Annotated in this window: 80 protein-coding genes (1 of these 80 running past the window's edge); 52 read left to right on the plus strand and 28 right to left on the minus strand. The window is 70.2% G+C overall.

All coding sequences use genetic code 11. The annotated features are described in order from the left end of the window. The 3 genes from dnaG to CcI49_RS08485 all read left to right on the plus strand — a co-directional run. Positions 1 to 1,627, plus strand: the 3' portion of a protein-coding gene (gene dnaG, locus CcI49_RS08475) for a DNA primase (RefSeq protein ID WP_076825489.1). The gene continues 341 nt to the left of window position 1, outside the view; 1,627 of the gene's 1,968 nt are visible here — the last part of the coding sequence; the start codon falls outside the window, past its left edge; the stop codon is at positions 1,625 to 1,627. A 40-nt stretch (positions 1,628 to 1,667) separates the two neighbouring features. After that, a complete protein-coding gene (locus CcI49_RS08480; protein WP_006538863.1) occupies positions 1,668 to 2,846 on the plus strand; it encodes an RNA polymerase sigma factor in 1,179 nt (392 codons plus the stop codon). 215 nt (positions 2,847 to 3,061) lie between these two features. Beyond that, on the plus strand, positions 3,062 to 3,937 hold the full coding sequence (locus tag CcI49_RS08485) for a class I SAM-dependent methyltransferase (protein ID WP_235497935.1): 876 nt from the start codon (positions 3,062 to 3,064) through the stop codon (positions 3,935 to 3,937). Here CcI49_RS08485 and CcI49_RS43150 read toward each other — a convergent pair whose 3' ends face one another. After that, complete coding sequence (locus CcI49_RS43150) at positions 3,938 to 4,591, minus strand: glycosyltransferase family 4 protein (RefSeq protein ID WP_241839963.1); 654 nt, start codon at positions 4,589 to 4,591, stop codon at positions 3,938 to 3,940. Between the two features lie 785 nt (positions 4,592 to 5,376). Then, a complete protein-coding gene (locus CcI49_RS08495) occupies positions 5,377 to 6,354 on the minus strand; it encodes a hypothetical protein (protein ID WP_054566984.1) in 978 nt (325 codons plus the stop codon). Positions 6,355 to 6,791: 437 nt separating this feature from the next. On the opposite strand from CcI49_RS08495, the gene CcI49_RS08500 reads away from it, so the two are divergent. The 17 genes from CcI49_RS08500 to CcI49_RS44105 all read left to right on the plus strand — a co-directional run bounded on the left by CcI49_RS08500 (position 6,792) and on the right by CcI49_RS44105 (position 25,640). Beyond that, positions 6,792 to 7,577 (plus strand): energy-coupling factor ABC transporter permease, encoded by a 786-nt coding sequence (locus tag CcI49_RS08500; RefSeq protein ID WP_076825491.1) that lies wholly within the window; start codon positions 6,792 to 6,794, stop codon positions 7,575 to 7,577. Further along, positions 7,574 to 8,053: a PDGLE domain-containing protein gene (locus CcI49_RS08505; RefSeq protein WP_054566986.1), complete on the plus strand. Its 480-nt coding sequence runs from the start codon at positions 7,574 to 7,576 to the stop codon at positions 8,051 to 8,053. The genes CcI49_RS08500 and CcI49_RS08505 overlap by 4 nt, the downstream gene beginning before the upstream one ends. A gap of 22 nt (positions 8,054 to 8,075) precedes the next feature. Next, positions 8,076 to 8,861, plus strand: a complete 786-nt coding sequence (gene cbiQ, locus CcI49_RS08510) for a cobalt ECF transporter T component CbiQ (protein ID WP_054567279.1) — start codon at positions 8,076 to 8,078, stop codon at positions 8,859 to 8,861. A 41-nt stretch (positions 8,862 to 8,902) separates the two neighbouring features. Beyond that, positions 8,903 to 9,676, plus strand: coding sequence for an ABC transporter ATP-binding protein (locus CcI49_RS08515; RefSeq protein WP_054566987.1), 774 nt, complete (start codon positions 8,903 to 8,905; stop codon positions 9,674 to 9,676). A gap of 21 nt (positions 9,677 to 9,697) precedes the next feature. After that, positions 9,698 to 10,690: a class E sortase gene (locus CcI49_RS08520; RefSeq protein ID WP_076825493.1), complete on the plus strand. Its 993-nt coding sequence runs from the start codon at positions 9,698 to 9,700 to the stop codon at positions 10,688 to 10,690. 99 nt (positions 10,691 to 10,789) lie between these two features. After that, a complete protein-coding gene (locus tag CcI49_RS42485; RefSeq protein WP_006538854.1) occupies positions 10,790 to 10,948 on the plus strand; it encodes a hypothetical protein in 159 nt (52 codons plus the stop codon). Between the two features lie 511 nt (positions 10,949 to 11,459). Beyond that, complete coding sequence (locus CcI49_RS08525; RefSeq protein WP_347280108.1) at positions 11,460 to 13,571, plus strand: bifunctional diguanylate cyclase/phosphodiesterase; 2,112 nt, start codon at positions 11,460 to 11,462, stop codon at positions 13,569 to 13,571. A 125-nt stretch (positions 13,572 to 13,696) separates the two neighbouring features. After that, positions 13,697 to 14,401, plus strand: a complete 705-nt coding sequence (locus CcI49_RS08530) for a protein tyrosine phosphatase (protein ID WP_241839964.1) — start codon at positions 13,697 to 13,699, stop codon at positions 14,399 to 14,401. 197 nt (positions 14,402 to 14,598) lie between these two features. After that, positions 14,599 to 15,243: a NeuD/PglB/VioB family sugar acetyltransferase gene (locus CcI49_RS08535; protein WP_235497940.1), complete on the plus strand. Its 645-nt coding sequence runs from the start codon at positions 14,599 to 14,601 to the stop codon at positions 15,241 to 15,243. Positions 15,244 to 15,475: 232 nt separating this feature from the next. Continuing rightward, positions 15,476 to 16,849 (plus strand): choice-of-anchor P family protein, encoded by a 1,374-nt coding sequence (locus CcI49_RS08540; protein ID WP_131831034.1) that lies wholly within the window; start codon positions 15,476 to 15,478, stop codon positions 16,847 to 16,849. A 140-nt stretch (positions 16,850 to 16,989) separates the two neighbouring features. After that, positions 16,990 to 18,270: a glycosyltransferase family 4 protein gene (locus CcI49_RS08545; RefSeq protein ID WP_076825502.1), complete on the plus strand. Its 1,281-nt coding sequence runs from the start codon at positions 16,990 to 16,992 to the stop codon at positions 18,268 to 18,270. Further along, on the plus strand, positions 18,267 to 19,493 hold the full coding sequence (locus tag CcI49_RS08550; protein WP_076825504.1) for a glycosyltransferase: 1,227 nt from the start codon (positions 18,267 to 18,269) through the stop codon (positions 19,491 to 19,493). The genes CcI49_RS08545 and CcI49_RS08550 overlap by 4 nt, the downstream gene beginning before the upstream one ends. A gap of 8 nt (positions 19,494 to 19,501) precedes the next feature. Further along, positions 19,502 to 21,184, plus strand: coding sequence for an O-antigen polysaccharide polymerase Wzy (gene wzy, locus CcI49_RS08555; RefSeq protein ID WP_152991396.1), 1,683 nt, complete (start codon positions 19,502 to 19,504; stop codon positions 21,182 to 21,184). Next, the gene (locus tag CcI49_RS08560; RefSeq protein WP_131831036.1) at positions 21,181 to 22,707 is read left to right on the plus strand and encodes a polysaccharide biosynthesis C-terminal domain-containing protein; all 1,527 of its coding nucleotides are present in this window, start codon (positions 21,181 to 21,183) and stop codon (positions 22,705 to 22,707) included. Before wzy ends, CcI49_RS08560 begins: the two co-directional genes overlap by 4 nt. 79 nt (positions 22,708 to 22,786) lie before the next feature. Continuing rightward, entirely contained in the window at positions 22,787 to 23,830 is a 1,044-nt protein-coding gene (locus CcI49_RS08565; RefSeq protein ID WP_076825509.1) for a class I SAM-dependent methyltransferase, read from the plus strand. An 8-nt stretch (positions 23,831 to 23,838) separates the two neighbouring features. Next, on the plus strand, positions 23,839 to 25,062 hold the full coding sequence (locus tag CcI49_RS08570; RefSeq protein WP_158230725.1) for a glycosyltransferase: 1,224 nt from the start codon (positions 23,839 to 23,841) through the stop codon (positions 25,060 to 25,062). Beyond that, positions 25,062 to 25,640 (plus strand): acyltransferase, encoded by a 579-nt coding sequence (locus tag CcI49_RS44105; protein ID WP_083473283.1) that lies wholly within the window; start codon positions 25,062 to 25,064, stop codon positions 25,638 to 25,640. Before CcI49_RS08570 ends, CcI49_RS44105 begins: the two co-directional genes overlap by 1 nt. Positions 25,641 to 25,727: 87 nt before the next feature. On the opposite strand, the gene CcI49_RS08580 is transcribed toward CcI49_RS44105, so the two are convergent. Continuing rightward, positions 25,728 to 26,555, minus strand: a complete 828-nt coding sequence (locus tag CcI49_RS08580; RefSeq protein WP_277872699.1) for an acyltransferase — start codon at positions 26,553 to 26,555, stop codon at positions 25,728 to 25,730. A gap of 258 nt (positions 26,556 to 26,813) precedes the next feature. On the opposite strand from CcI49_RS08580, the gene CcI49_RS08585 reads away from it, so the two are divergent. Together CcI49_RS08585 and CcI49_RS08590 are read left to right on the plus strand one after the other, a co-directional pair. Beyond that, entirely contained in the window at positions 26,814 to 27,557 is a 744-nt protein-coding gene (locus CcI49_RS08585; protein ID WP_054566997.1) for a sugar transferase, read from the plus strand. After that, positions 27,554 to 28,801 (plus strand): DegT/DnrJ/EryC1/StrS aminotransferase family protein, encoded by a 1,248-nt coding sequence (locus CcI49_RS08590; protein WP_083749374.1) that lies wholly within the window; start codon positions 27,554 to 27,556, stop codon positions 28,799 to 28,801. Before CcI49_RS08585 ends, CcI49_RS08590 begins: the two co-directional genes overlap by 4 nt. A gap of 116 nt (positions 28,802 to 28,917) precedes the next feature. Here the strand turns inward: CcI49_RS08590 and CcI49_RS08595 are convergent, their stop codons facing one another. The 5 genes from CcI49_RS08595 to CcI49_RS08615 form a co-directional block, all read right to left on the minus strand. Further along, positions 28,918 to 29,805: a TylF/MycF family methyltransferase gene (locus CcI49_RS08595; RefSeq protein ID WP_054566998.1), complete on the minus strand. Its 888-nt coding sequence runs from the start codon at positions 29,803 to 29,805 to the stop codon at positions 28,918 to 28,920. Between the two features lie 159 nt (positions 29,806 to 29,964). Beyond that, on the minus strand, positions 29,965 to 31,125 hold the full coding sequence (locus CcI49_RS08600; RefSeq protein ID WP_054566999.1) for a glycosyltransferase: 1,161 nt from the start codon (positions 31,123 to 31,125) through the stop codon (positions 29,965 to 29,967). 507 nt (positions 31,126 to 31,632) lie between these two features. Continuing rightward, positions 31,633 to 32,697, minus strand: coding sequence for an NAD(P)-dependent oxidoreductase (locus CcI49_RS08605; protein WP_076825512.1), 1,065 nt, complete (start codon positions 32,695 to 32,697; stop codon positions 31,633 to 31,635). A gap of 163 nt (positions 32,698 to 32,860) precedes the next feature. Further along, entirely contained in the window at positions 32,861 to 33,877 is a 1,017-nt protein-coding gene (locus CcI49_RS08610) for a UDP-glucuronic acid decarboxylase family protein (protein WP_076825514.1), read from the minus strand. A 142-nt stretch (positions 33,878 to 34,019) separates the two neighbouring features. Continuing rightward, positions 34,020 to 34,874, minus strand: a complete 855-nt coding sequence (locus CcI49_RS08615; protein ID WP_241839965.1) for a glycosyltransferase family 4 protein — start codon at positions 34,872 to 34,874, stop codon at positions 34,020 to 34,022. 917 nt (positions 34,875 to 35,791) lie between these two features. On the opposite strand from CcI49_RS08615, the gene CcI49_RS08620 reads away from it, so the two are divergent. The 7 genes from CcI49_RS08620 to CcI49_RS08650 all read left to right on the plus strand — a co-directional run bounded on the left by CcI49_RS08620 (position 35,792) and on the right by CcI49_RS08650 (position 43,561). Continuing rightward, complete coding sequence (locus tag CcI49_RS08620; protein WP_131831037.1) at positions 35,792 to 36,010, plus strand: hypothetical protein; 219 nt, start codon at positions 35,792 to 35,794, stop codon at positions 36,008 to 36,010. Then, positions 35,997 to 37,205, plus strand: a complete 1,209-nt coding sequence (locus tag CcI49_RS08625) for a glycosyltransferase family 4 protein (protein WP_083749375.1) — start codon at positions 35,997 to 35,999, stop codon at positions 37,203 to 37,205. Before CcI49_RS08620 ends, CcI49_RS08625 begins: the two co-directional genes overlap by 14 nt. Positions 37,206 to 37,668: 463 nt before the next feature. After that, the gene (locus CcI49_RS08630) at positions 37,669 to 38,535 is read left to right on the plus strand and encodes an FkbM family methyltransferase (RefSeq protein ID WP_235497943.1); all 867 of its coding nucleotides are present in this window, start codon (positions 37,669 to 37,671) and stop codon (positions 38,533 to 38,535) included. Further along, the gene (locus CcI49_RS08635; protein WP_054567006.1) at positions 38,532 to 39,908 is read left to right on the plus strand and encodes an oligosaccharide flippase family protein; all 1,377 of its coding nucleotides are present in this window, start codon (positions 38,532 to 38,534) and stop codon (positions 39,906 to 39,908) included. The genes CcI49_RS08630 and CcI49_RS08635 overlap by 4 nt, the downstream gene beginning before the upstream one ends. Positions 39,909 to 39,937: 29 nt before the next feature. Continuing rightward, a complete protein-coding gene (locus tag CcI49_RS08640) occupies positions 39,938 to 40,948 on the plus strand; it encodes a glycosyltransferase (RefSeq protein ID WP_241839966.1) in 1,011 nt (336 codons plus the stop codon). A gap of 89 nt (positions 40,949 to 41,037) precedes the next feature. Then, positions 41,038 to 42,462 carry a hypothetical protein gene (locus CcI49_RS08645; RefSeq protein ID WP_158230726.1) on the plus strand — a complete coding sequence of 475 codons (1,425 nt, stop codon included), beginning with the start codon at positions 41,038 to 41,040 and terminating at the stop codon, positions 42,460 to 42,462. A 208-nt stretch (positions 42,463 to 42,670) separates the two neighbouring features. Beyond that, positions 42,671 to 43,561: a glycosyltransferase family 2 protein gene (locus tag CcI49_RS08650; RefSeq protein WP_076825527.1), complete on the plus strand. Its 891-nt coding sequence runs from the start codon at positions 42,671 to 42,673 to the stop codon at positions 43,559 to 43,561. A gap of 362 nt (positions 43,562 to 43,923) precedes the next feature. Here CcI49_RS08650 and CcI49_RS08655 read toward each other — a convergent pair whose 3' ends face one another. The 6 genes from CcI49_RS08655 to CcI49_RS08680 all read right to left on the minus strand — a co-directional run bounded on the left by CcI49_RS08655 (position 43,924) and on the right by CcI49_RS08680 (position 52,486). Next, positions 43,924 to 45,324, minus strand: coding sequence for a phenylacetate--CoA ligase family protein (locus tag CcI49_RS08655; protein WP_235497945.1), 1,401 nt, complete (start codon positions 45,322 to 45,324; stop codon positions 43,924 to 43,926). Continuing rightward, entirely contained in the window at positions 45,276 to 46,805 is a 1,530-nt protein-coding gene (locus CcI49_RS08660; RefSeq protein WP_083749376.1) for a DUF362 domain-containing protein, read from the minus strand. Before CcI49_RS08660 ends, CcI49_RS08655 begins: the two co-directional genes overlap by 49 nt. Further along, on the minus strand, positions 46,798 to 48,774 hold the full coding sequence (locus CcI49_RS08665; protein WP_076825530.1) for a heparinase II/III family protein: 1,977 nt from the start codon (positions 48,772 to 48,774) through the stop codon (positions 46,798 to 46,800). The genes CcI49_RS08660 and CcI49_RS08665 overlap by 8 nt, the downstream gene beginning before the upstream one ends. Next, positions 48,771 to 49,682 (minus strand): NAD-dependent epimerase/dehydratase family protein, encoded by a 912-nt coding sequence (locus CcI49_RS08670; RefSeq protein WP_054567012.1) that lies wholly within the window; start codon positions 49,680 to 49,682, stop codon positions 48,771 to 48,773. The genes CcI49_RS08665 and CcI49_RS08670 overlap by 4 nt, the downstream gene beginning before the upstream one ends. Further along, entirely contained in the window at positions 49,679 to 51,193 is a 1,515-nt protein-coding gene (locus tag CcI49_RS08675; RefSeq protein ID WP_054567013.1) for a glycosyltransferase, read from the minus strand. The genes CcI49_RS08670 and CcI49_RS08675 overlap by 4 nt, the downstream gene beginning before the upstream one ends. A gap of 102 nt (positions 51,194 to 51,295) precedes the next feature. Continuing rightward, on the minus strand, positions 51,296 to 52,486 hold the full coding sequence (locus CcI49_RS08680; protein ID WP_054567014.1) for a glycosyltransferase family 4 protein: 1,191 nt from the start codon (positions 52,484 to 52,486) through the stop codon (positions 51,296 to 51,298). Positions 52,487 to 52,720: 234 nt separating this feature from the next. Between CcI49_RS08680 and CcI49_RS08685 the strand changes: the two genes are divergently transcribed. The 6 genes from CcI49_RS08685 (at position 52,721) to CcI49_RS08705 (ending at position 62,896) form a co-directional block, all read left to right on the plus strand. Further along, positions 52,721 to 55,177, plus strand: a complete 2,457-nt coding sequence (locus tag CcI49_RS08685; protein WP_241839967.1) for a bi-domain-containing oxidoreductase — start codon at positions 52,721 to 52,723, stop codon at positions 55,175 to 55,177. 45 nt (positions 55,178 to 55,222) lie between these two features. Further along, on the plus strand, positions 55,223 to 55,423 hold the full coding sequence (locus tag CcI49_RS41450) for a hypothetical protein (protein WP_054567015.1): 201 nt from the start codon (positions 55,223 to 55,225) through the stop codon (positions 55,421 to 55,423). Next, positions 55,420 to 56,595 (plus strand): UDP-N-acetylglucosamine 2-epimerase (non-hydrolyzing), encoded by a 1,176-nt coding sequence (gene wecB / locus CcI49_RS08690; protein WP_054567016.1) that lies wholly within the window; start codon positions 55,420 to 55,422, stop codon positions 56,593 to 56,595. The genes CcI49_RS41450 and wecB overlap by 4 nt, the downstream gene beginning before the upstream one ends. Positions 56,596 to 56,622: 27 nt before the next feature. Further along, a complete protein-coding gene (locus CcI49_RS08695; RefSeq protein WP_054567017.1) occupies positions 56,623 to 57,999 on the plus strand; it encodes a nucleotide sugar dehydrogenase in 1,377 nt (458 codons plus the stop codon). 323 nt (positions 58,000 to 58,322) lie between these two features. After that, positions 58,323 to 59,684: a glycosyltransferase gene (locus CcI49_RS08700; protein WP_054567018.1), complete on the plus strand. Its 1,362-nt coding sequence runs from the start codon at positions 58,323 to 58,325 to the stop codon at positions 59,682 to 59,684. A gap of 428 nt (positions 59,685 to 60,112) precedes the next feature. After that, positions 60,113 to 62,896 (plus strand): aconitate hydratase, encoded by a 2,784-nt coding sequence (locus CcI49_RS08705; protein ID WP_054567285.1) that lies wholly within the window; start codon positions 60,113 to 60,115, stop codon positions 62,894 to 62,896. Here CcI49_RS08705 and CcI49_RS08710 read toward each other — a convergent pair. Beyond that, positions 62,872 to 63,267: a YkvA family protein gene (locus tag CcI49_RS08710; protein WP_083473286.1), complete on the minus strand. Its 396-nt coding sequence runs from the start codon at positions 63,265 to 63,267 to the stop codon at positions 62,872 to 62,874. The genes CcI49_RS08705 and CcI49_RS08710 overlap by 25 nt on opposite strands. Positions 63,268 to 63,443: 176 nt before the next feature. On the opposite strand from CcI49_RS08710, the gene CcI49_RS08715 reads away from it, so the two are divergent. The 3 genes from CcI49_RS08715 to CcI49_RS42490 all read left to right on the plus strand — a co-directional run bounded on the left by CcI49_RS08715 (position 63,444) and on the right by CcI49_RS42490 (position 65,988). Then, complete coding sequence (locus tag CcI49_RS08715) at positions 63,444 to 63,746, plus strand: DUF1778 domain-containing protein (protein WP_054567019.1); 303 nt, start codon at positions 63,444 to 63,446, stop codon at positions 63,744 to 63,746. A gap of 102 nt (positions 63,747 to 63,848) precedes the next feature. Further along, entirely contained in the window at positions 63,849 to 64,346 is a 498-nt protein-coding gene (locus CcI49_RS08720; protein WP_054567020.1) for a GNAT family N-acetyltransferase, read from the plus strand. A 619-nt stretch (positions 64,347 to 64,965) separates the two neighbouring features. Further along, the gene (locus CcI49_RS42490; protein WP_054567022.1) at positions 64,966 to 65,988 is read left to right on the plus strand and encodes a hypothetical protein; all 1,023 of its coding nucleotides are present in this window, start codon (positions 64,966 to 64,968) and stop codon (positions 65,986 to 65,988) included. Positions 65,989 to 66,094: 106 nt separating this feature from the next. Here the strand turns inward: CcI49_RS42490 and CcI49_RS08730 are convergent, their stop codons facing one another. The 4 genes from CcI49_RS08730 to CcI49_RS43160 form a co-directional block, all read right to left on the minus strand. After that, positions 66,095 to 67,258 carry an acyl-CoA dehydrogenase family protein gene (locus CcI49_RS08730; RefSeq protein WP_054567023.1) on the minus strand — a complete coding sequence of 388 codons (1,164 nt, stop codon included), beginning with the start codon at positions 67,256 to 67,258 and terminating at the stop codon, positions 66,095 to 66,097. A 26-nt stretch (positions 67,259 to 67,284) separates the two neighbouring features. After that, positions 67,285 to 68,103, minus strand: coding sequence for a 3-hydroxybutyryl-CoA dehydrogenase (locus tag CcI49_RS08735; protein WP_241839970.1), 819 nt, complete (start codon positions 68,101 to 68,103; stop codon positions 67,285 to 67,287). Positions 68,104 to 68,430: 327 nt separating this feature from the next. After that, positions 68,431 to 69,333, minus strand: coding sequence for an AEC family transporter (locus CcI49_RS08740; RefSeq protein ID WP_054567024.1), 903 nt, complete (start codon positions 69,331 to 69,333; stop codon positions 68,431 to 68,433). Between the two features lie 57 nt (positions 69,334 to 69,390). Then, positions 69,391 to 69,747, minus strand: a complete 357-nt coding sequence (locus CcI49_RS43160; RefSeq protein ID WP_235497947.1) for a hypothetical protein — start codon at positions 69,745 to 69,747, stop codon at positions 69,391 to 69,393. A 211-nt stretch (positions 69,748 to 69,958) separates the two neighbouring features. Between CcI49_RS43160 and CcI49_RS08750 the strand changes: the two genes are divergently transcribed. Together CcI49_RS08750 and CcI49_RS08755 are read left to right on the plus strand one after the other, a co-directional pair. Beyond that, on the plus strand, positions 69,959 to 71,290 hold the full coding sequence (locus CcI49_RS08750) for an alkane 1-monooxygenase (RefSeq protein WP_076825533.1): 1,332 nt from the start codon (positions 69,959 to 69,961) through the stop codon (positions 71,288 to 71,290). Positions 71,291 to 71,682: 392 nt separating this feature from the next. Continuing rightward, positions 71,683 to 73,200 carry a cation:proton antiporter gene (locus CcI49_RS08755; RefSeq protein WP_076825535.1) on the plus strand — a complete coding sequence of 506 codons (1,518 nt, stop codon included), beginning with the start codon at positions 71,683 to 71,685 and terminating at the stop codon, positions 73,198 to 73,200. Between the two features lie 9 nt (positions 73,201 to 73,209). Here the strand turns inward: CcI49_RS08755 and add are convergent, their stop codons facing one another. Beyond that, complete coding sequence (gene add, locus CcI49_RS08760; RefSeq protein WP_241839971.1) at positions 73,210 to 74,445, minus strand: adenosine deaminase; 1,236 nt, start codon at positions 74,443 to 74,445, stop codon at positions 73,210 to 73,212. A 103-nt stretch (positions 74,446 to 74,548) separates the two neighbouring features. Beyond that, the gene (locus tag CcI49_RS08765) at positions 74,549 to 75,262 is read right to left on the minus strand and encodes a lysophospholipid acyltransferase family protein (protein WP_076825538.1); all 714 of its coding nucleotides are present in this window, start codon (positions 75,260 to 75,262) and stop codon (positions 74,549 to 74,551) included. 297 nt (positions 75,263 to 75,559) lie between these two features. On the opposite strand from CcI49_RS08765, the gene CcI49_RS08770 reads away from it, so the two are divergent. The 3 genes from CcI49_RS08770 (at position 75,560) to CcI49_RS08780 (ending at position 78,121) form a co-directional block, all read left to right on the plus strand. After that, positions 75,560 to 76,303 carry a M50 family metallopeptidase gene (locus tag CcI49_RS08770; protein ID WP_076825540.1) on the plus strand — a complete coding sequence of 248 codons (744 nt, stop codon included), beginning with the start codon at positions 75,560 to 75,562 and terminating at the stop codon, positions 76,301 to 76,303. Between the two features lie 30 nt (positions 76,304 to 76,333). Then, positions 76,334 to 77,305, plus strand: a complete 972-nt coding sequence (locus tag CcI49_RS08775) for an SOS response-associated peptidase (protein ID WP_076825542.1) — start codon at positions 76,334 to 76,336, stop codon at positions 77,303 to 77,305. A gap of 78 nt (positions 77,306 to 77,383) precedes the next feature. Next, positions 77,384 to 78,121, plus strand: coding sequence for a tyrosine-protein phosphatase (locus CcI49_RS08780; RefSeq protein ID WP_076825544.1), 738 nt, complete (start codon positions 77,384 to 77,386; stop codon positions 78,119 to 78,121). A gap of 32 nt (positions 78,122 to 78,153) precedes the next feature. Here CcI49_RS08780 and CcI49_RS08785 read toward each other — a convergent pair whose 3' ends face one another. Beyond that, positions 78,154 to 78,708, minus strand: a complete 555-nt coding sequence (locus tag CcI49_RS08785) for a DUF308 domain-containing protein (protein WP_054567029.1) — start codon at positions 78,706 to 78,708, stop codon at positions 78,154 to 78,156. 314 nt (positions 78,709 to 79,022) lie between these two features. Here CcI49_RS08785 and CcI49_RS08790 point away from each other — a divergent pair, with 314 nt between their 5' ends. Continuing rightward, positions 79,023 to 80,636: an ABC-F family ATP-binding cassette domain-containing protein gene (locus tag CcI49_RS08790; RefSeq protein WP_006544811.1), complete on the plus strand. Its 1,614-nt coding sequence runs from the start codon at positions 79,023 to 79,025 to the stop codon at positions 80,634 to 80,636. 164 nt (positions 80,637 to 80,800) lie between these two features. Then, positions 80,801 to 81,766, plus strand: coding sequence for a cation diffusion facilitator family transporter (locus CcI49_RS08795; RefSeq protein ID WP_076825547.1), 966 nt, complete (start codon positions 80,801 to 80,803; stop codon positions 81,764 to 81,766). A 103-nt stretch (positions 81,767 to 81,869) separates the two neighbouring features. On the opposite strand, the gene CcI49_RS08800 is transcribed toward CcI49_RS08795, so the two are convergent. Next, entirely contained in the window at positions 81,870 to 83,306 is a 1,437-nt protein-coding gene (locus CcI49_RS08800; RefSeq protein WP_054567031.1) for a hypothetical protein, read from the minus strand. A 526-nt stretch (positions 83,307 to 83,832) separates the two neighbouring features. Between CcI49_RS08800 and CcI49_RS08805 the strand changes: the two genes are divergently transcribed. From CcI49_RS08805 to CcI49_RS08815, 3 genes are read left to right on the plus strand one after another with little or no spacing between them, the layout of a single operon-like run. Then, positions 83,833 to 84,051: a helix-turn-helix domain-containing protein gene (locus CcI49_RS08805; protein ID WP_006545344.1), complete on the plus strand. Its 219-nt coding sequence runs from the start codon at positions 83,833 to 83,835 to the stop codon at positions 84,049 to 84,051. A gap of 2 nt (positions 84,052 to 84,053) precedes the next feature. Further along, positions 84,054 to 84,830: an enoyl-CoA hydratase/isomerase family protein gene (locus CcI49_RS08810; protein WP_076825549.1), complete on the plus strand. Its 777-nt coding sequence runs from the start codon at positions 84,054 to 84,056 to the stop codon at positions 84,828 to 84,830. 33 nt (positions 84,831 to 84,863) lie between these two features. Then, positions 84,864 to 86,750, plus strand: coding sequence for an ABC transporter ATP-binding protein (locus CcI49_RS08815; RefSeq protein ID WP_076825551.1), 1,887 nt, complete (start codon positions 84,864 to 84,866; stop codon positions 86,748 to 86,750). 51 nt (positions 86,751 to 86,801) lie between these two features. On the opposite strand, the gene CcI49_RS08820 is transcribed toward CcI49_RS08815, so the two are convergent. Next, positions 86,802 to 86,990: a hypothetical protein gene (locus CcI49_RS08820; protein WP_054567034.1), complete on the minus strand. Its 189-nt coding sequence runs from the start codon at positions 86,988 to 86,990 to the stop codon at positions 86,802 to 86,804. 287 nt (positions 86,991 to 87,277) lie between these two features. Here CcI49_RS08820 and pyk point away from each other — a divergent pair, with 287 nt between their 5' ends. Then, on the plus strand, positions 87,278 to 88,693 hold the full coding sequence (gene pyk / locus CcI49_RS08825; RefSeq protein ID WP_076825605.1) for a pyruvate kinase: 1,416 nt from the start codon (positions 87,278 to 87,280) through the stop codon (positions 88,691 to 88,693). Between the two features lie 296 nt (positions 88,694 to 88,989). Here pyk and CcI49_RS08830 read toward each other — a convergent pair whose 3' ends face one another. Further along, a complete protein-coding gene (locus CcI49_RS08830; RefSeq protein ID WP_076825554.1) occupies positions 88,990 to 89,496 on the minus strand; it encodes a pyridoxamine 5'-phosphate oxidase family protein in 507 nt (168 codons plus the stop codon). Between the two features lie 2,840 nt (positions 89,497 to 92,336). Here CcI49_RS08830 and CcI49_RS08840 point away from each other — a divergent pair. Together CcI49_RS08840 and CcI49_RS08845 are read left to right on the plus strand one after the other, a co-directional pair. Then, positions 92,337 to 93,362 carry a hypothetical protein gene (locus tag CcI49_RS08840; RefSeq protein ID WP_076825558.1) on the plus strand — a complete coding sequence of 342 codons (1,026 nt, stop codon included), beginning with the start codon at positions 92,337 to 92,339 and terminating at the stop codon, positions 93,360 to 93,362. A gap of 207 nt (positions 93,363 to 93,569) precedes the next feature. Next, a complete protein-coding gene (locus CcI49_RS08845; RefSeq protein WP_054567287.1) occupies positions 93,570 to 94,352 on the plus strand; it encodes a hypothetical protein in 783 nt (260 codons plus the stop codon). A gap of 396 nt (positions 94,353 to 94,748) precedes the next feature. Here the strand turns inward: CcI49_RS08845 and CcI49_RS08850 are convergent, their stop codons facing one another. Further along, complete coding sequence (locus CcI49_RS08850) at positions 94,749 to 95,390, minus strand: response regulator transcription factor (protein WP_006539233.1); 642 nt, start codon at positions 95,388 to 95,390, stop codon at positions 94,749 to 94,751. A 205-nt stretch (positions 95,391 to 95,595) separates the two neighbouring features. Next, positions 95,596 to 96,975 (minus strand): aminotransferase class V-fold PLP-dependent enzyme, encoded by a 1,380-nt coding sequence (locus tag CcI49_RS08855; RefSeq protein WP_083473287.1) that lies wholly within the window; start codon positions 96,973 to 96,975, stop codon positions 95,596 to 95,598. A 233-nt stretch (positions 96,976 to 97,208) separates the two neighbouring features. Here CcI49_RS08855 and CcI49_RS08860 point away from each other — a divergent pair, with 233 nt between their 5' ends. Beyond that, positions 97,209 to 98,234, plus strand: coding sequence for a 2-dehydropantoate 2-reductase (locus tag CcI49_RS08860; RefSeq protein WP_083749377.1), 1,026 nt, complete (start codon positions 97,209 to 97,211; stop codon positions 98,232 to 98,234). A 49-nt stretch (positions 98,235 to 98,283) separates the two neighbouring features. On the opposite strand, the gene CcI49_RS08865 is transcribed toward CcI49_RS08860, so the two are convergent. Beyond that, on the minus strand, positions 98,284 to 98,858 hold a 575-nt coding region (locus tag CcI49_RS08865; protein ID WP_116437365.1), incomplete at its 5' end, for an FAD-dependent oxidoreductase.

Genomic DNA, 98,858 nt, shown 5'->3' on the forward strand with positions numbered 1-98,858 from the left:
GCAGCGGCTGCTGGACGCGCACCGGCTGGCCACCGAGTTCTACGTCGAGCAGCTCTACTCCTCGCCGGATGCGCGCGCGGGCTGGGAGTTCCTGGCTTCGCGGGGCTTCGACCGGTCGGCGGCCGAACGGTTCGGCCTCGGTTACGCCCCGGCGTCATGGGACGCGCTGACCCGGCACCTGCTCGCCCGCCGGTTCACCGCGGAGGAGCTGGAACTGGGCGGGCTGGCCAAGCGCGGTGGTCGTGGCGGCCTCATCGACCGCTTCCATCACCGGCTGCTGTGGCCGATCCGTGATCTCGGTGGGGAGGTCGTCGGCTTCGGTGGCCGGCGTCTCGCCGAGGGCTCCGACGCCGGGCCGAAGTACCTCAACACGGCCGAGACGCCGCTGTTCAAGAAGGCCAGGCTCCTCTACGGCGCCGACCTGGCCAGGCGCGACATCGCGCGCCGCTACCAGGTGGTCGTCGTCGAGGGGTACACCGATGTCATGGCCTGCCACCTCTCCGGCGTGACGACGGCGGTCGCGAGCTGTGGGACGTCGTTCGGCAGCGACCATGTCGCCATCGTCCGTCGTCTGCTGATGGATTCGGACAGCCGTACCGGCGAGGTCATCTTCACCTTCGACGGTGACCAGGCCGGTCAGGCCGCCGCGCTGCGGGCCTTCGAGTTCGAGGAGCGGTTCGTCACCCAGACCTTCGTCGCGGTGCAGCCGGACGGTCTTGATCCGTGCGACCTGTGGACCCAGCGCGGGGACGCGGCCGTGCGTGATCTCGTGGCGGCCAGACAGCCGCTCTTCGAGTTCGCGATCCGCGGTGCGATCGACCGCTACGACCTCAACACCACGGAAGGCCGGCTCGCGGCGCTCGACGCGGCCGCCCCGCTGGTCAACCGGCTCAAGGACGCCGGCATCCGGCACCGGTACGCGGTGAACCTGGACCGTTGGCTCGGCTTCCTGGACGAGYGGTTCGTGGTCGAGCGGGTAGCCGCGCACCGTTCCCGGGCACAGGGGAGTCCAGGGGCACCGGGGAGTTCGGGCACGCCGGGCAGCTCAGGCGCGCACGGGAGCACCAGGGCACGCGGGGGCTCCGGGGCGGACGGCATGGCGGCGGCCGCCTCGGCGCGTCGTCGGCCCGAACCCGCGCCCGACGAGGCAACCGCCATCGTCGAGCGCGAGACACTCAAGCTCGCCCTGCAGCACCCGGGGCTGGCCGGCCCGATGTTCGACACCCTCGCCGCGGAGCTGTTCACTGTTCCTGTGCACCGTGCGGTCCGTGAACTGATCGCCACGGCCGGTGGGGTTTGCGCGGGTCTGTATGCGGCCGGCGACCCGTCGGGCTGGGTCGCGGCAGTGGTCGCCGCGGCGCCCGACGAGGAGCTGCGGCGGTTCGTTCTCGCGCTCGCGGTGGAGGGGGTGCTGTGCGACCACGATGTTGACGACCGTTATGTCGACGATCAGATGTCGCGTGTCCAGGAGCTGCATGTGACCCGTCGGATCAGGGAAGTCAAGTCGCGGGTGCAGCGGCTGAACCCCACCTCCGACTCTGATGCCTTCAACCGTGCGTTCGGCGAGCTGATTGCTTTGGAACAGCACAAGCTCCAACTCCGGGAGCGGGGCGTAGGTGCCGCGTAACCTGGGTCGATCCCGAGAAGGAAGTGACGAGATTCCGCCCATGAGTCCTACCGTCCTACCCCGCGAGGCCCAGGTGGACGAGGTCAAGGACCTCATCACCCGTGGCAAGGAGATCGGTTTCCTCACCACTGAGGACGTCACGGTCGCGATCCAGGCGGCCGAGTTGCCCCCTGAGCAGGCCGAGACGGTCCTGCAGGTGCTCAACGACGAGGGCATCGAGGTGCTCGAGGCCGGGGGCGAGAACGCCGACGAGGCGGATCTGCTGGCCCGTCGGCGTCGCGAGGAGGAGGAGCTCGCGCTCAAGGCCCCGACCTCCGACCCGGTACGGATGTACCTCAAGGAGATCGGCAAGGTCCCGCTGCTCACCGCGGAGGAGGAGGTCGACCTCGCCAAGCGGATCGAGGCGGGTCTGTTCGCCTCCGAGAAGCTCGCGGTGGCGACGAAGAAGACCTCCCCGCAGATGCGCCGGGACCTGGAGGCCATCGAGCGGGACGGGCAGATCGCCAAGCGGAAGCTCGTCGAGGCGAACCTGCGGCTCGTCGTCTCGATCGCCAAGCGCTATGTCGGGCGCGGCATGCTCTTCCTGGACCTGATCCAGGAGGGCAACCTCGGTCTCATCCGGGCGGTCGAGAAGTTCGACTACACCAAGGGCTACAAGTTCTCCACCTACGCCACCTGGTGGATCCGGCAGGCCATCACCCGCGCCATCGCGGACCAGGCCCGGACGATCCGTATCCCGGTGCACATGGTCGAGACGATCAACAAGCTGATCCGCATCCAGCGGCAGCTCCTCCAGGACCTCGGCCGGGAGCCGAGCCCGGAGGAGATCGCCAAGGAGATGGACCTCACGCCGGACAAGGTCCGGGAGATCCTGAAGGTCTCCCAGGAGCCGGTCTCGCTGGAGACGCCGATCGGTGAGGAGGAGGACTCTCACCTCGGCGACTTCATCGAGGACTGCGACGCGGTCGTCCCGGTGGACGCGGCCAGCTTCATTCTCCTTCAGGAGCAGCTCGACTCGGTGCTGCACACTCTCTCCGACCGGGAGAAGAAGGTGATCCAGCTCCGGTTCGGCCTGACGGACGGCCACCCGCGGACGCTGGAGGAGGTGGGTCGCGAGTTCGGGGTGACCCGCGAGCGCATCCGTCAGATCGAGTCCAAGACGCTCTCCAAGCTGCGTCATCCCTCGCGATCCCAGAAGCTTCGCGACTACCTGGAGTAGTCGAACTCGTTGTAGTCGTTCGTTGACTTAGGGTTTCCGTCCTGTAAGGGTCGGACCCTGTGACGCAGCGGTCAGGCAGTCCGGAAGGATCTGCGGCTCCCGGGCTCCCTGACGGTTGCGTGTCCGCGTGCCCGCACGTGTCCTTTCTCCGCTGGCTCGTGCTTGCGGCGACCGGAGGCCGCACCTTTCTGAGCGCGCGATGGGTCCGTGGGCTGTTGGCTCTGACCCCGTCGTCGTGGCGGCCAGGCCTCGCGCTGCGGCTACTGGGGCTGGCGCCGCACTATTTCCACGGCCACGGCCTGAGCTTCCGCGGTCACGGCCTGGGCAGCGCGGCGCACCGCAGCCGCGTCTCGCTCGAGATGTTCGTCCGGGATGTGCTTGAGCCGTACCTGGCCCCCGAGCAGGACCTGCTCGATGTCGGATGCGGCCCCGGCTACCTCACCCGCGCGGTGGCCGGGCGGGTCTGGTCCGTGACGGCGCTTGACGTCTCCCGTGGGGTTCTCGCCTGCGCACGGATCCTGAACCCGGCGATCAACATCGACTACCGGACTCCCCAGGACTTCTTCGGATCCGGGCGGCGGGTGGACATCGCCGTCTCCCTCGATGTCGCGACCTGGATGGGCGACGGCGAGCTGACCGACCTGCTGGACCTGGTGTGGGCGAGCCTGCGCCCCGGCGGATGCCTCGTCCTGCGCACCTGTGTGCGCGCGGATGTCTCCGGACCTGGCCCCGGGCCTGGTCAGGCTGCCGAGCCCGTCGGGCGGTCCACGCTCGCGGCGGGGCAGTCCAGGCGCGCGCACTCGCGTGGATCGCGGCGCGGATCCCCGCACTGCCATCCTCGGCAGGCGGATGATCTCGTCGGGCTGGTCGAGCAGGCCGGCTTCGGGAGCGTCCTGCTCCACGCCCTGCACGCCCCGGCTGTCGAGAGCGGTCCGCAGCGTGCAGTGGCGGAGAACGCCGCGGCGCAGAACTGTCTGCTGGTCGCGATCCGCCGCTACGACCGGATCGGCGGATCAGACCGGATCACCGAGGCGGCGGCGCAATCTCCGCCGCCGCCGCAGCGGGCATCGCAGCCTGCGGCCCGAGGCTGATCAGCTGCGCTGACGGCCCAGCAGCGCGGCGAACACGGCCTGGCTGTGATCGTCGGGGTCGGTGACGGCACGCGCCCAGTCGCTGGCAAGCCGTCCGGCGCGGGCCAGCCGTGCGCGGTCGGCGAGCAGGTCGGCCAGCACCCGCGCCAGGGCTGGGCTGGACTCGTCCGCCGGGGTCCAGCCGGTGACACCCCGTTGGTAGGCGTCCCGGGAGCCGCCCTGTGCCGGACCGATGACGGCGCAGCCCGCGAGCTGGGCCTCGAGCAGGGCGGTCGGGTGCGACTCGCCGCTCACCGGCGACCTGGTACGGGTTCTGGTGCACAGGGCGAAAAGGTCGGCTGTCGCATACAGCCGGGCCAGTTCCTCGTCGCTGGGATCCTCGAACAGATCCGTGTGCTCCCGCCCGGCGATCAGGGCATGCAGTGAGCCTGGGGCCGGCCCGGCTCCCGCGATCACGAGCCGCACCGGTCCCGCCGTCCCGCCGGCATCGTCCGGCGCTTCCTCCGGCACCGGTGCGCGCAGCGTGTCCAGGGCGTCCACCAGGGTCGGAAGGCCCTTGGCCTCCCACTCGTCGAGGGGGAAGACGGTGAGCACCGTCGGCACCGGGGGCAGCGGGCGCCGCCGGGCGGCCTCGGCGAGGAGCGCCTCCGCCAACGATGGTCCAGACCAGGTGGAATGACCGCGCCCATCCTGGTCGGGGACAGCGCTCCCGCGCCGAACGAGCTTGTCGTCACCGGGCAGAGCAGCGGGTCGTGGCGCAGCAGAAGACGCAGGTGGCGCCGCATCGTCCACATGTCGACGCCGTGGAAGAGCACCGGTACCCGGCTGGCGCCGGTGAGTCGGGCGGTGACGAGGCCGGTCAGTGCCAGGTCCACCTGCCCCACCACGACGCTGTCCAGCGGGCCCAGTGCCCGTGCGAGTGCCGCGGTCTCCCATGCCGAGCGGCAGCGGCCCGCCAGGTCGAGGCCCGGTCGGGCCGGTTGGTCAGGTGATCCGCGCCGCCCGCCCGGCCCGGTCCGTGCCTGCTGGTCGTCCGGCCCGCCCGGCGTGAGCTGCGTGACCTCTGCGCCGCCGGCCTGAAGGCCCGCGACGACGGCGGCAAGCTGCCGCGCGGCGTCCGGGCGTGCCTTCGCCGGTCTCAGCAGGAGTACCCGTGGCGCGGGCGTGGGCGCCGAGGTCGGCGTGGAAGCGGATGTGGCGCCGGGTTCTGCGGGGGCGGCCGGCCTGGTCGGTGAGCGGCGAGAGGGGAGCACGGAACGTGATAGTAGAGAGTCTTTCCGTAGTTCCGTTGATGCGTGGCCGTGTCCGCCTCCGCGTGGGTGTTCGCGCCTTCGCTTCGAAGGGCTCCGGTGTGGCCGCGTGTGGCGGGGCGCCGTAGGCTACGCGGCCCTTGCGTGCTGTGGTGGCGGTTTCGCTCCAGGTAGCCGAAGGGGGCATCCTCACCGTTCCGACTGGCCGAGCGGCGGCTCGTGCCGACTCCGGGCCGGAGACGTCGACGGCCGTGCCGCCGGTGCGTCCGCCGTGTGAGGCGGCGCTGGGGCCCAGGTTGTCCACCGGGTGACACGCGGCTCATCCAGCCGTGGGTCGCCGCTCGGGGGGACAGGGCCGAGGCCGTCCAGCAGACCGTGCAGGATGAGCCGGCCAGGGTGCGATCCGTCGGCTCCCGGTGGCCTGAGCACCGTGGCGCGCGGAAGTGTCGCGAGGACGGTCCAGAGCAGCGCCGCGGCGGTGCGACCGTGCCAGCGGCGGATCCGGGTGTACCAGAGGCGGTTGCGCACCTCGTAGTAGCCGTAGGCGGCGGCGGGCACGGGGCCCGCGCCCCGGCGCCAGGCCAGCCAGGGGCTGATCACGACACTCCAGCCGGCATCGCGGACGCGATGGCAGAAGTCGACGTCCTCGAGGCCCAGGAAGTAGCGGCCATCCATCGGAATCCGCTGATGGCATTCGGCCTTGACGAACATCGCCGCGCCGGTCACCCAGTTGGCCTCGCTGGGCCGGTCGCCGGGGGCGTTGCCGAGGATCCGGGGCAGGACGAGGAACCGGGTCGGGCGTGCCGGCGTGGTCGGCGCCGTGGCGTCATCCACGAGGGTGGGGGCCACGATCCCGATGTTCGCGCCGGCCAGCAGCTCCAGGCAGGCCCCGATGGTCGGGTCGTCGATGCGCACGTTGTTCTCGACCAGCAGGTAGGCGGCAGCCGCGGGCATCGTCTCAACGGCGTAGCGGAAGGCTCCACCCCGCCCGAGATCACGGGGGGGAATGAGCCAGCCGACGCTGGCCGGCAGCCCGGCGGGCCGTTCGGCGCGGTCGTTGGCGATCACCGTGACCTGGTCGAGATGAGTGGAGACGTCAAGGCGGGTCGCGAGATCGAGTGTCGGCTCCGTCGGGCCTCGGTGCACGATCACCGCGACGGTCTTCATGGCCGCACCTCACGCGGGCCCGCGACGGGCACGGTGGGGGTTGCGGGGCGCCGGAGCCCGGGTCGGTGCCGGGCCCTGCGTCGCGCGGGGTGGGCGGCCTGGTATCCCGGGAGGAGGACCGCCGGCTCCGCCGGCGCCGCCGAGCATGCAGAGATCTCCACCTGTGCTCCTCTTGGGCGCAAACCCCGTGGTGGTCGCCGAACCCCGCGGAGTGAATGCAAATGATATCTATCAAGTAACCCAGAGTAACTTCTGGTGTCGAAGCGTAGTCCTGCGAGGCTCGATCCCGAGTGAGGGTGGGCCGGGCGTCGGCCGGAGTCTCGCTGGGCATCAGTCCGTGGTTTCTATCTGCAAATCACTCGCAAGTGCGTATTCTTAGCACCCGATGGGGCGATCTGCGCCGCGGACGGGCCGGAGACCCGGCGAGAGGGGAGACCATGCATATCCCGGATGGGTTCATCGATGCTCCGACCTCCGCCGCGTTCGGTGTGGTGGCGGTCGCGGGTATCGGTTACGCCGTGAAACGGGCGGGCGAGGAGAACACGGACCAGCTCACACCGCTCGCCGGTCTGGTCGCCGCATTCGTGTTCGCGGCCCAGATGCTCAACTTTCCGGTGGCGATGGGAACCAGCGGGCATCTGCTCGGCGGCACTCTCGCGGCGGTTCTCGTCGGCCCGTGGCTGGGGGCGATCGGGCTGGCAGTGGTGCTCGGTGTGCAGTCACTGTTCGCGGATGGAGGGCTGACCGCGCTCGGGCTCAACATCACCAACATGGCGCTCGTCGGTGCGATGGGAGGGTACGGGCTGTTCACCCTGGCCCGACGCCTGCTGCCGCGTCGTGCCTCGTCGGTGATCGCCGCATCGGTGATCGCCGCCTTCGTGACGGTGCCACTGGCCGCAGGTGCCTTCGTCGCGGAGTTCGCCGTGGGTGGCACGGTCGACCTTCCCCTGGATGGCGTCGCCGGTGCGATGCTCGGCGTGCACTGCCTGATCGGGATCGGCGAGGCGGCGATCACCGCGGCAACTCTCAGCCTGGTCCTGAGTACCCGGCCGGACCTCGTGTACGGCGCTCGCGACCTGCTCGGAAAGCAGGAGCTGACGGTCCGCCGCCGCGAACCCGCCGTCGTCGGCGCCACCGGCCTGTCGGGTCGCCCGCCCGCCCTCGCGCCCGCCGGTGCTGATGGCTCGTCGGATCGAATCGGGGATGGGAGCAACCCCTCATGACCAGGTCGGCCGCCGCGGATGCGACGTCCTCCACCCTGACCGAGTCGACGGCGACCGAGCCGACGGTGCGGCGTGTCGCCGCGCGCCCTGAGCGGCACAACAAGGTCTTTGTCGGCCTCGGCCTGTTTGTTGCGTTCGTCCTGGCTGGATTCGTGTCCGGCTTCGCCAGCTCGAGCCCGGACGGCCTGGAGAAGGTCGCGGCCGACCAGGGCTTCATCCACCAGGAGAAGAGCCATTCGTTCGCGGACTGGCCACTCGCCGGCTACGCGGTGTCCGGGATCGACAACGAGCGTCTCGCCGGCGGCCTGGCCGGCGTCATCGGGGTGTCGATCGCCTTCGTCGTGGGTGGCGCCGTGTTCTGGGGAGTCACTCGGCTTCGGCCGCGGGCCGCTTCCGCGGCCTCGGAGCGCGATCAGGCGGCGGAGCGTACCGGAGCCGGGCCGGGGGCCGGAGCCGGTGGCGCTCCGCTCGCCTGAGTGAGGGGTGGCGGCGACCGCGATGGGTGGTGGCGCGCATCTGCTCGATCCATATCAGCCCGGACGGGGCGTTCTGCGGAGCATGCCGGCGCAGTGCAAGATCGTCGCGGCCTTCGGCTACGTGATCTGCGTGGTGGTCACCCCGATCACCGCTGGCTGGGCTTTCGGGGTGCACCTGCTGGTGCTGGCCTCGCTCTGTGCGCTGGCGCGGCTGCGGCCGCTGTTCGTGATCCGCCGGCTCGCGGTGGAGATCCCGTTTCTCGCCTTCGCGGCGGCACTTCCGTTCGTCGTTCCCGGCCCACGGGTCGAGCTGCTCGGGCTCGGACTCTCACGGCCTGGGTTGGAACAGGCGTTCGGCCTGCTCGCGCGGGCTACGCTCGGATTGATGACCGTTATCGTGCTCGCCGCGACCACGCCGGCAAATGATCTTCTGGCCGGGCTTGAGCGACTCCGGCTGCCCCCCGTGATCATCGCGGTCGCGTCTTTCATGATCCGGTATTCGGGCCTCGTCGTGGATCAGATGCGTCGGATGGGTGTGGCTCGCCGTTCGCGCGGGCACGAGCCGCGCTCACTACGAGCGACCGGCGTGCTCGCGGCGTCGCTCGGCACCCTGTTCATCCGTTCGTACGAGCGGGGCGAGCGGGTTCACCTGGCGATGCTCGCCCGCGGCTACTCGGGCACGATGCCTGTCGCGATGCCGACCGTGTCGCCGCGACCGGCCCAGTGGGCGACGGCCAGTGCGCTGGTCATCCTCGGTGTCGCGGTCGCCGTCGCCGGCCGGAGCCTCGATCTCGGTGTGGTGTCGTGACGTCCAGATCCACGTCGGCTTCGGCTGCCGAGGCCGCGTCCGTGACCGCCGCCGCGGACGCGGGACGTCCCGCGGTGGAGATCGAGGGCCTCGCCTTCGCCTATCCGGACGGGCGGCAGGTGCTCTTCGGGGTCGACCTCACGGTCGCCCGCGGTGAGCGGATCGCGGTGCTCGGGCCGAACGGTGCCGGCAAGACGACGCTCATGCTGCATCTCAACGGCATTCTGGCGGCCGGCGCGGGCACGCTTCGCATCGGCGGGATGCCCGTCGCGAAGGCGAACATGCCGGAGATCCGGCGCCGGGTCGGCCTGGTCTTCCAGGACCCCGACGACCAGCTCTTCATGCCGACCGTGGGTCAGGACGTCGCGTTCGGCCCCGCGAATCTGGGCCTTCGAGGCGCGGAGCTGTCGGACCGGGTGGCCGAGGCGCTGCGGGCTGTCGGTTTGGCGGAGTACGCCGAGCGGGCGCCGCATCACCTCAGCCTGGGCGAGCGGCGCCGCGCCGCCGTGGCGACGGTGCTCGCCATGCGGCCGGAGGTTCTTGTCCTCGACGAGCCATCGGCCAATCTTGATCCGGCTGGTCGCCGCGAGCTCGCGGAGGTTCTCCAGGGGCTGGACCTCACGCTCATCATGGTCACCCACGATCTGCCCTACGCACTGCAACTATGCCCGCGCTCGGTCATCCTCGACCAGGGAATGATCGTTGCGGATGGCGCGACGGCCACCCTGCTGAGTGACGAACCGTTGATGATGTCGCACCGACTGGAGTTGCCCTTCGGGTTCAACCCGCGCCACGCCATCGCGGAGAGTAGTTGATACATGGCTTAGGGTTGCAGCATGGCTGCTGGGACTCCGGGCGAGGGCAAGGAACCGGGCAGTTCACTGTCGACGTCGGCTTCACCGGCCGACCTGGCCGGGGCCGACCGGCGAGGAGTCGATGCCCCGGGCGAGCTCGACGGCCTCGACAGCCTCGACGACCTGATGGGCGGCCCGGATCCGCGGAACCCACCTGTCGCCGCGGTGCCGGCCCAGGGCCTGGCGCCGGCATATCGCCCGGCGCGGGCGAGAGGACGTGGATACGCCGCCCCGGAGCCGCCGGCAGCGGACCCGCTGCGGGATCGGACGGTGCGATCGCTTGGCGGCCATCTCGCCCGGGGCGCCGGGGAGTTGATGATCACTTGTGGTGTCATCGTGGTTCTCTTCCTGTGCTACCAGCTGTGGATCACTGACATCTTCGCTGCTCGAACGCAGGATCAGATCCGCCACGACCTGACAACAGCCTGGGCCAAGCAGCCCCTCCCGAAGCCGGCGGTGGGCGGCGGCGCGGACCCGAGGAAGCGGCCATCCGTGCCGCCCGTCGAGCTCGGCGACGGGATCGCCGTGCTGAGGGTGCCGCGTTTCGGAGCGGACTACGCGCCGGTCGTCGTGGAGGGCGTGTCGACGGCGGACCTGCGCCGCGGACCAGGGCACTTCCCGGGCTCGGCGATGCCTGGCGAGATCGGGAACTTCGTCGTCTCGGGACACCGAACGACCTATGGCAAGCCCTTCAGTCGGGTCGACGAGCTCAAGGTGGGGGACCCCATCGTGGTCGAGGTCGCCGACAGGTATTTCACCTACCGGGTCACGGGATCGGAGATCGTCGACCCCCACCGGCTGGACGTGACCTACCCCGTACCAGGGCATCTGGGGGAGGCCCCCACCAAGGCACGGATGACGCTGACGACCTGCCATCCGCGCTTCTCCGCGAAGAGCCGACTCATCGTCTTCGCGGAGCTCGATGAGACGAGAGACAAGAGCGATGGGCCGCCTCCCGTACTGACGGGCGGGTAGCCAGCTCAGCCCTGGGCTCCTCCTCGGCCTTGGAGGTGACCCCTGGATCACTGCCCGCGCCGACCACGATCGGTGTGAATCGCCTTAGGGGATTGACTCATGTACAGCTGGATATTCAGGCATCTTCCCGGGCCGAGGCAGGTGCGGATCCCGCTCGCCGTGCTTCTCGCGCTCGCCGTTGTCGCGATTCTCCTTTTCCTGGTCTTCCCGCTGGTCGAGTCGTATCTGCCCGCTACGAGCGTAACCGTCGGGGACTAGGCGGGGAACGCGCCGGTGTGTTGCTCGCTGTGGCACGCGAGCTTTCCCTGTCGGGTTCCACGGTCGGACCACACACAGATCACAAGTGGCAGGATCATGCCGTTGAAGCGTCGAACGTTTGCCGTTCGTCAGGGAATCTTGTCCCGTGATGTCTTCCGATGAGCGAACGGAGGGGCTAGTAGCCCTTGCGGCCGGGCCAAGAATCCCGGGGTCCGATAACCTGCCAACTCGTGCGGGTGACCCGCACGTACCGCGGGGGCGAGCGAACCAGGCGCAGRCAGCCGCTACGACAGGGCAGGCGTGGGGAGCCCGTTCCTAACGGAGCAGGTTCGACTTCGGGGGCAAATCGTATGGTCAGGCAAGACTTTTCTCTGAGCGGTTCACCAGGTGAGCGTCGGTGGTGACCTCGGCGCGAATGGACCGCACGATCAGGCGGCGTACCGTGCCTCGCAGGCCGCCGGCGGGTCCTCCCGGTGTGCCGGTACCGGCACAGGCAGCAGCGGAAGCGCCGGTGACGCACACGCCGGTGACGTACGCGCCGGCGGAACGAAACCCGATGGGCGAGCACAACGATTCGTCCGGGCCGTCGGCGTGCACTGCGCTGACAGGAGTCGACACCGCCGGCGCAGGCGAGGGCGAGGGCGAGACGGCCTGTTCCGGTCCGGGTCGATATGTGGTGCTCGGCGGCGTGGAGTCGCCCGGCCCGGTGCGGGCGGGGGCGTCCACGCCGCCGTCGGACCCGGCACCGTGCTCCGGCGGCGCCGGTTCGGCCCGGCCGATGGCTGCCCGGCCGATGGCTGCCCGGCGTTCCCGTTCCGTCGCGCTCGGATCGGCGCACCGGGCCGCCGCCGCACTCGTCCTCGCCCCGGTCCTACTGGTTTCCATCGTGGTCTGGTCGCTCTGCCGCGGCGGGTCGACTCTGCCGGCGATCCTGGCTTCCTCCCTGGCGACGACGCTTGCCGTCGGTCTGCCGGTGCTGGGCGTCAGCGGCCGCGCGGCCGCGCTGCTCGGCCGGCGCCGGCGCGGCGTGGACGGCCTCACCGGCCTGCCGGGCCGCCGGCATTTCCTGAAGACCGCCGGCCACTGGCTGGGAGGGGGGCATCGGGCCGGCGGCGCCGCGCCCGCCGCACTCATTCTCGTTGACCTTGATCGTCTGCGGGATATCAACGGAACACTCGGCCATGAGAACGGTGACCGACTGCTTCGGTCCGTCAGTGACCGGCTCCAGCAGGTTCTGGGCGCCGACGATCTGCTGGCGCGGGTGGACGGTGACGAGTTCGCGGCACTGCTGCGCGGCGTCGACCTTCCCGACGCGGAGGGGGTGGCGCGGCGAATCAGGGAGGCACTGCGGACACCGGTCAGCCTCGACGACCTGCGCGTGCAGGCGGAGGTGAGCGTGGGTATCGCCCATTTCCCGGAACACGGGCGGAACGTGCTCGAGCTTATGCGGCGAGCAGAGGAAGCCATGTACACGGCGAAGGGCACCCACAGCGGCCAACGCGTCTATGCTCCCGACTGCCAGCTGGGGAGTCGGGCGAGCCTGGGGCTGCGTGCGGATCTGCGTGAAGCGCTGGACGAGGGCCAGATCGAGCTGCGTTACCAGCCCAAGGTCGACATGCGCAGCGGGCGGATCAGCGGCGTCGAGGCCCTGGTGCGCTGGCGGCATCCCACCGGAGGCCTCCGGCCGCCGGACCTGTTCCTGCCCGAGATGGAGCGGGCGGGTCTGATGGAGCTGCTGACCCGGCGTGTCCTCGACCTGGCCCTCACCGACTGCGTTCGGTGGCGCGCGGCCGGGGCCACGCTCGCGGTGTCGGTGAACGTGCCGGCCTCGGTCATCGTCGACCCGGGATTCGTCGACCTGGTACGTGGGGAGCTCGAGATCCACGGCCTGCCCCCGTCGGCACTGGTCGTCGAGGTCACGGAGGACGGGCTCATCACGGTTCTGGAGAAGGCGCAGCGGACGCTCGCGGGCCTGCGTGACCACGGTGTGCGGGTCAGCCTCGACGACTACGGCACCGGGCTGTGCTCCCTTGCCTATCTGCTCGAGCTCCCGGCCGATGAGGTGAAGCTTGACCAGCGCTTTCTGCGTGACATCGACCGGGACCCCTCCGCGGCGGAGATCGTCCGATCCACCGTCTCCCTCGCACACGCCCTGAGCCTGCGCATCGTGGCCGAGGGCGTCGAGACGTCGCGCTCGTGGGCCTCACTCGCTGCCTGGCAGTGCGACGAGGCGCAGGGTTACTTCGTCTCTCGCCCGATGACGGGGGAGCGGGTGCTGAGCTGGCTGAAGGAATGGGATGACCGTCTCCGGCGGCTGCTGCAGGTGGGCGAGCCGGCGATGACGGGGCCGATCAAGGTCACATCCGGGTCGTCGGGCGCCGGTGGTGTGTTCCCGCAGCCTGTTCCCGAGGCGACCTCGCTCACGGCGACCACGGCGGTAGCCCCCATGGCGGGCGGATCCGATCTGACCGGCACGCCGGTTCCACCGAACACCGCGCCGTTGAAGATCGGCGTGCGCGGCCCGGCACCACGATCTCGGGCACTTCGCGGCTCACAGCGCGTCGACACGGGAGGACGACGCCTGTCCGGCCAGCTGGTGCACGAGGATCGGCTGACGGGCTAGCGGGAACGGCGTACCTGGTGGCCAGGCCTCACGGGAGGTAGGCCTGACCACCAGGCCATGCCGTGGCGCCTTGAACGGGCTGGCGTCGGGCGGGCAGGTTGTGGAGGGCGGGTTGTGGAGGGCAGATGGCGGTTGGACATCTGGAAGCCGTGCCAGATCGGGCGAGCTGGTCGGTGCTCATGGTCTGTACCGGCAACATCTGCCGGTCCCCGGTCGCGGAGCGGCTGGCCGTCGCCGGGCTGACCCGGCTGATGGCGCGGGTCGGGCTGCGTGAGCCACTCGCCTGCGCGGCAGCGGTGAGCAGCGCCGGAGTCCAGGCCTGCGTGGGTGGGCCCATGCACCCGCTCGCGTCCGCGGTGCTGGACGAACACGGCGTGGATGATGCCGGGTTCCGTGCACGGCAGCTGACCACCGCGATGGCGGAGCGGGCCGATCTCGTTCTCTGCGCGACGCGTCAACATCGTGCGGACGTCGTCACGCTGGCACCGCGGGCGGTCCGCAGATCATTCAMCCTGCGCGAGTTCGCGCGGCTGGCAGATTGGGCCTTGGCCGACGGTCGCCTGGCCTCGCTCGAGCCGGATGTCGAGATCCAGCCGGAGCACCTGCGGGTGGCGGGGATGGCGCTGACGGACGCCGCGGCGGCGGCGCGTGGCATGACGCGTCCGTCTGCTCCGGAACATGACGACATCGCCGATCCGCTCGGTGGAAACCTGGAGGCGTTCCGAGACTGTGCGAACATCATCGACGCGGCGGTCAGGTCGGTGGAACACGTGCTTACGAGCCTGCTGCTGCCTCGCCCCGCAGCGGTTCACCGAGGACCGGAAAAATAGATAACTACTGCAGCAAAGATTTAAGTGAGCGCATAGGTGCGGGCGCGGCCGGACGGGTGTCGACGCGCACCGGTACCGGTTGATTGCGGCCCGGCGTGGAGAGGTATCGGCTACTCTCCCAGCAAGTAGCCTCCGGAAAATATTCAGATGTTTTTCGGGTATGCGAAGAGAGAGCTGGTTGCGGTATGGATGCGCTGGTGATCGTAGGTGCGGGTGGCCACGGCCGGGAGCTGCTCGAGGTCGTCGAGGCTGTGAACGAGGTCGAGCCGACTTACGACATTCTCGGCGTACTCGACGACGGTGAGCCCGATCTCGACCTCCTCGCGACCTACGGAGTCCGTCATCTCGGGCCGGTAAGCCTTCTCGCCGACCTGGACGCCAGGTATGTACTGGGAATCGGCTCCCCGTATGCGCGGCGGGCGATCGATCGTGCTGCCACCGGCTGGGGCCGGGTACCGGTGACCCTCGTCCACCCGGCCGCCATGGTCGGCCGCCGGGTCACCCTGGGGCCTGGAAGCGTGGTGTGCGGGTTCGCCAGCATCACGTCCAATGTGCTGACCGGTCGCCATGCTCACGTCAATGTCGCGGCGACGGTCGGGCACGACTGTCGGCTGGGTGACTACACGACGCTTGCGCCCGGGGCTCGGATCAGTGGTGCCGCCACGATAGGTGACGGGGCGACGGTCGGGAGCGGCGCGGTTGTCCGACAGGGGCTCACGGTCGGGGCCGGCGCGGTCGTCGGCGCCGGCGCGGTCGTGATCCGGGAACTTCCCGCCGAGGTGGTGGCCGTCGGGGTTCCCGCTCACCATCGGCCGCCCGTGCCGCAGCTCGGCTGGTACTGATCGCTGCGGGTTTGGGCCTCCCGCGCCACGGCTTCGATCGAACTGCGCCGCAGCGCTGGAGCTGAACCCCGGGCGGGCGCCGCGCCTCCTTCCCGCCGGTCCTGACCGGCGCGCCGTTCTGATCCGATCCCGACCTCGCATCGGCGGGGCGAGCCGCTACTCAGCGTAATCACAGCTACCGTCACTCTCCGTTGATGCTGATCGACTTGACGAAGTCGAATGGAGTGACTAGATGCGCGAAGTGCAAGTGAGATGCCGTGGCGGGAGGTTCAGGCTCGCCCGGTCCGTCAGCGGGATCGTCGCCGCCGCGGTCGCAGGTGGCACGATCGTTCTGACCGGCGGGAGCGCCACGGCGGCGTCCCCCCCTGCCATGTACGACCAGCTCGCCTACTCGACCCAGGTGACGGTCGGTGGCGTGATCGACTCCGGGGCCACCTTCCCCGAAGGCCTCGGATGTACGACAGCCAGCGGGGTGAGCCGCTCGAACGGCGGCGCGGTGTCCATCCCGGCACTCTCGTTGAACGCGGGAGCGAGCACCAACACCGTGTCGACGCTCGCCGTCGGGCCGGTGCAGACCGGTACCTCGACCAGCCAGCTCCTCGGTCTGAGCCTGCTCGGTACCCCCCTCCTTCCCCTGATCTCCGCCGACGCGATTGACATCACCACGACGGCGACGAGTGCGGCCGACGGGACGGTCACCTCGACGGGTTCCGTGACGGTGACGGACCTCAAGCTCAGTGGCATCACCATCCTGAACGGGGCGGTCGCGCCGAACACCGGGATCGCCATCCCGGGGGTCGGCTCGCTGGTGGTCAACCGGCAGATCCCCGTCCCGGGCAACATCGGCCTCGTCACGATCGGGCTCTCGCTCGACATCACCCTGGGGCCGCTGGCGGGAACCTCGATCACGGTCGGTTACGCCCACTCGTTCTTCCGGCCGCCGCTGCCGGTGATCATTTCCGGGGTCGCCTACAGCAACCTGGTGTCAGCCGGGCCGCTCACCGTCGGACCTCTGGCCGCGACGGGCGTGCCCTGCACGGGCGGGACCTCGACCGACACCTCGCTCGGGATCACCATCCCGGGGGTCATCACGGTCGGCGCGATCACAGAGACCGGTGAGGCCACGGTCGGAAGTCCGGATTCATCGGGCTCCACCACGAGCACCATCGCGGGGGTGAGCCTGCTCGGCGGTCTGGTTACCGCGGGCGCGATCACGGCCAAGGCCAACGTGTCCTACGACGGCAGCACCTCGACCTTCGACTCGACGGGCACGAGCATCGCTGATCTGGCGATCGCCGGTGTGCCGTACGTCGGGCCGCTTGATCCGGGCACCGAGATTCCCATCCCAGGGGTGGGTGTGCTGTTCGTCAACCGGCAGATCTCCGACGCCACGTCGCTGAGTGTCCGGGCGCTCGAGCTGGTGCTGACCGGTCCCGTGCTCTACCCCGGCGGGACGCTGCCCACCTACTCGGTCCTCCAGGTGGGCGTGGCCAACATCTACGCCGTCGCCGACGAGCCGATCGGGCTGTCGGCGCAGGTTGACCAGATCGACCTGCTCAACAAGGTCTGTTCCGAGCAGGAGGACGCGGTTGCCTGCCTGACCTGACGTCTCCACCGAGGTGATCCGGGGTCCCCGCGGCGGCAGTCATGGGGACCCCGCGACACGAGTCGGAGTAGGTCACTCCCTGGATATGCATGAGTACGATGAGTCGCCGAATTCGTTCGAGGGCTGGGCTGAGGGAGAGCATGCGGATCGTTGTCGCCACCGAAGCAAGGTTGCAGCAGAACGAGGACGGCCGTGTGCTGACGCCGAACCCCGCCGCCGGGTACTCGACCTGGGCCAGCTATCTCGGTGTCTTCGACGAAGTGCTGCTCGCCGCCCGGGTGGCCCGCGGCGCGGCCGGCGACCAGGACGGCATCCCGGTGGAGGGCGCCGGTGTCCGCGTGCTGCCGCTGCCGACCTTCCAGGGCGTCGCGGCCTACGCACGCCGCTGGCCCGCGCTGCGCGGCGCGCTGCGTCGAGCGGTCGCCGAGCTCCACCGTCCGGCCGCGGACACCGCCTTCGTCGCGCGGGTTCCCGGCCTGGTCGGCACGGTTCTGTTGAGTGAGCTCCGGCGCCGGCGGGTGCCGTTCGGGCTCGAGGTCGTCGGAGACGTGGCCGAGGTGCTCGCTGACCACCGCCCTGCCGCGCTGCTCGCCGGCCAGCTGCTCGCCCGCCAGTGCCGCAGCGCGGCCGCCGTCAGCTATGTCACGCGGAATGTGCTGCAGAGCAGGTACCCGGCCCGCCCCGGGGTGCCGATGATGAGCTGCCCTGGGTCGCTGCTGGAGGACGAGGACTTCGTTCCGGCACCCCGCCGAGCCCCCGGCGAGTGGGGCACGACCGGGCCCGGGCACCCGCGCCCCGGCCGACCGGTCCGCCTTCTGACGATCGGTTCGCAGGAACGTGTGTACAAAGGGCATGACGTCCTCGTCGACGCGGTGGCGCTGATGCGGTCCAACGGCATCCCGGTGACGGCGACCATCGTCGGTGACGGCCGGCATCACGACGAGATCGTGCGGCGGGCAGTGGACCGCGGCCTCGGCGGGGATGTGCGCTTCATCCGCTGGCTTGGCAGCCGTGCACAGGTTCGAGCGGCGCTCGACGACGCGGATGTGTTCGTGCTCCCGTCCCGGACCGAGGGGCTCCCGCGGGTCCTGGCCGAGGCCGCTGCCCGGGCGCTGCCCGCGGTCGCGTCCGCGGTGGGGGGCGTGGTCGAGTTCCTGCCGCCGAGCGACCTCGTACCGCCGGATGATCCCAGACGGCTCGCGGAGACGCTGAGCGAGCTGATCGCGAGCCCGGACCGGTACCGCGCCGCCTCCGAGCGCAACCTCGCGACCGCGAGGGAGCACTCCTTCGAAACCATCCGGCCGGTCATCCTCTCCTTTCATCAGACGCTGCGAGAGGTCACCGCGGCGGCCGCCGCGACGGCGGAGCCCGGGGCCGGCCCCCGCGAAACCGCCGGACCGTTCGTCAGGCCCGGGCGATGAGTGCCGCGGACCGGGCGTCCGCGCGCCCGCGGCCCCGTACGGTCCTGCACGTGTTCGGTGTCATGGACCGGGCCGGCGCCGAACTGCGCACCGTCGACCTGATGCGCAATCTGGACCCGGATCGCTACCGGTTCGTCTTCGTCACCCTCACCGGCCGTCCCGGCACCCTGGCGGGGGAGATCCGTTCGCTGGGCGGCTCGGTCCACCCCTGTCGCCTCGACCTGGGTTTTCCGGTGCGTTTCCTCCGCCTGCTGCGCGCACTGCGACCCGACGTCGTGCACTCGTGTGTGGCCACCTTCTCCGGAGCGATCCTGCTGATCGCGAGGGCCGCCGGTGTGCCCCTGCGGGTGGCGCACTTTCACAGCACCGGCGACCGCCACGGTGCCAGCCTGCGGGGACGTGTCCAGCGCGCGGTGATGCGGCAGCTGATCGACTGGTTCGCCACCGATCTCGTCGCGGTCGCCGAGGCCACGATGACCAGCCTGTGGCGGTCGGACTGGCAGCGGGAGCGTCGTTGCCGGGTGCTCTACAACGGCTTGGACCCGGCACCGTTCGAGCGTGCGCTCGTCGCCACCTCCCCAGCCTCCCCAGCCTCCCCAGCCTCCCCAGCCTCCCCAGCCTCCTCAGCTTCCCCAGCCGACACAGTCGTCGCTGCCTCCGTTGCCGCCACGGCGGCGGCTGAGTGGCGGCCCACCATCGTGCACGTCGGGCGGCCCGACCCGGTGAAGAACCGGAGCGCCGCGGTTGACGTTCTGATCGCGTTGCGGCGGCGCGGTGTTCCGGCCCGGCTGCGCATCGTCGGGCGTCAGGACGCACACGAGTCGGCCCAGCTGCGTCGCCTGGCCGAGCTCGGCGGGGTCGCCGATGCCTTCGACCTGCCCGGCGAGTCGTTCGACATCCCCGGTCTGATGGCTGGTGCTGACCTGTTGCTGCTGACCTCACGGCACGAGGGCCTGCCGACCGTCGTCCTCGAGGCCTGCGCCGTGGGCACGCCGGTGCTTGCTCCGGACCTGCCCGGCGTCATGGAGATCGGCCGCCTGCTCGACGGCGTGACGACGGTGCCGCAAGGCTGCGCCGCCGAGACCTGGGCCGAGGCCGCGGCCGGCATGCTGGCCGCACCGCCCACATCGGCGCAGCGCGTACAGGCACTTCATGCGTTCTCCTCCTCTCCGTTCGTGATGGACCAGTGGCGGCGCGGCATGACCAGCCTGTGGGATCAGTGACGACCGGCGTGCCCGTCGCTTTCGGTGTGGGCCCGCGGGTGCTGACCTTCCGGCTGGGCGCCGGCGGCATTCTCGCGGCTCTGCTGGCGTTCTCGGAGGAGATCTCGGCACTGCCTCCGGCCGGGGTCGCGGCGGTGACCTTCGGCCTGCTCGGGTGCCTCATCGCGCTCTGCGTCCGGGCCCGGACACAGGGCGTCCTCTCGTGTTCGGCGGTCTACCTCGTACTGCTGGTCCTGTTCCATTTCGGGCTCGCGCTGCCGCTCGCGCTGCACCGCCCACTGGTCTCCAGCGACGGGCAGCTCGGTTTCGACTGGATCCTGTCCGTCTCGACGGGACGGATTTTCACGATCGCGGCGATCGGCGTGGCAGCCGCCGCGGTGGGAATGTCCCTGCCTGCTTCGTCGGCTGGCCGGGTGTACCGCGACCGGTCGACCGGTGGTACGGACACGCCTGCCGATATGCCTGCACCGCCGACGAGGTCGGCCGCGACCGGCGTGGTCGGATTCGCGATTCTCGCCGCCTCGATCAGCCTGATGCTCCTGCTGATCAGGCGGGCTGGTGGGAGCGGCCTGCTGTTCGGATCGTACGAGGACCTGATCACCCTGGCGTATCGCGACCCGCTGGTTCCCTATCTGGATTTCGGTCTGGGTTTCGGCCTCATGCTGCTGACCGTCGATGGCGGGCGGCGGCTGCGCCGGGCGGGCTACCTGATGTTCGGGCTGTTCGCGCTGATCGCGTTGCCACTGGGTATGCGGGGGACCGTCCTTTTCCCGGTGGCTGCGGCCGCGGTGGCTCACATGATGCGCCGGTCCGGTGACGCCCCCTCGTTTCCGCCGGCCAAAGCCGCTGGCCGTGGCCGCGAGATCCGCCTGCCCGTCTCGTTTTCCCGCGACGACGTCGTCGCGGGAAAACGAGACGGGCGACGCGGATCGAGCCGCTGGACCGGGATAGGGGCCGCGCTGCTGGCGGGAGTCGCCCTCCTGAGTGCCGTCGGGGCGCTTCGGGACATCCGTCAGCACGGCCTGGCCGAGGTCACGCTGAGCCAGATCGGCTTCGGACCCCTCGACGGCCTGGCCGAGATGGGGGCGTCGCTTCGTCCCGTGGCGGAGGCGGTCACCTGGCGAGACGGGTACGGCGAACCCGCGGCGGGCGGCCGGACCTACACCGGTCAGCTTGCCCGCATCATCGAAGGGCGCCTGCTCGGAATCCCGCAGCCACCGGCCGAGATCGACGACCGGCTGTTCAACACGGTCATTCGAGAACGATCCGGTCCGATCGGTGGCTCTCCGATCGCCGAGGCCTACTACAACTTCGGCATTCCCGGCGTGGTGGCCATCCTCTTCGTCATCGGCCTGTTGTGCGGCTGGCTCGACGGCTGGCGGTCGAGGTGGACCGACGCGGCCTGCAGCGTCCTTCTTGTGCCGCTCCTGATCGGGGTGCGCAACGACTTCACCCCGCTGCCGATGCAGGTCCTGGTCGGCACCGTTGTGCTGGTCGCGGTCCGAGCGGCCGGGCACTGGTGGCGCAGCGCCTCGCCCGGCAGGGGGAGGCGTGCCCCGCAGGTGGGCTCCGGCAGCCTGAACGACTCCGCGCGGCCAGTGAGACTGGCGCCGCAGGGGTCGCCCGGGTCGCAGCGGATGCGGGGGGCACCGGGGACAAGCGCCGGTCTGCGCTCGCTGGCCTCCCGATGAGCGGCGTGCGCCGGGCCGGCGCCGGCACCGTCCTGCCTGCCGGGCACGGTTCCGCCGTCGGTGGTGCTGCCGGTGGCGCCGATGGTGGTGCTGCCGGCGGGGGCGACGTTCATCCCGAGCCACCTTCCCCGGGCGGGCGCCACCGGGCGGTCTCGCGTGGGGCCGGGCGCTCCGCGGCACGGGCGTCCGGCGTCGCCGGCCCCGCCGTCGCCGTCTCCGCGGCGGCGCTGGGCGCTGCGTTGACGAACCTGGTCGTCGCGGTGATTACCGCACGCGCCCTGGACGTCGGGGGCCGGGGCGAGCTCGTCCTGATCCTGACGGTCACCGGTCTCACCGGGATGTTCGTCGCTCTGGGTACGGGTACCTCCGCTCGGTACTACCTCGGGCGCACGGACCCGCGGGTCTCGGTCGACCACGTACTCGGGCTGAGCCTGCTGCTCCTGGTGCCGCAGTGCCTGGTTACCGCCGCCATCGTGGGGCCGACCCTCTGGCTGGCGGACGCGCCCGAGCGGGGTCCCGGCATTCTGGTGCTCACCGGGCTGCTGTCCGTGTCGACCTTGCTGGGCATCCAGCTGATCGACACGTTGAACGCGGTCGGCAAGGTGATCGCCTCGGCCCTCGTCAACACGGCGGGTTGTCTGGCGCAGCTGGCGGCGCTGGTCGTGCTGCAGGTATCGACCGGGACGCTGCGAGTGGCTCCGGTTCTCGCGGTGTCCGTCGTCGCGGGCGCCTTCCAGTGCGTCGCCGGGTTCGTTCTCCTGCGGCGGGCGGGTCTGGTGACCCGGCCCCAGCTGGATCGAGCCGCGTCCGCGCTGCTGATCAGGACGGGCGTTCCCGCGCTCGGCATGAACACCGCGATGTCGATGACCTTCCGGCTCGACCGGTATCTGATCGGGGTGATGTCGGGGACGTCGGCCGTGGGCATCTACAGCGTCGCGGCGACCGCGAGTGAGATTCTCCGGCTTGTCCCGTCCTCCTGGGGCCAGGTGCTCTGCTACCGGGTGGCCAGCGGCACGATGGGCACCCGGGCCGTGTTCGCCGAGCTGGTTCGCGTGTTCGCGGTGATGGCCGGAGTCGCCGCGCTCATGTGGCTCGCCGCGGACCACCTTGTCCTGTTCTTCTTCGGCGATGCCTACCGGAGCGCGGTCACACCGCTACGGGTGCTTCTGGTCGCCGAGCTTCTGTTGGTGGCCTTCCAGATCGACGCCCGGGTCCTGAGCGGTCAGGGCCGGACCAAGGCGTGCGGCGCGGCGGGCCTGGTCGGACTGGCCGTGGTCGCGGCCGCTGATGTCATCCTGATTCCGGCGGCGGGCATGGTGGGCGCGGCGTGGGCGAGCCTGATCGCCTATGGGGTCGTCAGCCTGTGGACCAGAGCCGCGATGGCCCGCGTGCCCCGCGTGCCCCGCGTGCCCCGTGAGCCGCACGTGTCCCGCGAGCCCCCTGATCCCCGCGAGCCCCGGGGGACCGGCGACGAGCCGATGAGTCTCGCGCCGACCGAACCGGAGCCTGCTGGCACCACCTAGCCACATTTCCCCAGCCACATCTCCGTCCGCCGCGTCGCGCCGGCCGTCGATTCCAGCTCACGAACAGCGGGAGCCCGCCATGCCAGCTCAACGGACCCCGGTCCGATCCGGTGCCGCCGACCCGGGTGAGATCGACCGCGGGCCGGGCCGGGCCGTTCCCGGCGCCGGCGCCAGCGCCGGGAACGGCGGGATCCGGCGACGCGGCGCCCGCCGACCGGGGGCGGCCTCGGCGGTCAGGGGATTCCGAGTGGTGTGGCTGCCAGGAGCCCACGGTGGCCGGCTCGCCTATTTCTCGGCCCAGGCGGATGCGGCCTACTGGGACGGCGTCTGGCAGGACATCGGTCTGTCGTATCGCCGGAGCCGGCGCGGACACCTGCCTCATCAGCTGCGGTCCACCTTCCTGTCCTGGGCGGCTCCAGGCGGGCGGGTCCTCGAAGCAGGCTGCGGTCTGGCGCACTTCACCGTCGCGGCTCGGGCCCGTGGTTTCGCGGCGGAAGGCGTTGACTGGGCCCCGGAGACGCTGGCCCGGATCCGCGCGCTGCTTCCGGATGTGCCTCTGCGGTCGGGGGACGTCCGACAACTCGACTGCCCTGATGGCAGCTACGACGCCGTCTACTCACCGGGGGTGTGCGAACACTTCGCGGAGGGCCCGGAGCGGATACTCGCCGAGACCTACCGCGTCCTGAGGCCGGGTGGGGTCGCGATCGTGTCCACGCCGTGCCTGAACGAATATCTGCAGCGCCGGCGACATCTCTATGAGAACGGACCGGACGTGGCTCCCACCGCGGCACCGGACGAATGGGAGGACTTCTACCAGTACGCCTTCGCCCCGGAGGAGATGTCCGCGATCCTGCGTGGCCTCGGCTTCGAGGTGGTGGACGTCAGGCTGCACGGAACCCTTCTCACGCTCGCCACCTGGTCGATGCCGTGGCTTGCTCAGCTGCCGGGGTTGATCAGCCGGCCGCTCGGCCTCACCGTCGACAAACTGCCCGTGCTCCGCCGGTGGGGGGCCAGCTGCATCTGGGTCGCACGCCGGCCGGAGGGCGAACAGCACGGCGGGGCGCAGCACGGGGAACGTGGCGGCGGGGAGCGTGGCGGCGGCGGCCGAGAGGCGGGCCGGTGATGAGGATCGTGACCGTTCTGAAGACCGGAAACGGCTGCCTGTGGACGATCCCCATCCTGACGGCGCTGGCTGACGACGGTCACGAGGTGGTCGTGCTGCTTCCCGAGGAGGACAGCCCGCTCGCGCGGCGCTGCGCCGAGCGCGGCATCCGGGTCGTGCACAGCCCGGCGCCGGTCCCGTCACGTTCGCCGCTACGGCAGGCCGCCGGAGTGTGGCAGCTCCGTACGCTGCTGCGCGACCTCGACCCGGATGTGCTGCACTACCACCTGTACGCCTCCGCGGTACTCGCCCGGCTCGCCTCCCTCGGGCGGGGCCCGAGCCGGCGGCCGGTGCGGGTGCACATGGTGGCGGGGCCGCTCTACCTGGAGAACCGGCTGATCGAGCTGGTGGAGCGTTGGTTCGCCCGGGCGGATGACCTGGTTGTCTGCTCGTCGGGGCACCTCCGCGCGCGTTACCTCGCCCTCGGCGTACGCCCGGATCGGCTGCCGACCGCCTCCTACGGCGTCGACATCGAGTCGTTCGTCCCGCCCGGTGGTGACGCCAGGGCGAAGGCGAGGGCGGAGCTCGGCCTGGACCCGTCCGCCTTCGTCGCCGTCTGCGTCGCCTACTTCTACCCGCCGAAGCGGCTGGTGCACCGGGGGCAGGGGATCAAGGGGCATGAGGTCCTGCTCGAGGCCTGGTCCCGGTTCAGGGAGCGCTCCGGGCCCGCGACGTTGGTACTGGTCGGCGGTGGCCACGGACCGGGCGGCGAGGCCTACCGCGACCGGCTGCGTTCCTGGGCGGCGGGGCTGCCCGGCGCTGCCTCGGTGGTCTGGGCCGGCCCCGCCCAGGATGTGCGTCCCTTCTATGCGGCGGCCGACGTGAGTGTCAGCCCGTCGCTGTCGGAGAACTACGGCGCCGTGGCGGAGGCGTCCGCCTGCGCGGTGCCGAGCATCGCGTCGGCCGTGGGCGGGCTGCCGGAGCTGGTGGAGGACCACAACGGCTGGCTGGTGCCGCCCGGCGATCCCGCGGCCCTCGCGGTCGCCCTGCGCGCGGCCTTCGATCTGCACCGGGCGGCGCTACTGGGGGGGACCGGTGCGAACGGTCTGGCTCGGCGCGGGCAGGCCGCGCGTGAGCGGGCCGAGCAGCTGCTCGATCAGGAGAAGAACCGCAGATATATCGCCGACGCGATCCTGGGCGCCGCCGGTTCGTCACGCCGTGTGGCCGGATCGTCGAGATTGGAGCACAGGTAGTGATCGAGCTTGGGTATCAGCGCCCGAAGCGCGGGATTGACAGCGTCGTCGGCATCGCCCGCCGGGCCCCGGCCGCCCTTCACCTGCGCTATCAGCAGCGGACGGACCCGATCGGCTACGCCCGGCGGATCGGGGTCCGCCTGGGTGACCGCTGCCGGCTGATCGGCGTCACCGGGTCGACGTTCGGTAGTGAGCCGTACCTGATCCGCCTTGGCGACCACGTGGTGGTCGCGGCCGAGGTCAGGTTCGTGACGCACGACGGGGCGGTCTGGGTTCTGCGTGACGATCATCCGGAGGCTGACGTCGTCGCCCCGATCACCGTGGGGTCGAACGTCTTCATCGGGCTCGGTGCGCTCATCATGCCCGGGGTGACCACCGGTGACGACGTCGTGATCGGTGCGCGTGCGCTGGTGAACCGGGACGTCCCCGCGGGCTCGGTGGTGGCCGGGGTGCCGGCGCGGGTCGTGGGATCCTGTGCGGACTTCCGCGCCCGTACCCTCGCCGCCTCGCTGGGTACCGGCCGGCTGCCCGAGCAGGAGAAGCACCGGCGGCTGCGGGAGCTGTTCGCGCACCGCTGATGCCGGGCGGGCGGCGGGTCGGCGACCCGCCCGGCCTACTCGCCTGTCGCCCGGGTCAGGGTGCTCACGGCGTGACGTTCCTCCGGGTCAGGAGTCCGGGTGCGAGGCCGGCGCGGAGCCCGCTCGTGCTGCGGAGCCCGCTCGCGCTGCGGAGATCGGCTGCTCCGCGGAGCGCGGCGCAGGCAGAACGGCCGGGGCGGCAGTGGCGGCCGGTACGGCAGCGGTGGCCGGGAGCGCGGCGGTGGGGACATCAGCCCGCTCATCGGCAGGCGCCGCATCGGGGCGAGACGTGCCCAACGGCACCGCCGGCACGCCTCCGACCCTGGCCCCGGGCGGTACATCTCTGGTCACCACCGCGCCCGCGCCGACCACCGCATCGTCGCCGACGGTCACGCCCCGCAGCACGGTGGCCTTGGCGCCGATCCACACGTTGCGGCCGAGTGTCACCGGGGTCGAGGCGAACCGCATCGCCATGCCCGGGACGCCGGGCCCGACCACGTGATCCTGGTCGCGGACCACGCTCATCTCGGCCAACAGGCTGCCGGCGCCGACGTCCACCCGCTGGCGGGCCACCACCACGCAGTGGGCGGCGAGATAGGCCGTGTCGAGGGTGAGGAGCGCTCCGTCGGCGGCCTCGAGCTGGACATCTCGGATGAGGACGGTGCGCCGGATGACCATCGTGCCGCGGGGAGTGCAGCGGATCGTGCATCCGGGCCCGATGAAGGAGTCGAACCCCACCTGGACTCCGGGCTGGGTCATCCGCACCAGAATGATCCTGGCCCAGGAGGCGACCAGCGCGGCGCCTCGGGAGCCGCGCTGGATGAGGCGCGCGTAGCCGGTCACGAGCCCGGTGGCAGGTGCGGCGTCCGATGCCGCCTTCGCGTGGAACAGCCGGTTTCGGAGCAACGTTCTCATCCCCTCCGCACGGCCGGTGCCGTGTCTGTACGATGGTCGCCACTACGCGTGGTGATTAAAACTGACTCTCCGTTAGGGTACCGCGGCCTCTTGACGTAACAATGATCTTACTCATAGTAAGTTTCTCGTGTGGACATGACTACGGTCGCGATACCCCGGCAGCGCTCAGCTCCTCCTCCGGCGTCGCCGGCGGACCTGGCCACGCAGCCCTCCGTCGGATGGTCACCCCCATCCGTCGAGCCGCTGCCCCTACCAGGCGTGAAGCGGGCAGTCGACATCGTCGGATCCCTGGCGGGCCTCGCTGTGGCCGCGCCTGTGCTGACCGTTGCCGCAGTCGCCATCAAGGCGGACGACGGCGGCCCGGTCCTGTTCAGGCAGGAGCGGGTCGGCGTCGCCGGCGAACCGTTCACGATGCTCAAACTGCGGACGATGACAGTAGGAACCGAGCACACCGGACTCGGGCTGCTGGCCGGGCAGGACGACCCGAGGACAACCAGAGTCGGGCGCGTGCTCCGCAGGATGAGCATTGACGAGCTACCCCAGCTGCTCAACGTCCTGGCTGGGCAGATGAGCCTTGTCGGGCCCCGGCCGACGGTCCGGAGCCAGGTGAACCGATATTCCGTCAGGCAGATGGGCCGGCTCCAGGTGCATCCTGGCATCGCCGGCTGGGCCCAGGTCAACGGCCGGAACCAGATCTGCTGGAATCGCCGGATCGAACTGGACCTGTGGTACATCCACCACTGGAGCCTGCGTCTTGACCTGGTCATCCTCTGGCGTGCCCTGGTGACGGCGGTGGCTGGTGACGGCACCTACGGCGCCAGCGGAGTCACCCAGGACTTCGGGAACTGCCAGGGCGAGGGTGGATGCCGCTGCGCGCCAGCAGCCGGATCGCATCCTCGCCGGCGCCGCGGCCACCCGCGCACCACAGCGCCCCTGCACGCTGACCGGACGGGAGACGGCCAGCACCCTCCGCCGCGTGCGCTGGTCGGAGGCGTCGCATGACCGAGTCCACGCCCACCGGCCTGGCCCCGGTGCGACTGCCAGCCCAGACCGTCGTCCCCCAGGAGAACGCGGTGCGCGGCACCTGGCCTGTCTTCGGCCATGCCGAGGTCGCCGCCGCCGTCGAGGTGCTCGACAGCGGCGCGGTGAACTACTGGACCGGCACTCAGGGCCGTCGATTCGAGGAGGAGTTCGCGGCAGCGGTCGGCTGCGAGTACGGCGTGGCCGTGGCCAACGGAACGATCGCGCTCGAGATCGCACTGCGGGTCCTCGGGGTCGGGCCGGGCGACGAGGTGATCGTGCCGAGTCGTACCTTCATCGCGTCCGCGAGCTGTGCCGTTGCGCTCGGCGCCCGACCGGTCGTGGTCGACGTGGACCCCGACTCCCAGAATCTCACCGCGCGGACCGTACTGGCCGGGCTCACGGCGCGCACCAGGGCCATCGTCGCGGTGCACCTCGCCGGGTGGCCGGCCGAGATGAGGAGCCTGCTCGAACTCGCGCGCGAGCACGGTATCGCGGTCGTCGAGGACTGCGCACAGGCGCACGGCGCGCGGCTGTGCGGGCGCCCGGTCGGCTCCTGGGGCGACGTGGCGGCGTGGTCCTTCTGTCAGGACAAGATTCTGACCACCGCCGGCGAAGGAGGGATGATCACGACCAGGAATCCGGCCTTGTACCAGGCGGCGTGGTCCTACAAGGACCATGGCAAGAGCTGGAGCAAGGCGCATGAGCCCGCCCAGGGCGCCGGATTCCGCTGGCTGCATGACTCGTTCGGCACGAACGCGCGGATGCACGAGATAGCGGCCGCAGTCGGGCGGGCCGCCCTGCCGCGGCTGCCAGCCGACCTCGCCGCACGCCGCCGGAACGCGGCGATCCTCGCGGAACGTCTCGGTCACCTGCCCGCCCTGCGCACGACGACACCGCCGCCGTGGGTCGAGCACGCCTACTATCGCTGGTACGCCTTCGTCCGACCGGAGCACCTGCGGGACGGATGGGACCGGGACCGAATCCTGACGGCCCTGGCCGCCGTCGGAGTCCCGTGCAGCGTTGGGAGCTGCGGCGAGGTCTACCGCGAGGAGGCCTTTCCCATCGAGTGGCGACCCGCCCGTGCGCTGCCGACCGCCGCCGACCTGGCCCGGACATCGCTGGCGTTCCTCGTCCACCCGACCCTCGAGCCCGCTGACATGCACCACTGGGCGGATCTCGTCACCGACGTGCTGGCGGAGGCGACCGTCGACCACGCCGCATAAAGATCAACGGGACCACTGTCCGGTCCGGCCGCGACGGTCCCCGCCGGCCGAGGAGCCCGTCCCGAGTTGCGTCGGGCATGGTCTCCTCGGCCCGCCGGCCCGCCCGCGTGAACCGGTCATGCGACAGGGGGGTCCAGAGGCTCGCGGCGATCATCCGAGTTTCGGCGCCAGTACACCCCGGTCCAGTCGATTTTCGTGAGTGGTTCCGTGATGTTGTGCTGCGTCCGGAAGTCCTCCACCGCGCGGCGACATCCCTCGACAGCACCGTAGTCGTCCACAATGCAGAATCCGCCGTCGGACAGGCGTGGATACAGTGCGTCGAGTGCCTCCATCGTGCTCCCGTACATGTCCCCGTCGAGCCTGAGTACGGCGATCCGTTCGATCGGCGCGGTGGGCAGGGTGTCCCGGAACCAGCCGCTCAGGAATCGCACCTGGCTGTCAAGCAGCCCGTAGCGCCGGAAATTCCTGCGGACATCCTCCTCGCTCACGGCGAGGGCAGCCCACTCGTGGTGGCGGTCACCGGCATCTGCGGGGTAGCGCTGGGCATCTGCCTTGGGTAGTCCCCTGAACGAGTCGGCGAGCCACACGGTCCGGTCATCGACTCCATACGCGAAAAGGATTCCTCGCATCAGGATGCATGACCCGCCGCGCCACACTCCGGTCTCGACGAGGTCGCCCGGGACTCCCTCGGCGAGCACGGTCTCCACGCTGTCCCGAAGGTTCCGCATCCTGAGGGAACCTGTCATCGTGTGGGCGAGTCGTGGCCAGTCGCCGCCGTGCTCGCGCTTCTCGGCGGTGGTGCGCCGGATGATCTCCAGCCCATATTTTTCCAGGAACCGTACGAGCGTGCGCTTGGCGGTGCCCTCGGGAATCCATACCTGCCCGTCCAGGCTGTCCCACAGCGAGAACGTGAGAGTATCCTGGAGAAGGGTGAGGTATCGCTCGGTCAGTTCGGACGAGCCGGGCGCGGTTTCCGTGTTGGCGGTAGTTGTCGAATATGACATCTTGACCCCTGCTGGTATCTGCGGGAGGTTTATGCGTTCCCGCGTCCTGAAATATGTCGAACTGCCGGCCTGGTTCCGATTCACTGGAGAAACGTGGAGTGCGGTACGAAACGGCGGCTGTCGCATCTGCCGCCCGACGGTGATCGGCCAGCTGGCCAGCTAACTGGCTGGGTGGTGACGCCGGCTCGCCACCACCTTCTCGAAGATCTCGAGGTGGCTGCCCGCTGCCCGTTCCCAGGTGTACGAGCGGGAGACGAGCTTCCGAAGCGCCTCCCCGCGCCGCTCGAGCTCATGCGGGTCGTGTAGTGCGACCCGCAGCCCACCTGCCAGCGCTTCCGTCGTGGCGGGCACAACCCAGCCGCCCCCGCTCTGCTCGACCTCGTCGAATCCGCAGCTGTTCGTGATGAGAACGGGTGTGCCGTTGATCCCGGCCTCCAGCGCGACAATCGACATCGCCTCGTGGCGAGAGGGGACCACCAGCAGCGCCGCGCCGCGCAACAGCTCGGTGCGTTCGGGGCCACGGACCATACCGGTGAAGCAGACCTGATCGCCGACGCCTGCCGCCGACACACGCGCGGTGAGGTCGGCCAGCATTCCCTGGTCCGGCCCCGCCACCACGCAGCGCCAGCCGGATTCGGCCGGGACCGTCGAGATGAACGCGTCGACGAGCAGATCCACGCCCTTGATCCAGTTCAGTCGACCGAGGAACAGGACATAGCGGTGTCGGGTGAGGCCGTACCGGGCGAGCACCTTCCCCGCCGCATCCTGTTCGTGGTCGGACGCCGATACCCCGTTGGGTACGACGAGCACGCGGTTCCGGTCGACTCCATACGGAACGAAGTCCGCCCGTTCGGGCTCGGTAACGGCGATGATCGCAGCGGCCCGCCGGACCAGTCTGCTGCCGACGGCCAGGTCGTAGGCCCTTTTCGTCAGACGACTCCGCCCCCGGATCGGCAGCGCTCCGCATGGCGAGAACACGTACGGCACATCGCAGCGAACAGCCACCTCGGCCGCGAGGGCATTGAGGACGGTCCAGTGGTTGATGAGGTGGACGACGTCGGCCGCGCGCACTCGTTCGGCTACCTCGGTGGGATTCCCCGGCAGGTAGTACCTGCGGTTTCGGCAGGGGAGCGCGGTGACCGTGGCTGGCGCTGCCATCTTCAGATGGCCGGGAGTGAGGTCGAGGTCAAGAGTCAGCACCTCGGAACTGACGTCGGCGCCTCCGAGCCGCGGATACCGGCGGGCCAGTTGCACCCCTCGCTCCCCGACGCCGCCGCCGCTGCGCGCGTCGACAGCCGGCACTACGGTCACGATGTGCATGGGGGCTCCTCGACGGTCGCGACCGTGTGCGTCTGGCGCGACCGCCCTGCGCGGGAGAGTGTCCGAACGGCGGACCGGGGCAGTGGTGCCCGTCGGAGGCCCGGCTCATGGAAATACATTCCTGGTGCGCCGGCGCCTCCGGGCTTCGGCTCCGCCGAGGCGGTGACATAACGCTCGCTATCACCGCCCAGCCCGGCCGGCGGCGCCAGAAGAAGCACGGGGGGAGTTTCCCGGCCTACATCCGCCGCAGGTCGGATCGTGCGCTTTGTGTCACGGAGAGCGTTCACGATGATTACTATAGGTTGTGTCGAGTGGTGATAGGTCTTCATAGCAGCGTGTCGTGGCACCTGGCCTGCTGCCGTTGCCGATGAATGAGGGGTTCGTGTCCCGCGCCGCACTTTTGATGCCGTATGTGTGCCCTGAGACGCACCATGAGTCGGTTGCCAGCGGGATGCCGAGTCGACTTGGGTGCGTACCAGCCCAGAACTGGCCAGGCCTTACCTGGACTTACCTGGCCCGCTGGTGGACTCGTTTCCCGAGGCTGCCTCCTGCGGGTGCCGCGTGACCGTTTTGGGTAGGAGGTGTGCCGATGATTGTCCCGACAATGCGGGCCAGCTCGTCCCGCAGAGGTGCAGGATTGACGAAACCGGCGGACCGGAATGCGGCCGAGCTGATGGGGGCGGTGTTGCGCGGCCCGCCGGTCAGCCGGTCGGCGGCTGCGACGATCGCGTCCGGCAGTGAGATCCGGGCCTGTGCCGGCTGACCCGCCAGGGACCGCACGACATCCTGCATAGCGGCATAATCCGTGTTGGAGGCCAGCTCGTCATCCACGACATTGAACACGGCCCGGCGGGATGGCAGCGGGGAGTCCAGCGCGAACCGTATCGCCGCGGCGGCGGTCTGCGCCGCGACGTAATACACCCCGGTACCGCGCCGCACAGAGCCGAGCAGCGCGGCTCGCAGGGGACGGCGCAGGGTGTCGGTGACCAACGCGTAGGACGCCGGGTGACCGGCCGCGACGACCGCGCCGAGGCGCAGCACCGCGAGCTCGCAGTCTGGCCGCAACACCCGCAGCCAGGGCTGCTCGCTGGCGAGTTTCGCCCGGCCGTAGGCACTGCGCGGCTGGCATCGGCTGGCCTCGTCGATGACACCGCGGTGGCCGGTTCCGTACACGGAGATCGTGCTGGCGACAACGACCCGAGCGATGTCGRGGCAGGCATTCACCGCGGCCACCAGGTCGAGCGCCATGTCCGGATTCCGGCTTGGATCGGTGTTGTCGTAGGCGAGGTGGCAGAGCACAGCACCCGTCGGCGCTGAGAGCTCGAGCTGCCCGGCGGCGAGGTCGACGGGCATCCACCGTTCCCAGGCCGCGGCGTGCGGATCGCTCCGGCCGAGCAGCATCAGATCGCGGTCCTGGAGCACGGCACGTACCCACCTGCCGACGCGACCGGTGCCGCCGGTGAGAAGGACGGTCGAGGGACTGTCCCGCCGGCGCGGCCCGGCCTGGACCGCGGTGGGAGCGAGCCCGGCAGCCGGGCTGCCAGTCGTGGCGGACGGTCTACCGGCAGGCACGGGCTGTGTCCCTCCTCGGCGTTCCATGGGTTCCATGCTGGCTGACCTGCTCGTCCGCGCGGATCCTCGGCTGGACGATCTCTTCGGCAGCGACGCTCCCCGTTCGCGTGCGGGCGCGGTTGAAGCGGCGGACATGTGATTGCGCCGGCGAAGCACTTGTCAGTCAGCCGCCCGGCGTCTGTGACGCGCGTGCCGGCTGAGCGGATTCCTGGCGAGGGAGCGGCACATCCGTGATGGAAGACGCCGCCGGAACAGCCGCTGCCCTGAACCACGAGATCGTGCGCAGGAGTCCGTTCTGGATGTCCACCGTGGGGTTCCAGCCGAGTTCGGTGCGGGCGCGAGCGATATCCGGCTGCCGAACCATCGGATCATCCCCGGGTCGGGGCACGAAGACGATCGGTACGTCGGCGCCGCACAGGTCGATGACGAGGCGTGCCAGCTCAAGGACGCTCATCTCATGCGGGTTTCCGATGTTCAGCGGCCCGGCGACGTCGCTGGCCAGCGTCCTGACGACACCTTCGACGAGGTCGTCCACGTAGCACACCGACCGGGTCTGCCGGCCGTCGCCGGCCACCGTGACCGGGTATCCGCTCAACGCCTGGGTCACAAACGTCGGTATCGCCCGGCCGTCGTTCTGGCGCATGCGCGGACCGTAGGTGTTGAAGATGCGAATAATAGCGGTGTTCGTCCCCTTCGTCGTGCGAAAGGCGGTCGTCAGCGCTTCCGAATAGCGTTTTGCCTCGTCGTACATGCTGCGCGGGCCGATTGGATTCACATTTCCCCAGTATGTCTCCGGCTGGGGGTGCACCGCTGGGTCGCCGTACACCTCGGAAGTTGAGGCGAGAACGAACCGGGCGCCATGCTTTTCGGCCAGCTCCAGTGTGCGCAGGGTGCCGAGCGCGCCGACCCGCAGGGTTTCCAGCGGAAAATTCTGGTAGTCGACGGGCGAGGCGGGCGAGGCGAAATGAAGTACTGCATCCACCCGGCCGTCCACGTCAACGGAATCCGTGACGTCCTGGCAGCGCAACTCGAAACGGGGCTCGCTCTGCAGGTGTGCTACATTCGAGTGCCGGCCGGTGAGGAAGTTGTCGAAGCAGATGACATGGTGTCCCTCGGCCAACAGCCGGTCACAGAGATGGCTGCCGACGAATCCCGCGCCACCGGTTATCACTACACGCACGCCCGACCTCCTGCTGGGTGGGTGGTTTTCGCCTGGGACGATGCCCGGCCACGGCTCTACGAAAGCGTTTTCGCGCTATCACGGAACACCATTCCGGAAGATGGTGGCCGATATCCACCCGGCTGAGGAAGGTGCTTTCTGGTCAGCCTTGGGTGAGGCCCTCGGGCAGTCGGTTCACGGCCACCCTCTGCTCGGGAACACCGGGGTGCGGACGGTCTGCCGGCGGAGTTCCGGTAAGCGCCGTGATGGCCTTTCGGGTGTATTCGGCGGGATCGGTCGTGGCCACCGCCAGTTCGGCTGCCCGGCCGCTCATTCGGGCAAGCCGGGGCCTGTTGGTGAGCAGGTCCGACAGCACGACGGCCAGGGCCTCACTGGATTCGTTCGCAGGCGTCACCCCGGTCAGTCCCTCCTGGTACGCATCGTACGATCCGCCGGATGCGGGACCGACCACTGGACATCCCGCGAGCTGGGCCTCGAGCAGCACGATTCCGTAGCCCTCGCCGCTGCTCGGAGGCATGGTGCGAGTGCAGAGCGCGAAGAGATCGGCCTCGCCGTACAGACTGGCGAGGAAATGGTCATCGGGGTTCTCGTGCAACTCCAGCTCCGGGTGAGCCGAGGCGAAATCCCGCAGCGATCCCGGTATCGGCCCGCGGCCCGCCACAACAAGGCGAACCGGCCCGGTGCGCTGCCTGATCGCTGCCAGTGCCTCGACCAGGACAGGCAGGCCCTTGCCTTCCCAGGCTGGCAGTCGGAACACACTCAGCACCGTCGGGACGGCCGCCGGTGGTCTTCGCCGCCGGCTCTCCTCGATGAGCGTCGTGCGCCAGTCAGGCGCGATACTCGGCGGGAGAATCGGCGCGAGCCCGAGCGTTGACAACGCCCCTGCGCTGTAGGAACTGACAGTCAGCGGAAAAAGAGTGGCGCTCCGTGAAACCAGTGCGCGATATGACCGCGGCAGCTCCCAGATGTCATTACCGTGGAACACGATCGGGGCCATCCTGGCGCCCACAACCTTCGCGGCCACAGCTGCCACGGGGATCATGTTGCGATGACCGGTTGTCACGCAGTCCATCCGTCCCAGCCGCAGGCCGGTGTACACCACGCGGAGAGCGAAGCGGATTCTGCGGGCTGCGGTGAGACTCTGCTCCGGACCTAGCATGTCGATCCGGTGTACCTCGACTCCGCCGGCTCGGAGGCATTCCTCCACGGTCGACAGGTACCGCTCGATGCCGCCACCGAGACCTTGGGACGGCGCGAGGAGTAGAATCCGTTGCGGAGTCTGGGTCGGCTCTTCCGCCGCGACCGTGCGGCGAAAGGATGATCGAGGCATGGTCGTGATCCTACAGATCGAATTTCCCGGAAAGAATTCTCGGGCTGGATCGGCGAGTCGTCGACCTCGATGGGAGTATCGCCTGATACAGGCCGGCCGGTGCGGATTAGGTGCTTCTCGCTCCGCCCTTCGTATGGTCGAAACCAGGATGTTCGCCGCCTCGGCCGGCATGGTGGTGGTCGCTGATGTGACGGCTGGGCGGAGATGACGGAGGCCGGTGACCCGGCACCGTGACCAGCGAGCGCCGGCAGAACCTCGCGAACGAGCGGATTCGGAGCGCGGTGCCACGGCGGTCCCGCGCCCACTGGCGTCGAGGGAACCTTGCACTGTCGTCATCGACGGACCCGCCGGCACCGAAGATCCGGATTTTCGCCATTCCGGGGCCTTCTCGTGTCCGGGCGAGGTCGCCTCCCTGTCGGCGTGTAGGGGCGGATAGTGGCTAGCTCATTGCTTATAGTGGCCGCACTGTCGGTGTGATCAGAAAGGGTCCCGCGGATGTCGGAGAACGGCGCGGAGGCGCCGGGTCCCAGATCTCACACCTCGGCGGTGCCGCGAGCGAAGGCCGGCGACCGCGGATCCTGCCCGTGACCCACCACCTCCCGCCCGAGATCGGTGCGCCGCGGGCCCACCTCGGCGACAACGCCGGCTACCAGGCGGGCGCGGTCGCGGACGTCGCTGTCCTCATCGGGATGTCCGGCACTGCGGGTTCCTGCCGAGCTGATCCCGTCAGCGACGCCAGCGCACCCACCCAGAGCAGAGGAATCCCGAACGGAGGGAGAAAAAGCGTCTATGCGCACACCTGAGGGAACCAGCCGGAACGGATCCACTGATCCAACAGCGCCCCGGCTCGGGGTGCTCGCCACGCATCTGATCCAGTACCAGGTGCCCCTGTATCGACAGATCGCCGGTCGGCAGCGCGTCCGGCTGGAAGTGGGATTCCTGTCCGCGGCCGGCGCACGCAGTTACCTGGACAAGGAGTTCGGCCTGAACATCACCTGGGACATCGATCTGCTCGACGGCTACCCGCACCGGTTCCTGAACGAGGGGCAGGGGGGACGCGGGAACGCCGGGACGATCGCCCGAAACCTGTGTTCCTGGATCCGCGAGCAGGATGTCGTCGTCATCCATGGTCATTCGAGCCCGTGGATGCTCACGGGCAGCGTCCTGGCCCGGGCGAGCGGGCGGCCGTACCTGCTGCGCGGCGAGGCCCGGCCGCACTGCTCGGCGGGCGGCTTGAAGGCGCGACTGCGGGATGCCGTTGCGGGGGCGTCGGTGCGTCACTGTGCGGCGGGTCTCGCGATCGGTGAGCTCAACGCCGCTTTCTACGAGCGGTTCTCTGCCGCGCGCCAGTTCTTCGCGCCCTATTCGGTGGACAACGACCGGTTCTCCGCGGCGGCGGCGACCAGTCGCCCTGGCCGGGCCGCCCGTCTGGCTGAGCTCGGTCTGCCCACCGACCGTCCCGTCGTGTTGTTCTCGGGGAAGCTGCAGGAGTGGAAGCGCCCGCTGGACGTCGTGTCCGCGGTCAGGTCGATGGGTGATCGAGTGGCGCTGATCATCATGGGGGATGGCCCTCTGCGGGCGGAGGTGGAACAGGCGTGCCAGGGGCTCCCAGCCGCCTGCGTGGGATTCGTCAACCAGTCTCAGATCCCCGCCGTCTACAGCCTCGGCGACATCCTCGTCCTGCCGTCGTCCCACGAGCCGTGGGGCCTGGTCGTCAACGAGGCGATGGCCTGCGGGCTGCTGCCGGTTGTCAGCGACAGCGTCGGCTGCGGTCCCGACCTCGTGCGCGGTCTGGGCCGAGTCTTCCGCACCAGTGACGTGACGGATCTCGTCACCGCCCTGACCGCGGCGGTTGACAGTCTCACCGACCCCGGACTGCCGGCCCGCATCAGGGAGCGAGTGGACCGTTACTCGATCACGGCGACAGCGCGTGGCTACGAGGCGGCGGCCATCGATGTCGCAGCGGCGCGGATGTCCAGGCAGCCGGCCAATGCCTAGAACAGGGGCGACGAACCTGATCTTCGTGCTGCCGATGGTTGACCAGGCGGCCGGCGAGGGCGGACTCGCCCGCGGCCCCACGGTTCGAAGCCGCTGACCCATCTGCTCGATCGGCGAGAGCTGTGGTTCGGTGAGAGCTCTGGTTCGGCGAGAGCTGTGGTTCGCGTGCACGACCAGCGGGACGATCCATCCGATGTTCTCGTCGATCCGCCGTCGTCATCGAGGCCCCATCCGGGGACCGCCCAGGCAGAAACGCTCAGGCCCATGGTTGCCCGTGTCGCGACATGCGGCAGATCTGCCGCCTTTAAGAACCGTTCCGGCGGGTAGGCGGTCAACATTGCGCGACACTGGTTGGGTCCGCTACTTCGAACGGTTAGCGTGATACGAAGTGTGCGTGTCTGACGAGAGCTTGAAGATCTCATCTGATGTAGACCTTCGTGTGAGTTGTCCGATGCGCTGGCGAGTGGCCACCCAGCTCGCCGCGTGGCTACCAGAAATGAGGGGTCGGGACCGGCTGACGTCTCTGGTGCGGGGCCCGAGCACGCAATATACAGGGCCGCTTTCTGGTCGGCTGTCAAATGGCATGACCTTCTCGGTGGACCACTGCCGAGACGGATCGGTCGGTTCGCTTGTATCTCTCTGCTATCGGCCGCCGGCCCTCGCGCCGGTGTTTTCGGCGATCCTCGAGCCCGGCGACTGCTGTTACGACGTCGGTGCGAACATCGGTGTCTACACCCTGTGGGCGGCCGGGCTCGTGGGCGATTCCGGCGAGGTTCACGCCTTCGAACCGGTGGACGGGACACGAGCAACACTCACCGCACTCGTCGAACAGAACCAGCTGCAGAACGTGCGTATCTCGTCCTCCGCTGTCGGTGCCAGTGAGGGGGAGATCGGCATGAAAATACACCGTAACGCGTCCGGGCTCGCCCATCCGGTGACGGACGGCAGTCAGCCTGATGTCAGCGTGCCACTGACCACCCTGAACGCCTACGCCGCCACCCGTCGACCGCCCGCCTTGGTGAAGATCGACGTCGAGGGATTCGAGCTTGACGTCCTGCAGGGTGCGTCGGACATCCTCTCGACAGAGCACCCGGCGTTGCTGCTGGAGCTTCTGCCGGCCCATCTCGAGCGGCGCGGGATGACAGCGGCCGACATCGTCGACCTCCTCGCCGGCCTCGGCTACCGAATTCTGAACCTCAGTCGGCATGGGCTCTCCGGCCAGGGTGGCTTCTCGTCGAATGTTCTCGCCCTCACGCCGAAATGGGAACGTTTTGATCGCGTCGTGGCGGAACTGAAGCGAATCCGCTTCCCCAGGAACCAGACGACGTGACAGGGAAGCGGCGTCGGCGCTCGGCCAAGGACGGCGGCTATTTCAGGGCGGTTCGGTCGACGGCCGGCACCAGCATGCTGATAGCGCTCTTCGGGCTGGTCAGCGGACTCTTTCTGGCCCGTGTACTGGGAGCTTCTGGTCGAGGGACCTACGCGGCGATCATCGCCTACACGATGACAGCGGCCACCATCTGCGAAGGGGGGATTACCGCAGCCATCTGTTACTTCGTCGCGAAGAACCCGTCTCAGGGCCGGGACGTGGTCAGAACCGGCGCCCTGATACTTTTCGTGATCGGCGCGGTCGTGGCTGTCGCCGGCATGATCGCAGCGCCGTGGATCGCGACAGGTGACTCCGAGGCGGTCGCTGCGTTCCGTATGGCCTTCATGGCGCAACCGGTTATTTTCGCCGGGTCGTGCTGGGTATTCGCGCTGCAGGCGACAAGCCTCTCCTCCTGGAACCTGGTACGACTGACGCAGCCCGCCGTCTACAGCCTGCTGATCGTGTTGGTCGTTCTGGGGCAGACGCTCACGGTCACATTGGCCGTGTGGTGCATGACCGCATCCATCGTGATACAGGCCGTACTCGCGGCGATACTTGGTGCCCGAACGCTGCCGGGGCGAGGCCGCGTTCGCCGTGACGTCGGAGTGGACCTCGCTCGCTACGGCTCCGCGACCACGCTGTCAGCCGTTCCACATGCACTGGCACAGCGGCTTGACATCCTGTTGCTGGCTGTTCTGGTGGAGCCTGCGCAACTCGGTCGCTACACGGTGGCGAATTCGATAATCACCGTGGGAATTCCGCTCTGTTCGGCGTTCGGCCTCGTTGCGATGCCCCGCCTGGCCGCATCCAGGTCGAGCGAGGCCAGCCCGGCGTCACACGGGAGTGGCATTCTGCGGATCGCCTTCGTGGCGATGGCGGCGAGCCTCCTGACCGGAACGGTGCTCGTGATCGCGATCAGTGCGGTAGCTCCTTTCCTCCTGGTGGCATTGATGGGTGAGCAGTTCCGGGACAGCGTAGACCTTCTCTGGCTCATGGCGGGCGGCGTCGCGCTCTTCGGCTGCAACCGCGCGATGCACGAGATCCTCCGCGGCCTGGGTGAGAATCTCGCGGTTGCGCGCTGCGAGTTCGTTGACCTGGTTGCCAAGATCGCTCTGCTGGCGGGGTTGACGCCCGCCATGGGTGTGTCTGGCGCGGCGATAGCCTCCAGCCTCGCGAGCGGAATCACCTTCATCCTGCTGCTCCGTTCGGTGCTGGTAGTCCTCGACACCCCGCTGGCCACCGTTATGGTGAGATTCAGACAACTGATTTCCGCCCGGCGCGGGCAGCATGTGCGGAAGACCGCTACAAGTACCGGAAGAGGAAGCACTGTATGACTGGGGCGAGGAACGTGGGGGAAGCTCCCGTGGCGACCGACGATCGAGTCTCCGGCAGCGCGGAACGTGTAGGAGTGGTCGGCCCACTGGGGTTCGACACCTTCGCTGAAAACATCATTGACTGTCTTCCCGACATCGGCGTTCAGCCGGTGGCTCTCGGACCCCCGGTCCCGATGCCGAACGGCCGGTTGAGCGGGCCCGTTCTTGCTCTGCGAAGCGCCTTCGACCGGGTTGACCTCACCTATCAACGACAGATCGTCGCCCGTGCAGACCGCGAGAACGTCGGCACCGTAATAACGCTTTACCCGCTTCTCCCGCAGACAGTCCGGAACCTCAGGCGCCGCGGGATCCGCGTGTGCCTGTGGTTTCCTGACTGTGTCGCCAACATGGGTCGCCAGCAGTTTCTGCTGGGCGACTACAACGCCCTGTTCTTCAAGGACCCGCTGCTGACGAACAGGCTCGCCGACGTTCTCCGTCTGCCAGCATACTATCTGCCGGAGGCATGTAACCCCGCCCGGCACCGGCCGCCGGACACGGCGAACGGCCAGCGGCATGTCGTGTTCGTGGGCAATATGTATGCAGGTCGCGCCCGGCTGATCGCGGAACTGGTCGGTCACGGCGTGGAGGTCCAGATCTACGGCCCGCCGATCCCGAAGTGGCTCTCGGACGAGCGATTGGTCACGCGGCACACGGGCCGATACGTGACAGGGGCTGAGAAGGCAAGAGTCTTCCGTGAGGCGCTGGCGGTCGTGAATGCCCTGCATCCAGCGGAGATGACCAGTGTGAACTGTCGCCTGTTCGAGGCCGCGGCGTGCGGTGCCGTTGTCCTGTGCGAGCGGCGACCTCCGCTGGAGAACCTGTATGAGGAAGAGCGCGAGGTCCTTGGGTTCACGACCTTCGAAGAGTTGTTGGGACGCATCAAGTGGTGCACGGATGATCCCCCGGCGGCGCGCGTCGTTGGTGATGCCGCGACCGCTCGAAGCCATCGTGATCACACCTATCAGGACCGTCTCACGCGGATACTGGAAATCTTGTGGTGAGCCGAATCGGGACGCTTCCGCAGGGACATCGCTCGTCACCGGTGGTTGCCGCTCTCCCCATGACCTGGGCTCCGTTCGCGGCTGCGAGTGTGCTGCTGTTCTCAGCGGAAGGGCTTTGGAGCCTCTCCGAAAACTCCAGGATCGTCCTGCGGTCGGTCGCGCTGACGCTGGAATGTATCAGCGCGATCACGCTGGTGGGCGCGCGCTGCGGCCGAGGCAGCGGCCTCGGCGAGATTCGCCTCGGGCCCTGGTATCTGGCCTGGACCGGCCTGGTCCTCGGGCTGTTGACCACGACATGGACAGCGCCGCAGCTGGGCCTTGTCGCCCAGATCGACCGTGTGAGCGTGCTTGAGGCTCTCAAGGTCGTCAGCATCGCCGTCGTGGTCTGGACAGCGGGATATCTACTGACCCTGGGGCGCGCGGCGACGGCCGTGGCCCGGAGCCTCGGCAGGCTTGCGGCACCGGGTCCTGAGTTCCGCCTGCGCTCACCCGCGGTTCCATGGATTCTGGCGTTCGTTGCCACGGCGGCCCGGCTCGTGCTGCTGGCGCTGGGCCAGTACGGGTACCTGGGCGACGTGTCGAAGCGCGTAAGCGAATCGAGTGCCTTCGCCTATCCGTTGTCGATGGCGGCGAATCTCGGCGTGACCGGCCTGATGATCGCGGTGGCCGACCTGGGCCGCCACGGTGACTCCCGCCGGCGCAGGTGCGTAGCCGTGCTCGCTCTCATCGAGACCGTGTTCGCGTTGATCAGTGGCATGAAAGGGCAGTTCGTTATAACCATCGCGGGCGCCTGCGTCGCCTATGTCGCGGTGCGAAGACGGCTTCCCGTCCGCATGCTCTGCTTGGCCGCAGTTGTCTTTGTCTTTGTGGTGATCCCTTTCAATATGGCATACAGGGGCCTGGTCCGTGGCCCTGACTCGCACCTCGGAACAAGCGCTGCGCTGCGTTCGGCGCCTGACCTGCTGTCAAGAACAGTCAGTGACCGGAAGTCGGACGACGCCGAGTCGGATGGCCCGACGAAGTACATCTCCGGGCGGCTTCGTGGAATTGACAGCATAGCGATCGTGGTTCAGCGGACGCCAGCAATAGTGCCAGACCGTGACATCAAGGACCTCATGCTCGCGCCGATACTCACGGCGATACCACGTGCACTGTGGCCCGATAAGCCGATAGTGGTGGATGGTTACACCTTCAATCAGGAGTACTATGGCACCGACGCGAGCCTGTACACCGCCGCCGCGATCTCACCGATAGCCGACCTCTACCGTTACGGAGGAATTATCGTGGTCGCCGCCGGCATGTTCGTCCTCGGTGGCTTCTGTAGGTTGATCGACGATGCACTGCACCCCTTCTCGGATCCTCGATATGTGGTGATCTTCGTCCCGGTCATGCTGCTGCTCGTCAGTCACGAGAGGCCGTACTCGGATGTCCTCGCAAGTCTCCCGCTCCAGTTCTGTGCGGCACTTGTGGTGAGTCGATTCGCTTTCGGTGGGTTGGCGAGAAAATCTCACTGACGGTCCGCAGGCTGACGACTGCGGCCTGGTTCGGCTCGCACTGGTTCTTCGCGGGCCGGTCGGAGACACGACGAACGGTGCGAAAGCTTGGCGTGAGAGGAAGCTAGACTGGGGCGGGATGTTTCGTCGCTGACCTGGTGTCATTGCGGCCAACTGGCGGGCGGTTCCGCGGAGTGGGCCGACCGTCCTTCAATCCGGAGAATCGATCATGAATGTTGTCGCAGTCATCGTTCACTGGGGCCGGGTCGAGCCGACGGTCGAGCTCGCGACGCAGCTCGACGAGATCTCGCTGGTTTCTCGTGTGATCGTGGTCGCGAACGACGGGAAACCGCGGCCTCAGTCTTTCCTCCCTGGTTCCATGTGGCTCACCCCGGATTCCAACCGCGGATTCGGTGGCGGCTTTATGGCAGGATACGAGGCGGCACCTGATGCGGACATCTATCTTCTCCTCAACAACGATGTCCGGCTCACCGGAAGTACGGTCAGGGAATGCCTGGATGTATTCGCTGATCCGCGTGTGGGAATTGTGGGGCCGACGCAGCTGAACGCCGACGGGATCCACACCGGATGCGGCAGGATGACTCCGGTGGCATCGATTCCGAGGAAGCGGAGGGTCCCGTCGACCGAGATTGATGACGTGGACTGGATCAATGGTGCGATCATGTTCGTCAGGGGGGACTGTCTTCGCCGGGTTCCGATGCCGGTGAAGTACTTCCTGGGATATGAGGACACTGACTACTGCTACCGGGCGAGAGCTGCCGGTTGGCGAGTCGTAGTCAGTCCGGCGCAGGCCTGGCACAGTGGTGGTGGAACGCTTCCTTCAGCTGGATTCTCCTACTATCTCGCGAGGAACAGGCTCTGGTTTGCCCGGTCGCATCGGAATGCCTCGACGGTTGCCCTGACCGGAGCTTGGCTCGCCTTGGCCGTGGCACCCCGCGTCGCTCTCAAAGAGACAGTCTCCCGGCGGTCGTTCGAACATTCAAGAATGATTGTTCACGGAATTCGGGACGGGCTGGCGACGCAACCGAGATCCGACGAACTGATGTCGAACGAGCCTCGTCCGAGGCTCTGGGGGGCCTGGGCCAGCGCTGGAACATGACGGAAGTTCGCCGCGGGGCCTGCGGCGGGAAGAGATGTGGTCGGCCTGCCGGCGGCGGCGGCGTGGCACGCGGCCGTCGACGCCGAGCGCGCGCGGCAGCTCGATCGGCGGGAGCGGCCGGCGCAGCAGCGGCGGAGCGGGGTTGTCACAGTTCCACAACCCGTGGCCAGGGCACCGGTCTCTTGGATGCTCGAACGTAGCCGGACCCGCTCGCGGTCACCGCCCACACCGTGTCGTCAGACCCCGAACGGATCAGCGTCCTTCCAGCATCAAGCCACACCGGGGACCACGCTCAGGCGCTATTGGGCGTGGGTCAGGCCCCGTAGAATGAATACCCACGGGGCCTGACGGAACACTTTCTTCTATGTCGGCTGTGCCGGCATGGCTGAGAAATCAGCCTGACCTGGGCGGTAGCGTTGATCGATCATGAGTATCTTTCCGCGCCGACTCAACAGGTCGTCGGCAGCCGCCACGGTGACCGAGATGACGAGACGGTCACCTACGCGATGTTGAAGCAGGCAGCGCGCTTTCTCAAGCTCCGCGGAATCGGGAACTCGACCCGCCGAGGCCACCCGCAGCTCGACCTCTCCGCGCCGCTCCTGGCGGAACTGGAAGCGATCGAATCGGGCGAAGGCCTCGTCGTGAAAATTGAGCGCCGCGGACGAGATGGGTTCGTCGTGCGTTCCATACACCAGCGACTGGTCCCAGCGGCCTGCCACGTCGCGAAGAACGGCGAAAGGAGAGCCGCATGCGCAGCGCCCTCCCATGAGCCCAGGAGGTGTGAGGGCGCCGCCGTCCTCGGTGTCATAGCGTAGGAGCGGCATGGCGGCGTTCGTCATCCCGCTGCCGATGATCCGGTCATTGATGACCTGGGCCACTCCGTAGGTGGGTGTAACGTGGTAATGGCCGGGAAAGCGTGGGCACTCGGCACCGAAGACGACTTTCTCGCTCTGCCCGTACCAGCGAATCGGCGGTGCGTCGAACACCTCGCGGAACAGGTCCAGTTGCCAGTCGAGGGCGCCTTCGCTGGCAAGAAGCACTGCTCGAAGTCGGGCGAGCTCCGGATGCGGGCCGGTCCGCGCTGCCCAGAGAGCGAACGGGGTTATGGAGGAGGGATACCCCCAGATCGCGACCGGGCGTAGATCACGGATACTGCTGAGCAACTCTGTGAAGGTTGCTTCGGACAGGTGGAACGGCGAAACGGCCATATGGTTGTAGGTTCTCTGATAGATCATTGGGCGACCATGGAAGCCGGTCCCGAGGCTGCTGCCACGGAAGGTTATTTTCGGGTCGTTCAGCCTGACTCCGGCGCGTGACCAGACGTAGGCGATGTGTGCCCATTCCGAAAAGAAGGACGAATATGAGATCCGGAGGTTCAGTGGGCGGCCCCCGGTCCCTCCGGTTGTGACCTGCCGCGCGGGCACCTTCGGATTGGCGAACGCGGCGGACGACCGCCGGACGGTCTCCTTGTCCAGCACCGCCGCCGTCCTGTCGGAGGATCGCAGGTACTCCGGATTCTCCCGGTAGTAGGGCACCGCCGACGCCCATCTGTCGACGAAACGTCGAAGGCGTCTCTCCTGCCATTGAACGACCTCGTTCGGCTCAGCCAGTTCGAGCTGAGCCAGAGTTTTCAGGTGCGCCGTGACCAGCGGGCTGTCGCAAGCGGTACGGAAGGCCGCTGCCGCGACCCGCGAGCGGCCTATTGTGGAGCCTTTCATGGTGAGCCCGATCTGTTGCTGGCTGTCGTCCGAACATCGCCCCACGATAGTTCCACCCTGCCTTTCCAGGCGAAGTGAGGCTCAGCTTGGAGAGTGGCCGTTGGATGAATGTTTCCAATCGGTCCGTTCCAGTCCGTGTCGTCGCCGACGAGTTCAACCTCGCGCCAGTCGCCGTTGGCGAGTGGGAGCCGGTGGCAGCGAAATCCCTGGCGAACGGTTGGCACTCGTTCAGGATCGAAGCCGAACAGCACGGTGACGGCAGCGTCCACGGCGGCCGGTGTCGTCCCGAAGGCGACCAGCCGGCCGGGGAGCGCATCGGGGCTCATCGGCCCGTTGCGATGTCCCGCGATGACGCCGTCCACGAGCACGATGTGCCGAGTGGGTTGTGGGGTTTCCGTCAGAGTCCCGTCCGGACTGCCATAGTGAATAATCTTGTTCAGATCCAGCGACATCCTCCAGACGGTGTCGTTTCCCCACCAGTTTCCGCTCCGGATGGTGGTGTCCCCGTCGCCGAATATCGGAGTGCCGCCGCGGCGCGCGATCCGCAAGGTACGTGTGCCGACTCCGGGCCAGGCGAGCGCGGCGCGCCGCAGGCCCCCGACGACCGCGCGCTCTGCGCGGTGCCGCGCGCTTGGCCGCGGATGCTCGTCTCCGCGGTTTCCCGGCCATCCCTCGGTGTGGTGCGGAAGCCAGTTCTTGTCGGCGTTCACACCGACCAGGTTCTTCATCCCGAGCGTGATGCCGGCCTTTTTGTGGCTTTTCAGCTTGGGCAGATTTATGATCAGGTCCGCCTGCATCACCGTTGCGGACAGCAGATACTCGTGGCGCCCGTCGGTGTGGTGGTGGTTCACCACCCGGGAGTCGTAGTCGGCTCCGTAGTAGCGGCCGGCGCCAGGATGGCCGACGAACTCGCTCCGGTCGCCCAGATCGAAGGCGACGGTACCGGCCGGGTCGCCGGGGAGACGACGTCGCGCTGTCACGACGCCGCCGCGGGTGGTCCATTCCTCCTGGCGTAGATCGAGCAGGTCGACGCTGAACCCCCGCTCCTGGTAGAAGTCGCGCAGCTGATCGAGGCCGAGAGCGGTGACGATGCCGATGAACGAGGAGTCGGTCTGCGGTGCATCGGCGATCACCACCCGGCCGGTGGGCCCGACCGCTCGCAGTGCGTAGTCGGCCGCGGCACGGATGACAGCGCCATGGGTGAGGACCCATTGCCAGCCATCGGGATCCCGAGGGTGGAACTCGCGTACGAGGTTCGGCTTGAGGACCACCGTTCCTCCGGGCCCGACATACTCGCCAAGCGGATTCCACTGTGAGGTATCGACTCCGCCCTTGTCGAGGCCGGCCAGGGCGAGAACCCGTCGAACCGCCGCATAGACATGATTCGGCTCGCGGCTCAGGTGGCCGAAACCGTATTCCGCATAGGCCGTATGCGGAGAGAATGGGGGCGCCGAAGGGTAGGCCGCCTGGCTCGTGCGGGTCAGCGCGACCTGGTAGGGCGACCTGGAAACCGGCGACTCAGACATCGGTGCTCTCCACGGCGGTCAGGCGGGTATGCAGCTCTAGTGGAAGCTCCGCGGTCACTGTGTAGGCGACGACCACGGCTGGGATCTGCCGTTGCCACCCAACCGCGAGCGTGTCCGTCCAGATTCGCCAGCGGCCCAACCTGACTCGCTCGTCCCGGTGCGCGTCGAAACACGTCGTCAGCCGGAAGGGTCCGGGTGCGGTGTTTCGTTCGATTATCACTCCGGCCTCGTCATACTTCGCCTGCCATCCGGCAGCCAGGTGGAACAGCACGTCTACACGGTGGCGATGACCGCCTGCGATTCGGTCAACGACGAGTAGCGAGCTCGGGTCCATCGTCCAGGTCCGGAGATGATCCGGCCGGCCGGTCATCCATCGGTAGCCGTTGTGCATGGCGGTCAGGCTCAGCCGGTCGGCGGCCTCGTCGTGGCGGACCGGGCCAAACGTGACCCTGGCCCGTCGGCCGGCCCGAAACGCACCCCAGACCTCGGTGGAATCGGCTTCGTCCACGACAACCGTGTTGTGCGCCGCGGTCGCGCGTTCGGCGGTGCGGGTCGCACCCGGTGCATAGGTCGAGGTCCCCTTGTCGACCAGCACCGGTGTGCCGTCGTACCAGAGGAGAAAGGACAGGGAATCGGCGTGGGCGTGCGCCGGAAGATCGTCCGGACAGGGCAGGCCGACATCGGCGAGTACCCGCCAGGGCCCGGCGCGCAGGACGGCCAGGCCCGAATCACTGAAGAGGGCGAGACCGGTGCCAGCCGGGCGGTCCGGATTCCGCACGCTGCGCGTTCTGGCCTGGTGCGGAAGCAGAACGCCGACCGCGGCCGGAGGGACGGGGTAGCCGTCGTTCGTCATCGGCACCGTGCCATCCGGTGCCAGGATGTCGTCGAGCCAGCTCCGCATGCGTAGTCGGGCCGCGGTCAGCTCGTCGGGGACCCGCTCGCCGGCCGAGTCGAGCAGGGCTGCCAGATCATCCAGGTCCGCCAGTACCTGGCAGTGATAGGCGGGTGCGCGCTCGACATGGCCGCCGTCGGGCAGTACCTGACGCTCGATCTCGCGAAGCAGATGCGCGGTCCAGCGCTTCCTCGCGGCTGCGTCATCGAACGCGACGGCGATCCCCAGCAGCGCCTTGATGTTCTTCAGAAGATGGTTTCCGCCGACATCGGTCTCCAGGTGCAGGCGCAGGAAAGCTCCGTGTTCGGCGAGGTCGGTGGTCAGTGCGGAAGCGAGTGCGTCGTCGGCGAGTGAGCCGAGCAGCCCGCACCATGACCAGATCCGCAGCGAGACCACGTAGGGCGACCAGGCTGGGCCGCGTCCAAACGTTGTGGCCCGGTGCCAGGAGCGGTGAAGCCGGTCGAACTCCGCCCGGGCCCACTCGCGCTCTGGATGCAGGGCAAACGACCAGGCCCAGTCCCAGTAATGCAGGTGGTACCGCCAGAGCAGCGGCGCGTCGTGCTGGGCCCAGTCGGCCGGTTCGCCGAGGTGGCGGGTGGTCCCCAGCAGGGTGAAGTGCCCATCGGCGAGATCGGTGGCGCGCGGCCACACCTCGCCGAGGCGGGCGTCGAACGGAACGAAGGAAGCCGGCCAACGAGCGTGACCTCCAGATCGCAGGACCGGCCGCGCGAGTGCATCCACGATCCGGCGCGAGGTGATGGGGAAGTACACGGGCATGGCACGTTGCGCGCGGAGACGAACACGCGCGACGGCCTGTTCCGGCCGGAGCAGCGCTACCGTTCGCAGGTATCGACCAGCCAGGTGGGCTCGGCGGGCCATTACGGACCGAGCGGTCGGGGAGGTCGATGAGGTTCCGTCGAGTTCACCCTGATCGGCTTCTTCGCCGATCCCGCCGATCCCGCCGAGCCCATTGAGCCCGTCGAGCCCATTGAGCCCGTCGAGCCGGACGGGTGTCACGGTGCCGCCGGCCCAGGCAGGCCGTTCGTTCGCCACGTCGGAGAAGAAGGAGGCCGTCATCTGCCCGTTCGACCTCTCCTTGCCGCCTTCTGGCTCCGGCAGAGCGCCGCCTCCTGCCGGATGCCGGTGGCGAACGGCCGAGGAGCGAAACCGAGGTCCCGCACGGCATCCGCAATCGAGAACGCCTTGTCCTCGGTCAGCCGGCTGATCTGCTCCCTTTTCAGCCGTGGGCGGGCCGATCGACGTTCGTAGGAGCCGATGAGCGCCGCCACCGGCCTGACCGGGATGGGCAGGCACCTCGGGCGGCGGCCCGCGGCGGCGCCGGCCTGCTCGACGACCTGGCGCAGCGTCAGCGGGGCGGGTCCGGCGGCGTTGTAGGTGCGGCCGATCGTGATGTCGAGCTCGACCGCGCGAACGAGCAGCTCGGCGAGGTCGTCGACGTGTACGGGCTGGTGGAGCTGGTGACCGCCAGCGGGCAGCGGTATGGGCAACATCGGCCAGTGCTGCAGCAGGTTGAGGAGCCGCGCCATGTTGCGGTCGTCCGGCCCTCCGTAGATCATGGTCGGTCGGATGATCGTCCAGTCGAGCCCACTGGTGCGGATCGTGTTCTCGGCGGCCAGCCGCGTCTGCTTCGACGGCGGGTCCAGTGCGGTGAAGATTCCGGTCGTGGAGACGAAGAGGGCGCGGGTGAGGTGAGCCCGCACCGCGGTCTCGACAATCGTGTCGGCGTGCCCGAAGCCGAGTGAGGCGATGTTGAGCAGTGCGTCGGCCTTCGTCTCCGCGAAGGCGCCGCGCAGTGCGGCGGCGTCATCCAGGTCACCCCGGACCACCTTGGCGCCGAGGGCGGTCAGGCGGCCCGCGCCTGACCCGCCTCGAGCGAGGCCGGTGACCTGGTGGCCCGCGGCCAGGGCGTGCCGTACGGTCCGGGATCCGAGGAATCCGCTGCCCCCGACGACGAATAGCCTCATCGCCCGCTCCCTCGTCCGTCCGCATGGTGGGTGACGGGTCGAGGGTTCTCAGGAGCAGGCTGGCGGGGGCGCGGTACTGGTTGGGCGCTGTTGCGCGGCTTTCCCTGGACGGCCGGCCGGTCTGCCGAGGCCGTCGCCGGTAGCTCGTCCTCGGGCCTCGGGCCATCCGGTGCCGGCTGGTGCTGCCCGCCCTCCCGCTGCCCGCCCTCCCGCTGGTCGGGTGGGGGCGGCCCGTGGTGAGGCTGTTCCTCCTGAGGTTGCCCGGCCAGGACCCGCAGGAGTAGGTGACGGTAGCGAGCGGCCAGCGCTGATCGGTCGAAGTGCCGCTCGACATGCTCGCGTGCGGCCAGGCCCATGGCCACGTTGCGGTCCGGATCCGTCGCCAGCTCCAGTACGGCGCCGGCGAGGGCCTCCGGGTTCTCCGGCGAGACGACCACGGCGCCGGCGTCGGTCAGGATGCGGGCTGCCTCGCCGCGTACCGAGCCGATCAGCGGGCGGCCCGCGGCCAGCAGCTCGAACATCTTTGACGGGATGAAGGTCTCGAACAGTGGTACGTCCCGCAGCGGAACCAGGCAGATGTCGGCGGAGGCGACCAGCGCGGCCATGTCCGAGCGGGGGACCGCGGGCGCAAGGGTGGTGTTCGTGAGGCCGAGCCGCCTGATGTGCTCGGTGAGCCGCCGCTTGTCGGCGCCCTCGCCCACGAAGGCGAATCGGATCGAGGGAGTTTCCTCGGCCAGCAGCGCGGCGGCGTCGGCGACGGAGGTCAGGCCCTGCGAGATGCCGTGTGCGCCGACGTAGAGCACGAGCGTGTCGGCGGGCCCGGCTCCCAGCTGGGCCCGTACCTCCGCGGACGCGGGTTCGTCCGGCCTGAATCGATCGAGGTCGACGCCGTTCGGGATCACGTGCACCTTCTCCGCGGGTATGCCCCGGCGGATGATGTCCTCTCGGAAGCCTTCGGTAACGGTGACAACGGCGTCCGCGGCCCGGTAGGCGGCCAGCTCCAGCTTTTCCAGAACCGCGATGACCCTGCGGTTCGTGATCAGACCCAACTGAACGAAGATCGCCGGCCACAGGTCGCGTATCTCGACCACCAGCCGCGCGCGCCGCAGCCGCGCCAGGACCCAGGCCGAGCCGAGAGCGAAGAAGGTGGGCGAGGAAACGACCACGACGTCAACGGGGCCAGCGGCCCGGCCGCCCAGCAGCACCGACGTCACCATGAACGACAGGTGGCTGAGGGTCTTGCGCAGCACGCCTTCGTTCGGGGTCGCATAGAGCCAGGTGCGGACCACCCGGTATCCGTCGGTGTGCTCGATCCGCCTGAGTGCCCCACGGTAACCGGGGGGCACCACACCGGTCGGATGGTTCGGCATGCCGGTCAGCACGGTGACGTCGAGGCCGGCGGCGGCCCAGGCCCGCGCTGTCTCCGACAGGCGTGCCTGGGGGGCGCCCACCTCGGGGGGGAAGTAGTGGGTAACGAGCAGTACCCGCGGGGGACCAGCGCCACGCCTCACGACATCGACCTCTTCTGGGGAACCCGGCGATCGGACCGCGCCTTGTCGCTATTAGTAGTCAACTGTATTCGCATGGTTGTCGAATAACTTGGATTGCTGTCGTCACCGGGTGTCGGCCGGGTCGGGTACCCGGGCCGGCCGGCTGGGTTCAGCCCGATCAGGGGTGAGCTGTGGGCTGTCGCCCTGTCGTTGGTGCGGCAGGACGAGCTCCCGGGAGCCACCCCCTGGATGGGCGGGATCGGCAGGAGCCGGCCGCTCGGCGCATCCCCGTGCATGGGCCAGTGTGATCAGCCGAGGTGCGTTCAGATAACCCACGACCAGCACGAGCAGCGCGAGGTCGGCCGTCACCCGGATGCCCGGGTCACCCCGTGCGGCCAGCAGTCCCAGGCCTGAGCTCGCCGCGACGAGGCTGGCGACCGTGACCGTGACCCGGGTGTGCGTCCAGCCCACGTCGGTGAGCCGCTGGTAGGTGTGGGTGCGGTGGGGCAGGTACCAGCGCTCGCCCCGTAGTACCCGGCGCACCAGCGTGGCGCCGGTGTCGGCGAGGTACAGCAGCAGCGGCGCCAGCACCGCCTCCACCGGGATGCCGGACAGGATGCCCTGCAACGCGAGCACAGCGAGGCTGGTGCCGAGGGTGTAGCTGCCGACGTCACCCAGAAAGATCCGCGCGCGGGGGAAGTTGAACGGCGCGAAGCCGATCGCCGACCCGACCAGAACGGTTCCGCCCGCGGCCAGCGCCGACGCCTCGTACAGATGTCCCACCACGATGAGGCTGCCGCCGGCGACGGCGGCCTGCGCGGACGAGATGCCGTTGACCCCATCCATGAAGTTGAACGCGTTGACGAAACCGGTAATCCACAGTGGGCCGATCAGCGCGGCGGCGGACACCGCCACCACGGGTGGGATCGGCGCGGCGTCGAGGGACACGCTGGTGAGAAGCACGGCCGACACCACCAGGCCGGCGAGCAGTTGCAGTGCCAGGCGGCGCAGCGGGGAGATGCCGCCCGCGTCTGCACCCACATCCTCGGCGAGACCGACGAGACCGAACAGTGTCACCCCGACGATCATCGGGAGCAGGCCGGGGGAGTCGCCGTGACCGCTGGTGACCTGGAGCACCACCACGCCCGCGAAGATGCCGAGGGCTACGGCGATGCCGCCGCCCCGAGGGGTCGGCACCCGGTGCGAGGAGCGTTCGTTGACGTCGTCGATGGCGGCCAGGCGCCGCATCGCGCTGACCACGACCGGCATGGCGACGACGGTTACCAGTAGTGCCGCCGCACCCGCTGCGATCATGTCACTCCTTACGGCTCGGCTCGGCAGGCGATGACCCGCGTGGGGCATGCTGGCGTCGCGGCTGCGGCTTGCTCACAGGTTGGTGACACTCCAACGGCACGACAGGCCGCTGTTCGTGGCTGAATGTAAGTCATCAACTACCCTCTGTCGCATGACGCGAGTGCGAGTGTCTGACCGGTCGCGGCGCCGCGGCTCTTCGGCCCGACGGGTCCCAGCGACAGGCCGGGATCTCCGGTGAGGCAGGTGGTCCAGGCCGCGGGCGGTGGGGAGGTCCGGGTCGTCGAGACCCCGATCCCGTCCATCGAGGCGACCGAGGTCCTCGTGGAGACGACCGCCACCATCGTGTCCGCCGGCACCGAGCGGGCGGTGACCACGCTCGCCCGGTCGGGGCTGCTGGCCAAGGCACGGGCACGCCCCGACCTGGTCCGCCGGGTGGCGGAGAAGGCCCGAGCGGACGGCATCGGCGAGGCGGTCCGCTCGGTCCGCGACCGCCTCGCCTCCGAGCTGCCACTCGGTTACAGCGGGGCCGGCCGCGCGATCCGCGTCGGTGACGCCGTCGAGGGCATCCGGCCCGGCGACCTGGTGGCCACCGGCGGTGCCGGATGGGCCAACCATGCCGAGTTCCAGGCGGTGCCCGGGCTGTTGTGCGCGCGGGTGCCGGCCGGGGTCCCCGACGCGGACGCCGCCTTCACGACCATCGCCGCGATCGCGCTCCACGGGCTCCGGTTGGCCGAGGTCGGCCCGGGAGCCAAGGTGGTCGTCGTCGGACTGGGCCTCATCGGCCAGCTCGCCTCCCGTATCGCGCTGGCCAGCGGATGTGACGTGGCCGGCGTCGACCTCGCGGACCTGCCGCTGCAGACCGCTGCCGCGACCGGCGTGCGGGCCTTGCGGGAGTCCGGCGAGGCGACCACGGCCGCAGTGCGGCAGTGGAGCCGCGGGCGCGGGGCGGACGCGGTGCTGATCTGCGCGGCGGGCCGGTCCGGTGATCCGGTGATGCGTGCGACGGAGTTCGCCCGCGACCGGGCGCAGCTTGTCGTCGTCGGGGACGTCCCGTTGGGGCTGGCGCGCGCGCCGTTCTACGAGAAGGAGCTCGTCCTTCGCTTCGCGCGTTCCTACGGACCCGGTCGGTACGAGCGTGGCTACGAGGAATGGGGTGTGGACTACCCGGCTGGCCAGGTCCGCTGGACGGAGGGCCGCAACCAGGAAGCGGTGCTCGACCTGCTCGCCGCCGGCCGGCTGTCCGTGGCCGACCTGGTCACCCACGCCTTTCCGCTTGAGCGGGCCCCGGCGGCCTATGACCTGGTGGCGACGCGACGGGAGCCGTACCTGGCCATCCGGTTCGACTACCCGCGCCGCACCGGGCCGGTGGAAGACGCCGAGGCGGCGGACGACGGTCCGCCCGCGGAAAGTGCCACATCGACCGAGTACTCCCTGGCGGGGAAGGCCCGGCAGGTCGGCTACCCGCGACCGGTGGCACGTGGGGCTGGTTCACCTGGGCGCCGCGGTGATCGGATCGGCTGGATCGGTGCGGGGAACTTCTCCAGCTCGGTGCTGCTGCCGGCCTTCAGAGCCGCCGGTTTCGACCGTTTCACCAGTGTCGCTTCGGCGAGTGGGCGATCAGCTCGCGCCTTCGCCGACCGGCATGGCTTCCAGGGGGCCGCGGCTGGGGTTGAGGAACTGCTCGATGACGACGACATCGATGTCGTGGTGATCGCGACACCGCACTCGACGCACGCCCGGCTGGCGGCGGCGGCCCTCGAACGGGGCCGGCATGTGTGGTGCGAGAAACCGTTGGCCCTCGACCTGGCCGAGCTCGAGATGGTCGAGCGGGCGGCGGACGTGGGCGGCGGGGTCCTGATGGTGGGCCTCAACCGTCGGTTCTCCCCGGCGGTCGTCGCGGCCCGTCGGCGGCTGGCGGAGCGGGACGGCCCGTTGAGCCTGATCTACCGGGTCGCCGCCGGTCCCGTACCCGCCGACCACTGGTATGGCGACCGGGTCGAGGGCGGCCGGCTTCTCGGCGAGGTCTGCCATTTCATCGACACCTGCGTGGCGCTGGCAGGTAGTCGGGTCGAGACGGCGACAGCCGTGCCCGGCCGCGGTGGCGAGGTGCTGCTTGCCGAGGACCTGGCTGTGACCATGCGGCATGTCGACGGCACCCTGTCGACCGTCGCGTACAGCTCCGCCCGGCCCCGGGCCTGCCGGAAGGAGCTGGTCGAGGCTCTCGCCGGCAGGAGCCACCTGCGAATCGACGACTTCCGGGAGCTGGTGATCGATGGTGTCTCGGAGTGGAAAGGCGCGCAGGACAAGGGGCATCGGGCCGCGGTCGGCGCGTTCCTGCGGATGTGCCGCGGCGGCGCGACGGACGTGACGGCGGAACTGATCGCGTCGTCCCGGGCAACGCTCGCCGCCGCCGCGAGCCTCGGCRCCAGCCTCCCACAGCCGACAGGCTCTCCGCGGTCGGTGGCAACGGCGACGGTGCCGGTGGTGGCGACGGCGACGGCGACGGCAACGGCGCCGGTGGCGGTGGCGAAGGAGCCGGCTGGCATCGACCTCGCGGATGCTCGCCGTGCGGGGACGGAGCAGGTGGGCCAGCCAGCGGTGCCGGCAGCGCGGGGGGTGGGCGCGGACAGCGTGCCGCCGGAGGGCCAGGCCTCTCCCGTGCTGCGAGAAGAAGGCGAGCCAACCCGCTGACCGAGGGTCAGTCGAGGTCGACTGCAGACAGGGAGGAGGACGAACGTGCCTCGCGCACTGATTACGGGAATCACCGGCCAGGACGGCTCGTACCCGGTTGAGATGATGGTCGACGCCGACCTCGCCGCCGAGCGGGCCGAAGCGCCGGGCGTGCCCGGCCCGCCGGGTGCTCCGGATGTGCTGGGCGTGCCGGCGGTGCGCCGGGCGCCGGAACGGCTGGGCCGCGACGGGACGGCCACGCCATGACCACGGCCGCGCCACACGCGGTCGTCGTGGCCGGGGCCCGGCCGAACTTCATCAAGGTGAAGCCCGTGCTCGACGCGCTGACGGCTGACGGCGTCCGCACCACCCTCGTGCACACGGGGCAGCACTACGACGACGCGATGAGCGGTGTCTTCTTCACCGATCTCGGTCTGCGCCCACCGGATCACCACCTGGAGGCCGGCTCCGGGTCCCATGCCGTGCAGACGGCTGCGGTGATGACCGCCTTCGAGCCGTTGCTGATGCGACTGGCCCCCGATGTGGTGGTCGTCGTCGGGGACGTGAACTCGACACTCGCCTGTGCGCTGGTCGCGGCGAAGGCGGGAATCGCGGTGGCGCACGTCGAGGCCGGCCTGCGCAGCGGCGACCGGGCGATGCCGGAGGAGATCAATCGGATCGTCACCGACCGGCTGTCGAACCTGCTGTTCGCGCCCAGTCCCGAGGGGGTGGCGCACCTGCTCGCGGAGGGCGCGCCACCGGAGTCGGTGCATCTGGTCGGCAATGTCATGGTCGACACGCTGCTGGCGTGCCGGGAGCGGGCCCGTGCTCGGCCCATGCTCGCCGAGCTGGGCTTGCACTCGGGTGGGTATGGCCTGGTGACCCTGCACCGGCCGAGCAATGTCGACGACCCCGCGGTGCTCGACGGCCTGGTCGCGGCACTGGGGGAGATCGCCGGCCGATGCCCGCTGGTGTTCCCCGTCCACCCACGTACCGCCGACCGCCTCGCCGGTCGGCTCCCGGCTGGTCTACGGATACTCGGGCCGGTGGGGTACCTCGACTGCCTCGCGTTGCAGATGGGAGCGCGACTGGTCCTCACCGACTCGGGCGGGGTGCAGGAGGAGTCGACGGTTCTCGGAGTTCCGTGCCTGACGTTGCGGGACAACACCGAACGTCCGATCACTGTCACCGAGGGGACCAACCGGGTGGTGGGCCGTTCCCCGGATGCGGTGGTCGCCGCGGCGCTCGAATGGCTGGAGCGGCCGCCTCCGCCGCGTTGTCCGGAGCTGTGGGATGGGCGTGCCGGTCAACGGATCTCCGCCGTGCTGGTCCGGACTTTCGCCGGCGGCGTCGGGAAAGGCCCGCGCGACGGAGTTTGGGAACCCCCGAGGCCCCGAGTGATAACGGAACGTGACACGAACTTGCCGATGCGTAGCTGAGAGTGGTTATGGCGCCACACTGGGCCCATGACTTCAACGGGAAAGCTGGTAGTTGTCGGCCAGGGGTATGTCGGTCTCCCGCTCGCGATGCGCGCGGTGGAGGTCGGCTGGCGGGTGGTGGGCGTCGACGTCGACATCAGTAGGGTCAAACGACTTGTGGTTGGCGAGTCCTATGTCGAGGACATCGCTGACGGTCAGCTGGCAGCGGCGCTCGCCTCTGGCAGGTACGAGGCGACGACCGACTACGCCGCGGCGGCGGCCTTCGATGTCGCGGTCGTCACCGTGCCCACCCCGCTGCGGGAGGGCGTACCTGACCTCAGTTTCGTGACGGACGCGGCGCGGAGCCTGGCGCCCTTCGTGAGACCCGGGTCGACCGTGGTGCTGGAGTCAACCACCTACCCGGGCACGACCGAGGAACTGTTCGGGCCGTTGCTGGAAGAGCTGTCCGGTCTCACGGCCGGCACCGACTTCCGGCTTGGCTACTCCCCGGAACGTATCGATCCGGGGAACAAGGTCTGGCGGCTGGAGAACACTCCGAAAGTCGTTTCCGGTGTCGACGAGGCCTCGCTCAGGGCCGTGACCGCCTTCTACGACTCGCTGGTGGACAGCACCGTTCCGGTGGCCTCGACGAGGACCGCGGAACTCACCAAGCTCCTGGAAAACACCTTCCGTCATGTCAACATCGCTCTGGTCAACGAGCTCGCCATGTTTGCGCACGAGCTCGGCGCGGACGTCTGGGCGGCGATCGACGCCGCCTCCACCAAACCTTTCGGCTTCATGCCGTTCCGGCCGGGTCCCGGCGTCGGAGGTCATTGTCTTCCGATCGACCCGTCCTACCTGTCATGGCGCGTCCGGTCGCGGCTCGGTCGCAGCTTCAGGTTTGTCGAACTGGCCAACGATATCAATCACCACATGCCGGACCATGTGGTGAGCAGGGTGTCCGAGATACTTGGCCGACGAGGATGTTCTGTGCGGGGAAGTCGTATTCTGCTGCTGGGGCTCGCCTACAAGAGGAACACCGGGGACTCGCGGGAGTCGCCAGCGGCCCGGGTGGCGGCGCTGCTGGCTGATCGCGGAGCGGAGGTCTTTGCGGCGGACCCGCACGTCGATCCCGCGCGGGTTCCGGGGCGGATCGAGCTGGTCGATGCCGACGAGGAGCAGACGGCGGCAGCGGACCTGGTTGTCGTGCTGGTCGATCACGACGCGTTCCGGCGCGACATCGTGTTGAGCCACGCCCGGGCCGTGCTGGACACCCGCCACTGGCTGCAGCCGTCCGCGGGGTCGGCGGCGGTGCCGACCGCAGCGACCGCAGCGGCCGGCGGGGGTGCTCTGAGCGGCTCGGCGAGAGCGTTCGTTCCCGCGCAGCGCTCCGCGCCGGGGCGGGCCATGGTCGAGTCCATGTGACGCCGCGCTGGGACCGTACGCCGCCACCCGACCTGGGGTCCGCGGCCGAGCGGTCACCCGTCGGCCTGGCCCGAATCGCAGGTTCGGCGCGGGGCGTCGCGCGGGCGACGCCCCGCCTTTTCGTCTCACGTTGCCGAGTGTCATAACTCTGTGTAGTAGAACTCTCTCTGTAGGTTGGCGAAGGTTGCCAGATGTCCTGGCCGAGTGCTGAGCGTCCACATCCGAGTTTGGAGGGTGGTCATCGTTGCGGCAGCGGGGCGGATATCGGTGACGAACGGGCCAAGGGCATACGAAGCGGCGGCGGACCGGCAGGTGGCATGCGCATGGGTGGCAGGGGCACGGGTGGCGCTCGGACCGATCGATGGCCTGCGGGCGCCGACCGGTCCGGCGGGCCGGTGAAGGTCGACGGGCTCGCGGTGGTCGACGGGCCGAGTGTCGTCGACGGGCCGGCACGCGAGGCGGGGGACGCGCGCGGCGCGGCGGCCGGCGACCGGTTGCTCCCCCCGCCGGCCGGGCAGGTGAGCCCGGCTCCCGCCCCGTCCAGCCGTGCCAACCCGGTGACGGTGCTCGAGGTGCTGCCGAGGATGGACCTGGCCGGTGAGACGATCCGTGCCGTCAACCTGCTGCGACGATTGGACCCGGCCGAGTTCCGGCTGCTGTTCTGCGTCACCTCGGGGGCGCCCGGATCGCTGGACGAGGAGATCCGGTCGCTCGGGGGCGAGGTGTACTACTGCCGCGCGGATCCGAGCTTTCCGTTCGCGTTCCACCGGCTGCTGCGCCGGGTCCGGCCCGACATCGTCCACTCCGGGGTGGCGACGTTCTCGGGGGTGGTGCTGACGGTTGCCCGGGCCGCCGGTGTGCGCCGCCGGGTGGCTCACTTCTTCACCAGTACGGATCGCCGTGGCGACAGCGTCCGCGGCCGGCTCCAGCGGGCGCTGGGCCGGGTCCTGCTGGATGCGTTCGCCACCGATCTGATCGCGGTCAGCGAGGCGGCCATGCGTGGCCTCTGGCGCGAGTCCTGGCGGCTGGATCCCCGGTGCCGGGTCATCTACAACGGCGTCGAGCTCGAGCCCTTCGGGGTGGCCATCGCCGGCCAGCGGCCGATGCCCTCCCTGCCGGAGCTCGACGAGCTGGGGGACGTCGCACCGCCGCCGCTGACGGTCCTGCACATCGCCCGCCCGGATCCGGTGAAGAACCGGTCGCGCGCGATCGAGATCGTCGCGGCGATGTGCACCCGCGGGCTCGACGTGCGGCTGCGGTTCGTGGGCCGGCAGAGCCCGGAGGAGACCGAGCGGCTGATGACCCTCGCCAGCGGCCTGGGGGTGTCGGACCGGGTCGAGTTCCTCGGCGAGCGGGGCGATGTGCCCAAGCTCCTGGTGAACTCGTCGCTGCTGCTGGTGACGTCGCTGCACGAGGGGCTACCGAGCGTCGTGCTCGAGGCGTGCGCGGTCGGTACCCCGGTGCTGTCGTCGGATCTGCCGGGTGTCGCGGAGATCGCCCGGGTGCTGCCCGGGATCACCATGCTTCCGCTGGGAACGCCGAACGAGATCTGGGCCAGTACCGCCGCGGACCTGGCGGTCGTGCCGCCGACGCTGGACGAGCGTCGGGAAGCGATGCGCCGGCTGCGGCGATCTCCGTTCACGATGGAGAACTGGCAGCGCGACATCACGGCCGTGTGGTCGTAACCGCGGCCTGCTCCGGCACGGCCCGTCCAAGGTGGGTCCGGCCTGGGTGGGACATCCCACCTTCCGGCGTCATGGCCAGCGGGCCACGCACCCCCCGTCGTCGTGATCCCGGCCGTCTCGTCCGGCCTGACCAGGGGGCATGCGGTACACGTCCGGACGGACCACCTGATATTTGTAGCCTCTGCGAGGGAAAAACGGCGTGGACCGCCGGGACCGGGGGCACGTGCCCGGGAGGCGGCGGTCACAGCCACGTCGAGCCCTGTGGGAATGTGACCAACGGCTCTCGGCGTCGCCGTCACCCCTGACAGTGCCAGGATGGGACGAGTGGACGACCGTGGCGAACTCAGGGTCGGCCACAGCGATCGGCGCTTGTGTCGAACCTTCCCGCTGACCAGAAGCGGGGAGGTGACGAGGAGGAGACGAAGGCCATGGACAGCTTCGGCAGCACCGGCAGACTCGCGGTAGGTGATCGCACCTACACGATCAGGCGGTTGGACGCGGTGCCCGGGGCGGACCGCCTGCCGTACAGCCTCCGTGTTCTGCTCGAGAACCTGCTGCGTACCGAGGACGGCGCGAACATCACCGCCGACCATGTACGTGCGCTCGCCAACTGGGACCCGGCGGCGGAGCCGAGCCAGGAGATCCAGTTCACCCCGGCGCGGGTCATCATGCAGGACTTCACCGGTGTCCCCTGTGTGGTCGACCTCGCCGCGATGCGGGAGGCGATGGTCGCGCTCGGCGGCGACTCGTCGAAGATCAACCCGCTGGCGCCGGCCGAGATGGTGATCGACCACTCGATCATCGCCGACCACTTCGGGCGGCCGGACGCGTTCGAGCTGAACGCGACCCTGGAGTTCGAGCGCAACCGCGAGCGCTACCAGTTCCTGCGCTGGGGCCAGGCCGCGTTCGACAACTTCACCGTGGTGCCGCCGAACACCGGCATCGTGCACCAGGTCAACGTCGAGCACCTCGCCCGGGTCGTCTTCACGAAGGAGACCGCCGAGGGCACGCTGGCCTACCCCGACACCCTCGTCGGGACGGACAGCCACACCACGATGGTCAACGGCCTCGGCGTGCTCGGCTGGGGCGTCGGCGGCATCGAGGCCGAGGCGGCGATGCTCGGCCAGCCGGTCAGCATGCTGATCCCGACCGTCGTCGGCTTCAAGCTCACCGGCGAGCTCCCGCCGGGCACCACCGCCACCGACATGGTGCTCACCATCACCGAGCAGCTCCGCAAGCACGGCGTGGTCGGCCGGTTCGTCGAGTTCTACGGCGAGGGCGTGGCGAACGTCCCGCTGGCGAACCGCACCACCATCGGCAACATGAGCCCCGAGTACGGCTCCACCTGCGCGATCTTCCCGATCGACGCCGAGACCCTGTCCTACCTGCGGCTCACCGGCCGCCCGGACGAGCTCGTCGCGCTGGTTGAGGCCTACGCCAAGGAGCAGGGCCTGTGGCACGACCCGAGCCACGAGGCCGACTACACCACCACTCTTGAGCTGGACCTTTCGACTGTGGTCCCCTCCCTCGCCGGCCCGAAGCGCCCGCAGGACAGGGTGCCGCTGTCGACGGCGAAGCCGGCCTTCCGCAAGGCGCTCGGCACCTACGCCGGTGTCACGGAGCTGGTCAACGGCGGCGTGGACGAGGCCGACGCCGAGTCCTTCCCCGCCTCCGACCCGGCCGCGCCGTTCGCGGACAAGCCGTCCGACGCGCCGGTCTCGGTCAACGCGGTCGCCGGTGACGTCAGCGGCCGTCCGTCGAAGCCGACGCGGGTGACCCTGGCCGACGGCACCACCTTCGAGATCGACCATGGCGCGGTCGCCATCGCCGCGATCACCTCCTGCACCAACACCTCGAACCCGCAGGTCATGCTGGGTGCGGCGCTGCTCGCGCGGAACGCGGTGGAGAAGGGCCTGACCCGCAAGCCGTGGGTGAAGACCACCTTGGCTCCCGGTTCCAAGGTGGTCATGGATTACTACGAGCGCGCGGGCCTCGTCCCTTACCTGGAGAAGGTCGGATTCAACCTGGTGGGCTACGGCTGCACCACCTGCATCGGCAACTCGGGCCCGCTCGCCGACGAGATCTCGGCCGAGATCAACAAGGCGGACCTGGCGGTCGTCAGCGTGCTGTCGGGCAACCGGAACTTCGAGGGCCGGATCAGCCCGGACATCAAGATGAACTACCTGGCCTCCCCGCCGCTGGTGGTCGCCTACGCGCTGGCCGGCACGATGGACATCAACCTCGACACCGACCCGCTGGGCACCGACACCGCCGGCGAGCCGGTCTACCTGCGTGACATCTGGCCGAGCGAGGCCGAGGTCGCCGAGGTCGTGGCCAGCTCGATCGCGTCCGAGATGTTCTCGGGTGGCTACGCCGACCTCTCCGGCGACGCCCGCTGGCAGGCGCTGCCCATCGGTGACGGCGGCGAGGTCTCGCAGACCTTCGGCTGGGTGGAGGACTCCACCTACGTGCGCCACCCACCGTACTTCGAGGGGATGTCCGCCAAGCCGACGCCGCGCACCGACATCGTCGGCGCCCGGGTGCTGGCCTACCTGGGGGACTCGGTCACCACCGACCACATCTCCCCGGCCAGCTCCATCAAGAAGGACTCCCCGGCGGGGCGGTATCTCACCGAGCACGGGGTGGCCCCGTCCGACTTCAACTCCTACGGGTCGCGGCGCGGCAACCACGAGGTGATGATCCGGGGGACCTTCGCCAACATCCGGCTGCGCAACAAGCTGGTGCCCGGCGTCGAGGGTGGCGTCACCCGCCACCTGCCCGACGGCGAGCAGGTGGCGATCTACGACGCGGCGCAGAAGTACGCGGCCGAGAACGTCCCGCTGGTGGTGCTCGCGGGCAAGGAGTACGGTTCCGGCTCCTCGCGTGACTGGGCCGCGAAGGGCACGGCCCTGCTCGGCGTGCGGGCGGTCATCGCCGAGTCCTACGAGCGGATCCACCGGTCGAACCTGATCGGGATGGGCGTGCTGCCGCTGCAGTTCCCGGTCGGCGAGTCGGCCGAGTCGCTCGGGCTCACCGGTGAGGAGACCTTCACCATCACGGGCCTGGCCACCATCGACGAGAAGACCCCCACCATCACCGTCCAGGCGGGGGACAAGTCGTTCGAGGCCGTGGTCCGGATCGACACCCCCGGTGAGGCGGAGTACTACCGCCACGGCGGCATCCTGCTTTACGTCCTGCGCTCCCTGATCTGATCCTGGGTCGGAATCGGAGTAGGAGTCGAGGTCGGGGTTCGTCCGGGATGGCCTCCCGAGGCCTTCCGGGCGGACCCCGCCGCAGTGCTCCCCGCCGCGGTGCTCCTCGCGCCGACGAGCCTGCGCAGGTACAGCGCTGCTGCGATGATCACTGTGAGGTCGTCGACCAGGCCGACCGGCCCGAGCGGAACCTCCGGCACGGCGTCCACCGGCGAGATGACGTAGAGCAGGCTGGCGATCGTCGTGGCCACGGCGTGCAACGGCAGCCGGTAGCGCCGCAGCAGGTACCAGGCGCCACCGGCCAGCAGCACGCCGGCCACGGCGATCACGCCGAGGATCACCACCAGGGCGGTGCCGAGATCGTCGCTCATAGTGATGCCCACCGTTCCTTCGGCAGTCGGAGTGATCGCACTCCGAATGCCCGCTCCGACGCCATTGCGAACGTTCCCGGCGGCACCAACGTTCCGCGCTCGCACGCGGCCAGGATCGCTGGACGTCGCGGTACCCCGGCTTCCCCTCGCCCGGGTCGGAACGGCAGACTGCCGGTATGACCTCTGCTGGCGACGAGAAGATCACGTGTGACCTGCCCGAGGACGACGCGGAGATCATCCGGTCCGCTGCCGAGGCAGAGGGTCTCAGCCTGGCGATGTTCGCGGTCGAGAGCATGCGGCGCCACGCCCGGGACGTGCTCGCCGACCGCCGCCTGTTCCGGGTCGCCGAGTCCGCCTGGGCCGAGCTGGAGGCGATGCTGCAGGCACCGCCGGCGGACAACCCGCGGATGCGACGCCTGCTCGACGAGGAACCGGGTGAGCAGCCACCTGGCCAGCAGTCCGGCCAGCCGGACGCCTAGTCGGACGCCGGCGCCGGCCCGCGGGCCCGCCACGCCGCGTTCCGCGTCGGTACCGGATGTCAGCGCATCGAGATCGTTCCTGGCTGGATGGGAGCTTGTTCCGTGTCGTTCACGAAGCCGTCGGCCCTGCTGGAGGACCATGACACGGTCGCGTTCGGCTGTGGTGACCCGGCCGTCGACGGCTGGCTGCGCCATCACGCCAAGGACCACCAGAAGGAACGGATCACCAACACCTTCGTGATCCTCGACGGCACCACCATCGCGGGGTTCTACTGCCTGGCGACAGCCGCCGCCGAGCGGGTGGCGCCACCGTCGCGGTGGCGGTCCCGCCGCCCCGCCGACCCCGTGCCGCTGATGCTCGTCGGTCGGCTGGCCGTGGACGTCCGTTATCAGGGGCGCGGTGTCGGTGCCCGGCTGCTGCGGGACGCGACGATGCGGGCGTTGACGGTGCGCCGGATGGTGGGAACCCCGTTGCTGGGCGCCCACGCCATCGCCTCCGCCGGCCGAGCCTTCTACCGGCACTTCGGCTTCGCGCCCACCGGGATGGACCCGCACCTGCTGCTCCTGCCCCTGCAGGACGCCGCCAGCCTCCCGAGCTAGCCGCCGGCCGCCGGGCTCCGCTCTCCGGCCGCGAACGCGGCCATGAACACGACCAGGGCCGCGCCGAGGCCGGGTGGCGCCGCGGGAGAGCCAGGCCCTGTGTCGGCGCCGGGTGCCGGTGTGGGTTCTCCGCCGGCGCCTGATTTCGCGGTCGACACAATTTCTGCCGGCTCCGGAAGGCGGCGCACCTTTCCTGCCGTGTTTCGGTCGCGCAACAGTGCAGGTAAACAGGTCGACGGCGACCCGTCACGGCCGGCTATTGTTCCGGGTGTCATGCCTGGTCGGCGCCGCATACGCCTATTTCCCCGTTCCGGAGTCTGGTGCCGGGTGGATTCGCCGTGATTTCTGCGCTCCTGTGGCCTGATCTCGGGGTGGGGATCAAGGGCCTTTTCCGTCTCGACTCGGACCCGTGGCATCCCTGACCGTACACCGTGAGATGGAAAAGGATCGTTGTTTCGGGTCAGCCTCCCGTCGCCTACGCATTCGGCTAAATGGGTCGGAACTGAAGGTCCGAAGGTCCCGGCGACACGTCTGTTTTGAGCCTCCGTCCGCCCGCTGACCAGCGGCTATGTTGTCGCCCGACGAGCCGATGCAACAGATCTTTTTTGAAAGGTTGGAAATGGCGAGCAGAATTGGGCGTCGTACCGCGATTCTCGCGACCTCCGGTTTGGTTTCCGTCGCGGTGACGCTCGGCGCGGGCGCCGGTGTCGCGCAGGCCGCTCCGTACGGCGGCGAGCACCACGGCAAGCAGCAGGTCAAGAAGGAGCGCGTCGCCGTCAGCTACGAGCGCGTTCTCTGGTTCGACCACAAGGACAAGAAGGAGCACAAGAAGAAGGACCACCACGGCAAGGACGAGAAGGACCACAAGAAGAAGTGGCCCGGCTACGACGACGAGGCCGTCGACCCGACGGGCGACGAGCCGGGCACCGGTTTCGAGGGCCCGGGCGGCGATGAGGGCTGGGGCGGCTTCGACGACTCGGCGCTTCTCCCGCCCCCCGGCGGCTTTGACGACCCGGCGGCTCCGGTCGTGGACCCGACGGCCGCCGTCGTGGACCCGGCTGCTCCCGTCGTGGACCCGACGGCCGTGGACGGGCCGGTTGCCGGCGAGGAGGCGCTGGCTGGTCCGTACGACAAGAAGCACCACAAGAAGAAGCGTGACGACATCTCGAAGCGCAAGGACGCCATCAGCTACGAGCGCGTTCTCTGGTTCGAGAACGAGAAGAAGAAGCACCACAAGAAGCACGACAAGAAGGAGTACGGCGAGGAGTCGTACGGCGATGACTCCTACGGCGATGACTCCTACGGTGACGACGACCCCTACTACGGCGGCGACTCGTACGGTGACGACTCCTACGGCGACCCCGGCGACTGGGGGACCCCGGGTGCTGTCGAGGAGCCGGTGGCCTACAGCCCGAGGCCGGGCGGGGACTACAAGCACCACGAGAAGAAGAACCTGGTGAAGAAGAAGATCCGGATCACCTTCGAGAAGGTTCTCTGGTTCGAGAAGAAGCACGACAAGAAGAAGCACCACGAGAAGTACGACAAGCCCGGCAAGGATGACTACCAGTGGGGCGACTACGGCGACTACGGCGACTCTGTCGACGGTCCGTCGGAGACGTCCGCACTTGTGGGCGGTCTGTAGTCAGCGGGTAATCCGGCGGGAGCCCGGCGCGGGTTGGGCCGGGCCACGCAGGTGGTGAGGCGCCGCCGCCCGTATCGGCGGCGCCTCACCGTGGGACGGGACGGTCTCAGCCCCGGAGCAGGGCCCGGGACATGACCATCCGCTGGATCTGGTTGGTGCCCTCGTAGATCTGCGTGATCTTCGCGTCGCGCATCATCCGTTCGACCGGGAAGTCGCGGGTGTAGCCGGCGCCCCCGAAGAGCTGGACGGCGTCGGTGGTGACCTCCATGGCGACGTCCGAGGCGAAGCACTTGGCGGCGGCGGTGATGAAGCCGAGGTTCGGCTCGCCGCGTTCGGCGCGGGCCGCCGCGACGTACACCATGTGCCGGGCCGCCTCGATCTTCATCGCCATGTCCGCGAGCATGAACTGGACGCCCTGGTTGTCCGCGATCGGGCGGCCGAACTGGCGGCGTTCCTTCACGTAGCCGATCGCCGCGTCCAACGCGCCCTGGGCGATGCCGACGGCCTGCGCGCCGATCGTCGGCCGGGTGTGGTCGAGGGTGCGCAGCGCGGTGCGCAGACCCGTGCCGGGCTCGCCGATGATCCGGTCGGCGGGGATCGTGCAGTTGACGAAGTGGATCTCGCGGGTGGGTGAGCCCTTGATGCCGAGCTTGCGCTCCTTGGAGCCGACCTCGAAGCCGGGGTCGTCGGCCCGGACGACGAACGCGGAGATGCCGTCGGCGGGCTTCGCCGCGTCCGGGTCGGTGACGGCCATGACGGTGTACCAGGTGGACTCGCCCGCGTTGGTGATCCAGGTCTTGGTGCCGTTGAGGACCCAGTGGTCGCCGTCGAGCCTGGCCCGGGTCCGCATCGAGGCGGTGTCCGATCCCGCCTCCCGCTCGGAGAGCGCGTAGGACGCGCTCGCCTCACCGCTGGCGATCGAGGGCAGGACCTGCTTCTTCAGCTCCTCCGACCCCGACAGCAGGATCGGCATCGTGCCGAGCTTGTTGACGGCTGGGATGAGGGACGAGGAGGCGCAGGCTCGGGCGACCTCCTCGATGACGATGCAGGTCGCCACCGAGTCGGCGCCCTGGCCGTCGTAGCTCTCCGGGATGTGCACGGCACTGAACCCCGAACGGATCAGCGCGTCCCGGGCCTCGGTCGGGTAGCGCTCCTGTTCGTCGACGTCGGCCGCGAACGGTGCGATCTCCTTCTCCGCGAGATCGCGGACGGCCTCACGGACGGCGGTATGGGTGTCGCTGAGGCTGTAGGTGTCGAAGTTCGGATCCACGTCGGTGCCGTTCTCGTGTGGTGGGTTCAGGAGTACTGGTGGAAGCCGCGGCCGCTCTTCTTGCCGAGCAGACCGGCGTCCACCATGCGCAGCAGCAGCGGCGGCGGGGAGTAGAGCGGTTCCTTGAACTCGTCGTACAGCGACTCGGCCACCGCCTTGATGGTGTCGAGCCCGATGAGGTCGATCAGCCGCAGCGGGCCCATCGGGTGGGCGCAGCCGAGGACCATGCCGAGGTCGATGTCGTCGGCGGAGGCGAAGCCCGACTCCTGCATCCGGATCGCGGAGAGCAGGTAGGGAACGAGCAGCGCGTTGACCACGAACCCGGCGCGGTCCTTGGAGCGGATCACCTCCTTGCGTAGACCAGAGGTGACGAACTCCTGGATGCGGGTGAGGGTCTCGTCCGAGGTCAGCAGCGACGGGACGAGCTCGACCAGCTTCATCACCGGAACCGGGTTGAAGAAGTGCACACCCAGGACCTGGTCCGGGCGGCCGGTGGCCATCCCGAGCTTCATGATCGGGATGGAGGAGGTGTTGGAGGCGAAGATCGCCGACGGGTCGGCCACGACCTTGTCGAGCGCCGTGAAGATCTCGGTCTTGGCCTGTTCGTTCTCCGCGATGGCCTCGACGGTGAACTGGCGGTCGCCGAAGTCGCCGAGGTCGGTGGTGAAGGCGAGCCGGGCCAGGGCCGCGTCCCGGTCGGCCTCGCTGAGCTTGCCGCTGCGGGTTCCGCGGTCGAGCGAGGCGGTGATCCGTTTCCGGCCGGCCTCGACCGCCGCGACGTCCACCTCCCGGACCAGCACGTCAAGGCCTGCCCGCGCACAGGTCTCGGCGATGCCGGAGCCCATCAGACCGCACCCGACCACACCGACCCGCTGGATCGGCGCGCTGGCCGCCGTGCCCGGGGTCGCCGGAACCTGCTCTGTCCCGACCTGCTCTGTCTCGGCCACCTGGCCGCCTCCGTTCGTATGCTGCTCGTGCCGGTCCTCCGCGCGGCGCGGTGCTCGCGGCATGCCGCGACAGGCCACGCCGGTGGCACGCCATGCCGCCCCCGAGTCTCCTCGATCGGGCTGGCGCTTGCGACCCAGCGATTGTCTCTCGCTCCAACTTTAGGACGCCCACATACTTGCGTGCGTGGATCGTCCGGCGCCCGGTGTCGCCGGATGTGGGGTATCTCAGGGGTGCAGGGGAATCGACCAGATCGCGAGTGTCGCGACGGACAGCGGCACGCCGACACCAACCAGCAGGCTCGGCAGGGGGCGAGCCAGGCCGTGCCGGTCCGCGAGGATCGCGCCGGCCACCATCGGCGGCATCGCGATCTCGAACAGCGCCACCTTGACGTCCGGATCGGTGAACACACCCGTGGCGACATACAGCCCGAGAACCGCGGCGGGGGCCACCGCCAGCTTCACCGTCAGCCCCAGCACCAGTTCCCGCCACCAGCGGCGGACGGCGTTGACCCGCAGTTGCAGGCCCACCGAGAACAGCGCCAGCGGCGTCAGGGTGGCGCCGATCGAGGCGAGTGCCTCGTCCAGCCAGGCCGGGTACTCCACCGGGCGCAGCGCCAGCGCGAGCACCAGGGCCAGCATCGACGGCCGGGTCAACGTCGCGCGGGCGACGGCCAGCGGCGCCGCGGTGGCTCCGGCGGCGGCGGTGACCACCACCAGCACCACCGTGTTCAGCAGCAGGTACGAACCGAGCTGGTCGGTCAACAGCGCGACGGGCACCCAGGACTCGCCGAAGAAGGCGGTGACCATGGGGATGCCCACGAACGAGGTGTTCGCCACCGCGGTGGCGGCGATCAGCGCGGCCACCACCTCCCGGCTCAGCCCCAGCACCCGGGCGGCCACCAGGTAGATCACCATGGTCGTCGCACACAGGGCGTACGGAGCCGCCACGACCAGCACGATGTTCGACGGGATCTGGACGTCGTGCAGGACGTGCAGGGTGAGCGCGGGCAGCGCGATGTCGAGCAGCCAGATGTTGAGGGTGTGTGCCGCGTCACCGCCGAGATGACCGGTGTGCGCGACCGCGGCGCCCGCGACAAGGCCGACAAACACTACGACCAGGGCGGACACCGGGGCATCGTTTCAGCCCGGGGTGGCTGCGGGGCGCGCCGTGCGGCGTCGGCTATGTCACTTGTGCAGGGGATCCGGGTGCGCCGGGCCGTCCGGCTGGACGATGTCTGCCGGAGCGTCGTCACCTGGCTCGTCCGGGTGCGGCCCGGCGGCTGCCATGCCCCCGGACCTGGCCCGTCGTGCCCGGCCGCGCCGGTAGAAGCTCCGGTAGAGACGGCTGAAGGTGATGTGGACGCCGAAGAGCAGCGCGGCGACGAGATAGTTCACGCCGCCGAGCGAACGCTGGCCGGGTAGCGGGAGGAGCGTGTAGGTGATCAGGACGGCGGCGGAGAGAAAGAGGGCGCTGATCGTGGCGCCGCCGATCCACGGGGGCGCGTTCGTCATCGAGCCGTGCGGCCTGGTCTGCGCGGTCATGGGCGCAAGTGTGCACCGCCGCGGCGCCTGACCGGGCTCGAAGGCCGGACGGGAGGGACGGAACGGGGTCGTTGTTCGTGCGGGCGGTTGTTCCGGTACGCGGCGGATGTGAGACTTCGAGATGTGACGGTGCGGTGACGAGCGGCGGCCTGCGGTGTTCGGTGTTCGGGGCCCGTTCCCGCGTGCGTCGGGTGGGCGGAAGGTGACACGCATGGCGGCACCGGTGCTGGTCGACCAGGACGGAACGCGGTGGCGCGACGGCAAGCGGTACATGTGGCTGACCGCGCTGGTCCCCCCGGTTCTCCCGATCGTGTCCTTCGGGCTGTGGCATCGGACGGGCTCGGGCCTTCCGTGGTGGCTCACCGTGATGTTCGTCTTCGGCCTGTTGCCGCTGCTCGACGCGACCACGCCGAAGGATCCGGTGGCCGCGCCGGATTGGGCCCGTCCTGCCCTGGACGCCGACCGCTACTACCGGTGGTGCACCTTCCTCTATCTGCCGCTCACCGGCGTCTGCCTGGTGCTCGGATGCTGGGCGTGGGTGCACGGCGAGCTGTCCGCCGTCGAACGCGTCGCCGTGGTCGGCGCGATCGGGACCGTCACCGGGGTCGGTATCAACACCGCCCACGAACTGGGCCACAAGCGCGACCGGCTGGAGCGGGTCCTGGCGAAGGTCATGCTCGCCACCACCGCCTACGGCCACTTCTACGTCGAGCACAACCGCGGTCACCACGTGCGGGTCGCGACCCCCGCGGACCCGGCCAGCGCCCGGCTCGGCGAGAGCTTCTGGCGGTTCTGGCCGCGCACCGTCCTCGGCAGCCTGCGCTCGGCGTGGGAGCTGGAGGCGCGCCGGCTGCGCCTGCGCGGGCGCTCGCCGTGGTCCGTGCGCAACGAGGTGCTGACCTCGTGGGTGTACACGGTGGTTCTCTTCGGAGCCCTCGCCGGTGTCTTCGGACCGTCCGTTCTCGTCTTCCTCGTACTGCAGGCCGTGGTGGGATTCTCCCTGCTGGAGGCGGTGAACTACGTCGAGCACTACGGGCTGGCCCGGCAACGGACCGCGACCGGCAGATACGAGAAGGTCGATCCGCGGCACAGCTGGAACAGTGACGACGTCATCAGCAATCTCGCGCTCTATCATCTGCCTCGGCACAGCGACCATCACGCCAACCCGACCGTGCGCTACCAGTCGCTCCGATCGTTTTCCTTTGCTCCGCAGCTGCCAACCGGTTACGGAACAATGATCCTGGCCTCGCTGGTCCCGCGTCTCTGGTTCCAGGTGATGGATCCCCGGGTGGTCGCCCACTACGACGGGGACGTAACCCGGGCGAATCTCGACCCGCGCCGGCGGGCCGATCTCGTCGCGCGATTCGGTGGTATGGACGCCGGTCGCGCGACGGATGTCGGCCATACGACGGATACCGGTGGCAGGGCGGGTGTCGGTGGTACGGCGGGTGCCAATGGCGGGGCGGGTGCGGGCGGCGACGTGCCGAGCGTGGGGGTGCCGGCCGACCGTTCCCGGTCCGGCACTGGCCCCGGTATCGGCTGAAGCCCGGGCAGGCCGAGAAGGAGCCGTCCCCGCACCGGTGCGATCGGTGCGGGGGCCCCGTACGTGTCTGCGGGTCTGCGCGACCGAGGAGCCTCGTCCGGTCGGCGTGGCCGGTGATTCTCCGCGGCCGGGCCCCGATGGCGTGCGAGCTGGCTATTGTTGTCGCGGTGGCCCTTCACGCGCCGCGGGCGAGATGCGGCGAGGCGTGCCCACAAACACCGCTCGAAGGCCGGGCGGTGTTTCGGGGGCCTGGTGGTCGTCAGAAGAACCGCCGGGTCGGGTCCGCGTACACCGCGCTCGCGCGCGCCGTGCCCGGACGGTACTGGTGCGTGCGGCGAACAACGGCCCGGTCGGCGGGCTGAACGCAGGCACGGTGGTGGGAGCGGACGAACGTGAACGTGGCGGAAGCATTTGTGGCGACGGCCCCGCTGTCGCACCATTCTTTGTTGATCTTTCTACTTCAGCTGACGGTACTCCTTGCGCTGGCGCTGGCGCTCGGAAAACTGGCGGTGAGAATCGGCCTGCCCTCGGTGGTCGGCGAGCTTCTCGCCGGTGTTCTCCTGGGCCCGTCATTGCTGGGCGACATCGCCCCTGATTTCTCCGGCTGGCTCCTGCCCACCGCACCGGACCAGATGCATCTGCTGGATGCCGTGGGTCAGATGGGTGTGATTCTTCTGGTCGGCCTGACCGGCCTGGAGATGGACATGCRGATGGTGCGGCGCCGTGGGGCGACCGCTGCCCGGATCAGCGCCGCGGGTCTGCTGCTGCCGGTCGGCCTCGGCATCGGAGCGGGCCTGCTCCTGCCCGGTTCGCTGCTTGGCGAGGATGCCGATCGCCATGTCTTCGCCCTGTTCCTCGGGGTGGCCATGGGCGTGAGTGCCATCCCGGTCGCGGCGAAGATTCTCCTGGACATGCGCTTGCTGCACCGCAACGTCGGCCAGCTCATCCTCGCTTCCGCGACGGTTGACGACGCGGTCGGCTGGTCGTTGCTTTCGGTGGTCTCCGCGATGGCCACGACCGGCGTGCGCGGTGGGGATATCGCCTGGCCGGTGATAAGCCTGCTCAGCGTCGTGCTGGTTGCCTTCCTCCTGGGGCGCCCGCTGGCCCGGATCGCCATCGCTGCGGGTGGCCTGGCCCGGGAGGAGACCGGCAGCGCGGCCGGGCCAGGTCCGGCGGCCGCCGGTGTCTCGGACCGGGTGGATCCTGCGGCGGGACCGTCCGCCGCTGCCCCGCCGGCCGCGTCGACGTCAGCGGAGCACGGCACCGCATCGGCGTCCGCCGCCGGGCCCCCGGCGGTGCCGCGGATCCCGATCCCGGCTGGGTCCGGTGGTGGCGCGTCCGGGATCGCCGTCGTCGTCCTGTTCATCTTCGCCGCGGCGGCGGGAACCCACGCCCTCAGGCTGGAAGCCATTCTCGGCGCCTTCGTCGCAGGCATCCTGCTCGGCTCGGCACCGAATCTGGACTCGCGTCGGCTCGAACCGCTCCGGCTGGTGGTCATGGGCGTGCTCGCGCCCATCTTCTTCGCCTCGGCCGGGCTGCGCATCGACCTCACCGCGCTGGCCGAGGCCAAGGTCGCGCTCGCTGCCGTCGTGATCCTCAGCCTCGCCGTCATCGGCAAGTTCGCCGGTGCCTACCTCGGCGCGCGGATCAGCAGGCTCGGGCACTGGGAGGCGCTGTCGCTCGGGGCCGGCCTCAACGCCCGTGGCGTCATCGAGATCGTCGTGGCCGGCACCGGCCTGCGCCTCGGTGTGCTCTCCACAGCCATGTACACGGTCATCGTGCTGGTCGCGATCGTCACGTCGATCATGACGCCGCCCATTCTGCGGGCGACGATGCGCCGGGTCGAGCAGACCGCGCAGGAGCGCCTGCGCGAGCTCGACCTCGTCGGCCAGCCGGCCGGGCTGAGGTGACGGGCCGGCTCAGCGCTCCGTCGGTGCCAGCGTTGTTGACGCCGACGCCGACGCCGACGCCGACGCCGATGCCGGCTGAGCCGATGCCGGCTGAGCCGATGCCGGCTGAGCCGACGCCGACGCTGACCGAGCTGGCGTGGCCACGGCTGGTGTGGTCACGCCGAGCTCGACGGCGGCGACCGCGAACTCCGCCCGCAGCCGCGCCTTTCCGGGCTCGGGCAGGAACGAGTGCTCGACGGCCGCCGCCGCCAGGTCGAAGACCTGCTGCCGGGTGAGCGAAAGCGAACGCAGGGCGTGCAGGTACTCCTGGCGAAGCGTGGTGTTGAACATGGGCGGGTCGTCGCTGTTCAGGTTGACGTCGAGGCCCTCGGCGATCATCCGCGGCAGCGGATGGGCCGCGTAGCTCGCCACGGCACCGGTGCACAGGTTGGAGGTGGGGGAGACCTCCAGCGGGATGTGGTGGCGGCGCAGGTGCTCCACGAGCGCGGGGTCCTCGAGGGCACTGGTGCCGTGCCCGATCCGCTCCGCGTGCAGGAACTCCAGGGCGTCCCAGATCGTGCGCGCACCGGTCGTCTCGCCCGCGTGCGGGATGCAGTGCAGGCCCGCGTCCCGGGCCGCGGTGAACACCGGGCCGAACTGGGGGCGCCCGACGCCGACCTCGGGCCCGCCCAGGCCGAGTGCGATCACACCTTCCCCGCCGTGTTCGAGGGCGAGCTCCAGCGTGCGCTCGCCGGAGTGCACGCTGTCGGTTCCCGGCAGACCGGGAATATCGGTGATCCAGCGGACCTGGATGCCGGTCTCCCGCTCGGCGTCGAGGCGCCCCGCCTCCACCCCGGCGAACACCGCCGCCGGATCGACACCACGCTGGACGTGCAGCCAGGGGGTGAAGGTGATCTCCGCATAGCGGACCCGCTGCTCGGCCAGGCCGAGCGCGGTCTCGCGCGCGAGCAGGCGGAAGTCCTCCTCGTCCCGCAGCACCTGGACGGCGGCCAGGTAGACCTCGATGAAATGGTCGAAGTCGCGGAACCGGTAGAAGGCCCGCAGGGCGTCCAGGTCGGTCGGCAGATGGTCGACGTCGTGCCTGCGGGCCAGCTGGAGCAGCGTGCCGGGCCGCATCGACCCCTCGAGGTGGACGTGCAGCTCGACCTTGGGCAGCGTGTCGACGAACTGCTCGTCCGTGATCTGCCCGATGGCTCCTTGACCTCGCGCCTCGTGGTCGTGTTCCGCTGGGCCAGGCCGGTCCATCACGTGGTCCGCCACGGTGTTCTCCGCTCCGTCGATAGCCGTTCCGAGGCTTCAGTCAACCTGCCGCCGGCCGGTGGTGAGGCAACCGGTCCGGACGACGGCGCTATGGCGTCGGCGGCTCCGGCGCGGATCCGCCGAGATGAGCGGGAAGCCACCAGGGTGATTCGCCGGGGGGCGGCGGGGGATAGCGGCGTTGCGCGTCGTCGAGGATCTCCGCCATCGTCAGCTGCAACAGCTCGGTTCCCGCCCGGGAGTCCCGCAGCTCCGAGGCCGGCACGGGCTTGCCCACGGTGATGGAGACGGGTGTCCCGACCGCGGCGCGCAGGTTGCGGGGCCGCCCCTTGGTCAGGATCCGCTGGCTGCCCCACAGCACCAGCGGGATGACGGGTACGTCAGCCTCGGCGGCCATCCGGGCCGCGCCGGACTTGAACGGCGCCAGGCAGTAGCTCGGACTGATCGTGGCTTCCGGGAACACACCGACCAGCTCGCCGGCGCCCAGGGCACGCACCGCCTCCCGCAGCGACCCCGCACCGGCCGACCGGTCGACCGGAATGTGATGCATGCCTCGCATCAGTGGCCCGCTCACCCGGTGATCGAAGACCTGCTTCTTCGCCATGAACCGGACCARCCGCCGCTGCGACCACCAGAAGGGCACGCCGGCCAGGGCGAAGTCCAGGTACGACACATGGTTGATCAGCACGACCGCTCCGCCGTCCGCCGGCACATGCTCCTCACCGCGGACGTCCAGTTGCAGCCGCAACGCGCGGAAGAGCCCGAGCGCCGTGTGGATGACCGGTCGATACACGTATTCAGCCATTGCCCGGGTTCCTCCCCATTCGGCCCATCTGGGTGCCTCGCCGGCCCGCCCCGTGCCGTCGCCCCAGCGCGGGAAGCGCTGGCCTGATGCGTGTCCTGACAGTCCCCCTCGCGCGCCGAAGGGTACCTGCTGTCGGGAACACGACGCCCCGTCGCGGATGCGGGGAGCACCGCACTCTGGGGGCGGAACCCGCCATGCGCGATTATCGGGAGGACGTACGCCGAACCGTCGCCGGTCCGACCGGGCGTGTTCCCGGCCGCGGTGTGATGGCGCGGTCGCGGCAGTGCGGTCGCGCGGGTGCGGCAACGAGGTCGCGCCGGTGCGGCAACGAGGAGAGGAGCAGCCACGTCCGACCTGCTCAGCCGGAGTTTCGGGGCACAGCCGGCACCCGCGCACTGGATCCTCGTCGTCACCGGCATCGCCGCGCTGCTGACGGTGGCGAGTGACCGTCTCTGGCCGAGGGCCCGACACGTGGTCACGATCGCGCACGAGGGCGGCCACGCGCTCGTCGCGGTGGCCACCGGTCGCCGGCTCGCCGGAGTGCGCCTGCATTCCGACACCTCGGGAGTCACGGTCTCCTCCGGCCGGCCGACCGGGCCGGGCGTGGTCCTCACCGTGGCCGCCGGGTACACGGCCCCGTCGTTGCTCGGGCTGGGCGCGGCAGGCCTGCTCGCGACCGGCCGGGTCAGCCTGTTGCTCCAGGTCATCGTCGCCCTGCTGCTGGTCCTGCTGGTGGTCGTCCGCAACGGGTTCGGAGTGGCGACCGTGCTGGTCAGCACCGCCGTCGTGCTCGGGGTCTCCTGGTTCGCCACAGATGACGTCCAGGCGGGCTTCGCCGCGTACGCCACCTGGTTCCTGCTGCTGGGGGCGCTGCGACCGATCGTCGAGGTGCAGCGCCAGCGGCGGCGCCGCCGGGCACGGGACTCCGATCCCGATCAGCTGGCCCGCCTGACCGGCCTGCCGGGGACCTTCTGGGTCGGTGTCTTCGGTGTGCTGTCGCTGGGTTGCCTGGCGGGTGCCGCGGCGGCGCTCGTCGTCTGAGACGTCGTAGGTGGCTGCGAGACTGGGCCCATGTGCGGGAGGTACACCCAGACGCTCAGCGCGGACGAGCTCGCGGCGGCCATGTCGGCGGTGGACGAGACGCACGGCGCGCTCCGCGAGAGCTACAACGTCGCACCGACGACCGCGATGCCGATCGTGATGGCATCCGCGCAGCCCGCCGCCGTGGCTGGCGCCGACAGGGCCGCTGCTGATGCCGACAGGGCCGCTGCTGGCGCCTACGGCGCGCAGGCCCAGGCCGCCGCCGTCCCGGGTCGGGTGCTTCGCCTGGCCACCTGGGGGCTGGAGCCGCGGTGGGGGAACGCCCGGCAGTCCGGCAACCGCATGATCAATGCTCGGGCCGAGACGGTGGCGTCCAGACCGGCGTTCCGCTCGGCGTTCGCCGCCAGGCGGTGTCTCGTCCCCGCCACCGGTTTCTACGAGTGGCAGCGGGTCGCCGGGCAGCGCCGCGGTCAGCCCTACTACATCCATCCCGCCGGGCATCCGGGTGCGGATGGCCTGTTCGCCTTCGCCGGGATCTACGAGCGCGGGTGGCATGACGGTAAGCCGCTGGCGACGTTCGCGATCATCACGACCGAGGCGGCCACGGGCCTGGAGTTCCTCCATGACCGGTCTCCGGTCGTGGTGCCACGCTCCGCCTGGTCGCGGTGGATCGATCCGGAGGTGCGAGACCGCGCCGACCTCGCCGGTGTCCTGCGCCCCGTACCGGCCGGGGTCTTCGCTGCCCACCCTGTCTCGTCCGCGGTCGGCAGCGTCCGCAACGACTCACCTCACCTGATCGACCCGGTCGTGCTGGTGCGGGAGGGCGAGTCCACCGGCATCGAGGCGACCGGTATCGCGGCGACTGCGCTTGACGGCATCGGCGACACCGGGGGCATCAACGACATCGACGGCAGGGCCACCATGAGCCGCATCGACGGCATGCCCGCGCATGAGGGCACCCTTTTCGGCGAGGATGGTGCGAGGCCGCACGCGCCGCGTTGACGGATGACGGGTTCGTCAGATCGATGCTCGTCCGAGGTGTTCTGACCGTGCGACGCCGGGTTTTCGGGAGGACTGTGCATGGGAACGGAAGAGCCGCTCAGGGAAGCGCTGGCCAACCTGCGCGATGTCGGCGGCATGACGACCGCGGCCGGGCAGGTCCTTCGGGCCGGCGTGCTCTACCGCAGCGACATGCCGCGGGTGGGCGATGAGCGGCCGGCGGTCACCTTCACCTGGCCGCCGCCGACCGTCGTCGACCTGCGGTCCGCGGTCGAGCGGGGGAGCTCCCCGCACCCGCTGTCCCTGCTCGGTTCCGAGGTGCACATCAAGCCGCTGCTGGGCGAGGAGACCGGCCGGGCCAGCAACTCGCTCGGCCCGGACGTGCTCGCGGGCGGCCTGCGCGCGCTCTACAACACGATCCTCGACATAGCGGCGCCCCGGCTGGTGGAGATCGTGGACCTGGCGGCCGAGGCACCCGGCCCACTGCTGGTGCACTGCGCGRCCGGCAAGGACCGCACCGGGATCGTGACCGCGCTGCTGCTGCGCCTGGCCGGCGTCGGCCACGAGCAGGTGATCGCCGACTATCTGGCGACCGGCGCCAACATGCCGGGGGTGCTGCGGCGGCTCAAGGGCCATTCGCTCCTGCCCGGGGCACGGTCGGGGCCGACGGCCCGCGCGGTGACCGAGGTCTCCCAGGAGGCCGTCGAGCACGTGCTCGGGGTCATCGACGGGGTGCCGGGCGGGCCCGAGGCGTGGCTGCTCGAACGTGGCGGCAGCCAGGACTCCATCGCGCTGTGGCGCAAGCGCATCCTGGACTGAGCCCAGACCCCCGCCGGTCAGGTCGTAGCTGATCAGGGCCGTAGCGCGAGCCCGACCAGCACCTCGGTCACCCCGGTGACGACGAGCTGGATCCCGAACAGGACAGCCAGCACCGAGACCGTCGCAGCCGGCCAGGTGACCGCCAGGATCCCGAGGACCACGGCGAGGCAGGCGACCAGCAGGCTCCGGCGGCGCCCGGCGCCGTGGCCGGCACCCGAGTGCCTGCCCGCCAGGATCAGCAATGCTCGGATCACTCCCGCGACGATCAGCACGGCTCCGACGACGATCGCGATGGCATGCAGGGTCACATGCGGCCAGAGCAGGATCACCACACCGGCGGCGGCGGTGAGCACCCCGTAGAGGATGGCCGTTCCGCCGTGCTCGGCGCGCACGGCCGAAACGATCTCAGCGATGCCGGACACGAGCAGGGCCACCCCGGCGAGCACCGCCAGCCCCCCGGCGGTGCTGAACGGGTTGGCGATCAGCAGCACCCCCAGGACTGTGACGGCGACTCCCAGAACGACCAGGCTCGACCACAGCGAGCTCGGACGCTGGGTCTGCCGCTGCTGCCGGTACGTCGTCGTCATTGTGTCCTCCTGTATCCACCGGCATCGGCCGTCACGGGTGACGGCCGGGCCCACGACCTGGGAAGGGCGTACCCGGGACGGATCGGCGCCGCACGTTTTTGGCCGCGCTCACAGGTCGGCCGTTCCGGACGCCCGCGGTACCCGCGCCCGCGGCCCGTACCCTGGAGGACATGACCTCTGCCGCGTCGTGACGCGGGCGTCCCCGATACGGCGTCCCTGATACCCGGTGCCCGCGGTGGCCATCCCGCTGACACCTGCCTGCACGTGACACCTGCTGCACGCACGAATCCGATGTACGAAAGAGGCCGACTCGCATGATCATCGTGTCCGAGCTCGAGCTCCGCGCCGGAGCCCGAACACTGATCGAGCCGGTTTCCTTCCGGGTGCAGGCCGGTGATCGCATCGGGCTCGTGGGTCGCAACGGAGCCGGCAAGACGACGCTGCTGAAGACGCTGGCCGGAGAGAACCTGCCGTTCGCCGGCAAGGTCGACATCCGCGGCGAGCTCGGCTATCTGCCGCAGGACCCGCGCACCGGCGACCTCGCCGACACCGCGAGGGACAGGGTGCTCGCCGCCCGCGGGCTGGACGTGATCCTGCGCGAGATGGAGAAGCTCCACGTCGAGATGGCGGAGCTGGTCGACGAGTCCGCCCGTGACGCCGCGGTCCGCCGCTACGGCCGGCTGGAGGAGCGGTTCGGCACCCTCGGTGGCTACGCGGCCGAGGCGGAGGCGGCCCGGATCTGTTCGTCGCTCGGCCTGCCGGACCGTGTGCTCGGCCAGCAGATCGGGACGCTCTCCGGTGGGCAGCGGCGCCGGGTCGAACTGGCCCGCATCCTCTTCGCCGGGTCGGGCAACTCCGACGCGACACTGCTGCTGGACGAGCCCACCAACCACCTCGACGCGGACTCGATCACCTGGCTGCGGGACTTCCTGCGCGCCCACAGCGGCGGGCTCATCGTGATCAGCCACGACGTGGACCTGCTCGACAAGAGCGTGAACAAGGTCTTCCATCTCGACGCGAACCGTGCGGCCCTCGACGTCTACAACGTCGCCTGGAAGACCTATCTCACCCAGCGTGAGCAGGACGAGCGTCGGCGCCGGCGGGAGCGGGCCAACGCCGAGAAGAAGATCGACTCGCTGCGGGCGCAGGCGGACAAGATGCGGGCGAAGGCGACCAAGGCGCGTGCCGCACACCAGATGGACCGCCGCGCCGAGCGGCTGGCCGCCGGCCTGGCGGAGGTCCGGGTGTCCGACCGGGTCGCCAAGCTCCGCTTCCCCGACCCGGCTGCCTGCGGGCGCACGCCGCTCACGGCGACCGGCCTGTCGAAGTCGTACGGCTCGCTGGAGGTCTTCACCGGCGTCGACCTGGCGATCGACCGCGGGACGAGGGTTGTGGTCCTCGGCCTGAACGGCGCGGGCAAGACCACGCTGCTGCGGATGCTCGCCGGCCAGGAGCCGCCCGACGCCGGTGAGGTGCACCCGGGGCATGGCCTGCGGCTGGGCTACTACGCCCAGGAGCACGAGACGCTGGACACCTCCCGTTCCGTGCTCGACAACATGCGGGCGGCCGCACCCACATCCTCCGATGTGGAGCTGCGCCGAATCCTGGGCGCGTTCCTGTTCAGCGGCGACACGGTCGAGCAGCTCGCCGAGACGCTCTCCGGCGGGGAGAAGACGCGGCTGGCGCTCGCCGGCCTGGTGTGCAGCTCGGCGAACGTGCTGCTGCTGGACGAGCCGACCAACAACCTCGACCCGGCCTCGCGGGACGAGGTCCTCAGCGCGCTGCGCACCTACCGCGGCGCGGTCGTCCTGGTCACCCACGACCCGGGAGCGGTCGAGGCGCTGAGCCCCGACAAGGTCCTCATGCTGCCGGACGGTGTCGAGGACACCTGGTCGCCCGACCTGGCCGACCTCGTCACCCTGGCCTGATCGCGGCGCATCCGCACCGACGCGACCCGGTGGTCACCGAACCATCGGTGCCCCGGGTACCCGGCGGCGCGTTGGTGGGGGCGTCTTGACAGACTGGGCGATCAGTCCGGTGTCTGCGGAGCGCACGGACGAACCAGGCAACGTGACTATGAAAGCGGGGGCGTGTGAGCGCGGAAGGTGGCACCAGGGCCGTCGTGGCGGCGCTGCTCGCGAATCTGGGCATCGCGGTGGCGAAGTTCGTGGCGTTTCTCTTCACCAGGTCGTCCTCGATGCTCGCCGAGTCGATTCACTCCGTCGCGGACTCCAGTAACCAGGCACTGTTGCTGATCGGGCAGCGGCGGGCAGCTCAGCCGGCCGACGAGGAGCACCCCTTCGGCTACGGGCGGTCCCGCTACATCGCCGGGTTCCTGGTCGGCATCGTGCTTTTCAGCGTCGGTGGCCTGTTCTCCGTCTACGAGGGCATCGAGAAGCTGCGCCACCCCCATGAGCTGGAAAGCGGGCTCGTCGCCGTTGTCGTCCTCGGGATCGCGATCGTTCTGGAGAGCTTCTCCTTCCGGACCGCGATCAAGGAGTCGCGCCACGTCAAGGGCGGCATGTCCTGGTGGGGTTTCGTCCGGGAGGCGCGCTCACCCGAGCTGCCCGTCGTGCTGCTCGAGGACCTCGCCGCGTTGTGCGGCCTGGTGTTCGCGCTCGCCGGAGTCGGCCTGACCCTGCTGCTCGACGAGCCGCTCTGGGACGCTGCGGGCACGGTCGCCATCGGCGTGCTGCTGCTGGTCGTCGCGGTGATCGTCGCGATGGAGACCTACGGCATGCTCGTCGGTGAGGCCGCCACACCGCAGACAGTGGAGGCGATCCGGCGCGCACTCGCCGCCACGCCCGCGGTCACCACCGTGATCCACATGAGGACGCTGCACCTGGGCCCCGACGAGCTGCTGGTCGCGGCCAAGATCGGGCTTGGCCCCGACCTGACGACGGCCCAGGTCGCCGCGGCGATCGACGATGCCGAGGCCCGTCTGCGGGCGGTGGTGCCCATCGCACGTCGGGTCTACCTCGAGCCCGACATCCCCCGCGAGCCGGCGGCCGAGCCCGCCGCACCCGAGGTGGTCGCGTCGCCGGAGGCCAGCGCCTGACGCCTGGCACCCGACCCGGACACCCGGTGCCCCGGCCTTCAGATGTCCCGGCGTTCAGGTGGCCCGCGGCGCCCGGCACTCGGGTGCTCTGACCCTCGCAGCCTCAGCCGCTGCTGAGGAGCACCCGTAGAGCCACGGCACCGAGGGCGCCGGCGCCGATCAGCAGCAGTGGGAGATCACCGGCTCGCACGGTGTCACCGGGTCCGTCCGGGCGCGGCCGGGGTGCCAGCGCGGCGACCGCAAGCCAGGGCGCCAGCGGCAGCCAGGTGTGCTCCACCCCGCCCCAGGCAAGCCCCGCGCAGAGACCGAACAACGCGGCCGCGCCGGCCCCGACCAGAAATGGCCAGCCCGGGGTGAGCCGGATGCGGCGCAGGGCGCGGACGACCACCGGCCCGCCGGCGAGCAGCACGACGACGGCGTCCAGGGCCAGCCAGGCCAGTGCGGTGCCGATGCCGACGTCCGCCCGGGCCTGGGCCAGGCCGTCCGGCCAGGAGAAGCCCCACGCGAAGTACAGCCAGAAGGGCAGCAGCGCACCAAGGCCCGTGAAGACGTTCATGAGCGGCCGGCGCCGGACGAAGTACGCCGCCGCGACGCCCACGCCGAGCCAGACGGCACCGTAGTCGAACAGGCTGGTGACGCCCAGTAGCAGGCCGGACAGCAGGGCCCACAGCAGCCGCCAGCGCCGGCCCGGCTCGCATCCCACCACGCCGACGGCCAGCGCCGCCGCGGCGGGCAGGACGGTGACCGCGCGCGGTGAGGCCGCCGCCCACAATGCCCACGGTGTCAGAACCAGCACGGGTATCGCCCGGCGGGCCGCCGTCTCGTGGCACAGCGATCGCACCGCGACCGCGATCAGTGGCACGCTCGCCGCGGCCAGCGCCGTGAGGACCAGCCCGAGTGCGAGGCCGCCGCCACCGCCCGGTGCGGCGCCGAGTCCGAGCCGGCCAAGCGCCCAGACCAGCAGCACCGGCCCAGGCGGCTGTCTGGCCACCTGCTCCGCCGCAGGCATGCCGGCCGCCGGCGCCGCGGGCCTGGCGGAGCCGTCCGCGGCCGTGGACGGCGACCCGTCGAGGAGCGGGGTCGTCCAGTGCGCGAGATAGGCGAGTGGATCGTCGTCGACGGCGTCCGCGACAGCGAGGTAGGCCGTCGGCGGGCGAAGGCCGCTGGACAGGTCGGGGCCGGCCGCGGTGGCGAGCGCGGCGCTCCAGAGCAGGGAGCCGACGAAGCCGAGAAGCAGCAGGACGGGCCAGCGAACGCGGGTACTCCGACGGGCGAGGGCCAGGGTGATGACGGCCACCAGCACCGGCAGGAGCACGGACGGCCCCAGCCGGGGGGTTCGCCAGACCAGCGGGAACGACGTCGCCTCGAGCAGGTCGGCCCGGCGCAGGAGGGCGGCCAGCAGCAGGCCGGCGGCCGCGGTGGCGCACCAGAACCCGAGGTCGACGGCCTGGGCCCGGATCACCGGTCGAGCCAGGGAGCTGCGCCGCCCGAGGTGACCGCCACCGGATCGTTGCGGCACGTCGAGGTCGGTCATGCTCATGAGGTCCCGCTTCTCGGGCTCGGGCCTGGGCCCGCACCCCGGTCACCCTCCGCGTCACCCTCCGCGCCTGCGCCTGGGCGTTGCGCGCGGTTTCCGGCGGGTGAGCCGGAGATCGGGGGCTCCGGTGGGGATGCCGTCCGCGCCGGCCGGCCGTTGACCATGCATGCACGGTAACCAGTCTTTGCGGGCCGTGGATCCGCGCGGGCGAGCCAATGCGGATGTACTGTCGGTAACGATGTTGGGCACGTCGCTCGGCAGCCTGGGTCGGGTAGGGCTCCGGGATCCCGGGCCTGGTCCAGTCCAGGCAACGGATTAGGTAATGGATCCGGTTGTCGAGCGTCGGTTTGCAGGTCAGGGGGCCTCGCTGTCGGGTGAGGGCATGGTCCGCGTCCTGGCACGGACTGGTGCGAGCCTGACCTGGCGACTGCCCAACCGCGTGTGATGGATCACACGGGCTTCGAGTGGCGCGGACACCGAAGCTGGGTGAAGATCGGTTCGCAGATCATCGAACACGGAGGGGGCCACATTGGCCGAGCTTAGGAAAGGAACCCGGATCACCGGGGCGGAGCGAGACAAGCTCGCTGCCGAACTTCGGAAGAAGTACGAGTCCGGACAGAGCATTCGTCTGCTCGCGGAGTCGTCGGGTCGTTCGTACGGGTTTGTCCACCGCATCCTGTCTGAATCCGGCACGACGCTGCGCGGACGTGGTGGCGCGACTCGGGGTACCAAGAAGAAAAGCTCCTGACCATGAGCGTGCCTGTCGCCGCCGTGTCTGCTGCGGCGGCGACCAGGCTGGTCACGGTCACGTCCGGGCCCTGTGTCTCGCTTACGGTCAGTAGCGAGACGCCGGGCGGCGCGGGGGTGAACGCCTCCGTTCCGGGCGTGGCCGCGGCAATGGACGACGCTCTGCGCGATCTGCGGGGCGACATCCGTGTTGTGGTCGTTCGCGGGCTTGCGCGACTCCCACAGCTGCCCGCACCGCAGACCGGTTCCAGTCCCGCCGCGGGCTCCGGTTCCGGCTTCGACCGCTCGTTCGACCGGTGGTCACGGGTGGTGCGCCGGCTTTCGGAGCGCCCGGACCGGGTCAGCGTGGCCGTCCTCGCAGGCCAGGTCTCAGGCGTGGGCCTCGCCCTCGCGCTGGCCTGCGACCTGCGGGTGATGGCGCAGGACTCGGCACTGCGGCTTACCGATTCCGGTCACGGCCGCGTCCCCGCCCTGGGCGTGGCTCGAGCCCTGCAGGGCTCGATCGGCTACTCCCGCGCACTGCACCTCTGCCTGACCGGGCAGCCTGTGCCAGCGCACGAGGCCGCGGGTCTCGGTCTCGCGGCCGTTGTCGTGCCCGGCGATCGGCTCGATGCCGAGGTCGACCGGCTGGTCGACCGCGTACTCGCGGTGCCGCGCGACGCCGCGACGGAACTGAAGGCGCTGCTGGCCGGCGCCCGCCACGACGCCGACGCCGAGGCCGAGGCCGACACGGCGGCCCTTGCGCGCCTGCTCGCCGCGGAAGCGGGGAATGCCGGCTAGCCGGATGCGCGTTCGGGTTTCGTCGGAGGTCTGATGAGAACAGCGGCCGGCGACAACTGGTCCGTCCTGCGGTCCTACCAGCGTGATCGCTCCGTTGCCCGGGCCCGGCTGCGGCCCGGGACCATACGGCGTATCGGCGGGTTCGCCCGACCACATCGGCGGCAGCTCGCGGGGTTCGGCGTCCTGATCATGATCGGCGCAGCGACCGGAGCCGTCACTCCGCTGCTGCTCAAGGCGATCATCGATGACGGTGTCGTACCCGGCCGGGCGGGGGTCGTTCAGACGCTCGCCGCCGTCGTCGCCGCCCTTGCGGTCGTCGAGGCGCTGCTCGCGCTGGCCCAGCGCTGGTTCAGCGCGCGTATCGGCGAGGGCCTGATCTACGAGCTGCGCTCCGCGGTCTTCGAGCACGTGCAGCGCCAGCCGCTCGCGTTCTTCACCCGTACCCAGACGGGGGCGCTGATCACCAGGCTCAACAACGACGTTCTCGGGGCCCAGGCGGCCTTCACGAACACACTCTCCGCCGTGCTCTCCAACGCCGCGTCGTTGGTCTTCGTGCTGGCGGCGATGCTCAGCCTGTCCTGGCAGATCACGGTGGTCGCGCTCGTGTTGCTGCCGGTGTTCGTCGTTCCGGCGCGGATGCTCGCGCCCCGGCTGGCCGCGCTGACCCGGGAGAGCTACGGGCTGAACGCGGACATGAACACGATGATGACGGAGCACTTCAACGTCGGTGGCGCCCTGCTGACGAAGCTGCACGGCGATCCCGCCCGGGAGGCCGCGACCTTCCGGCGGCGCGCGAGCCGGGTCCGTGACATCGGCGTCACCAAGGCCATGTACGGGCGGATCTTCTTCGTCTGCCTCACGCTGGTGGCCTCGCTCGCGACGGCGATCGTCTATGGCGTGGGCGGGACCCTCGCGGCGCGGGGAGGCCTGCAGGTCGGCACGATCGTCGCGCTGACCGCCTACCTGGCGCGCCTGTACGGCCCGCTGACCCAGCTCTCCAACGTGCATGTGGACGTGATGACGGCGCTGGTGTCCTTCGAGCGGGTCTTCGAGGTCCTCGACCTGCCCCCGGCCATCCAGGACGCGGAGAACGCCGTCGACCTGCCCGCGGGGCCGCTGTCCGTCGAGTTCGACCAGGTCGGCTTCCGGTATCCGGCTCCGGGAGAGGTGTCGCTTGCCTCGCTGGCCGCGACCACGGCGCTCGACGACGAGGTTCCCGAACCGGTGCTGCACGGCATCACGTTTCGGGTCGCCCCCGGTGAGCTGGTCGCGCTCGTCGGCCCGTCAGGCGCGGGCAAGACGACTGTCAGCCATCTCGTCGGACGGATCTACGACGCCACCGAGGGCACCGTCCGAGTGGGGGGTGTCGACGTCCGCGATGCCACCGGGCGATCGCTGCGGGCCAGGATCGGCATCGTCACCCAGGACGCGCATCTGTTCCACGACTCCATCCGGGCGAACCTGCTGTTCGCGCGGCCGGAAGCCAGCGAGGAGCAGATGTGGGACGCCCTGGACGCGGCCCACATCGGCGAGTCGGTCCGGGCTCTGCCGGCTGGACTGGAGACGGTCGTCGGCGATCGTGGTTACCGGCTGTCGGGCGGTGAGAAACAGCGGCTCGCCATCGCGCGCCTGCTGCTCGCCGGCCCTTCGGTCGTCGTGCTCGACGAGGCCACCGCACACCTCGACAGCGAGTCGGAGGCGGCCGTCCAGCGTGCGTTGAGCGCGGCGCTGGTCGGACGGACCTCCCTGGTCATCGCCCACCGCCTCTCGACCGTCCGCGCGGCCGACCGAATCCTGGTGGTCGACCGCGGGCGGATCATCGAGAGTGGCACCCACGACGAACTGATCGCGGTTGGCGGTCTCTACGCCGAGCTCCACCACACGCAGTTCGCCGCGGGCCCGGCACCGGTCTCAGGCTGAACGGTCTCAGGCTGAACGGGCTCGGACTGAGCGGTCTCAGGCTGAGCGGTCTCAGGCTGCCGCCGGAACGGTGAGCACGTCACCGCCGCCGTCGATGGTGGCCGTGCCGCTCACAGCCGCGGACGTGGTGCTCAGCGGCCCGGACCCGAGGGGGGTGGCCACGTGCTCCGGGCCGTCGTGCGGGACGGCGATGTCGATGTCACCGGAGGCGCGTCGGTGAATTGCGGGATTGTTGGTCATAACCGGGCTCCAGGTTGGTTCGTCAGCGGCTACCCACCGCTGGGGCTGGACGTCCGGGATCGTTCGGCGCCGTTGCCAGCTTTCCCGTAACTGTCTGTCGCGTGCTCTTGCGGGCGGACCATGCGAAGGTACGCCTGTTGTGCCGTTGCGTGCACCAGGTATCAGGACGCACGGCGGGGAAACGGTCACAGAACCTCTTGGGACCATTGGGCGCCCAAGCGGCGGATCGAGGTGTGTCACCAGCCCCCAGTGGTCAATGACGCCTCATCGTTACTTAGGCTTTGACCGTGCCACGAAGAGCCAAGATAGTTTGCACCCTCGGCCCGGCCACCAACTCGCCTGAGATGGTCCGGGCCCTCGTAGACGCCGGAATGGACATTGCCCGGCTCAACTTCTCGCATGGGACGCACGAGCAACACGCTGCCAGCTACAAGCTGGTTCGGGACGCCGCCGAGGCCGCCGGCCGCAATGTGGGCATCCTGGCGGACCTGCAGGGGCCCAAGATCCGCCTCGGCAAGTTCGCCGACGGTGGAGTGACCCTGCTGCCCGGTCAGCACTTCACCGTCACGATCCGCGACGTCCTGGGAGACCAGGAGCAGGTCGGCACGACCTACACCGGCCTGCCCCGGGACGTCGCCGCCGGCGACACGATCCTCGTCGACGACGGCCGGCTCAACCTGCGCATCGACGGTGTCGAGGACACCGACGTCCGGACCACCGTCGTGATCGGCGGCAAGGTCAGCGACCACAAGGGGATGAACATCCCGAGTGCCGCGCTGACCGTCCCGGCGCTGTCCGAGAAGGATGGCTCCGACCTGCGGTTCGCCCTCGAGCTCGGCGTCGACATGATCGCGTTGTCGTTCGTCCGGTCCGCCGAGGACTACCAGGCGGTCCGGACGATCATGGACGAGGTCGGCCTGCGGGTCCCCGTCCTGGCGAAGATCGAGAAGCCGCAGGCGGTCGATGAGCTGGAAGGCATCATCGAGGCCTTCGACGGCCTCATGATCGCCCGCGGTGACCTGGGCGTCGAGCTGCCACTCGAGGACGTCCCGCTGGTCCAGAAGCGTGCCGTCAGCCAGGCACGCGAGCGGGCGAAGCCGGTCATCGTCGCCACCCAGGTACTCGAATCCATGGTCAGCGCCCCGCGCCCGACCCGGGCGGAGGCGAGTGACTGCGCCAACGCCGTGCTCGACGGTGCGGACGCGATCATGCTTTCGGCCGAGACGAGCGTCGGTTCGTATCCGGTCGAGGCCGCCGCCACCATGGGGCGGATCATCGAGGTCGCCGAGGCGGACCTGGCCCGGATCCCACCGCTGCGCACGCAGCCGCGGACACTGGGCGGTGCCATCGCCCAGGCGGCGGTCAGCGTCGGGGAGGCGGTGGGCGCCCGTTACCTGGTCGCCCACACCCTCAGCGGCGACACCGCTCGCCGGCTGATCCGTTACCGCAGCTCGGTCCCCGTGCTGGCCTTCTCGCCGCTGCCCGCGGTGCGCAACCAGATGTCGCTGCTGTGGGGCGTCGAGACGATCATCGTGCCCTTCGCCGACAGCACGGACGAGATGGTCCGGCAGGTGGACACGGCGCTGCGCAAGAACGGCTATCTCCAGCCCGGTGAGCTGGTCGTGGTCGTCGCGGGCACCCCGCCCGGCGTCGCCGGTATGACCAACACGATGCGGGTGCACCGGATCGGTGAGGCGGTCTGACCGTCCGGCGGTGGTCCGGCCCGGGGCCGCGCCGGACCACCGCCACGGCCACCCGTACGACCGGTGCCGCCACGGCTGTCGCCACCACGATCGTGGTGGCGACAGCCGTGGCGGTGCTGACAGCGGCTGAGCCTGGGCCCGCCTCGCACCGCCCGGCGAAGCGGGACGAGCGGCTGGCGATCTGCAGCTTCGGCGGCGCGCACGACGAGAACTGTCCAGTGAGTAGGACCTGCCAGGTAGCCGCGGTCTGATGTGGACCGGGTCGGGGAAGGTCGGTGCCCGGGGCTGCGCGCGGGTCAGATCGTGGTGGCGAGCTCGATGACGCGCCGCGGGTCGTCCGGATGGTGGACCTCGTCGAACAGGATCCAGCGGTGAATCTGGATCTCGTACAGCCGGTGGGCGTTGGCGTCGGCCCTCATCAGCTCGCGGTTGGCCAGTTCACTGCCTGCCGGCCAGCGCCCGTGGTAGATCGGGAGCAGCGCGGGCGCGGATTCGTCCGGCACCTGCCGCGCCGTTCCCGCGAAGCTCACCCCCTGGACCTCCTGGCCCAGCCCGTCGAGCTCGATGGTGAGCACGGCGCCGGCCACCCGCCGGTCGGCCCGGATGTTCCGGCAGTGCGCGCGATCGGGACGGGAGATGAACAGGAGCCGGTCCGGATCGAACGAACTCGCGTACCAGAGGTTGCACACAACCGGCTCGCCGCTCTCCGCCAGCGTCGCGATCTGCATCACCTTTCCGTCGCGGACGTAGTTCCGGGTCAGGGTCAGGTCGGCGGAGACGGTGTCGGAGGTTGACGTTGACACAGGAATCCTCCCAATCGTCGGGTGTGGGCCCTGCAACGTGAACAGTGCCCCCGTCGGACTTCGGAAGTTTCGCCGACGGGGTAACCGGCTGGCCGCCGGATTCTGAAATTAGTCAGATCTTTGTTCTGCGGATGGCGAGGCGATATCGGCCTACAATAAAGGGCAACGTGTCGTTCGTCACATGGTTGCCTGGTCTGTGTGTTCACTCCTCGCTTCTCGATGAGGCGGCACTCGCGGATCGAAGGCGGGAATTGGCGCGGGACCTCCGGGAGTGGCGGATGTCCGGCGGTACGGGCCGAACGTCCGTCACGTATCCGGAGCGCGCTGTGCGGGTATGGTAACCGCCGGCCTGATGGTAGTGCTCTGTGTAATTGGTCCTGTACTTCAGGCCGTTAGGGCTTGGTGGTACTCGATCGCCGACCGGGCCGTCCGGTCCCGCCGGCCCTGCCCCTCGTGCCGGTCACCCGAAGTCCCCGGAGGGCGCCCCGAGCTTCAGGCGGGCGGCGGAGGATCTCGGGCTCGTCCGCCGTTTCGCTGTGTCCGTTGATCGTGACCCTGAGTCGGCCTGTTGGTCTACCGTGGCTGTCGGGCCGGGGCGGCGGGTTGGGGCTCCGCGGTGGGTGTCCGGGTAATTGGACGGTTTTGTCCGGCCCGCCTGCGGACGGGCCGGACAGGCCGGATACCGTCGCCCGGGTTCTCCGGTTACCCGCGAGGACAGCCGGATGGAAGCGCCGCGCGTCAGGAGTGAGTGCATGGCCGACCAGGGTGACCGAGCGAAGCAGCCCCTGCCCGGCCCCGAGACGGGTGACCACGACGGTTCCGGCCGTCCCAGCCCGGCCGCTTCGCCTGAACCCGCGGCCACCGGCGGGCCCACGTCAACCGGCGGGCCCACGCCCTCCGGTGGGAGCACACGAACGAACAGAGCCACGCCAGAAGGTGAGGCCGCCAGAACCGGAGGCGGTGAGCGCGGGGCGGCCCAGGGCGGTGCCACGGAACGCAAGACGTCCGGATCTGGGCCGCCGACGGGGAGATCCGCCACACCAGGTGCCCCCGCGGCCGCGGGCGCCGCAGGTGGCTCCGCTGCTTCAGGTGGCTCCAGAGCGCCAGGTTCCTCGGGAGCACCGGCCGGCTCGGGAGCGCCGGGTTCCTCGGGAGCATCGGGCGGCAGCCGGGTCGGTCCGGGAGCCACCGCCGCGGCCGGTCGCCCGGTGGCGCCCACCAGGCCCGGTGTGCTTCCGCCGCCTCGCGGGCAGACGCGGGGCGGTACCCCGCCGCGCCCCGCCGGCCCCGCCGCGCCGCCTGGAACTCGCGCCGCGCCCGGAAGTGGCACCCCTGCGGCCTCCACGGCCCCTGCGGGCGGAGATGGCCTGGCCGGGCCGACGCGTCCCGCCGCTCCCGGTCCGTCCGCGCCGGCTGGCCGCGTGCCGCCACGTTCTCCTCAGCAGGTGCCGCCTCCTCAGCCGGCGCCCCCCGGCCAGGCCGGGGTGCCGCCTCGTTCGGCGGATCCGTCCAGGCCGGCTGGGCGTGCGCAGGGGGGCAAGCCTCCGGCCGCCCCCGCTGCGCCGGCTCGTCCCGCCGCACCGGCCGCACCGGCCGCACCCGCTCGTCCCGCCGCACCGGCCGCCCCCGCTGCACCCGCTCAGCCGGCCGCGCCGGCTCGTCCTGCCGCGCCCGAGGGCGTGGGGAAGCAGGGGGCATCGCCATCGGGCGCTTCGGCCGCGCCCACCCGAGCCGCGGGCGCGAACAAACCGCCGGCGTCGGCGACGCCACCCGACCGGCGGACCGCCGCACCGGCCTCACCTGGCGCGGGTGGCGGATCCGGGGCCTCGGGCGCGCGTCCTGCCGGTTCCAAGGGCGAATCCGGGAAGCCGGCCGGGGCCGATCGACCGCCGGCGACATCGGTCGGCAGGGGGGCCGCCGCGCAGTCCCCGGTGAACAGGCCGTCGGAGACGCCCGGCGCGGCCGACCGCGCCTCGTGGCCCTCGCCGCTGCGGCCGACGCAGCGGGCCGCCGACGGAGGTCGGAGCGACTCGCTGCGCCCCGGGGCGGGCACAGGCTCCGCGGCCGCCCCTGAGCCGCCCGCCCGATCCGGGCAGAGCATGCGGGACCCGGTGCGCCCGCCGCAGACCACACAGACTCCGCCGGCAGGCGGGCGCACTCCCGGTGTGCCCGCGGCGCCCGCAGCGCCGACACCGGACCGGCCACCGGCGCGGTCCGCGGGCCCAGGGCAGGGGGCGCGGCCTGCGCCAGGCGCGTCCTCGGCTGCTGGCCCGCAGGCGGGATCCGCCCCGCAGGAGCCGGTCAGGCGCCCAGAGGGTGAGCGCGGCGACAGTTCGCGGCAGTCCCTGTTCGCCCCCAGACCCCCGGCCGCCACCACCCCTGCGGCGCCCACCACGCCGTCCAGGGGCGCCCGGCCCGAACCACCGGGCCACGCCGACGCGTCACCCGGCAACCGTGCCTCCACCCCGGGTGGCGCAGCCGGTGCCAAGCCGGCGCCGGGTGCGCCGGCAGCGCCGCCGCGCGCGCCCTCGGGGCCGGCGCCGTCCGCGGGCGCACGCCCGCCTTCAGCGGCGCCCACCTCGTCCACCGGAACCGGCGCGCCACCGGTGCGGCCCGGACGGAGCGATGACCAGGCCGCGCGCCGCTCCTCCCCGGACGCGCGCCCGACGTGGTTCGAGCGCACCGGTACGGGCACGCCCGGCGCGACAGCGGGTGCGGGTGCGGGTGCGGCACATAATCGGCCGCCAGCGGCGTCGGGTGGCGGCAGGACGGCGCCCGCGGCGGAACCCGGGCCGGCGCCGCTGCCCGGGGCCAGTGCGGTCGACCCTCCGACGATGCGGGTGGACCTGCGTCGCGTCAGTGCCCGCCGCCCGGAAGCCACGCCCGCCGCTGTCGAGCCGGGTGCGGTCCCGGTACCCGAACAGCCCGGCATCGGCGCCAGCAGGGGTGGCGCCGGCAACGGGGGCGGGAGCGGCGCCGGCGAGACGGGTGCGGACGCGCCGCCCACGACCGGCGTTCCACGTGCCGTCGTCAGCCGGGACGCTGTCGCCCATTCGTGGCATCACACCGAGGCGACCGCGGCCGATCCCGTCCCGTCACGGCCCGTGGAGCAGCCGCGGCCCGTGGAGCAGCCGCGGACCGGGGAGCAGCCGCGGCCCGTGGAGCAGCCGCGGACCGGGGAGCAACTGCGGCCCGTGGAGCAGCCGCGGACCGGGGAGCAACTGCGGCCCGTGGAGCACCCGCGGCCGGCGGATCGGCCGGCGGTTCGGACGCGACCCGAGCCGACCACGAAGACCCCCGACGACTTCGATGGTCCATCCGAGTCCGCCGAGGTGGAGCCGCGCTCCGAGCAGACCCGTCCGGGTCCGGCCCACGCCAGGACCTCGCCACCACMGTCCCGGCGGCGAGAAGGGGGCCTGCTGCTGTTCGCCGGTGGCGCGTCCGCCGTGGCGGCGTTTCTGCCGTGGAGCACCCTGACGGGCGGTGACGAGACGCGGACCTTCGACGGTGTGACGGCCGGTGACGGCCGGCTGTCCCTCGTCGCGGGGCTTGTGCTCATCGCCGTCGGTGTCAGCTGGCTGCGCGGCGCTGCGCGTCCGGGGACGGGACGTCCGGGGGTGGGATGGCTGGGCGACGGGAGTTCGGCCGGAACCGCGATGGCCCGGTTGGCGGCCCTGCTGATCGTCGCTGTGTCCGGTTTCGACCTGGCGTTCGGCCCGCCGCCGTTGGCGTCCTTCCGGGCGATTTCGGCGGATGTGTTCGAGCTCCGCCCGGAACTGGGCGTGGGTGTCACGCTGGTTGCCGGTCTTGTCGCACTGTTCGCGTCGACCCGCCGCGGTCGAGGCGGGCGCGCGAAGCGTCGCTGACCACTCTTCCAACGCGCCGGGGACTGGTCGCGCCGCGTGGTACCACCATCGCGGATGGTGGAGCCGCTCGGCCGGTCGCGTCGGCCGGTCGCGGCCGATCCAGGTCGCGCCCGGGCGCTCACCGCGCCGCGGGGTGATTCGGGGTCGGGACCGGTTGAGACGGCCGCCTGGCGGGCACGCCGGTTCCGCGTCGATGGGGGAGGAACGGTGGGTGAGCAGCAGCAGGCGAGTCCCTGGGCCCGCCCGGCCGGGGCACAGCGGGCGGTCCCGATGGAGGCGGCTCAGGTGGGGGAGGCGACGGAGAGCGACGGTCGCCTGGCCGCCTGGCGGGCGGCGGCGGCCGCCACGGCCGATCCCCGGTGGGCGAAGCAACCTTGTGGCCCTGGGCTCTCGCTCCCTGAGTGGGAGTGGCAGTCGGCGGGCGATGACCACCGCCCCGGCGCTGCGTACGTTTCCGAAGGAGAGCGTGGAGCACCGGTCCGCGGAGCACCGGTCGGGGACGAGGCCGATCCGGCGTCGGCCCGGTCCGCTCACCGGGCGAGACACACCTTCGCGGCGCTGTGCCCGCCGCTGGTCGTTGTCGCCGGTGGTGCGGCGGTCATCGGCTCGACGATGACCTGGGCGACGGTGCACGCGTTCGGCCTGATGGAGTTCGCCGTCCGGGGGACGGATCCGGACCAGCATGGCCACCTCACGATTCTGCTGGGCATCCTCGCGATGGCGGCGGGCCTGTTGCTGGCCGGGCGGCGGGTCGACTGGGGGCGGATGCTGGCCGCGGTCGCGGGTCTGATGCTGGCGGTCACCGCCGTCGTCGACGTGGCCCGGCTGCGCGCGGGCGGGGTGCTCGTCGGCTCGGGGATCGACGCCACCGTCGATCTGGGCCCGGGTCTGTTCGTGGTCGGTGCCAGCGGGGTGGTGCTGGTCCTCGTGGGGGTGTTGGTGCGTTACACGACGCTGGTACGCGGGGCCGACCCGCCGACGGACAGCTGACCGACCGCGTACGCGCAGGAGAACCAGGGCCGCGCACCCGGGGTTGCCCCCACCCGCATGACCCCCGAACAGGGGTCCGGTGAGGGCCGGATTTGGGTCATGACGGCGTGGGGCCGATCGGGAAGACTTCGTAACAAGGCACACGGGTGACGGGGGAATCGGAGTTTCGGGCCTGGGGGGGATCCGGGCTCTGGTCACACTCGTGGGCCTCGGGCGCGCACTCTGTCGGGCAGAGAGGGGCGCGAGGCATGCGCCGGATGCGGGGATCCGGCGTGCGCCAGGTGGTGGGCACCGGCCGCCCGAGCCGGTGCCCAGCACACATCCACCTGCACGTTCACATACCTGTACGTTCACATGCCGAGCCAGCGAGGTCGGCTGAGGCTGGGGGCTGGCTGGTCAGGTTCCGTCGAGGTGACCGTCCTCTACCGCGAGGCGATAGAGATCGACCTTCGTGTCGGCGTGGCGTCCGGCCCGGCGATACTTCATCCGTACCCGGTCGATGTACTGTTTGGCGGTCTCCGGAGAGACGTCCATCTTGCGGGCGACGGTCTTGAGTGGCATCCCGGTGGCGTAGAGCCGGAGGGCCTCCAGCTCCTGCGGCGAGAGCTGCGGCCGATCGGGTGCCTTGTCGGTGAGCAGCATGAAGGCCAGCTGGGGCGAGACCCAGCCGTTGCCCTCGCTGGCCGCGCGGATCGCCGTGCCCAGTTCCTCGACGTCATCGGTCTTCGTCACGAAGCCGCACGCGCCGGCGCGCATGGCGGCGCGGACGCCGTCCGGATCGGCCAGCGCGCTGAAGACGATCACAGCGGTGCCAGCCTGGATGAGGCGCCGGATGTTGTCAGGTGCCTGCGACCCGTCGCCCAGATCGAGGTCGAGCAGGACGACGGCGGCGTCGCGGCCAGGGCCCGCCAGCAGCGCGCGGATCGACGTCGCCGTGGCCACCAGCTCCAGGCCCTCGACGCCCGCGAGGACGTCGGCGAGGCCCCGCAGCACGATGGGGTGATCGTCGACCGCTGCGACGGGGACGATCGTGCTCACCGCGCCGCCGCTTCCTGCTTCGCCGCTCTGTCGATCACGATCCCTCCATGGTTCTACCCGATCGCGGCATTAGGCATGACGTGTCCGCCCCCCACAGAGGTCCGCCACCGGACACCATGTCCGTAGGGGAGTCATTTCAGCAGATCTCCGCTGGATGCCACCAACAGGTTCCTGGGTGCCATCGCTGCCGAGACGGTTTGAAATGCTACGGGGAGATTTGTCGCACGGAGGTTGTCTCCGGGGTGGCTTCCTGGTCGTCGTCCGGGCGGCCCCACCGGTCGAGCGCCTCGGCGAGCTGATCGATCTCGGCGGGGATGGTGTCGACGTGGGCACTGATCCGCAGCACGGGCCCGGTCAGCTCCGGCGCCCGGCCGACCGGGATCGGGCTGGTCAGTATCCGTGCCCGGCGGTACAGAGCCTGCGAGGTGGCGAGTGGGTCCGCGTGCGGCGGCGGCCGCAGCGTGACGATCCCGCTGGGGGAGTCGGCCTCCTCCCCGAGCCGCCAGCCGGCGACCCCGTCCAGCGCCCGGCGTGCGTGCCGGGCGAGTGCGGCGATCCGGGTGCGCATCGCCGAGAGGTCCTCGGCGAACAGCTCCGAGAGCGCGGTGGCCAGCCCGACCCGGCTCGCCACCGAGGCTTCCCCCACCGAGAGCCTCGCCATGCCCGCCAACGGACGCCCGGCTGCCCCGGCTGACTCGGGACGCCCGCCGGGATCCCACATGCCCACCGGATGCGCGGAGTACAGGCTGGGGGCTCCGACGCCCAGCCGCTCGACGACCTCGGGTCGCACCGCGACGAAGCCCGCGCCACGCGGGCCGCACAGCCATTTGCGCGAGGTGCCGGTCCAGGCTGACGCCGCGATCCCGGTGACGTCGACCTGGCCGAGTGACTGCGCGACGTCGAGAACCAGATCGACTCCGGCCGCCTCGCAGCGGGCTGCCACCTCCACCGCGGGCTGGACCACCCCACGCTGGCTGGGAACCTGCGGGAACGTCACCAGGTCAAGATCCTCGAGGCCGGTACCGCCGCGCCCGCCGGCACCGCCGCCCGGCGGGCGCAGCCCCGCGCGGTCGAGCCGGCCGAGGTCGATCCGCCCCAGCTCGTCGACCGGCAGCTCGAGCAGCTCCAGCCCGTCCCGAGCCGCCCGGGATGCGAGCAGCAACAGGTTCGCGCCGTAGTCACCGGGCACGACCCCGATCCGTGATCCGGGCGGCAGCGGCCACGCGGCGAGCAGTGCCCCGAAACCCGTCGTGGCCGAATACTGGAAGGCCACATCGTCGGCAGTGAGCCCGGGCCCCAACAGCGCGGCGAGCCGGCCGCGTGCCTCCGCCAGGGCCTCGGCGGCCTCCATCTCGGCGACATACGCGCCGACCAGGCCCTCCCGGTGCAGATGGTCCACCTGGGCGGTGATCGTGGCGATGCTCGGCCGGCTGGCCGCCGCCGCATCCAGGTGGAGAACGCCATCCTGCGCCCGGGCGGCGCGCCATCGCCGGCCGAGCTCTGCCTGCGGCACCAGCGGCGTCGCGCTGTCCGGCCGGCCGGTCGGGGCTGCCACGACGTCCGGTTCGGGTGGCGTCTGATCCACCCCGTCAGTCTCGCAGCCGTCCGTGTGGCCGCAAAGCCCTGTCGTCGGAGTTGTCCATGGCGGCAGGTGGGCGCGCCGCCCAGGTCGCCCGGGGCGACGGCGCGGGCGGATCGGAGCCCGGAGCTTCGTTATTCTGCGCGGATGTCTGTCTGTGTCCGGCCCGGATCGCCGTACCGCCTCGGGGCGGAGACCACCACGCCGCCGGCGGGGCTCCTCGGGCGGGGGCGGGCGGTATGACAGCGACGGCGCCAGGGCGGGACGCCGCCGTGTTCCAGGGGCGGGTGGTACCGGGCGACCGGCCGGGGAACGGGCCGGAGCGCCTGCTGGATGAGCGTCTGAAAGCGGAGCGCCCGCGGCCGGCGCGGGTGGCGGTCGTCGGGGCCGGTGCGGTCGGCACCTACCTCGCCGCACGCGCCAGCGAGGCCGGCGCCCAGGTGGTCCTCTGCGCCCGCCGCGGTGGCTTCGAGCGGGTCCAGGTCGTCAGCGCGCCGGACGGCCCGGCCACCGAGCGGCCGATGCGGGTGATCACGGATCCCGCCGAGCTGGGCCAGACGGTGGACTGGGTGGTGGTCGCCACCAAGGCGCACCAGACCCCCGCCGCCCTGGGCTGGCTGCACGCGGCCCTGGAGCTTCGTCGCGACGTCGGCGTGGTCGTCGCGCAGAACGGTGTGCGCCAGGCCGATCAGGTCAGCCCGCCGGTGCCCCACGACAGCGTGTTGCCCGCCGTGGTCTACATCAACGCGGAGCTGGCCGGGCCGGGCGTCGTGCGGCATCTGGCATACGGCGTGCTCCAGGTGCCCGACTGCGCGCTCGGTGAGCGGTTCGCCCGGGTCCTGCCGGTGGGTGACGTCCGCCTCGTCGACGACGTCGTCACCGCCGCCTGGTCGAAGCTGCTCAGCAACAGCGCGGCCAACTCCCTGACCGCCCTGACCAGCCGTGGCCTGGAGGTGATGCGGCGTCCCGACGTCGGCGCGCTCGCGCTGGCGGTGATGCGGGAGACCGCCGCGGTGGGCCGGTCGGACGGCGCACGGCTGCCCGCGGACGCCCCCGAACGCACCCTGGACCGGATCTGCAACCAGCCGGCGGGCGCGGGGACCTCGATGCTTCGTGACCGGCTGGCGGGGCGCCCGCTGGAGCATGAGGCGCTGATCGGCGCCGTCGTCCGCATCGGTGCGCAGGTCGGGGTGGCGACCCCGACCTGCTCCGCGCTGCTGCCCCTGCTCGCCGCCATCAACGTGGCCGCCGGCCCCGAGGAGTGACGGCAGGAACATCGACGCCCGAAGGGCTGACGTCAGGCAGGGAGAAGCATCAGGAGGCGCGCTCGGGGACGGCGTCGGCGACGATGTGCTCGGCGATGGCCAGCGACGCGGTGGCGCCCGGTGACGGCGCGTTGCGCACGTGGACGACGCGCCCGCGCACCGCGAGCACGAAGTCGTCGACGAGGCTGCCGTCCCGCGCGACCGCCTGGGCGCGGACGCCGGCCGGCCCGCGCACCACGTCGGCGGACCGCAGCTCGGGCACATACCGCCGTGCTTCGGCGACGAACGCCCGCTTGCTCGCGGTGCGCAGCATCTCCTTGGCGCCGGTGCGCCAGTGCGTCCGCGCCATCTTCTGGAAGCCCGGCCACGCCAGGGTCTGGCGCAGGTCGCCCCGGTCGAAGGTGCCCAGGGTGTAGCCCTCCCGGGCGGTGGCGAGGACGGCGTTCGGGCCGACCAGGATCTCCCCGTCCACCCGCTTGGTCAGGTGGATGCCCAGGAACGGGTAGCGCGGATCGGGCACCGGGTAGATCAGGCCACGCACCAGACCACGGCGCTCGGGCCGCAGCAGCCAGTAGTCACCCCGGAAGGGAATGATCCGCGGCGAGCTGTCCTCGCCGGTGAGCG

The sequence above is a fragment of the Frankia sp. CcI49 genome (assembly GCF_001983215.1).
GTDB lineage: Bacteria > Actinomycetota > Actinomycetes > Frankiales > Frankiaceae > Parafrankia > Parafrankia irregularis.

What these genes read in the sequence shown, in the direction of transcription:
- CcI49_RS08480 (WP_006538863.1), top strand. Translation starts at nt 1,668, where the DNA reads ATGAGTCCTACCGTCCTACCCCGCGAGGCCCAGGTGGACGAGGTCAAG.
- CcI49_RS08495 (WP_054566984.1), bottom strand. Translation starts at nt 6,354, where the DNA reads ATGAAGACCGTCGCGGTGATCGTGCACCGAGGCCCGACGGAGCCGACA.
- CcI49_RS08500 (WP_076825491.1), top strand. Translation starts at nt 6,792, where the DNA reads ATGCATATCCCGGATGGGTTCATCGATGCTCCGACCTCCGCCGCGTTC.
- CcI49_RS08505 (WP_054566986.1), top strand. Translation starts at nt 7,574, where the DNA reads ATGACCAGGTCGGCCGCCGCGGATGCGACGTCCTCCACCCTGACCGAG.
- cbiQ (WP_054567279.1), top strand. Translation starts at nt 8,076, where the DNA reads ATGGGTGGTGGCGCGCATCTGCTCGATCCATATCAGCCCGGACGGGGC.
- CcI49_RS08520 (WP_076825493.1), top strand. Translation starts at nt 9,698, where the DNA reads ATGGCTGCTGGGACTCCGGGCGAGGGCAAGGAACCGGGCAGTTCACTG.
- CcI49_RS42485 (WP_006538854.1), top strand. Translation starts at nt 10,790, where the DNA reads ATGTACAGCTGGATATTCAGGCATCTTCCCGGGCCGAGGCAGGTGCGG.
- CcI49_RS08540 (WP_131831034.1), top strand. Translation starts at nt 15,476, where the DNA reads ATGCGCGAAGTGCAAGTGAGATGCCGTGGCGGGAGGTTCAGGCTCGCC.
- CcI49_RS08545 (WP_076825502.1), top strand. Translation starts at nt 16,990, where the DNA reads ATGCGGATCGTTGTCGCCACCGAAGCAAGGTTGCAGCAGAACGAGGAC.
- CcI49_RS08550 (WP_076825504.1), top strand. Translation starts at nt 18,267, where the DNA reads ATGAGTGCCGCGGACCGGGCGTCCGCGCGCCCGCGGCCCCGTACGGTC.
- CcI49_RS08560 (WP_131831036.1), top strand. Translation starts at nt 21,181, where the DNA reads ATGAGCGGCGTGCGCCGGGCCGGCGCCGGCACCGTCCTGCCTGCCGGG.
- CcI49_RS08565 (WP_076825509.1), top strand. Translation starts at nt 22,787, where the DNA reads ATGCCAGCTCAACGGACCCCGGTCCGATCCGGTGCCGCCGACCCGGGT.
- CcI49_RS08580 (WP_277872699.1), bottom strand. Translation starts at nt 26,555, where the DNA reads ATGAGAACGTTGCTCCGAAACCGGCTGTTCCACGCGAAGGCGGCATCG.
- CcI49_RS08590 (WP_083749374.1), top strand. Translation starts at nt 27,554, where the DNA reads ATGACCGAGTCCACGCCCACCGGCCTGGCCCCGGTGCGACTGCCAGCC.
- CcI49_RS08595 (WP_054566998.1), bottom strand. Translation starts at nt 29,805, where the DNA reads ATGTCATATTCGACAACTACCGCCAACACGGAAACCGCGCCCGGCTCG.
- CcI49_RS08600 (WP_054566999.1), bottom strand. Translation starts at nt 31,125, where the DNA reads ATGCACATCGTGACCGTAGTGCCGGCTGTCGACGCGCGCAGCGGCGGC.
- CcI49_RS08615 (WP_241839965.1), bottom strand. Translation starts at nt 34,874, where the DNA reads ATGGCCCCGATCGTGTTCCACGGTAATGACATCTGGGAGCTGCCGCGG.
- CcI49_RS08625 (WP_083749375.1), top strand. Translation starts at nt 35,997, where the DNA reads ATGCGCACACCTGAGGGAACCAGCCGGAACGGATCCACTGATCCAACA.
- CcI49_RS08650 (WP_076825527.1), top strand. Translation starts at nt 42,671, where the DNA reads ATGAATGTTGTCGCAGTCATCGTTCACTGGGGCCGGGTCGAGCCGACG.
- CcI49_RS08660 (WP_083749376.1), bottom strand. Translation starts at nt 46,805, where the DNA reads ATGTCTGAGTCGCCGGTTTCCAGGTCGCCCTACCAGGTCGCGCTGACC.
- CcI49_RS08665 (WP_076825530.1), bottom strand. Translation starts at nt 48,774, where the DNA reads ATGACGGCCTCCTTCTTCTCCGACGTGGCGAACGAACGGCCTGCCTGG.
- CcI49_RS08670 (WP_054567012.1), bottom strand. Translation starts at nt 49,682, where the DNA reads ATGAGGCTATTCGTCGTCGGGGGCAGCGGATTCCTCGGATCCCGGACC.
- CcI49_RS08680 (WP_054567014.1), bottom strand. Translation starts at nt 52,486, where the DNA reads ATGATCGCAGCGGGTGCGGCGGCACTACTGGTAACCGTCGTCGCCATG.
- wecB (WP_054567016.1), top strand. Translation starts at nt 55,420, where the DNA reads ATGACCACGGCCGCGCCACACGCGGTCGTCGTGGCCGGGGCCCGGCCG.
- CcI49_RS08695 (WP_054567017.1), top strand. Translation starts at nt 56,623, where the DNA reads ATGACTTCAACGGGAAAGCTGGTAGTTGTCGGCCAGGGGTATGTCGGT.
- CcI49_RS08700 (WP_054567018.1), top strand. Translation starts at nt 58,323, where the DNA reads ATGGGTGGCAGGGGCACGGGTGGCGCTCGGACCGATCGATGGCCTGCG.
- CcI49_RS08705 (WP_054567285.1), top strand. Translation starts at nt 60,113, where the DNA reads ATGGACAGCTTCGGCAGCACCGGCAGACTCGCGGTAGGTGATCGCACC.
- CcI49_RS08710 (WP_083473286.1), bottom strand. Translation starts at nt 63,267, where the DNA reads ATGAGCGACGATCTCGGCACCGCCCTGGTGGTGATCCTCGGCGTGATC.
- CcI49_RS08715 (WP_054567019.1), top strand. Translation starts at nt 63,444, where the DNA reads ATGACCTCTGCTGGCGACGAGAAGATCACGTGTGACCTGCCCGAGGAC.
- CcI49_RS42490 (WP_054567022.1), top strand. Translation starts at nt 64,966, where the DNA reads ATGGCGAGCAGAATTGGGCGTCGTACCGCGATTCTCGCGACCTCCGGT.
- CcI49_RS08735 (WP_241839970.1), bottom strand. Translation starts at nt 68,103, where the DNA reads ATGGGCTCCGGCATCGCCGAGACCTGTGCGCGGGCAGGCCTTGACGTG.
- CcI49_RS43160 (WP_235497947.1), bottom strand. Translation starts at nt 69,747, where the DNA reads ATGACCGCGCAGACCAGGCCGCACGGCTCGATGACGAACGCGCCCCCG.
- CcI49_RS08750 (WP_076825533.1), top strand. Translation starts at nt 69,959, where the DNA reads ATGGCGGCACCGGTGCTGGTCGACCAGGACGGAACGCGGTGGCGCGAC.
- add (WP_241839971.1), bottom strand. Translation starts at nt 74,445, where the DNA reads ATGGACCGGCCTGGCCCAGCGGAACACGACCACGAGGCGCGAGGTCAA.
- CcI49_RS08775 (WP_076825542.1), top strand. Translation starts at nt 76,334, where the DNA reads ATGTGCGGGAGGTACACCCAGACGCTCAGCGCGGACGAGCTCGCGGCG.
- CcI49_RS08785 (WP_054567029.1), bottom strand. Translation starts at nt 78,708, where the DNA reads ATGACGACGACGTACCGGCAGCAGCGGCAGACCCAGCGTCCGAGCTCG.
- CcI49_RS08790 (WP_006544811.1), top strand. Translation starts at nt 79,023, where the DNA reads ATGATCATCGTGTCCGAGCTCGAGCTCCGCGCCGGAGCCCGAACACTG.
- CcI49_RS08800 (WP_054567031.1), bottom strand. Translation starts at nt 83,306, where the DNA reads ATGAGCATGACCGACCTCGACGTGCCGCAACGATCCGGTGGCGGTCAC.
- CcI49_RS08810 (WP_076825549.1), top strand. Translation starts at nt 84,054, where the DNA reads ATGAGCGTGCCTGTCGCCGCCGTGTCTGCTGCGGCGGCGACCAGGCTG.
- CcI49_RS08815 (WP_076825551.1), top strand. Translation starts at nt 84,864, where the DNA reads ATGAGAACAGCGGCCGGCGACAACTGGTCCGTCCTGCGGTCCTACCAG.
- CcI49_RS08820 (WP_054567034.1), bottom strand. Translation starts at nt 86,990, where the DNA reads ATGACCAACAATCCCGCAATTCACCGACGCGCCTCCGGTGACATCGAC.
- CcI49_RS08860 (WP_083749377.1), top strand. Translation starts at nt 97,209, where the DNA reads ATGACAGCGACGGCGCCAGGGCGGGACGCCGCCGTGTTCCAGGGGCGG.